Genomic DNA, 115343 nt, shown 5'->3' on the forward strand with positions numbered 1-115343 from the left:
TGAATGGCATGTCCCAGTGGATTATGTGGGAAGTCAGTGCCTTGTTTGAAAACATCGGCATGGTTAATGATGGCATGAAAACATTGTCTCGCCCTATCGAAATTGAAGACAAAATTAATGCACCAGCATTAAATGTGTCTCATGGTGCTATTGAATACGACGCGGTCAATTTCCATTATGGGAAGACGAATGCCAAGGTGATTGATAATCTAATACTGTCTATTAAGGCAGGTGAAAAGGTCGGTTTAGTAGGGCGCTCTGGTGCTGGTAAATCGACTATAGTGAACTTACTGATGCGATTCCATGATATTGAATCAGGCCAAATTCGGATTGATGGTCAAGACATAAGTGCTGTAAAACAAGACACACTTCGAGCTCAAATCGGCATGGTGACACAAGATACATCCTTATTGCACAGAACCGTACGAGAAAATCTAATGTATGGTCGTCCTGATGCCAACGATGAAGAGATGATTGCAGCGGCTAAAAAAGCCGAAGCACATGACTTTATTCAAACCTTAACAGACCCATTTGGTAATGCCGGTTACGATGCCATGGTTGGCGAGCGAGGGATTAAACTCTCTGGCGGCCAGCGTCAGCGTATTGCCATTGCCAGAGTGCTATTGAAAGACGCACCTTTATTGATTTTAGATGAAGCAACGTCTGCATTAGATTCTGAAGTAGAAGCTGCGATACAAGATAGTCTGTATAAATTGATGCAGGGCAAAACCGTTATCGCTATTGCGCATAGACTATCAACCATTGCGGCGATGGATCGCTTGATTGTCTTAGATAAAGGCGACATAGTAGAACAAGGAAGCCATGAAGAGCTTATTAAACAGGCTGGTATTTACGCTTCGTTATGGGCGCATCAAACAGGTGGATTTTTAGCGGAAGACGTTGATTTAGAAGAAGACGCAGACTGAAACAAGCATCGACTCAATTAGCAGATATCATTAAATCGGTGTAATTAGATGTTTTATTAAACAAACGTAAGGAAGAAAAAATGACGTACCTTCTTTTGTGTTTAGCGATATTTGCAGAAGTAATTGCAACGTCTGCACTAAAAGCATCGGATTCCTTTACCAAACTCGGACCCGTTGTAGTTTTGGTGCTAGGTTATGGCGTGGCGCTTTACCTATTAAGTGTTGTCATGCGATCTATGCCGACGGGTGTGGCTTATGCTATTTGGGCTGGCTTAGGTGTCGTTCTTATTTCTTTGTATGGGTACTTTTTTGCTGATGAAAAATTAGACCCCGCAGCTTGTATCGGTATATCTTTGATTGTTATTGGTGTAGTGATCATTAACGCGTTCTCTAAAACCGTTACTCATTGAAACTACCTATTAAAAGCACTTAATAAAACACTAATAAAAAGCGCATAAAAAAACGCGACGCTTATCAGATGATGAACGTCGCGTTTTTTGTTTGCTTAGAAAAGTGCTTCTTTAATCGCTTTTAGCTTGTTTTGATCTTGCCCTTTTTATTAGCAAGCCAAACAAACTGATAAGGCATCAAAATCACTTTACCTAAATGATCTTCGTAAATTTGTTCAGTCACTAAATCTATCCAATCGTCCGTCGCAATCAAGTTAAGCTCAGAAAGGTTAAAGCTCTGTGGTTGGTCTGTCATATTGTAGACGGCAAAGAGGCTTTGTCTTCTATCTATGCTTTGTCTCCAAAACGCAAATAAGTTATCTCCCATATGCAATACATACTGAGTTGCGTTAGGGTGAAAGGCTGGTTGAGCACGACGAATTTTCGTTAGCCCAGAAATGCTTTGAAAGACTTTTTGATGATGAGTCGGGGTATTTAACGCATGATCAAGGTCTTCCATGTCCCAAATGTGTCGATTGATTGAGCGGTAATGCCCCGTGTTATCAACACGTTCTAAGTCATTTTCTGTACCGAATAAACTGTGAATGTAAAAGGCTGGAACGCCTTCTAACGCCATCATGACACCTGCAGCACAAAGGAAGCGGGCAAACTGCCATTGATCAGGGCCTTGTTGGGCCGATCCCGATAACGCATTCCAAAGGCTAATGTTTATTTCATAAGGTTTAGATTCGCCTTGAGGCGTCGTACGAGCACTCAGCTTTCCGCCAAAACGCTTCATCGTATTAATCAACGTTTCCAATTCCCATTCAGACAATAAGCCTTCAGTAGGGCGTAAACCAATACCATCATGGGACGCTAAGAAGTTTAAATAGGTTGTACCTTGCTGTGCTGGTGGCATGCTCATTAACCATTTTTTCAAATGGCTGAAATTACCTGTCACAAGGCTGTTAATGAGTAGTGGCGGTAAAGAAAAATTGTAAATTAAGTGCGCTTCATTGGCGTTACCAAAATAAGTCAGGTTTTCTTGGTTTGGTATATTGGTTTCTGTAATGATCACAGACTCTGGAGCGTAGTGCTCAATCATCAAACGCAATAAGCGAATCATTTCGTGTGTCTGCGGAAGGTTGATACTGTTCGTACCCGGTACTTTCCAAAGAAACGCCACCGCGTCTAGGCGGAACCAGCGAATGCCTTTCTCAAGATACAAGCGGATAATGCCTAAAAATTCTAATAAAACAGCTGGGTTTTCGAAATTCAAATCCACTTGATCATGACTAAAAGTACACCAAACGTGTTTAACACCATTCTTGGTTTGTACTTCTCGTAATAAAGGTGACGTTCGTGGGCGAACAACCGCACTTAAATCGGCATTTGGATCGGCTTCATAAAAGAAGTCAGCACCCGGATGCACGCCAGCTTTGTAGTTTTCAAACCACATACTACGGCTAGAGCAATGGTTAATAACCAAATCGCCCATGACTTTGAAGTCTTTAGCGAGGTTTTCAACATGATCCCATTTTCCGCTCGATGGATTAACTGTGGTGTAATCCATCACACTAAAGCCATCGTCTGAACTGTAAGGGAAAAAAGGCAATAGATGCACAGCAGATATACTGTCAGAAAGTTTGCTTTTCACAAACTTATGCAAGGTTTCTAGCGGCGCTTCGCCTTCACGACGCAAGGTGTCTGCGTAGGTGATAAGCATAATGTCCGATTGATCCCATAAATTATTATGAGGTCTAGGCGACTCGGTATCAGGATCAAGATGAAAGGTAGCTAAGCATTTCCGAGCCAACTCCGCCGTGTCTAAATTTGGGTAAAGCACCTGTAAATGAACAATAAGTTTTTGTTCTAGATGCGACAGAGATACATTTTCCATGATTACCTACCTGTCTCGATATTGGTGGATGTCTTATTATTGATAAGCGTTTTTACATCACTGAGCGGTACTCAATATGACGCGAAATACTTTGCGTTATGTGCTTTTTACTCTGTATTTTGCACGTAAGTGCAAAGAACATAGCGAGCCTTTACTGGTTATTAATCAGAAAAAGGCTCGCGTAACATTACTTCTTACCAAATTCTGCCATGTCTAATTCAACCGCTTCTGCCAGCTGAGACATAACCCCAGGGAACGCACTAACTACACGGTTCCAGCTAGGAATAAAAGGCGTTTCCATTGGGTTGTCTAAGTACTGTTCACCCGCTTTCATGATGTTGCTCGCGAACAACTCTACAGCTTGTTCTTCAGAGTGAACGTCCAGTTTGAGACCATTGATTTCGGCATCATTACGGTAGGTTTCAATAAAGTCCAAAGCCACACGATAATAAGTCGCTTTAATCGTACGGAACGTTTCGTGATTAAAAATTGTACCATTCGTTGCCAGCTTTCTAAAGATGGCCTTAGTAATATCGATCGACATTTTAGACAAGCCACCGTCATCGTTGTCAGCCGATAAGTCTTGGTGTTTATGATCGTAAATATCAGCGATATCAACCTGACACAAACGGTTGGTTGAATAGTTACGGTACATTTCACTTAGTACGCCAATTTCTAATCCCCAGTCACTCGGGATACGTAAATCTGTCATTACGTCGCGGCGGAAAGAGAATTCACCAGCAAGCGGGTAACGATAGCTGTCTAGGTAATCTAAGTAATCTAATTGACCAAAAACTTTCTTCAATGAATAAAGCAATGGAGTAACCAGCAAGCGGCTCACTCGGCCATTCATCTTGCCATTGGCAGCACGAGCATAAAAGCCCTTACAGAATTCGTAGTTAAAGTTTGGATTTGCCACAGGGTAAATAAGACGCGCTAATAATTCACGGTCATAAGTCACAATGTCACAGTCATGCATGGCAATGGATTCGGCCTTACCTGCAGCTAGGTTGTAACCCATGCAGAACCAAACATTTCGACCTTTGCCAGGGTCAGAAGGGGAAAGGTGCTCGCCTTTTAATACGCTATCAATAGCGCGTAAACGAGGGCCATCATTCCAAAGAACTTTGTAGTTTTGTGGCAAGACACTAAAAAATTCTAACGCGTGTTTGTATTGTTCTTCTGTTGCTCTGTCTAACCCTATGATAATTTCAGACAAATAAGGGACTTGCTGCAAATGCTTCAAAATATTCGGCATAGCATCTGTTTCTAATTCAGAATACAAGCACGGAAGGATAAGTGACATAGGACGTGTTTTAGCAAATTCACACAGTTCTTTCTCCATTTCTTCTAACGGACGGTGTGCCAAGTTATGAAGTGTGGTGATAATGCCGTTTTGATGAAAGTCGCCCATAAAAATTCTCCTAATAAAATAATATCAATGATCGTTTTTTGTCGTTTTTATTTTTTATAGTTTGATAACGTCTTCTTGTTTGATCTTCCTGATCCTCTTTACACTAATATAAAAAGGCCTTTTTACATAATGCCTTGTTTGCTCAATACCAAATCAATGGCTTGTGCCCACCCTTCAGGACCGTAAGCATCAGTAAGCCACGCGTCACTGCGATTAGGTACTTCTGGTGGAGCATGAACGGGTGAACGAATGACCACAGGAATGTCTGCTTTGCTTAGCATGCCGATGTCGTTCTCTCCATCGCCTAATGCCATAGTAATAAGTTTTTCGTCGTTCTGGCTCGCGTATACTTCTGTTAACCAAAGCATGGCGTTTGCCTTGTCACAGTGTTTCCCCATCAGGTGTGAGAAACGACCGCCTTTTTGAATCTGAATGTCGAACTGAGCCATATGCTCGCGTAATTTACTTAACGCAAGATTAGAATCTGTCCATAACATAGGTTCTGTAAATTCACGCTGCATTGCCATCTTAGCGTTTGCCTCATCCAATCCTGTTACAGACATAAGGTCTTGATACGTCATATCGCTAAAGCGCGTGAAGGTATAATGGCCTTTTTGGTCATTAGTGAGTTCAATGAGCTTGTCGCGTTTTGGCCCAAAAGCCTTTAACCAATAATCGCCACATTCTTCTAAGGTTTCATCAATTACGAGTGAGAGTTGTTTAGGGATATACACCGCAGAACCGTTTTCAACGATAAAGGGGTCTTGGTGATTAAGCTCTTTACGAAGGCTAATAAGCTCGTGAAACGTCTTGCTTGTATTAATCACACAAGGAATAGATAAGGTTTTAAGTGACTGTAATGCCACCAATGCAGGTTCAAAGCTGTACGTATGATGGTCAAGTAAAGTGCCATCTAGATCTGAAAATACTAAAAGACTCGTCATGTAAGTTCCATATATAGGCAGATCAAAATGTTATTGGTCTGCGTTAGGGTTAGACTTGCAAATCTGGTGCCAGTGCCCGAAACTAGGCTTTTTTCACTATGAGGTACTGGCTCAAGCATAGCTGAGCTTTTAAACAATTTGATGACAAGTTCGCTACGTTTACCCATCCTGATCACACTTGCCTTGTTAGCGTTCGCGGCTAATTCCGTTTTATGTCGTTTGGCTCTTGCTGGTGGGTTAATTGATCCTGCTAACTTTACCTTATGGCGTCTACTCAGTGGCGCCGTCACATTGGCGTTACTTTGTGCTTTTCAAAGCATCAAACAAAACGCCGTTTCTTTAGAAACAAACGCACTAAAAACCGTATGGCAAGAAGGCAGTTGGCTATCCGCACTGTCGTTGTTCATTTATGCGATTGGCTTCTCCTATGCCTATGTCACATTGGAAACGGGCATCGGCGCCTTGATACTTTTTGGTGCTGTTCAGCTAACGCTTATACTGTTTGCTGTTTGGGCAGGGCAGAAGCTTAGAATGCTTGAATGGTTAGGCTTACTGGTGGCCTTTGGTAGCTTTGTGTATTTGGTGCTTCCTACCTTATCTTCCCCGTCGTTAATCGGTTTTATCTTAATGACCTTCGCAGGTATTGCGTGGGGGTTATATACATGGCGAGGAAAGATCTCTTCTAAACCTTTATTCGCCACCACATCGAACTTTATTCGTACTTTACCGATACTCGTGATTGCCTTGATTGGTATCCATTTTAGCGGCGCTTACAGTGTAAATGGTGCAAGTTTTGACGGCATTTTATTTGCTGTTTTATCTGGTGCCGTCATGTCGGGAATAGGCTACGCACTTTGGTACGCCGTACTGCCTTCATTAACCGCATCGTTAGCCGCTGTACTGCAATTATTAGTACCCATAATTGCCACAGTAGGCGGCGTCATCTTCGCCAGCGAAGCCGTGACGTTACACCTAATAATCGCAACCAGTGGTGTATTAGGTGGCGTGTTATTAGTCATCATGGGAAGAAAAAAGAAAAACTAAATTGCTCATTTTTGGTGCGCTTTTATTCTGGCGCATCAAAATAGACAACCCCGTGAATCAAAATAGGGTGCTTTAAAAAACATCGAAACAACATCAAAATTCGATTTCACTGAACAGAAACTCGTTGGTCACGATTAGGAAGGCACGACCGTAATCTGACACTGAAAACGAAGTTTTCATCTTCTACTTCTCATAGTAGGTCTCGCCTTTAGGCCGACACACCACCAAGGGTCGAACCCCTTTTTACCCTTAAAACTTCATAATCACCGAAGACATAATCAAAAAGTGCTTTGTCCCAATAACCTCAGCCTTGCTCGTTTTGCCTAAATATTAATCATGAATTTGCGTGTTTGTACTGGTAGATAAATAAAAAGTCTTTTAGTATCAATTGATAAGCATTTTCAGTGCAGAGATAACGCGCTGGGGATTAAAGGAATAACACGCACGCTCGCTTTTCCAGTTTTTTAAAAAGCTCATAACTTAGAAAAATATATTTAAGTTAACTACTTAGAAAGAATTTAGAGAGCTTTTGAAAATGTGTAAACGGCATACGTATTAATACAGTGTTAGTGCTCATGCCTATGCAAGTTTGAGGTAAAGGAATGTATATAAGCTCATTAAGAATACGAAATTTTAGAAATTTTCTAAGCTCAAAATTCATGTTCAAAAAAGGCGTTAATACCGTTTTAGGTGAGAATGGTTCAGGTAAAACCAACGCACTTTTTGCTCTCAGGCTGCTACTTGACGAATCATTACCTCGAAACATTACAAAGTTAAGAGACAGCGATTTCTGCCGTAACCTAGATGATTGGAAAGGACACTGGATAGTTATATCAGTAGATTTTGAGGAGTTGTCGTCACACGAAGGCTGTCAAATATTAAAGCATGATACTGGGCACATGGACAACAGTGAAAAAGGTACATTAACTTTTTATTTCAGGCCATGTCTTAGAGTAAGGCAAGCATTATTCGAAGCTAACGGTAACGCAGATTTATCTCAACAAGTTATTGATGACATCAAAATTGATGACTATGAGCCAATATTTACCGGGAGAGCAAACGCCGATTTTCTTTGTGATAAAGCATACAGCGAACTAGTCGGTGATTTTGATAATCTTGTATTTCCCGACCCGAACAATCAAGATTTCAAGGCATATGGTGTTAAACTTTCTCCACTGCATGAAGAAGTTTCTTTTACTTTTGTAAAAGCTTTACGAGACGTTGTTTCGGACCTTAAAAACTATAGAAACAGTCCTCTAATAGCATTATTAAAAGGGTTAGAATCAGAAATATCTGACGAAGACTCTGAAAATATAACCACGCTTGTATCAGATTTAAACAATACAATTTCAGAATTGGATGAAATAAAGCAGGTTTCTAGCGGTATTCAAAATACATTGCACAAAACCGTCGGTTATACGTTTTCTCCAATAATAGATATAGAGTCGTCATTGCCAAGCGAATTAGACAAGCTTTTACAAAAGCTTTCGTTAACTGTTGGAGACAACTATGTTGACGGGTATAGCGGAGATCTAAATGAACTTAGCCTCGGTGGAGCAAACTTAATCTATGTCGCACTGAAACTTTTAGAGTATGAGCGAAAGCAAGAAGCAGATAAAGCAGCGCAGTTCTTAGTAATAGAAGAACCTGAAGCCCACATTCACACACACATACAGAAAACATTATTTGAAAACCATGCAATAAACAAAACTCAAGTATTTTTATCTACGCACTCAACACACATTTCTTCTGTAGCGAAGATATCGGAAATGAATATTTTAGGGTTAGACGAAAGTAAAGTAGACGTTTTCCAGCCTGCAACTAACTTAAATCCGATAGAATGCGGCCGCATTGAAAGATACTTAAATGCAACTCGGTCAACGTTACTTTTTGCTAAAGGAGTGCTTCTAGTCGAAGGGGAGGCTGAGTTAATACTAATACCAGCTTTGGTAAAGAAGGTTCTAGGTATTTCACTCGATGAATTAGGCATTAGCTTAATAAGCATGGATAGTGCTTTCTTTGAGCATATATCTAACTTATTCCATTCTAATAGAATACGTAAACATTGCGCGATAATTACAGACTTCGATACTTCTATTACTAAACTTCCTGCTGACAAAACAAAAGATAATGAATATTTGCGTTCTTGTCGTAACTCTCAAGAATCAGGAGTAATAAGAAAAAGGAAACTAGATGAGCATACTAAGGATAACCCCTACATTGAAGCATTCTATGCACAGCATACATTTGAAGTTGATTTTCTGATTGCAGATAACGTCGTTGAAGCAGTTGAGGTTCTTGAGTCCATTTATAACAAAAAGGCTTATATTAAAAAATCAAAAGCGCTACTAGAAGACAAAGGCGTTGACGTTTACGGAAAGGAAATACTTCGACTTGCTGATAAGGTTGGCAAGGGGTGGCTATCACTTTTGATTACCGAGTGTGTTTCGTCTGAAACTTACATCCCTAAATACGTAATAGATGCTATTGCTTTTTCCTGCGGTAATAAACTTGCACCGCAAGTTATTTATAAAATGTGCAAATACAGGTTGATTAATCCAATGCCTGCATTTAAAGACAAAGACAAGCCAAAACAGTTCTTTGCCGACAATAAAGATGACATTAATGCCTGTATTGTGGAATTCACAAAGCAATGCCCAGATGACGATTTATCCTATTTAATTGGCTTATTGGATAGGTAGATATGAAATTAAGTATTGAGCAGCAAGCAGCGGTAAACTGTATTGGAAATGCTTATATAACGGCGTGCCCAGGTAGTGGAAAGACTAGAGCGCTTACAGCACGAATAGCAAAAAATGTTCAGGAATTAAAGCATCGGAATAACAAAGTTCTTGCCGTAACGTTCACTAATCGAGCAGCAAATGAAATAAAGTCTAGGCTTGAAGAAAACTACACTATTGAAAGTGGTCGCATTTGGGCAGGAACTATCCACTCATTCGCACTTGAGTGGATAATAAAGCCATACGCTTCATACTCTCCCCCCCTTAATGCTGGCTATTCAATAGCTGATGAATTTGAAACCAGAAAAATACTAAATAAGCTAAAAGCTGACAAAGGGTTAAGAGTTTTCGATGAAATAAATACGACTTTTAATCGTCAAGGTGTGGTTGAGAACTCTGATAGACGAGCAAAAGAGGTGGAGCAAGAGTATCGCCACATACTTAAATCGCGTAAGAAAATTGATTTTGACCAATCGCTATATTTTGCTTTTCAGTTAATGGAACTGATACCTGAAATAGCTCACACGCTAAGCAATATTTTTAGCAATATATGTATCGATGAGGTTCAAGATACGCAAGATCTACAGTATGCAATATTGGCTAAAATATTTAACGAATCTTTTCATAAACCTACACTGTTTATTGTGGGTGATGGAAATCAAGCTATTTATGGAGGTATCGGAGGGAAATCTCTTTCTTTAGCGGAATTAAACGCCGAGTTTATTGGCAGTAATATCAACTACTTTACTTTTAGCGATAATTACCGCTCTACACAAAGGTTAGTTGACTATTTTTCGGTATTTAGAGGTGTTCAGGGGGGGCTATCAAAAGCTGAACACAAAAATAACCAAGGAATTATAAGCTTCTTCAATCAAGCTGTAGATAAAGATCAATTAGCGGAAGCTATAGCAGAGTTAATTAAAGGTGAACTCAATAATGGTTCTAGTGAAAATGATATTTGTGTTATTGCTCCACAATGGGCACCAATTAGGTCAATGACTAAAAAGCTTATAGCCTTGCTTCCTAATGTCAGGTTTGATGCACCCGCCTTATCACCATTTCACGGACAACATGACAACTTTTGGCTGATAGTTTCCAAGTTAGCACTAACTGAACCGTCAGGAAGGTTACTTAGTGTTCGAGTAAGATGGGCAAACGAAATATTAAATCATCTATCAGATGTCTATCACCATACCAGTGAGCTAACAGCCAAAAAGCTACTTAAGGTAATTAATTCTTTCCAAAGCGAAACTAGGATTGGAACTGAATATCTTAAAGAGTGTTTTGAATTTATGTTAGATGAACTTGACTTAGATTTAGTAAGTGATGTCGCTCTCAAGGAGCAATTTGATTTGTTTTTTGAAAAAGCCACTTCAAATATAGAAAATAATAATGGTCAATATGAAGACTCTGTTGTTGCACTAAAAAGTTTTTTTAAAGAGTCCACCGGTATAGTTGTTAACTCTTGCCATGGTGTAAAGGGCGAAGAATATAAAACTGTAATTGCTTTCGGTTTGCTAAAAGGGTTTATCCCACATTGGAGCGACATAATTAACCAACCAGCTTATGTTGGACAAAATGCAGAATCAAAAATGCTCTACGTAATCGCTTCAAGAGCAAAAGAAAAACTGTATTTATTTGCAGAGTATGGTCGTAGAACACAGGGAGGAAATCCTTATGAAACTTCTAACTTATTGAATGCATATAGTTATCAATATGATTAAACCTTCAGAATCATCTCTACTATTAAAAGTTGTCGCGGTTAGTACATGAATTCGGCAGCACCAACAAGCGCATATTGCCGGACTGGTTTTCCGCTGCGATCCAAATCAGTCGAAAAAGTTGGCGCCAGCCTTCCTGTTGAGTCTTTGTACGCAAGTGACACTTTAGTGCTTAAGGTGAACATCATGAAAGTCGAATTAGTGACTACTTTAAAAAGACAAGCTACAAAAACATTGGCGGATCTTCATACATCAAAAGAACCTGTGTTAATTACTGAGCACGGCCAGCCCTCAGCGTATTTAATCGATGTCGATGACTTTGAGATGATGCAAAAGCGTATGGCGATATTAGAAGGCATTGCTCGTGGTGAAAAAGCGATCAAGGAAGGTCAGGTACTTTCAAATGAGTCAGCCAAAGAGCAAATGAAAAAATGGCTGAAATAGTTTGGACCGTTCCAGCACTAAATGAAATTAACGATATAGCGGATTATATTTCGCTATCAAATCAAAATGTAGCAGAAAAGCTGGTCACAAGCATCTTTGAAACAATAGAGAGATTAGAAAGTCACCCTGAGTCAGGGAAAGTACCAGCTGAAATTCCGACGTTAAATTACCGAAAGATTGTGGTAAATCCGTGTCGAATTTTCTATAAATTTGAAAGCGATAAAGTCTTCATATTACATGTAATGCGTCAAGAACAGGACCTTAGACGGTTTCTTTTAACTTAGTAAAGTTAACAAGTGCTCTCAGATGTACCACCAGAGTATTTTCAAGTCTTGTTATTTCAAGAGAACTTACCGCAAGGAATCGTTACTAACCATGAGCCTTTTTCGGCAAAGGGATAATACGAGATACAGCTTTGTTGAGTTAAAAAATTCTCAGCAATGGCAAAGCACATTTCACCTGAGAATAGATAAAGCAACCATCCAACTTCACACCTAAGGTCAGCGCAATGATATTCAGATACAATGGCTCTTGTTTATGCAATAAAGTCACTTTTAGCGTTAGCGGATTCAGTGAAAAAGCCGCTAATTGCTATTGTACTATGTGCCAAAAATTTCATGGAGCGGCGTTTGGAACGCTAGTGAGTGTTGTTGGATTAACATGGAATTCTGGCGTTGAACTCTTAAAATATTATGAAGCTGATAACGGTACTGTTCGTACATTCTGTAGCGAATGTGGCTCAAGTTTAGGTTTTAGAGTAAAAGACGCACCGATGGAAAACATTGAGTTAGCCATTGCTACTTTTAATGATGATATTCCTGTAAAAATTGATGCTCAAATATATACCCGTTATCGCTCAAATTGGTGTCATTTAGATCCTGATTTACCTGCGTTCGAAGAAGGTCGAGTTTAGCTTAAAGCCAAACTCCTGTTTTGGCTCTTACTTTAAACGCATGCACAATTTTCTGTACGTATCTGCTTTTTTAAAGGAACAAAACCTCTAATGAATACTTATATTACTTACTGTGTCGCTGTCCTTATTGCTTGTTTGGGCGCAGCGCTGTCTTACGTTGAATTCCTTGATGATATTGACTGGTTTGCACGCAGTGGGTCTCTCATCGTGATCGTTGGTATTTTGTACACAATTTTAGAGTTTTATGAGCATCAATATGACCATAAAACCCTTAAACGTCAGGCTCCAAATTTATTCGCAGACATTAAACATGAACATAAGCACCTTGATGAAAAGAAAGTTAAAATTTGGAAGGAGAACGCTGAAGAGTTAGAGGATGATTTTAAAAACAGCATTGAAAAAACCACGATGAAGCACGAAGGTATTTTTCTCATGACGGGAACATTTATTTGGGGCTTTGGTGATTTGCTGTTTAAGTTCTAGTTGTCATATCAAGTATTCTTTCTTTTTTCCTGTAAATTGAAATACAGTGTCTACTAAGATGATATTTTTACTATAGCACTGTCTACCAAAAGGCCTTTCCTTGCCACATTCCTCAGAATCCAAAACACCGACGAACGCTTATCAAAGCTTGTTGCCTATTTTTAGTTTTATTAAACCTTATAAAGGCACGGTTGCCTTGGCGCTGTTTTTCCTGATGTTCACGGCGGGTATCAGCCTGTCTTTGGGGCAGGGTGTGAAGATGGTGATTGATAGTGGCTTTATTTCAGGCTCAGTTGATCAACTCACCAGTACCATTTTGATGCTGATAGGCATGATCTTTCTGTTGGCCTTCGGTACTTTTTTTAGATTTTACCTAATGTCATGGCTTGGTGAGCGGGTGAGTGCGGACATTAGAACCGCGGTGTTTAATCAAATTATCCATTTGCACCCAAGTTACTTTGAAGAAAACCGCAGCGGCGAATTGATGTCTCGGCTCACTACTGATACCGCTTTATTGCAGTCTATTATTGGTTCGTCTTTTTCAATGGCCCTGCGTTCGTTTTTCATGTTACTTGGTGGTTTGGTGATGTTGTTTGTCACCAATTTCAAGCTTTCTATGATTGTTGTGGTGTGTGTTCCGCTTATTTTGATTCCTATGGTGATCTTCGGTCGTAGGGTTAGAAAACTGGCGTCTAGTAGCCAAGATGCGATTGCCGATATTGGTACTTACGCTGGCGAGATGATTCAAAATATAAAAGTCGTGCAAAGCTATAACCATGAAATTCTTGAACAAAAAGCCTTCGGTGATGAAGTAGAAAAAGCGTTTGATGTTGCTAAAAAACGCATCAAACAGCGTTCGTTCTTGTTTGCGGCGGTGATTTTATTAACCTTCGCGGCAATTAGCGTCATGCTGTTGGTTGGTGGTATGGACGTGATTGAGGGCAAGATGACGGGCGGTGAACTCGGTGCTTTTGTTTTTTACGCCATCATGGTCGCTATGTCTGTGGCAACCGTCGCAGAAGTGTACGGTGAGTTACAACGCGCCGCAGGTTCTGCCACACGTTTGTTAGAGTTGTTAGACATTGAAAGCATGATTACGTCTCCTAGCAATCCGCAGCACTTTTCTAAACAACAGTCGAAGCAAAACACGGTTGCAATTGGCTTTTATAATCTTGATTTCTATTATCCTTCTCGCCCTGATGTGGCGGCTCTGCAAGATATAAACCTCACCATAGAGCATGGACAAACGGTTGCCTTGGTTGGCCCGTCTGGCGCAGGCAAAACAACCATGTTTGAAATGTTGCAGCGCTTTTACGATCCGCAACAAGGTCATATTACTTTGAATGACGTTTCTATTGAGCAGTTACCATTGTCTGAATTACGAGACGTGATGGGCATGGTGCCGCAGCATCCTGTGCTATTTAGCAGTGACGTTATGCATAACATTGGTTACGGTAAACCACTTGCGTCACAAGCCGAGATTATCGACGCGGCGAAACGCGCCAATGCACATGAATTTATCGAACAATTACCACAAGATTATGAGAGCTTCTTGGGAGAACAAGGTGTGCGCTTGTCCGGTGGTCAGAAACAACGGATTGCCATTGCTCGCGCCATTTTAAAAGACCCTGATGTCTTATTGCTTGATGAAGCGACGAGTGCGCTTGATGCTCAAAGTGAGTTTCATGTGCAAGAAGCGCTGAATAAATTAATGGCCAATCGAACCACCATCGTCATTGCCCACAGTCTCGCTACGGTGATTCACGCAGATAAAATCGTGGTGATGGACAAAGGCCGAATTGTAGATACAGGCACGCATCAATCTTTATTGATTACATCGCCGCTTTATCAGCGTTTGTGTGAATTGCAGTTTGAGCAGGCTAGGTAAGTAGGTAAGTAGGTAATAGTCTAGATGGATTAAACGCAAACACCTTATATTTTTTTATATCTAAAAATACATAAGATGTTTGCTGCTTAAATTATTTCTTTTATTGCGTGGGTGTGTTTATTGAATCGCTGCTTTCTTTTGCTTTAATTGCAGTACGATTAATGGCGTAACCAATACTAGGCCTATGACCATAGTGATTATTCCTGGTGCGATGAACAAGAAAGAAATCAAAGCAAAACACCAACGCTGAGTCATACTCATTGGTGCGAATAGGTAGCCTGCAAATGAGGTTCCAAGACTTGCTATCCCCAACATAGCGCCTATCAAGGTAATAAAGAACGCACTCCATGTGAATCCATCTGTTACCAATAACAATGCCGGCGAGTACACAAACACGAATGGTACTAGTGCTTTTGCAATCCCTAGACGGAAGGCTGTGTTACCTGTTTTGAATGGGTTGGAGCCAGCAATACCTGCAGCGGCGTAAGCAGCCAGTGCAACGGGTGGGGTTATATCGGCCAATACTCCGTAATAGAACACAAAGAAATGCGACACAATAGGTTCTACTTGCAGCTGTGCTAGTGCTGGTGCGGCAACTGCAACGAGAATGATATAAGTAGCGGTTGTTGGAATACCCGCACCCATAATAATACAAGCTAGAGCGATTAAGACTAGAGAAACGAATAAAGCCCATTGCTCAATACTAAAGTAACTAAGTGGCCAAATATTACCTAGCACATCACCAATGTCTGTTGCTGTTTGTACCACAACATAACCTAATCTGAATCCTACTCCTGTCAGCGTTACCACACCCACAACAACGCCAACGGTTGCCGCTGCAGCACCTACAGCAAGGGTATTTTTTGCGCCAGCAGACAGTGATGACCATAAGTCAGGAATGGTTAGTCGATTGACTGGATTTAAAAAGCCAACAACGACACAAGCAATAATGCCATAAACCGCAGCAAAATCAGGTGTTCGACCCGCTAGGATAAAGTAAACCAAAATTGCTAGTGGGATGAGTGATAGCCAGTGCTGTTTTAGCACCAATGCGGCTTTTGGAAGCTCTTCAGCGCGTAATCCACGTAGGCCTAATTTTTTCGCTTCAAGATGCACCATGATGAAAATACCAAAGTAGTGCAACAAGGCTGGAAAAAGGGCAGCGGCCAAAATATCACGTAATGGAATTTCTAAATATTCCACCATGATAAATGCAGCCGCCCCAAGAATAGGCGGAGTAATCTGACCGCCAGTAGATGATGTTGCTTCTACTGCACCTGCAAAATGGGCTGGATAGCCTACTTTTTTCATGGCTGGAATGGTGAGGGCACCAGTCGTAACGGTATTGGCGATGGATGAACCAGATATGGTTCCCATAAAGGCCGATGAAAAAATGGCTACTTTTGCAGGGCCACCAGAAAAACGACCAGCAATGACCATGGCTAAATCAATAAATAATTGGCCTAAACCAATTCGAGTCGCCAATACGCCAAACAAAATAAATAAGAAAACATATTGAGCCATTACACCAATCGCCACACCATAAATGCCTTGGTTTGTTAGGTATAAATGGTTAATAAGGCCAAGCCAGCTTGTGCCACCATGCTTTAAAGCGCCTGGTGCGTAAGGCCCAAATAAAGCGAACGCAATAAAGATAAGCGCGATAATAGGCAGAGTCGGGCCAACAGAGCGACGTGTTGCCTCAAGAGTCAGTATTAGTAATGTTGAGCCAATAAGTATATCAATATCAGAAGGGTTGCCTACTCGGTCTGCCAGTATTTCAGGAGGCAATAAAGGTAAGTAAAGTGCAGAAGCAACCGTTAAGACACTGCAAATAAGGTCAAGAATCGAAATGCCACCAATTTGGTACCATTTTGATTTTATAAATTCGGTAGAGGTCGATTTACGCCATGAAAATAATAAAAAGACGAGACCAAGTACAAACGAGATATGGATGCCTCGGTGTAATACCTCTCTAATTAAACCAAAACCAGCAGCATAAAAGTGATAAGCAGACATAGCAACAAGTAAGAAGCTAATGAAGAATCCAATGGCTTTACCTGTCGGTCTAAAAGCGAGTTCAGGATCGTATTTTCGCTCTATTGCTTCGAGCTCTTCAGGTGTTAAATCAGGGGTTGTATCTGATGACATAAGTTTTTCCAACGGTAAGCTATATTACTGGTGCTTCACACATAAAAAAATACGGATGCCTTTTTAGAAAGACATCCGTATTGATGTAAAACGCCTTACTTTATTAAGCCAATTTCTTTATAAAAACGTTCGGCGCCAGTATGAACAGGAACACCGACACCATCTAATGCTGTCTCTACTGTGATTGTTTTCCCTTTAGCATGACCTACATTTAATAATGTACGAGATTTTTCATTCCATAATGCTTTAGTGATGTTGTAAATTAATTCATCATCTTGCTTAGCGCTTGTATACCATTGAGCGCCAACGGCTACTGTTGCTGTTTTAGCAACACCTTCGTAAGCGTCTTCTGGAATAGCACTTTGTGAAAAGAAGCCATATTTATCTGTTAGCTTTTTCGCTGCTGCGCCATCAATAGGAACCAGTTTGATTTTTTCAGCAGAAGCTAATTCAACAATACTACCTGTTGGGTAACCCGCTACAGTGAAAAATGCATCAATTTTACCGTTACGTAGAGCTTCTGATGCAGCGTTACCTTTTAAGGCTTCAGCTTGAATGTCTTTAACAGATATTCCATTAGCATCAAGAATCAGTTTAGCGTCAACGTAAGTACCAGAACCTGGCTCGTCAAGAGAAACACGCTTACCTTTAAGGTCTGCAACAGAATTAATACCACTGTCTGCTAATGCAACAAGATGAATGTGTTCTTCAAACAAAGCAGCAATAGCGCGTAAGTCAGTTGATGGTTTTTTACCTTCCATTGTGCCTGTTCCAGTGTAAGCCCAATAAGCTACATCAGATTGAGCAAAACCAGAGTCACGTAAACCAGAAATTACAGCATTAATGTTATCAACTGAACCACGAGAAGAAACTGCAGAAGCAATTAAACCATCAACACCACAGCTACCGCCTTCAGAACAAGCGCGAGAGCCTGGTGGCTTAGAAATCGCATTGGCGATAACACCACCAACTGGGTAATAAGTGTACGCTGTGCCACCAGTTCCTATAGTGAAGAATTTTAAGTCAGCTGCTGATACAGCACTGCTTAACCCTGAAAGAATAACCATGCCCAGTAGACTTGATGTTAATGCATTTTTTAAAAAGCTCATGTATTACCTCTTTACTGAATGTTTAATTGATTAAAGCCGTTTGATGTTTAATGGTTCTAATTTTTTGAATTGTGTCCTTAATCCTAGATTATTAGACATATAAAAGGAAATGAAATTGTTATTGAGTAAGTCTGTATCGTTTATTTTGTGAAGATTGGGCTTGAATCCGCTTTTTATGGGCTATATCAACTTGAAATACCAAGCTATTGAAGGAATAAATGTTTTGTTAATTGTCCTCTTTGAAGACTATACGGTTACGGCCATTGTTTTTTGCTTCGTAAAGCGCTTTGTCAGCGATTTTAAAGAAATCAGAGAACAGTTTTTTATTTTCAGTACTTTTTGTAACGCCAATACTTACCGTTACTTGAAGAGGAGGGCCACTAGGAACTTCTATTTCTAGATTTTCTATTGCTCGTCGAATTCTTTCTGCAATTTTTAATGCTTCTTCCGAAGAAACATTTGATAATACTGCAACAAATTCTTCTCCGCCTATTCTAGCAATACGATCAATATCTTTTAAGTAAGTTTTAGCTGCATTAGCCGTTTCTTTTATTACTATGTCACCAATATCATGACCAAAATTATCATTTATTAATTTGAAATTATCTAAATCTAAAATTAATAAATATAAGTCTTTTTTATCTTGTTGGGATAACAGTAAAAGCTTCTCAAAAGAAATCATTAACCCTCTACGATTCAAGAGGGAGGTTAATGAGTCTGTTTTAGCTTGTTTTGATAAAAGATGAATCATTGATGTTCTATTTTTTTCATAGGCTATAGACAGTAATATGCTACAAAATAATGCTCCAGTAACACCAAAAATTGCACTGGTGGTAAATCCTTTTTCTGGGTACTGGATGACGATATTGATTAGGCCAGCTATATATACGGTACTTATTAATAACGAAACTCTAAGGCCTAGTTTTTCACCCAATAGAAAAAATGATAAGAAAGGAATTAATGCAAACCAAACTATGCCGCTTTCCTCAACATGATTAGAAAATGCTCCTGATCCTATTACGGTCGAGATAACGATAAGACCGAAAATAACAGCTAAAGAATTAACGCCTCTTTTATTTTCAACGTAGGCTATTGATAAGAGAATGACACACCCAATCGCTTCTATGGTGGCATCCAAATACAATTCTGTATAAAAAAAATCGATAAGAGAGAAGACGGTTAGAAACATTGAACCAAGCAAGGAGCCTTTGAAAATAATGCGCCTATACCCTGCGGTATAAACTATATCTTCAACTGTTGTTACTTCCGTGTATTTTTTTGTCATTACTTTTCCATGTGTTTTTCGTCGACAAGTTACAGATATATTGTGAATTCGGATGTGCTGATTTGATGGCGGCTATTATAACTGATCCTATGTACTATAGTAGTTTAATAAGACAAAAAATTGGTGATGAAAAACATAAAAAAACGGACCCTTTTTATATTTTGGTCCGTTTTTTTATGTTTATTTTTCGTTCTAAAAGTAGAGTGTTAATTAGAGCTTATTCTTCAATAATATGCTCAGATAGTGACGCGTAAGCAACCGTAAAAGCCCCTTCTTGAAAGGCTTTTAGACCAGTGGCTTTAAACGGAATTGGCATTGGATTATGTTGAAGAATGTCTTTGATTTTAGTGCTATTGAATAGAACAACTTCAACTGTATCTATTAATTGGATTGCTGCTTCGATTTTAAAGCCAACAGAACTGCCTGCAAATTTACCTTTTGTGAGACGTTCGCGAATAACCGCTTTTTTAACTTTATAATCTTCGAACAGTTTTTTAAGCATAAACTGAAATTTACGCACGCTGTCTGTGTCGTTTGAGTTGCTTAACGTGTGACGTATTTGACGACATTCCGTTATTTGAAAAAGTCCGTCTTCTTTAGACAGAAGGCAAAGAATAACTTCACTGCCTTTGATGTCGATACCGCAAGTAATCATAAAAAGATCCTGAATAGGGTGGTTTCGGGCATTATCGCACAATTTACCGAAATCGTGATGTTTTCGATTTTACAAAGCGACTTTCCTCAATGAAAGAATTTTAAATGAGTTGACACTGTTTAATTGAAAGGGCATGATTTTTCGCAATTCGCAGCTTATGTTTTTTCTGTAAGCGGCGAAAAAATACAATTTAAAGTTAGTCGGGGAGCTCAATTGAGCTGAGACTGAAGGTGAATGCTTTCTATACCCGTTGAACCTGAACCAGTTAATACTGGCGTAGGGAACTGGCGAACCTATCCTATAAATCATCACGGATTTTATCGTGGTGATTCTTATTTAGGCTGCCGTTTCTGCGCGGGAGCTTACTATGTCATCACTATCTACTTTTTGCATTGAAGCCAGTTTACGCTATTCCGGCCGTTCGATTCCAATATACACAAAGCTAAGAATGCAACTGCCTAAAAACACTTTTACCTGTTTGTTGGGAGAGAGTGGTTGTGGAAAAACCAGCCTTTTAAGACAAATTGCTGGTTTTAATGATGACGTTTCTTCTTCTGAGTTTGTTGTAACGGATGACAATAAAGAGCCGAGTCTAATAGATCTTTCTAGCCAGGTGGCTTACATGGCTCAGCAAGATTTACTAATGCCTTGGATGAATGTACTTGATAATGTTTTACTGAGTGATGATTTATCTCGACCTTTGTTTCATAAGAAAACCAGTACTCAATACGAGAAGCGTGAGCAAGCTTTATTGTTACTGGCAAGGTTAGGCGTTGCTGAAGCCGCTTATCATAAACCGAACCAGCTTTCGGGCGGCATGAGACAAAGAGTCGCACTTGCAAGAACCCTAATCCAAGATAAGCCAATCGTTTTGATGGACGAACCTTTTGCTGCGTTAGATGCTTTCAATCGATACAAACTTCAAGACCTTGCTGCTCAGATGCTTGCAGATAAAACGGTTGTATTAGTTACTCATGATGCGCAAGAAGCCTTGCGATTGGGTGAGCAAATTCTTCTATTTCCTAACGTAGAAAAAAAACCTAATGAAGGGCGAGAAGCGTTTCAATTCATTAAGCCACGTCTACCAAATACCACTATCCCTAGAGCTATTAACGCTGAGCTTGGACTTTATCAAGCTCAGCTGCTAGAGCACATGGGAGTTGTTTCATGTTAGAACGTCGATTCTCGAAAAAAGGGTCTTTATCTAGTATTGCTAGACTGCTTTGTATTGCTTTTGTCTTGTTGTTTTTTTGGTGGTTAATGGTCTTTTTGACGGATGTTCCAAGTTTTATTTTGCCTGCTCCTCAAATGGTGTTTATTAAATTGTGGCAATTAAAAGCCTTACTTTTTTCCCACTTACTAGTCACTTTATTTGAAATCGTCGGCGGCCTTTTATTAGGCGTTCTCTTAGGGTTTATTTTTGCGATTAACATGCAATTATTTTATTCCGTGAGGCTTTGGTTGTTACCTATCTTGCTGTTCAGTCAAGCTGTTCCTGTTTTTGCATTAGCGCCTATTTTGGTTCTTTGGTTAGGTTATGGCATGTTTTCTAAAGTAGTGATGGCCGCTATTATTATCTTCTTTCCCGTCTTAATGACCTGCTTCGATGGCTTACGCCACACCCCTATTGGATACCTAGATCTTGCTAAAACGATGAATGTAAAAACATGGCAGGTTGTTTTGCGTATCAGGTTTCCTGCCGCTTTACCTGTTATTGCCTCTGGTTTGAGAATGGCCGTTGTCGTGGCTCCTATTGGCGCAATTATTGGGGAATGGGTCGGGTCTGGCGCAGGGCTTGGCTATTACATGTTACACAGCAATGCACGTATGCAGGTGGCGGAAATGTTTGCTGCGTTGATCCTGTTAGCAGGGTTATCTATCGGTCTTTATTACATAACAGATTTAGTGTTGAAAAGGTTAATACCTTGGAACCAAGAGCAGCGTTAATGATTAAGAAGTGACAATAAATTCAAAGCAATAATAAATTCAAAAACACGAAAAGGAAAATACACATGAAAAACTCATGTTCTCGTCTGATAGTAACATCGCTAATGATGCTTGCTTTTACTAGTGCTCATGCCGAAGAAAAAATGACGTTGATGCTCGATTGGTTTGTTAACCCAGATCATGGGGCGTTAATTGTGGCTCAGCAACAAGGTTTGTTTAAAGATCAGGGGTTGGACATTACGATTCAAGAACCGACTGATCCCAGTATGCCAGCTAAATTAGTGGCTGCAGGTAATGTTGAGCTAGCCGTTTCTTACCAGCCTCAGCTTATTCAAGATGTTGCCGTTGGTTTACCCCTCGTGCGTATATCTACTTTAATTGGTACGCCGCTTAATACACTGATGGTGTTGGATTCGAGTGATATTAAGAGCATTGCAGATTTAAAAGGTAAAACGATTGGTACAGCAATTGTTGATGGGGTTGGTGAAGCGACTGTGGACGCTATGCTGAAAAACTCAGGATTATCTATAAGTGATGTGAGCATTATTAATGTGGGATGGGGGCTTTCTAGCTCGTTAGCTTCTAAACAAGTAGATGCTATTTATGGCGGCTACCGTAACTTTGAAATGCACCAGTTAGCGACAGAAGGCTTTAAAGGACGTGCTTTCTTTGTTGAGGAAGAAGGGGTTCCGCCATATGACGAGCTTGTTGTTGTAGCGAAAAGAGATAAGTTAGATACGACGACAATTCGTAAATTTAACCGTGCGATAGAGTTGGCAACACAATACATAGTGAATCATCAAGACGAAGCCTGGAATGTTTTTAAATCTTATAAGAGTGATTTAGATACAGAGCTAAACCGCTTAGCGTGGAAAGATACGGTTATTCGTTTTGCTTTACGACCTGCAGCTTTAGATGTTCAGCGTTATGATGAATACGCGGCTTTTTTGAAAGCCACTGGGTTAATAAAGCAGATTCCAAACAGTGACAGCTATTTAAAGTAAATGATTTTTATCCCTTATATTATAAAAAGAGCCCGAAATGACGCAATTTAATCTACTACAAACACGATTAGTTGAACCTAATGCCGCCGCTTGGAAAGACTACACTCAACATTCATTTGTGGAGGAATTAGCGAAAGGTATTTTACCAGAAGCTTGTTTTCAGCATTACTTACAACAAGATTATTTATTCTTGAAACACTATGCCAGAGCGTATGCCTTAGCTATTTATAAAAGCGATAATATTGCTGATATGGGACCGAGTTTTACATGTTTACAGGGTTTAATTGGCGGTGAGTTGATGTTGCATTTAGGCTATTGCCAAGAGTGGGGGTTAGACGCTCAAGCCATTGAAGCATTGGAAGAGGGCGTTGCGACTGTTGCGTATACTCGTTTTGTGATAGATACAGGTGTAGCAGGTGACTTACTTGATTTGTTAGTGGCGCTTGCTCCTTGCGCATTAGGCTACGCTGAAATAGGCACAAGGCTGTATAGCGCGACTAGTAGTGTTCCAGAAGGAAACCCGTATTGGCCTTGGGTTGAAATGTATGCGAGTGAAGACTTTATTTCTTCTGTGAATAATCAATTGTCATTTTTAGAAGAAAAATTAATTGAAATCCCATTAGATTCACCTCGTTGGGCTAAATTACAGCGAATTTTTTGCACGGCTACTAAAATGGAATCTGCTTTTTGGCAACAAGGTTTAGCGGTTAATCAAGCCTAAGGGTTGCATTTTAAGCGCTTGTATTACGTCTATTTTACTAAATGGCTTATCCTGACCTTATAGAGGGCTTGATAAGCCATTTATGTTTTATTAATACACTAAAGAAGGAAAAAAGTTAAAGGGAAAAATTAATAATTGCAATTTAATGCAAATCATTCTTGTTCTCATTTGATGTCTGTCTTATGCTTGTTCCTATGTTTGTACTATTAATCCATAGGAAAGAATATGTATCGCTCTATTTTCTCATCTATCATTCTGTTTCTTTTCTTATTGGCTGTTCCTCAACTTTATGCTGCTCAAGACGGTAAGTTTAAAGTGGTTACCACCTTCACCGTTATTGCGGACATGGTTCGTAATGTTGCAGGTAGCGCAGCCGTTGTTAGTTCAATTACGAAACCTGATGCTGAAATCCATAATTACCAACCAACGCCAAGAGATATTGTGCGCTCACAAGACGCCGATTTAATTATCTACAATGGTATGAACTTGGAGTTATGGTTTGATAAATTCTTCAAAAATTTAGATGGTGTTCACAGGGTTGTCGTAACCGAAGGGATTGTTCCTATGGGGATTACCCAAGGTCCTTATGCTGGTAAGCCAAACCCACATGCGTGGATGTCAGCTAAAGACGCTCTGATTTATGTAGATAATATTCGAGCAGCACTGGTCAAGTACGATGGCAAAAATGCAGCTACTTATAATGCTAATGCTCAAAAGTATTCAGCAGAAATTACTGCCGCAGTTGAGCCTTTTCGAGCCATTTTTGCAGCACTTCCTGAAGGTAATCGTTGGTTGGTGACGAGTGAAGGTGCTTTTAGTTATCTAACAAGAGATTTTGGATTAAAAGAACTGTATTTATGGCCCATAAATGCAGACGCTCAAGGTACGCCTCAGCAAGTTCGTAACGTAATAGATAAAATTCGCGAGCATAAAATAACGGATGTGTTTAGTGAAAGTACCATCTCTCCAGCGCCAGTACAGCAAGTTGCTAGAGAAACAGGAGCGAGATATTCAGGTGTGCTTTATGTTGACTCTTTGAGTTCCCCAGATGGGCCTGTTCCTACTTATATAGATCTCTTGAAGGTTACTTTAAAAACCATTACTGATGGGCTTTCCAAGTGAGTGGGTATACGGGTAATGGCCTGTCGGTGAATGATGTCAGTGTTGTCTATAAAAATGGTCACACGGCGATTAAAGACGCTAGCTTTGTCCTACCCAAAAGTACTATTACTGCTTTAGTTGGTGTAAATGGCAGTGGTAAATCAACTTTGTTTAAATCCATTATGGGTTTTGTTTCCCTAGCCAAAGGCTCGGTGGAAATATTTGGTATGCCAGTTAATAAGGCGCTTAAGCGTAATTTGGTTGCCTATGTGCCACAAAGTGAAGACATAGATTGGAATTTCCCTGTATTAGTCGAAGACGTTGTGATGATGGGGCGATACGGGCATATGAATATGTTACGTATGGAAAAAAAGATTGATCACGATGAAGTTGCTAAAGCGCTAGATAGAGTCGGTATGAGTGCCTTTCGTAAACGTCAGATAGGCGAATTATCTGGTGGGCAAAAAAAGAGAATTTTTTTAGCGAGAGCATTAGCTCAAAAAGGAGAACTCATTTTACTGGATGAACCTTTTACTGGCGTTGATGTGCAAACAGAAGAACAAATCATGGCGTTGTTGCGAGAGTTGAGAAATGAAGGAAAATCTATTTTGGTCGCAACACACAATCTAGGAAGTGTGCCCGAATTTTGCGACCGTACCGTATTGGTAAACCGCACTGTATTAGCTTCTGGAACGACCAAGGAAATTTTCACTAAAGACAATCTGGAGCAAGCTTTTGGTGGAATGTTACGTCATTTCGTTCTGGGAGGGAGTGACCTTCATGATGACGATGACACCCGTAAAGTAACGGTGTTAACGGATGATGAAAGGCCTGTTGTTTTATACGGTGATGGCAACTCTAATTTCGCGGCGAAATCATAGGTATGACAGATCTTCTTTTAATGCCGTTTCAATATGAATATATGGTTAATGCCATTTGGGTTAGTGCTCTTGTGGGTGGCGTATGTGCTTTTTTATCCGCGTACCTGATGTTGAAAGGATGGTCTTTAATCGGGGATGCCTTGTCCCACTCTATTGTGCCAGGCGTTGCTGGAGCCTATATGCTAGGGCTTCCATTTGCATTTGGCGCATTCATTGCTGGTGGCCTTGCTGCTTCTTCTATGTTGTTCCTCACACAAAGAACCAAGCTAAAGGAGGATGCTATTATCGGTTTGATATTTACTTCTTTTTTTGGCTTGGGTTTATTTATGATCTCCCTAAGTCCTGCCTCCGTAAACATTCAAACCATTGTACTAGGTAACATATTAGCCATAACGCCTGCTGATACCTTGCAACTAGTATTGATTGGAGGTGTGTCTTTATTCATTTTATTATTGAAATGGAAAGACCTTATGGTAGTTTTTTTCGATGAAAACCACGCAAGAAGTATAGGTTTGAATCCTGATCGATTAAAAGTTCTTTTTTTTACTTTGCTTAGTGCTTCAACGGTAGCCGCACTGCAAACCGTTGGTGCTTTTTTGGTGATCGCTATGGTAGTGACACCAGGGGCAACAGCTTATTTATTGAGTGACCGTTTTCCTAGAGTAATCATTATTAGTGTTGTTATTGGGGCTGGAACATCATTTTTAGGCGCTTATCTGAGCTATTTTGTAGATGGTGCTACGGGTGGCGTAATAGTTGTGTTACAGACCATGATATTTGTTACAACATTTCTATTTGCTCCCAAACATGGCTACTTTGTTGCAAAACGGAAAGCTCACCATGGTGTATCTGGCTATAAAGCTGATGCAGATGGCCTTAATAACAGTAGCCGTGATGTTAATTAGGAGAACGTTTTATGGATGAATTACTTAAACTGATATTAGAACCTTTTCAATTTGTATTTATGCAGCAAGCCTTTGTAATGGCAGTGTTGATTGCTGTGCCGACGGCATTATTATCTTGTTTCTTAGTATTAAAAGGTTGGTCGTTAATGGGTGACGCCATTTCCCATTCGGTACTGCCGGGTGTTGTATTAGCCCATGTGCTGGTCATTCCTTATTCTATAGGCGCTTTTGTTGCGGGTATGTTTTGCGCTTTGGCAACAGGTTTTTTGACGGAACATAGCCGTATTAAAGAAGACACTATTATGGGTGTGGTTTTTTCTGGCATGTTTGGCTTAGGCATTGTTTTAATGACAAAAGTTCAGGCTGCTGTTCATCTTGATCATATTCTTTTTGGCGATATTTTGGGTGTTGATTGGCATGACGTACAAGAGAGCGCGGTTATCGCGATGGTCGTCGTGTTGTTTATGTTGTTTAAAGGTAAGGACTTATTACTTTTTATCTTTGATAAGCAGCATGCTAAAGCGATAGGTTTACCTGTGACTTTTTTACATTACGGCTTATTAATTATTTTATCTCTCACGATAGTCTGTGCGTTAAAAGCGGTAGGAATGATTTTGGTTATTGCGATGTTGATAGCACCAGGTGCGATCGCGTTTATGTTGACTCAAAGTTTTTTGAGAATGATAGTTCTATCTGTATTTATCGCTATTAATTGTGCTTTTTTTGGCATCTATTTAAGTTTTATAATTGATAGTGCTCCTGCCCCTACTATTGTAATGCTTATGTCGGCTACTTTTATTTGTGTGTTTATTTATACCAGCTACAAAACTCGCCTAACGCTATTAAAAGAGAGCGTATCAATAGACTGTTCATCAGATCCAGTAAAAAAAACCATGAAAGCCCCTCTCCGAAAATCAATCACAGAGTAAAAAATACTGCTTGTTCTAGCAGAAACGCGTCATATCTAAGGTTAACTCTAACGCTTGTGGTTTATTTCACTATTTTGTTTTTATTACTTCTTGTTATTCCGAAGAATATTGTATTATTTCAAAATATTATTTCGTTAAAATCTTAAAAACGATATTTTCTACTTTTTATGGTTAAGGCGTTTCCTTCAAACTGGCTATTTTTTAATTAATTTAAGGCTGCATAAAATGACTGCTTCATCGCCAATGGGTATTCCTCGTCCCCAGGTGAAAACTTTAGATGAAATCCTTCCTCATGAACCTCTTTTAATGATGGGGGCTGGTCCTGTACCCATTCCTGAACGTGTTGCTAAAGCCAACTCAATTGTCATTAATCATTTGGGTGGTGTTATGGCGCAAGTTATCGATCAAGTGAAATCGATGGCGCGTTATGTATTTCAAACTGAATCTAAATGGGTTCTTGGTGTTGCCGGCCCTGCCTCGGCTGCGATGGAGATGGCAGTAGCGAACTTGCTGCAGCCGGGTGAGAAAATTTTATGCATTAACAACGGTTTTTTTAGTCATCGTATGGCAGAAATGGCGATCCGTGTTGGTGCTGACGTACACGAGCTACACGTAGGTATTCATGAAGCGGCGGACCCAGAGCGTGTCCGTAAAGCGATAGAAGAAACTCGACCAAAAGTGCTTACTCTAGTTCAAGGTGAAACCTCTAACACTGTGTTTAATCACACATTAGAAGAAATCACTAAAATTGCTAAATCCTACGGTTGTCTAGTGGTTGTGGACGCTGTTTGTACCTTGAGCACAATGCCGTTAAAAATGGATGAATGGCAAGTTGACGTGGTTATTACAGGCGGCCAAAAAGGTTTGTCTTCAATTCCTGGTGTTTCGTTATTAGTGTTTTCAAATGAAGCGTGGGCGGCAGTAAAAAACCGTACTCAACCAACGGCTCAATGGTGTTTTGATGCACAGCTTGCGGAGAATTTTTGGCATAAAGACGGTTATCATTATACCGCGCCAGTATCCGGCATTATGGCATTACATGAAGCGCTAAAGTTAGTGTGTGATGAAACTTTAGAGAATCGTTTTGCGCGTCACCTACGTTGCTCTAAAGCATTGCAGTCTGGTATCGAAGGAATGGGGCTTGAGTTATTTATTCCTTCTGAGTCACGCCTTAATTCTGTGGTAGGGATTAATATTCCTAATGGTTTGACCGCAGAACAAATTTGCAGCCATATTTCTGGTGTATATCGTGTTGAAATAGCGGGATCTTTTGGCCAGCCGATAGTTCGTATTGGCCAAATGGGTGAGCAGTGTCGAGAACATAACTTATTCCGTACCTTACATGCCTTTGGCAGCACGATGCGCGATCTAGGCGTAAAAGTAGACCAACCAAACGGGATGGCAGAGATGGAAAGCTATTTACAACGAGTGCCGCGTACTCTCTATCAAGTTGCATAACAACCATTCTTGAAACAGGTTTAAAACGAAATACCTTCTACAAAGTAGAAGGTATTTTTTTGTTAGGCATTAAGCTTGCGAATAAGGCCCCTGCAGTAATGAGAATGCAAGCAATGATTTGCCCAGTAGTTAATTGAGCATCTGTAAAGAATCCAAGCCAAACAGTAGACAGAGCAGGCGCGGTGTAAGCTAAAACACCAAGTAATGACAAATTGCCTTTTTTTACACCAAAATCCCAACAAAAAAACGCCATGCCAACAGGGCCAAGCCCTAATCCTAAAATTGCTATCCATGTTTCGATTGGAAAAGATCTACCGTAGTTTTCAAAAAAACTCTCTTCCAATACAAGATGTGAGATGCCTGCTAATAATGTGGTAACTATGCAATACCAAAGAACTGAACTAGATGGAACAGAATGATAACGCCGGTTTGCCACTGAATAGCTAGACCAAATTAAAGCGCAGGCAAACGCAGCACCATAACCTGTCCAGTCATAAGCTTCATTTACTATCGAATCGTCTGTGTATCCTTTGGATTGCAACATGATTCCCGTACCTACGAAAGCAACGGCAGCTCCAACTAAATGGGTCCAAGACAAAGAATTGCCTTTCGTCATTCCCGCCATTAATACAATGAACAAAGGCCATAAATAAGCGATTAATCCAGCTTCAACAGGTGATGCGTGTTGAAAAGCATAGAAGTAGAAAAAGTGATAAAAATAAAATCCTAATCCACCCATCAGAATAGCGCTTTTTGGTGTTTGTTCCCAAGAACGTCTCAGTTCGCCTTTTAATGCATACACGAGAAAAAACAAAACACTAGCCACAGAGAATGTCAAAGTGAGCAACAGTAAAGGTGGAACCAAGTTCGCCTGCGTGGTGAATAGGGCAAGCGTACTCCACAGGAGAACAGCAATAGAGCCAATTAAGGTAGCTTTTTGGTTGTTTTTTTTCATATATTTATGTCTTTCTTAATGTCAGTGTAAGGCGAAGAATCTTACTCGATTTTTATTGAGTGACGTTGTCAAAAGAACGTGATTCGAATGGTTAAAAATCATTGTACTGGTTATTTTAAAAAGCGATATTTCTTATTTTTTAAATATTATAAATTAAAAAAAATAAGCGATGACAGGGTGGTGACAGGTTTAGAGGTTATGGTCTACCTAATCTCGTTAACTAAATGTCTAATTTCCGAGACGTAATTACATACAAAAATGCTTAACAAAAAAAATAACAAGCAGGAGATAAACATGCTTAATACCTTTTCTATGAAATCTATTCTTATTTCAAGTGCTGCGGCACTTACCATCGCTGGACAAGCTTACGCTTACGAGCCTGCTCGTAGTGCAGAATGTATTGCCCCTGCTAATCCAGGCGGCGGTTGGGATTTTACTTGCCGTAGTGTTGGTAAAGTATTGGTTGACCTAGAATACATTAAAGGTAATGTTCAAACCGTAAACATGCCAGGTGCTGGTGGCGGTGTTGCGTTTGCTCATACGATTAGTAAACGTGATAAAGATGACAGTCTAATTGTTGCGGCTAGTACTGCGACAACAACTCGTCTTGCTCAAGGCCAATTCCCAGGAATGAACGCTGATCAAGTTAAATGGGTTGGTACATTAGGCGCTGACTACGGCATTATCGCTGTAGGTAAAAATTCAAAATATACCTCTCTTACTCAAGTATTAGAAGCGTTGAAGAAAGATCCAAACGCAGTTAAATTTGCTGGTGGTAGTGCTTCTGGTGGTTGGGATCATTTGAAAGTTCTAATGACAGCACAAAAAGCAGGTGTTGAGAACTTACCGAAAATTCGTTACCTAGCCTATAGCGGTGGTTCTGAAGCTTTGGTTCAAGTTGTTGGTGGTCATGTAGACGCTTTTACTGGTGATATCTCTGAAGTTAAAGGTTTTATGGAGTCTGGTGACTTACGAGTCTTAGCTGTATTGTCTGAACAACGTTTGCCAACACCATTTGATGGCATTCCTACAGCAATGGAGCAGGGCGTTGACTCTATCGCGCCAAACTGGCGTGGGTTTTACGTACCAGGTAATGCAAGCAAAGAATCTTATGACTGGTGGGTAAGCACAATTGACGAGTTATACAAAACTCAAGAATGGAAAGATGTTATGACTAAAAATGGTCTTATTTCATTCCATAAATCTGGTGCTGAATTCGCTCAATTTGTAGAAAATCAAACATTAGATATCCGTATTCTTTCTCAAGACATCGGTCTAATTAAATAATTTCAAAAAAACTGTTATTTTGGAGGGGGCAACCCCTCCTTTTTTTGATCTTTTTCCCCTTTTAATTTATTCACATGGAGCAGAGACATGCGTATTAATGATCGTGTGTTTGGCATGCTGATGCTGATCATCGCCGTTGCATATGGCTATGAAGCAACGCAATTCCCCATTCCTTTTGGTGGACAAGAAAGTGTAGGACCAGAAACTTTTCCTATTATGTTGTCACTCCTTTTAGGTGTTAGTTCTATTTATATGATTCTTCGCCCAGATCCAGATGAAAAATGGGCTCCATCTGCAATGCTAATAGAGTTAGGGATTGTCGTTCTGTCTCTACTTGCTTTTGCATGGGCAATTGAACCTGTTGGCTTTATGCCAGCCGCAGCGTTGGTTGTTAGTTTTTTAAGCTGGCGCATGGGAGCGAGTATTACAAAGAGTCTAATTACTGGTGTAAGTAGCTCTGTTGTTATCTTTTTCCTATTCAATAACGTGCTTGAATTAGCATTACCTCTAGGTCTATTGGAGTTTTAATATGGATACTATGAGCTTATTAATGCAGGGCTTTGCCGTTGCGTTAACGCCTGAAAGCATTATGTTCGCGGTAATCGGTGCCATCTTAGGTACTTTGATTGGCGCATTGCCGGGTCTTGGCCCTGCAAACGGTGTTGCTATCTTAATTCCACTGGCATTTAGCCTTGGGTTATCACCAACATCTTCTTTGATTTTATTAACGTCTGTGTATGCGGGTGCCATGTACGGTGGCCGAATTTCTTCTATTCTGTTGAATATACCGGGCGATGAACCAGCCATGATGACCTGTTTAGACGGTTATCCAATGGCATTAAAAGGTAAGGCGGCTGAAGCTTTAGCTATATCAGCGATTGCCTCTTTTATTGGTAGTTTTATCGCGACGATTGGCTTGGTTATTTTGGCACCTATCTTGGCGAAATTCGCACTTAAGTTTGGCCCTGCTGAATACTTTGCTTTGTTTGCCTTAGCGTTTGCAACATTAGGTGGCATTACTGGTAAAAATCAGTTTAAAACATTAATGGCGGCAGCAATTGGTCTAATGATCGCGACAGTTGGTATCGACATTTCTACAGGTGTTCAGCGTTTTACTTTTAATACGTTGGAGCTGTTCGAAGGTGTTGATTTCATCATTGCTATTGTCGGTTTATTTGCGATTAGTGAATTGTTTTTCTTCTTAGAACGCCATGCTGGCGATGGTTTAAAACAAGTTGCAATTAATAAACTTAAACTGTCCCCCAAAGATATTATCAAAGTTCTGCCCGCGTCTTTTCGTGGTGCAGTATTAGGTTTTGTTGCGGGTGTTTTACCAGGTGCTGGTGCGTCTTTAGGTAGCTTTATTAGTTACACTGTTGAAAAACGTGTATCTGATAAAGGCGAATTTGGTAAAGGTGATCCTCGTGGTGTTGCTGCTCCTGAAGCGGGTAACAACGGTGCGGCGTCTGGTGCTTTGGTTCCTATGCTAACTCTTGGCGTTCCTGGTAGTGGTACAACGGCTGTTTTGTTAGCGATGTTGATCTCGTTAAATATCTCTCCAGGCCCTATGTTGTTCCAACAGAATGCAGATCTTGTTTGGGGTGTTATTGCTGCGATGTTTATTGGTAACCTTGTGTTGCTTTTGTTAAACATTCCTATGATCGGTATTTTCGTTAAATTACTGAGCATTCCACCTAAATATCTAATGCCAATTGTAACCTTGATTGCTTCGGTTGGTATTTATGCTGTTAGCCATAGTGCGCTAGATTTGTACTTCATGGTTGGTTTTGGTGTTGCTGGTTATATTTTCCGTAAAGTTGATATCCCATTGGTACCCATTATCCTTGGTATGCTGCTTGGGCCTGAGATGGAAAAAAGTCTACGTCATACTTTAGTTTTGTCTGACGGTGACTGGACTGCATTGTTTAATAGTGGATTGAGTATTGGTCTTTGGACTGTTGCGATACTTGGCTTAGTTCTACCTATTATTGTTGGTCCGATTGTACGAGCAAAAATGGCAAAATCCAAAACAGCAACGAAAGGTGATTAAGCGTTGATGCTTTGAATTTTAAGTTTATATGACTTAAGTTTTAAATGCTGAATACGCAGTATGTTGTACTATAGAATTCGGACAGTTTAGGCTGTTCGAATTTTTTTGTTTTTACTATAAAAATAATAACCATAATATGGCTGATGTTTATGCGAATTCTAGTGGTAGAAGACACTCAAGTATTGGGCCAAGCAATCTGTGAAAGGTTGACAAGTTTGGGCCATGGGGTTGATTTAATTGGCGACGGTAAACGTGCTGATGAATTACTAAAATACCAATCTGTGGACTTGATTCTATTGGATTTGAATTTACCTGGTTTGTCTGGGCTGCAACTACTTCAAAAATTACGCCAGCGAGATGATGATACACCTGTTTTGATTTTAACGGCACGAGATAAAATAGAAGATCGCATTCGATTACTTGATGAAGGTGCAGACGACTATCTAACCAAACCATTTGATTTTGGTGAACTAGAGGCTCGCTGTCGGGCTCTACTTCGTCGTAAACAAGGATACGCTGCTAACACCACGGAACATGGAAATATCACAGTAAACAGAGATAGCCGACAGATATTTATTGAAGGCGAGTTGACGGCCATCACAAATAGAGAGTTCCGCTTATTGGAAATTTTCCTTGGCCATTTAGGGCGAGTGCTCAGTAAAGATGAGATTACCGATCATTTATTTAATTTTAATGAAACGCCTAGCCCTAACGCTATTGAGTTGTATGTTGGTCGTTTACGCAAAAAAATGATCAAAGGTGACTTAACCATTAATACTTTAAGAGGAATTGGTTATGTGGCAGAAATCGCCAAACCATCAAAACCTCAGTGAAGAAGAGGAAAGGAATGCCTTAAGAAAAGCACCGTCATTACGCTTTCGCTTTATTTTGGCTGGTGTGTTAGTTATTGGCGTTATTGCTGGTGTGGCAGTCAACTTAGTATTCGATTACAGCCAGAAACTTGCTGATTTATCCTATGATCGTTTGTTACGTAGTGCCTTGTTACAAATGGACGAAAACGTCGGTTTGATCGGTAATGAAGTGAGTATTGATATTCCTTGGTCGGCGTTTGCTACCTTGGCACAAGCAGATGAAGACCGTGTGTTTTATAAAGTCGAAAGCGTAGAGCAAGGCTTTATAACAGGTTATAGAGACCTTAATAGCGAACCACCCAAAAAACCGGTATTGGATGAAATTCAATTTTATAACCGAGAATATTCTGGTGAAATGGTTCGTTTTGCTTGGGTAGAGCGACATTTAACAGACCCAGAAACGGCACAAACAGTGCGAATTATCCTAGGTCAGACACGCTTATCAAGAGAAGAGATGGCATCTTCTGTCACTCAAAGAGCTATTGAAATTGTTTTGTTAATTGCATTAGTGGCAATTACCTTAATCGTGATCGGTAGCCATTTAGTATTAAGACCTCTACACCGTATTGAAAGAGCATTAGAAGAACGGGCAATGGGTGACCTTACCCCAATAGATATTAATACTCCGAAAGAAACCCATCATCTTAAAGTTGCCATTAATCATTTCATGGTACGGCTGCAAAGAAACTTAGAACAATTAGAAAACTATACCGCGGATGCGGCACATCAACTGCGTACGCCATTAGCAAGCTTACGAGCTTTGGCTGAGAACGCCCGTGACAATATTACTACAGGTGAGATTTCTTCAGAGCCTATTTCATCAGACATTCTCTCATCAAACAGTGTCTCATCAAAAAAACATCACCAGGATTTAGAGAATATCGTCATTCAATGCGATACTCTTAGCCAAACAATTACCCTATTGCTGAATCAAGCCGTGGTTTCTCACCGTTTACAAACTCACCACTTAGAATCGGTTAACTTGCTAGAACCTATTAGAGCTTCCTGTCGAGAACAAGCAGTAACTGCTTTACATCAAGGCATACTTTTGTCTCTGGACTGTGAGCTGCAAAGCGCTTTTGTATTAGGTGATAGCTTTTCGATTCAGCAGATGATGCAAAATCTTATCGAAAATGCAGTTCGTTACAGTGGGTCTGATAGAGAGCACGCTTCAGAAATCATTGTTCAAGTAAATGAGTTTGATCATTTCTATCGCATTAAAGTGATTGATTACGGTGATGGTATTCCAGACATAGAAAAAGAACGAGTGTTCGAGCGCTTTTATCGTGGGCGTTATGATATTGCTGGAAGTGGTGTAGGTCTGGCTATGGTGAAAGATATAGTCGATCACCATTCAGCACGGATTTTGATATTAGATAACGAACCTCAAGGTACAACATTTCAAGTTGATTTTGCGAAATTTAAAACAGATGAGGCATCAGCATGAAGTCGTATTTTTTGTTAATTATTCTTATTTCTTTGTTTATGAATGGCTCCTTGCGAGCAGCAGAACCTGTCTGGTTTGGTGATGAGAATGCGCCGCGTATATTAACGATTAATTCCGCGTTAGATCTTGCTTCTTTTGAACCGATCTTAAAAGAATTTGCAGCGTTACATCCCAGTATTCGCGTTTCCTACCGAGACGTAAATACATTGGATTTATATTATCTAGTGATAGCGGAACAAGCTGCACCTGTGCCGAGTTTGGTTATTAGTAGTGCGATGGATTTACATTTAAAACTGGTAAATGATGGTTATGCTCAAACTTACCAATCTGATGTCACGGATCAATTGGCTAATAATTTCAAATGGCGTAATCAGTTGTTTGCTTTTTCATTAGAACCTATTGTTATGCTGGTTAATAAGAATGCCTTCCCAGGAGATTTACCAGAAGACAGGCAGTCTTTATTACAAACAATTAGGCAGCACGGAAAATACATGCGTAAGCGTATTGGTACCTACGATATCCGCCAAAGTGGTGTGGGGTACTTATTAGCGAGCCAAGATGCACGACAGGCAGATGCAACATGGGGGCGGTTATTAGAAGCGTTTGGGAGTCACGACATACAAACGTATTGTTGTACTCATGAAATCATTGATGATGTTGCTGATGGAAAATTGGTATTGGGTTACAACTTACTAGGTTCTTACGCCTCGCAACGTGCTCGTGATGACGATAGATTAAAGATGATTTTGCCAAAAGATTACACTCTTATGCTAATGCGTGCCGCACTGATACCAAAAGGTGCTCCAAATGCTCGTGATGCAGGGATTTTTTTAGACTTTTTATTGTCAGATAAAGCACAAGCTATGATGCAGAACCAAGGTTTACTGTTTCCTATTAGACCTAATTTCAATAATGATGATGATCATTACGTTGTTCATGCACCAGGTCCTACAGGAATTATTGAATTAGATCAGCAGCTATTAGTTGGTCGAGATTATGCAAAGCAGCAGCGTTTTATTCATAACTGGGAAGTTGCATTGGAAATAAACGATGAACCAATTCAAGCTAATGTTGAAGACGTAGTGAAAGAAGATAATCAAATAATGAAGATAGAATAATCACATCTTATTATTTGAAATTAAGTTAACTTGAAAAATAGAATGAATTACGATGTGTTTTTATCTGCTTTATTAAAACATGATGCCATTGAATAAAAAGGAAATGAAATGCGTTATTTATTAAGTCTTATTTGTGTATTTTCACTACAATCAGCATGGGCAGATATGACATTAACTGTGCTTGACCAAAATGGTTTACCTGTAGAAGATTCAGTTATTATTTTATCTGACAGCCCAGTATCGACACCAGAGTCTGTTGCGGTGATGAATCAAATCTATTCCTCTTTTGTGCCTAGAGTGTTAGTTATTCAGAAAAACCAAAGTGTTAGTTTTCCAAACAGTGATGATATTCGTCACCACGTTTATAGCTTCTCTATCCCGAAAGCATTTGAAATCAAACTTTATAAAGGCAAAGAAATTCCACCAGTAGTATTTGATACTTCCGGAATTGTTGTTTTAGGCTGTAATATTCATGACAGTATGATTGGTTATATCATCATTGCTGATAACACTTTTGCAGCCAAAACAGATAAAGATGGCAAGGTACGTTTACCCGCTAGAAAAGGGGATAAGATTTCATTGTGGACGGAAAGAGACATGGAGAGTGTTACCGCGATGTCTTCCTTCAATATTACTAGTGATACAGAACAGAGTATTAAATTGGATCTTCTGCCTCCAATTGAAGTAGAAGACCATTCTCAACATAAGCATAATAACGGGTAAAAGCATTAAATTGTAAGTTCTCTATGCAGTTAAACGCCACCTTGTATGCAGTTCGCATAAACAAAGTGGCGTTTTTTTGCTGTACTTACCGTTTTAATGCCATGCTTTTATTTTGAGGCTGTTACACTTGCAAAAGCTTGATCCAGAATGGACAATATTTTTTCAATTTGAGCTTCTGATACACAAAGTGCAGGGCTCATATTAAGTATATTATTGTGTTCGAAGCTTCTGTTTGTGCGCCCAATTAATAAGCCTGCTTGTTTACAGGCAATGAATATTTTGATCGCTACAGATTCGTCTTCAGGTTCTTTCGTGTGATGATCTCGAACCAGTTCAACCCCCAACAATAAACCTTTACCACGCACATCACCGATGATCGGGTATTTTGCTTTTAGTTTTTGTAAACCAGCAAGAAACACATCACCTAATGCTGCGCAGTTTTCGATAAGGTTTTCATCTTCGATGATTTTCATATTGGCTATGGCAGCTGCAGGACCAGCAAGGCAACCACCGTAAGTTGAAATATCGCGGAAGTAGCCAAGTTTGTCATCACTGGCATCTTCTTGAAGCATCTTATAAACGGCTTCGGTTGTCACTGTGCAAGAGATGGCGGCATAGCCAGATGCAACGCCTTTTGCCATGGTGACTATGTCTGGTTGAATATCATAATGTTGGTAGCCAAACCATTTCCCTGTACGACCTAAACCACAAACCACCTCATCAAGAATCAGTAAGATGTGGTGTTTTTTACAGATCTGTTCAACAGCTTTGAGATAACCATCTGGTGGCGTAATGATACCGCCGCCAGCAGTGATGGGTTCAATAATAACCGCGCCAACGGTTTCTGGACCTTCACGTAATATCACCTCTTCCATTAATTGCGCTGCTTTCAATCCATAGTCAGTTGTGTCTTCAAATTGGCTACGGTATTCAAAGCAATGTGGAAATTCGACAAAACCCGGTACAAAAGGACCGAATTGATCACGACGTTGTGATTGACCCGTTGCGCTTAATGCAGCCAATGTGGTGCCATGATAATCACGTTCACGGTAAAGGATTTTGTTTTTCTTACCTCCGTATTTTTTATGAGAAATCTGACGCACCATTTTAAAGGCTTTTTCATTCGCTTCTGAACCGGAGCTTGAATAAAATACACGTTGCATGCCCGGCATTTTTTCTAATAAACGATTGGCAAAAACCGCAGCAGGTTTGTTTGCCATGGCGCTGGCAAAGAAGTTAAGTTCCAGTAATTGCTCACTCATTGCATCTACAATTTCTTTGCGGCCATAACCTGTGTTTGTCACCCAAACACCGCCTGCTGAGGCATCTAGGTATTGGTTACCATCGATGTCCCAAAGGTCTAATCCTTTGCCTTTTACAAACATGGGCAAGCCATTTTCTGCAGCAGCACCCGGAGTAAGGTGATGCCAAACGCTGGACTTGTCGAATGCTTTAATTTGGTCATTCGTGTATTCGCTGTATTGTGACATGGTTATCTCCTTCAATATGGTTGATTAGGCATCACGTTTAATGGCAAAAGGTGCCCAGCTCTGGCTGACTGGCATGATTTCGAGTTGATTAATATTTAAGTGAGCGGGCAGTTGGGCAATCCATAAAAGCGTTTCAGCAATGTCCTCTGGTTGAATAGCGTCTGCGCCACCGTATAGCGCGTCATAAGCCTTTTTATCACCACCGGTTCTTACTAACGTGAATTCACTTTCAGACAGCCCTGGCGCTAAGCAAGTGACTCGCACACCCGTTCCGCTCAAGTCACAACGCAAAGCCAGTGAGAACTGTTCAACAAAGGCTTTTGTGCCACAGTAAACATTGCCACCGGGATAAGGCCACTGACCGGCAATGGAGCCGATATTAATGATACTGGCACCTTTGCCTGTTGCTATTAGTTTAGGTAATAGAGCATGAGTAACGGTGGTGAGCCCTTTGATATTGGTATCTATCATGGTGTGCCATTGGGCAAGATCTGAGCGTTGTGCCGGCTCAGTGCCTAAAGCCAAACCTGCATTATTAATAAGCAGATCTATTTGATCAAAAGGAGCTGAAAGCTGATTGAAAGCGGCTAATACCGCTTCCTTATCACATACATCCATAACCAATGTTAATACGGATGTTTTTGAAGAGAGCTCTTCACTTATATCCGCTAGGCGTTCTTCACGACGGCCGGTAAGAATAAGGTTCCAACCGGCATCCGCAAAAATACGTGCCGAAGCGAGACCAAAGCCAGAGGTTGCACCTGTAATGACAGCGGTTTTATTCATATGAACTCCTTATTAAAAAATCTGTGTACTGCTGTAGTAAAGACTGATGGTTGAAAGAACGATTAATACGGGTAACGCAATAGGGCGAAACGACTGTGGTGGCCTACGATTAAACAGCCATTGACCACATTGCACGCCAATAAGACAAGGAACCAATAGTAATAATACGGGTTGTAAAAGCGCGAAACTGATGACATCACTGGCAGCCATTAAACCAACAGAAACAAGGTCGGTTGTGCTGAGGAAAATAACCAAGGTTGCTCTTTGTATTTGTGCTACATGGGCGGTCATTAATAAATAACACACTACAGGTAAGCCTCCGACAGACGCCGCAGCAGTAAAGCCACCTGAGATACTGCCGATAATCTGTGTGAGCCAATTGGAAGGCGATAAGTTCGGTGTACGAGAACGTAATAACCAGAATGCCATGATGAGAATGGACACACTGATGGAGAATTTGAGAATAGCATCAGGGACTTTTATTAATATAAGCAAACCAACAGGAATGCCGACAATAGCACCGGTCGCTAGATTTCTAAGAAGCTTACGATCCGCGTGTTTCCATGCGCCTTTTAATAAACCAATTGAGCCAATTAAATCTAGAATGAGAATAACAGGAACGCTGATTTGCGCAGGCCAAATAAGGCTTAAACCAGATATTGCTATTGCCGCAAAACCAAAGCCTGTGTAGCCACGTACTAAGGCAGCAATAAAAACCAACAGTATGGCTAACTCTAGATGAGGCATTAACACTATCTCCGTGATCACTGGCCCAGAAAAGTGATGTATTGTTGCTATGTTTGATGTTCGGGCGCAGTGATACGGTAAAGGGGAAGCTTTACTTTTCTATAGGTCCAGCTTAAAGCGAATGTAGTACCACATATCTAAAAGTGAGTGAAAACGTCTTTTAAGGCAGCAATGCCAGGCTCTATTTTATGGGCTTCAATGGCTGAAAAACCTAGACGAAAAAAGTTTTTTGGCGGGTTCTTAGTCGTGAAGTGTACTGCACCAGGTTCGATCAAAATACTTTTACGTGCGGCCAGCCATGACACTTCTTCCGTATTGACACCATCAGGCGCTTCTAACCAAATAGAGGTTGAGCCTTTTGCAACTGTGTCAGCGGTAAGCATATGAGGAAGGTGTTGTTCTACGGATTCAACCATGCGCTGTAATTTTGAGGAGTTAATAACGCGCAGCTTGCGTAGATACGTATCGTAATAGCCGAGAGATAAAAAGAGAGCCAATTGGCGCTGGATATTCACGGGAGGATGACGATACATTAGTCGCCTTAATGCACGAACTTCGGTAATTAATTCTTCATCCGCTACCATGAAACCAATTCTTAGTCCCGGTGAAATCGATTTCGACATACTACCAATGTAGATAACGCGGTTATTTTTATCGAGGGCTTTTAATGCTGGTAATGGGCTTTTCTTGATGTTGATTTCAGCGTCGTAGTCGTCTTCGATAATCACAAAATCTTCTTCAACGGACATATTTAATAAAGCTTGGCGCCTTAGTTCGCTCAATTCTGCCCCAGTTGGAACTTGGTTACTTGGCGTGATGTAGAGGTAATCACAAGAATTAAGCCTTTCATCGACGATAATGCCGTCTTGATCGACGGGTTGTTGGTGAATATTACTCTCGAAAATAGAAAATATATTTAATGCATCTCGAAACCCTGGATTCTCTATCGCGACTTTGGTTTTGTTATTGCACAACAAGTTTGCTAATAAATAGAGTGAGTTTTGTGTGCCAATGGTGATAATGATCTCACTTGACTCTACATAAATCCCTCTGCGTGGTAAAAGACGGGTTCGGATTTGTTCAATTAATAGTGGATCATCGGAGTCTACCATGTCGTTGATCCAGTATTTATTCCATCTACCAGACATACTTTTGCGAACAGAATCACGCCATTGCTCTAACGGGAAAAATTCTCGTTGGATCTGCCCGTAAATAAAAGGGTACTCGAATCCTTGCCAATCATGTGGTTTCACAATGTTACGCTCGTTGCTTGGTTCTTTTCTAAAGCGTTGAGACCAGTCTGGATGAGCTTCTTCGCCATCATGCACTAGATTAGTGCTAATGGTTTCTGGATTCCGGTAAATTTGAGCGACGAAAAAGCCTTTTCTAGGGCGAGACTCAATAAAACCACTGTCTACTAGACTCTCGTAAATCAACACTATGGTATTACGTGAAACCCCCAGTTGCTGGGACAAATTACGTGAAGAGGGTAACGGCTGATCCATAGGTAATCGTGCTGAAAGAATCAAGTTAACAAGGTATTCACGAATTTGGTCTTGAAGTGTTCGTTCAGGGTCGAATTCTATGTGAAAGTGTTGATCAAGCAAAATACATCCTCTTATTTTTCCGCCATTCTGCTCTAATCTAATGCAATTTTTACACCATGGATTCTATCTGGACTCCTTCTTTTAAATAACTGGATCTATCACTTGGTGAACAACTGCTCTTACTGTGAAGGTGTTCTAACCGACTTCACATCCAAGGAGACTCAAAATGAAAGCAAAAAGCATTACTAAACTTGTTCAGAAAACGGTAACACTGTCAGTTCTTGCTGGTGGTCTTGTTTTGTCCCAATTCGTTAGCGCCGAAACGGTCACAATTGGCTATCAAGGCATGATGAATCCATGGAAATCTGTAATTGCAGAGAAACAATTTGAAGAAGCAACAGGCATGGACGTTGAATGGCGCCGCTTTGACTCTGGTGCGAAGGTGATTACAGCAATGGCATCAGGTGATATTGATATTGCCACGGCGGGCTCTAGCCCTATTGCAGCGGCGGTAAACCGCGGTTTAGAGATTGAGCTTGTATGGATTTTAGAAAATATCAATGACGCAGAAGCCTTGGTTGTTCGTAACGGTTCAGGTATTTCAGCACCACAAGACCTTAAAGGTAAAAAAATAGGGGTGCCATTTGTATCAACAACACACTTCCATATGTTGTTTGCACTTGAGCAATTCGGCCTGACTGAAAAAGACGTAAGTTTGTTAAACATGCAACCTAATGCTATTGCAGCCGCTTGGGAACGTGGTGACATTGATGGTGCTTTCATTTGGGATCCAGCGTTGGGCCGTATCAAACAATCAGGTCAGGTGTTAATCAGTTCTGGTGACCTTAGTGCATGGGGTAAAGCAACGTTTGATGGCATGGTGATTAATAAATCATTTGGTGAAGAAAAACCAGAAGTGGTTGCTAAGTTAATCAAATTGATTGCGGATGCAGATTCAGAATACAGAACAAGTAAAGAGTCTCTAACTGAAGAATCTATGATGGTTAAAAATATCGCTAAAATGACAGGTGGCTCCGCTAAAGACGTGCCTGGTGTATTGGCTCTTTATGAATTTCCTGATTTAGCATCACAAACGAGCTGTGCTTGGTTAGGTTGTGGTGCAGAGGGCGGTGCAGCAAAAGCATTGCAGTTCACTTCTGAATTCTTGAAAAAAGAAGGCAAGGTACCTTCGCTTGCTGATGATTACGGTGTTTTTGTTAATCCATCTTTTGCTGAAGCGGCATCAAAACTTTAATTCTAAGGTTTTATTTTGTTTGTCTTATCTAGTTTTTTTATCTTAGATAAGGCTAGTTTCAATCAAGCTGATACTCATCGTCAGTTTGATTGAAATAACAACTTAATTTATAGGCAGTTTATTGGAGTAAAGCTATGAGCCGATTACAAATTCATGACGTGTCTGTCCGTTTTCCAGGGATGAACGGTGGCGAAGCCGTAACTGCTCTTTCTGGAATCAATTTTCAAATAGAACCGGGTGAATTCGTTGTAGCCTTAGGCGCATCAGGTTGTGGTAAAACAACCTTGTTAAATCTGATGGCAGGTTTTATTCAACCAAGTGAAGGTTATCTTACTTTAGGTGACAGTGGTATATCTGGTTTGCCTCGTGTTGCTTGTGGATTGGAACTCAAGGATCAAATTACAGGGCCGGGACAAGACCGTGGTGTTGTTTTTCAAAAGCATGCCTTATTACCTTGGCTCAATGTATTAGATAACGCAGCGTTTGGCTTGAAGCTTCAAGGTGTTGGTAAGGAAGAGCGTAATGAGCGAGCAGCTGATTTTTTGAAGTTAGTTGGCTTAGAAGATTTTCATAACCATCCTGTTTATCAGCTTTCAGGCGGCATGCAGCAGCGTGTTGGTATTGCAAGAGGGTTAACCAATGATCCACAAATGTTATTGTTAGACGAACCTTTAGGTGCGTTGGATGCGTTAACACGAGAGGTACTTCAAGAGCTTTTGCTAGAAGTGTGGCAAGAGACACAAAAAATGATGTTCTTTATTACGCACAGTGTTGAAGAAGCTTTATTTATGGCGTCTCGCTTAATTATTATGTCGCCTCGTCCTGGACGTATTACTCATGATTTTTCTTTGAATTTTAATAAAATTTTCCTTGAAACTCGAGACGCTCGGCAAGTGAAATCTATGCCAGAATTTATTGAAATGCGTGAAAAGGTGTTGGGCATCATTCACGGTGATGAAGCAGAAAACGGAGGTGCTCACTAATGAAAAAATTAACTGATCCAATGGACTCATTAGACCTAACGAATGCCAAAACTCTTCCAATGACTGAGGATGTAACTGAGCAAAATTCGACGTTACTAAAACGCTTTTTCTCTATCTTTGCCGCTGGGCCGGTAAAACCGGGCGAATCATACGGTGCACCGGGGCAAGGAAAAAGCTTAGCCATTAGTTTATTTACAACCTTCACTCTTTTATTCGTTTGGCATATAGCGACGTATTTCCAACTGGTTAAGCCGCTTTTTTTACCTTCTCCTATTTCTGTCATTCAGCGTTTTTGGGAAGTGGCAACGGAAGGTTTTGGTAATGCAACGCTTCTTGAACATACGGGCTGGAGCATGATGCGGGTGTTTTCTGCTTTTTTCCTTGCTCTTATTACCGCGGTACCTATTGGAATACTCATGGGGGTTAATCGGATTGTACGAGGTCTATTTGACCCGATTATTGAGTTTTACCGTCCATTACCACCACTAGCGTATTTGCCTTTGGTTATTATTTGGTTGGGTATTGGCGAAGTATCAAAAGTGACACTGATTTACTTAGCAATGTTTGCACCTATTGCCTTGAGTGCTCGTGCCGGTGTTAAGTCAGTCGCTATAGAACAAATTCATGCTGCTTATTCTATGGGGGCGAGCCGTTGGCAGGTTATTCGTCATATTATCTTGATTAATGCGTTACCTGAGATTTTAACTGGATTGCGTATTGGTGTTGGTTTTGGTTGGACAACCTTAGTGGCCGCTGAAATGGTGGCCGCGCAAGCTGGTTTAGGTTTTATGGTTTTGAATGCTGCTGAATTCTTGGTAACCGATGTGGTTATTATGGGCATTATCGTGATTGGTATTATTGCTTATTTATTTGATATGTTTATGCGTTATCTGGAGAAAAAATTGGTTCCTTGGAAAGGGCGTTAATATAATTGTTCTCTTATAAAGAATGAAAAAATATTGTAAAAAAGCCTCACTCTCCATTGAGTGAGGCTTTTTATAGATAGTTGATTGTTTTTTAATTTCTTTGCCTACCTGGAGGCTCAGGCAAAGCGGCTTTTAATTCAGCTTCTGTTATTCCTAATGCTTTCGCCACATTAGCAAGATCCGCTCTTGGCCCGCCTGCCTCTTGCATCGCGTTTAAAAGGGCTTCTGTTGATATACCTAATTTTTCAGCTGCATCGTCAAATCCAGGAGGCGTACCTTGTTGTCCGTTTTGGCTTTGCATACCCTGTTGTTGACCTTCTTTTGATTGACCTTGAGGGCCACTAGAAGGAGGGCCATTTCGATCTGATTGTGCAGCACCAACACCGGCTTCAGCCGTAGTAGAAAAATTATTCTTAGCCACTACACCGACTAAACATTCAGGTAAATTTGGAAAGTCTTTTGAAGCATGATAATGATACAGCTCTTTTGGTTTTCCTGGAACATAGCCTACATGACCGTGACAAGTGTCTAGATCAGTCGGCGTTTTTCCATTTTCATCTGTGCTTCCGTAAATACCAAAACCATCAAAGGCATAGCCGAATAGGGCGGATGAGCTTTGAGATAAATTACAGCCGGCTGTTACATCTTCATGATCATAAACAGTGTCTATATCACTTGCTGTTCCGTGGTAGTGGTACCAACCGCCTGGATCAACATGACCTGAACAGGTATCAAGCACTGGCATGTGACCTGTTTCTAGTACGCTGGGTGCATCTGAAAAAATAGGCACGCCAGAGACAGAAATTCCCACTTTACTAACGACGCCTAGATTACTTACTTCATCCGCCATAACCGGTTCTGTCGGAATAAGTAGGGTCATAGTGACTTTTTTGTCAGCAACGACATTAATGCAAGAGTGATCATATTCAGGCGGAGTCGTAGCGTTATTAGTGATGTGAACTTTTCCATCTTCATCATAAAAACTATAACCTTGCGCATTTAGCATACGTAAAAAAGTTTCATCAACACGATAAAGGCCTTCTTCATCACCATCCCATTTCCAAATACCACCTTCGTCACTTAGGGTGTCAGGGCAAAAAGGCCCAATTGCAATATTATCCGGTAGGTATTTAACAACTAGCTTTGCACATTTCGCCCTATCCCCATTCTCTAACGAACAAGAAACCACTTCAGGCTCTTTTATCATAGCGCTTCGGTTGAATTGAGACAGATTCATTTGAGATGTGGTTGATGCTGTCTTTGTAGACTCATTATGGCTGTGTGATGTGCCATCATGAGTATGTGTTGATTTAGCAACATTTTCGTTAGCGGTTGAGCTACAAGCCGTCAGGAAAATAGTGGCAAAAAGTAGTAAGGAGCGAGGGTATAAATAGGATGCTCCTTGTTTAAATAAACCTGATGTCAGCAAATGCTTTAATAACATTATTAATCCTTTGTATATAAAATAAACTATATTTTTAAATAGAATCAACGTACTAACGATAATTCATAAGTTAAGTATAGGTAGCTATTTTAATCGCGCTCAAAGGGCTTTAAGTTAATTTACATAAGTGCTTTATATGGGGTTTAAAAGAGGTAAATGAGGAGAGAAATACACATTCTAAGTTCGTACTTACATCATTAGAATGTGTATTTTTACTAATTAATTATTTCTTAGGGTAAAGGTCATCGAAACGTTCTCTTAGTGCCAACTTCTGGACTTTCCCCATTGTATTTCTTGGCAGTTCGTCTATGAAAATGACTTTTTTAGGTTGTTTGTATCCCGCAAGATTTTGCTTAGTAATGCTTTTAATCTTTTCTTCATTAACATCATCTTTAGTGATGACAACCGCCACGACAGCTTCACCAAAATCTGGATGCGGTACACCAATAACGGCAGATTCTACAACACCATTTATGTCATCAATAATCAATTCAACTTCTTTTGGGTAGACGTTGTAACCACCTGAAATGATAAGGTCTTTAGATCGACCAACTATTGATAAATAACCGCTGGCATCTAAAACGCCAATATCTCCTGTTAAGAACCATCCGTCTGGACTGAGTTCTTCTGCTGTTTTTTTAGGCATTTTCCAATAGCCACAGAACACATTTGGGCCACGAACTTGGATATGACCAATGCCATCAATAGGCAAAGTTTCACCCGTATCTGGGTGTGTGATTTTTACTTCAACGTCCGGTAAGGGTTTTCCAACTGTACCTGGGCGACGTTCACCCACATAAGGGTTTGAGGTGTTCATATTAGTTTCAGTCATACCGTAACGTTCTAGAATGGCATGTCCTGTTTTATCTAGCCATTGTGCGTGTGTCTCACTTAACAAGGGTGCAGAACCGGAAATAAACAAACGCATATTTTGAACAGCATCATGGGTAAGAGCTTGGCTTTTTAACAATCGTACGTAAAAAGTGGGAACGCCCATTAATACGGTAGCATCTGAAAAAAGTTTTAATATGGTATCGATATCGAATTTAGGTAAAAGAAATAATGAAGATCCAGCGCTAAGAGTAACGTTAATAGCAACAAATAAACCGTGTATATGAAAAATAGGTAAAGCGTGAATAAGTCGATCACTTTCAGAGAAATGCCATACTTTGGCGAGTGTGTGAGCATTAGACGCCAGTGCTTTATGAGTTAGCATGGCACCTTTTGAACGACCTGTTGTGCCAGATGTATATAAAATTGCAGCAAGGTCATCAGCTGTTCTTGGAATAGCTTCAAAACCGGTCTGTTGAGCTGCGCAAGCGTCGACCAGAGAGCCTTGTTTGCCATCAGGTGAAAGTGTTAATACTGTTGTTACATTCGCTTTGATTGTTACTGGTTTTAATGCGCCTTCTTTTTCTGGAGTACATACGAAGATAGTCGGACTTGCATCAACCAAGAAATACTCAACCTCTGGCGGTGTATAGTCTGTGTTGAGTGGTAAAAAAACGCCACCAGCGATCACGCATCCTAAGTAGAGTTGAATAGTCGTAATCGATTTTTCAACTTGTGCGGCAACCCGGTCACCAGGCTGTAAGCCTGAGGCAACTAATGCAGCCGCTACTTTTTCTGCATTTTCAAATAAATCACCATAATTGATTTCTGTATTGTCTGGTAATACTGCAAAAACACGACTCTTATCATTTTCGGAGGCATTACTAAGTTGATTGGCTAAATAATTTAATGGGTACAATGTTCTTCTCCCTTATGAATTTTTATTCAAACGTTTAATCGTTGGTGACGTGCTAATAATGCCTTCACGTAAAAAGTGTTCGTGGTTTATCTCTATGCTATTGAGGTCATATTCATAGTTCACCATAATTCCCCAAGAGCCTGAAAACCCTCGTTTTGAGTTATCTGCCCAGAGATTTATTTGCTCTAGCCTTGCGCCATTCCCCAAGTGGAATTTAGACACAGGGTCAAATGGACCGCCTTTTTTGTTTTTAGCTTCCAATAAGTAATAAGAGACAAGCTGATAGAGGGAGTGATGGTTTTTTTCTATAAATGCATTATCCGGCTTACTGGTGAGTGGCGTTAACTCATTTACTAATGATTGCATGTTTTTATTTAATGTCGGTTTGGAATCGATCCAACGACGTAGTCCAGGAACCGGAGACATAGTGACAAAGCGTTTTAAGTTAGGTAATTCCCTTTTTAGTTCTTCCACGACTTGTTTGATTAGGAAATTTCCGAATGAAATTCCTCTTAATCCTGTTTGACAGTTTGAAATAGAATAAAAAACAGCTGTGGTTGCAAAATGAGGGTCTAGGCTTTCACGGTCTCCTGCTAAAATGCTTGAGATCTGATCCGGCATGTCATTAGTTAAAGCCACTTCAACAAATATAAGAGGTTCATCAGAGAGAGAAGGATGAAAAAAAGCATATAAACGACGATCGTTTGCTGCAACACGAAGTCTCAGTTCATCCCAACCTTGTATTTCATGTACGGCCTCATAGGCAATTACTTTTTCTAAGATGGTTGCTGGCGTTGACCAGTTAATACGTTCTAGGCGTAGGAAACCATTATTAAACCAAGAGGTAAATAAGTGTTGAAAATCTTTATCTAGCGCCAATAAACTAGGGTCTTCTTTTGTATGCTGAAGTAGATCTTCACGCATTTTAACTAAAGAGGCTGTGCCACCATAAGCGAGATTTAAACGACGGATAAGTTCTTGAGATCGAGGTTCTGACAGTGAATGGATTTGCCTGGCTTCTATTTTTTTAGGATGAAGCAGCCACTCGTTTACGGTTTTCCGTAGTAGAGCTTCATCGACACCGAAATCAGTATAGACTTGCTGGAAAAAAGCTAATTGTTCGCTTTTATCGAGTTTCTTGTAATCTTCTAAAATATCTCTTGAGCGAGCCAGGCCGGTTGCTTCACCAACATTCGACAATAATGCTAGGCATTTTTGTGATAGGCAAAGCTTTTCAGAATCCGTATTAGAGTTAACGAGAATTGTATTACCGATATCAGATACTCGAGACAGTAAGTCTTCAATAATATTGGTCCAACGTGACATATTTTCCTCCACGGTTTGTTATAGAAGCATTGCTGTGTAACAAGATAGCGAATATAGAGTCGATTCTTGCTTGAATTACATCTTCAATCTAAGACTGTTGTGGCAATGCTTTTTATTATTTTTGTTACCTAAATTGTATTTTCAGAAAATACCTTTGATGGGAATTTACCGTGAGTTGATTTTTCATAGCCTCATACAATGAATTAAAAATAGCGTTTTAATGTTTTAAAATCAATAAATATCGCTAAAATTACAATATAAAATAAAATATCGTTATTTGTGGTTATGTTTTACCTAAATAAAACAGTAATTATTTCTGTAAGGTCAGTGGATGTTACGGAGGAGGGGCTTAGCCGCTAGGGCTTTAATAAACCTAAGCGACTTTAGCAATGGATAGAAGTGTACCTTCTCCGGTTTAAAGTCCAGCTTCAGACCAATTTTCAATTGGCGTCTCGGGATGAGAGGTAAACTGACATTGATTGATTGCTGTAATAGCGCAATATTCGTCTTTATCGGAAGCATCACCACTTATTCCTACTGCGCCAATGACTTCTTGATTACTATTACAAATGAGCACGCCACCTGGTACCGGGATAAAACGGCCTTGCGCCGCGCTTCCTAATGCGGATTGAAAAGCAGGGCGATTGGCAAGTCTATCGCGAATGGTTCGGCTAGAAATCCCCATGCCAAGTGCTCCCCATGCTTTGCCTATGGCGATATCAACACGCATAATGCCGCTACCATCTTCTCGTTTCATTGCTAATAAATGACCACCAGCATCGAGAACCGCAACTGTTAAAGGCAACATCTCCGCTTCTTGCCCAACTTTTAGTGCTGTGTCTAGAATGTTGGATGCATCTTTAAGGTTGAGTGCTACTGATAATTTTTTAACGTAATAATCGGACATTCTTTACTCCGTAACGGTTCATTTTTATGATGATGAATTTTATACTTCAAAATCGATTTTAATTCAAATAAAACAAAATAACGTTTTTATTTGTTTTTTATTTGTAATAATCTATATTTTAATATAAAAGTATAAAAAATCGATAATAAAAAGGAATCCTTATGAGAATTGTTTCATTTATAGACAACGGTGAAAGTAGAATTGGTGTACGCGATCAAAATGACATTATTGATCTGAGCATTGCAATGCCAGAATTACCTCAAGATTTGTTGGCTATTTTACAAGCCGGTCCTGAGTTAATGGTTAAGATTAAAGCGGAAGCTAGCAAGGCACCGAAAGAAGCTCGCAAGCCTTATAAAAATGTAGAATTTTCCCCTCTTATTGCTCGACCTCCAAAAATCATTTGTATTGGTAGAAATTATGCTGCTCATGCTGCCGAAGGTGGTGCTGAGACTCCAACATACCCAGAAATTTTCTTCCGTGGTGCTGAGTCTCTTATCGGACATAAACAATATATTATTCGACCAAAATGTTCTGATCGTCTTGATTATGAAGGTGAAGTCGCAGTCATTATTGGCAAAAAAGGTCGCCATATATCGGAAGAAGATGCTTTTGATCATATCGTTGGTTATACCATTTTTAATGATGCTACGATTCGTGATTATCAACGTAAAAGCTCTCAATGGACGATTGGTAAAACTTTTGATGGGACAGGAGCTTTTGGTCCAGAGCTTGTGACTAGTGATGAGCTGCCTTTAGGTATGAAAGAAGTTCAAATACAAACTCGACTAAATGGCCGAGTAATGCAAAATGCTAATACTAGAGACCTTGTTTTTCCTGTTGATTATCTTATTGCGACGCTGAGTGAATGCATGACATTAATGCCTGGTGATGTAATTGTAACAGGAACACCTGCAGGTGTTGGTTACGCAAGAACCCCTCCAGTATTCATGAAACCAGGTGATGTGTGTGAAATTGAAGTCGAAGGGCTGGGTGTATTAATAAATACAGTGGCAGACGAGTAAATAAGTAATAGGAGCAATGGCTTTAGCTGGATCAAATTCATGCCATTGCTCTACAGTACTATTCTTTGATAGTTCTGATTGATCATTATTAGTTAGTGTTTTATATAAAAATAAGAGAGACATAACATGCAGAAATGTACAAAAATAATAGCTGCCTGCATTCCAATTTTAAGTATTTTATGGGCTTTACAACTGCCCCTGCTACTCGAAATAGAAGTAGCAAGAACACAGTTTTTGGCCGTGCTACTGGGTACTGGCTGTACTTTGGTATATTTAACCCGAAAAAAAGGCAATAAACCGCTCCAGTATTTTTTTGCATTAATTTCTTTCGGGACTTTTGCCTGGATAGGGTGGGAGTACCAACGTTTCCAAATGGATTTTCCTTACCTAACAACAGAGATGCAGATTCTTGGCTTTCTTTCTCTTTTAATTATTGCCGATACAATTAGACAGACTACCGGTTGGATTCTACTTAGTGTAGTGGGTGTGTTTTTTTTATACAGTCTATTTGGTCATTTAATACCTTCACCACTAACGGGCACAGAAAGCTCTTTAAGCGAAATCGCTGTTTATCTAACCTTTGACCCAAATGCACTATTAGGTACGCCTATTAGTGTGGTGGCTACGATTGTTATTGTCTTTATTTTCTTTGGGAAATTATTGGTAAGAACAGGCTGTGGAGAATTTTTCATAGACTTGGCTATGGCCTCTATGGGTAAAAGACGCGGAAGCGCAGCAAAAACTTCTATAGTCGGTTCTGCTATGTTTGGTTCTATTTCAGGCAGTGCTGTATCTAATGTGGTGACCACAGGTGTCATGACTATTCCTTTAATGAAACGATCTGGATATACAGGGGTTCAAGCTGGAGCTGTTGAGGCGATTGCATCTACTGGCGGGCAATTAATGCCACCTATTATGGGCGCTGCTGCTTTTTTAATGGCGCAAACGTTAGAAATTCCTTATAGCGAAGTGGTTGTTGCATCCTTATTACCAGCTCTGTTGTATTACATCTCTGTTTTTATTCAAGTTGATCTAATTGCAGCACGAGATAACATCACTAGCAGTGATGTGGAAGTGAAATCGGTTAAAGAAGTATTGTTTGAAGGCTGGCATTTTATCCTCCCATTTGTCGTCTTGCTATATTCAATGTTTGCTCATAACACCTCCGCTGAATTAGCTGCCTTGTATGGTTCTGTTGCTGTGATCATCTTAGGATCGTTGCGCAGTTATCAGGGACATAAATTAACGGCTAAATCTCTTTGCACTTCTTTTCCAGACACTGGTTATACGGTGATGGAACTCATGATGATCGTGGCTGGGGCAGGTCTCGTTATTGGCTTGCTGAATATTTCATCAGGTGGTTTTGCTTTGACGCTTTCTTTGGTTCAGTTAGGGGAGAGCAGTTTAGCCATTCTATTATTAATTTCAGCTTTTGTTTGCATCGTATTAGGAATGGGGATGCCAACCACAGGTGTTTATGTTTTATTGGCAGCGTTAGTCGCTCCAGCGCTAGTAGAGGCTGGTATACCTGCTTTAGCGGCGCATATGTTTATTTTATATTTTGGCATGATGTCGATGATTACACCGCCTATTGCACTGGCTGCCTTTGCCGCAGCAACAATTACGGAAGATGAGCCCATGAAGACGGGGGTAGAAGCTATGAAGCTCGGTTGGCTAGCTTATTTTGTGCCTCTATTGTTTATCTTTACACCCGCATTATTGATGGATGCAGATACGATCGACATTATTCTGACCTTTATTATTATTGTTGCAGCGGTGCATTTTATTTCTGTTGCTATGGTCGGGTATTTTGCAAAACGATTAAAAGCCTCTGCACGCCTAATATTAGTATTAATTGGTGTCATTACTATGGCTCCTCAATCTCTGGTTAATCTTGGTTACTTGCCTTCCATCATGGCTATAGTGTTAGGTGTGATGTTTCTTTCTTGGCTCGCGTATTCTCAAAAAAATCATATAAATACACAAAACACATAAAAATAAATAAAATAAGGTGATTAAAATGAAAAAAACATTAGTGATATGTGCAACATTGGTAATGACGTGCTCTGGTTTATCTAACGCTGCAACTTACGGTATTGGGACAAATCAGCAAGGTTCTTTATTTTATTCTATGGGTGCCGCGTTATCCAAAACCATGGTAGAAATAACAGGAGAGCAATATCGAGTAGCGCCTTATGCTGGCTCTTCTACTTATATTCCTTTGTTAAATAGAGGGCGTCTTGCCTTTGGTTTGTCTAATGGTGGGGAAGCGACATTTGCGTATTTAGGCATGGAAAATTTTGAAGGGCATGAAAATAAAAATCTACGTTTAGTGGGTGCTGTTATTCCAACTCAGACTTCCTTCGCTGTTCCGACTAATTCAGATGTAAAATCAATCGCAGATTTAAAAGGTAAACGATTACCATCAGGTTATAATTCGGGACGAACTTTCCATTTTTACTCTAATGCTGCATTAGCTTCTGGTTTTTTAAATATTGATGAAACGAGAAAAGTACCAACACCAAATTTTGTTGCAGCATTGGGTGCGTTAGAAGAAAATCGAGTTGATGCGGCTTTGGTACCTATGAATGTTGGTGCAGGTAAAAAAGCTATGGCAACCATGAGTGACGGTTGGCGTTACATTAGCTTAAATGATAATGAACTTGCTAGAGTGGAAGTTGAGAAAAACCTACCGTCAGCACGTATCGTTAGTATGAAGCCATCACCTGCGTTAACTGGTGTTGTTGAAAATCCAACAAATATGATAGAAGTCGACTTTTATTTGATTTCTGGTGCAGATGTGCCTGATGATGTAGTGTATAAATTAGTAAAAACAATGGCTTCGAATAAAGCGGCTTTAGCAAAATCATTTGGTGCCTTTAATCGATATGTGCCAGAAAATATGGTCCAAAAAAATGTGGTTCCTTATCATCCAGGTGCAATAAAAGCCTATAAAGAGATGGGTATTTGGCCAGCAGAGAGTAAATAATATATTAGAACTTCGGTCTTGGTTTAGTGATTTAATATCATTTTTCCAAGACTGAACCATTTTGAGAATTAGAACATAATGACGGGTGTAGAGATCATTCCAAACAGCAATCAGTCCATGACAAAAACAGCCATCGATCGAGTGTATCAAGAGCTGAGACAAAAAATTATCAAAGGTGAATTTTCCCCCGGCGAGCGATTAAAAGTCGAAACATTAAAGCCACTATTTGATACTGGCGCTTCTCCTATTCGTGAAGCTTTGAGCCTTTTAACGTCGAATAAGTTAGTGGATCGTATTGATCAGAAAGGATTTCGAGTTTCTGCTGTCAGTGCTGAAAATTTCAATGAAATTTTTATGCTGCGCTGTAATTTAGAAGATCTTGCCTTACGTAAAAGTATAGAGTTAGGCGGTGATGCCTGGGAAGAAAAATTGGTTTTACTTCATCATCGACTGTCAAGAACAAGCATGGAAGACTTTGATATTTGGGAGCCTATGCACAAGTCGTTTCATATGTGTTTATTAGAGGCGTGCCAGTCGCCAATTCTATTAAGCTACTGCAATAATTTATATGATCAGAATATACGTTATCGTTTTTTAGCGGAAAAAAATTCTAATTATAATTCTCGTGATGTTCGTCATGAGCATGATGAGGTTTTTAATGCCACTATCAACCGGAAAGCCGATCTAGCTGTAGAGATACTATTGAGACACTATACGGATACTGGTGCGTTCCTTCGTGAATCGTTTAAAACTGGCGGTATGGCATCCAGTTAAATATAGCTACTCGCTTATAAATACGAAAAGGGTCAGTTGATTTCACGAACTGGCCCTTTTTTTAACCAAAATTGCACTGCTTCTAAAGAAAGTTTATTAAAAATAGTCGTGCAAGAAATTAATAACGTATTGTATTTATAGAGTGAAATTTTAATTTTTTGAAGTCTAGTCTTAATTTAAATGTGGCATATTTACTTGCAAGCTACTTTCTAGGTATTGATGAAGGGTATACTTAACAGCGTTTTTTTACGATAGAGATTTCATAGGTATGAATAGTCTAGTACAGAGCAACAGCAAAACAATGATGCAGGGTTATATCTACGCCTTCGTAGCCGTTCTTATTTGGACTGGTTTTATTTTGATCTCACGGGCAGGAGCACTGGCTTCATTGTCTTTACCTGACATGATGATGATTCGATTTGGTACGGCGTTTGTTTTGTTTTGTCCTGCTATTTGGATTCATCGAAAAACCATTTTTCAATGGCGTATGGTGATTTTGGGATCGATTGGCGGTTTAGCATATTCTCTGTCTGTATTTAACGGTTTTCAATATGCACCTGCAACCCACGCTGCATTACTGCTACCTGGCTTGATGCCGATTATGATTGCTGTATTAGCGTATTTTTTGGCTGGAGAAAGGCATACTAGATTTGCTTGGATTGGCATTGGTATTAGTAGTTTAGGGATTCTAGCTTTGCTGTTAGAAACGTTACTGTCTGGTGTGTCTTATTTGGTTGGTGATATCAGTTTTGTTGTATCTTGCTTATTTTGGGGGATTTTTACTGTCTTACTTAGACGATGGAGATTTGCACCATGGCATGCCACGTTAGGAGTGATTACTGTAACAACCTTGGTCTTCACTCCTTATTACCTTACACAGCTTTCTAATGCCTTTCAAGGCGTTGCTTATAGCATGATTGCACTACAAGCTTTCTATCAAGGTGTTATGGCGATTGCAGTACAGTTTGTTTGTTATGGTAAAGCGGTGCATATATTGGGGGCCACTAAAATGGGAGCCTTGATGGCTTTGGTTCCAATGCTAGCAAGTGTGTTTGCAGTGCCTTTATTTGGAGAACCTGTGACAACAGGTTTGGTGATTGCATTAGTGTGTATTTCTGTAGGAACTCTAGTAGGGAGCTTTTTACCGATTAAGGCGCCAATGATAAAAGTGAAATAGCGACAGAGTAAAACCGCAGTAATAATATCATTGTTATGATTACTGCGGCGTTTAAAAACTAGTCTTTCTTTTCTATGGTTATCTCTAGGTTTTTTGTACTGCCTGCAAACCATTTTTGTACATAGAGAGTCCCCATTATTGGCGCTTTACCTTCTTCTGGCACTTCTTGATATCGTACGCTGTTCTTCGTTTCTTTTTCGTATTCAAATGTCACGGTAGTTTTAGACATAGTATTTCCCTTTGTTAAGCGTTATCTGAAAGTATTCTTTGAAATATAAGTGCCTTCAAGCCACTTTCAATCTCAATATCTTGAAACTCTGGTGGATTGTCTAAGCGATATTGGAAAACAAGCTCTGGTGCTTCTTCATTCATGCCATCAATAAGAAACTGAGCAGGAAGTGTTGGGTCATTAACACAAGCCATCACTTGACCATTCGTTGTCAGCAAATCTGGTAAGCGGCGTAATATTTTTTGGTAGTCTTTAGTGAGAGCAAAGCTGCCGCGCTGGAAAGTAGGTGGGTCTATAATGATAAGGTCGTATTCACCGTATTTTTTGATTTTCCCCCAAGATTTAAAAATATCATGAGCAAAGAATTTCACGTTGTTTATGTCGTGCTTATTCAATCGATGATTGTCGCGTCCACGGCTTAATACCGCTTTTGCCATGTCTAAATTCACGACGAAATCTGCACCACCAGTAATAGCAGCGACAGAAAAACCGCAAGTATAAGAGAATAGGTTAAGCACTCGTTTATCTTGACTGTTGTCTTTGACCCAACGGCGTCCATAGCGCATGTCTAGAAAGAGGCCTGAGTTTTGATTCTTACCTAAATCTAATTGGAAAAGAAGACCATCTTCGTCGACGACTTGAGAGGCTTTATAATCTCCCCATAAGCACTCTGTTGGGCTTTTTTCTTGGTGTCTATGTTGTAAAAGTAGAGATGTTGCTTTACTTGAAACCCACTCAGGTTGAGACGTCCAATTGATTAAGTCATGGTTTAATTGTATTAAAAATTCGTCGGATGATTCTTTGAAAAGAGAGACTAATACTTGCCCGTCTAACCAATCAATGGTGATGTGCTCCAATCCTGGAAAGCATTTACCTCGTCCATGAAATAACCGTTGGGCACCCTGAGGTTGCTGTTCTAACTTAAGTAAGAGGCGTTCTGATAGCGTGGATAAGGCTTGTAAGTCCATAGAGTCGGATTCTAATACTAATTTGATTACAGCGTATTCTACTGATAACGAGCAGAGGTGCCAGCAGAAACTATAAGAGGAAAGGGTAAGACACAGTGTATAAGAAGGTCTATTGAACTTAGTTTAAAGCTCAATAGACACTCTAGTAGTACTTATTGAAATCTTAAGCGCGCTTAGCTCGCCAAATATCAATCAGTAGGAAAATTAATAGACTCACCCCCATTACTGGTAAACTGACGCCTAATGCAATAGCAATAATAAAGGTCATAGTTTTTTGCAGTGTTGAGAGTTTTTTCCATGCTTGAGTTAGCGGCTTTGACGTAGACGCTGCAGAAGGGCGACGTATCCACCACATTTTGTAGCCCCAAATAATCATGAAGCATAAAGATAAGCCAAATGCCGCGAGAATAATTTGGTTAACGACACCAAATAAAATACCCATGTGGGTATCAATTCCCCAACGAATTAATTTTGCTACTAAAGGGAAATTTTTAAAATCGGCACGACTGGTTACTGTCATAGTACTTGCATCAACAGCAACGCTATCAACTTGAGTTGGCCACGAGCGGTCAATTTCACGAACGAACCAAGCTTTACCTTCTCCTTTTGATGGTTTGATTTCTAATATATTGGAATCAATACCTGCATCTCGAGCACTTTTTAATACGCCATCAAACAAAAGATCTGTATTAATGCTGTGAGTCGAAACATGGGGTTCTGACTCGACATTCTGATGATGTGCATGCTCGTCTGAAGAAACTATTTCATCGCTCTTCTGTGCTAGGTTTAAAGACACAGAGGGAGTTACCCAGCCAATGCTAGTACGCAAAGTACCAATATTTCCTCCAGCCCATTTGGACCAAGTTAATCCAGTGATAGACACAAAAATAAGACCGATAAATAAACATAACCCGACTTGATAGTGGCGTCTTCGTTTGTTTAGTAACTCTGTTTTTTTAGCGGCTTCTGCAGTGTTTTTCTTGCCACCTTTGTACCATAGAAACAAACCACCTAATGCAGCAATCCATAACCAAGACGCCGCTAGTTCGCTGTAATAGCGACCCACTTCACCTAATAAAAGTTGGCGATGTAAATAATCGATAGCGGTTCTAATCGGTAATACACCGCTGGTTCCATAAACAGGCAAGTTTCCTTTTAATTCAAGGGTAACCGGATCAATGAATAAGGCACGAGCACCAGAAAATCCGGCTGTTGAATCTAAAAACATAACTCGTGTTGTGTCGCCTTGTTCCGGCGCTGGTCGAACTGCAAAGAGTTTAAGATCTTCTTGCAAGTAAGATCGTGCTGACGTGATTTGTGCTGCAAGTGATTGTATTTCACCTGTACTTTGAGTAGTTAATGCATCTTTGTAGATGGCATTTTCTATCTGAGGAGATATCACATAGAGGGTGCCTGTTAACGCCGCAATAAAAATAAATGGTCCAATGAAGAAACCAATATAAAAATGTAATCTTGTTATTAATAAAAGCATAGCGTTCGAAGATGATTCGGATGCTGTCTTATTTATATTTGTTGGCATAGTTTGTTCTCATACTAGAAAAGGGCAATACAAAGCCTTTGAGTTAAAAACTCACTTTCCTAAAGTTGTGAAAGTACACAAACGCGTATTCTTGCTTGGTGATCAAAGCAAAAAAGAAGAGGCGTCATGTTATGTATTGACTGATGAGTTAACTTGTTAGGTGAGGTGGCGCTCTTGGTAAAATAGAGGTGAAAGGTAAATGGTATTTACGCGAAACCGTTGAAAATACCAAGTTTGGGTAATGGATTGGTTTGATTGGAGTGATGTTAAAGGTTTTCACATCAAGCCAGCTTAAGTGAAACAGTAATGCGCAATAACCACAGGCTTCTAATAGATTGGTGGCTGCTCCTTCAGCATGATGACCCTGATGGCCACTGTGTTCATTAATAGAAACATGTTTGTCTGAGATTTGAGCAGACGTTTGCTTGATATTACTTGTTTGAAGGTGATGTCCCATTTTTTCATGGTCGTGTTCTTGCATCACCATTATGCTTGTCGGTGCGATTGACTGTGTTTTTATTGCTTCTGGAAAGGCTTGAGCGATTTGTGAAAAAAGAGGGGCGAAATAAATAATAAGCACAGAAAACAAGCAAAGACATACGGCAAATTGTATCTTTGCTTGTTTCAAACGAAAGGTGGTTTTTCGCATATCCATGCGTCTTAAGACTAACCGCTAGATAAAACTGAATTTATTTGGCGTTTAGGTCAAAGGCATGTTCTTCTGCTGAAGAGACGATGCATTCACCTGCTAAGTTTGGCGAAATTCCAACAGAGAAACCATCACTTTGCATCCCAGGAAGCCACTTTTCAGGCCAGTCTTCGGCATTAATTTCTAATGCGTTGAATCCTTCATGATCTGCTCTGCCCCAGTCCGTAGCCATCGCTTTTGATGGCCAAACAGGCAGTACTTTGTCACTGCCTAAGTCAATGATTAAACAGCCCTCGGCATCCGCTAGAGCCCATATAGATTGACCTTTTTTGATGGCCGCAATCACTTGAGTGTAGCGTTCACTACTTGGTAGGCGGTAGAAAGAGTCATCAAAAATTGTTGTTGCGGTCATGAATTTAGCTCGAATTATAAAAAAGAAGGATCTTAACACATGAAAACAAGAGATTAAAAAAGAATGACCTATTGGGTCATTCTTTTTATCGTTTGAGTTTATGGCGTTAGAATTTAAAGAAAGTGAACGTAATTAATGAAATAAATTATCTAGTTGCTTTAAGTGGATTTCTTTCGCTGTTTTATCCATCCAGCTACAGGAAATACCATTTTTAGCCAGTTGAAAAAGTTCTTCTTTGTTGATGCCTGTTTTTTCTATTAGAGCGGTGTAGTTGTCATTCATGTAGCCACCAAAATAGGCTGGATCATCTGAATTTATAGTAGCGTTTAAGCCAAGCTCTAGCATGCTTCTGATAGGGTGTTGTTTCATATCAGTGACAACACATAGCTTTAAATTAGAAAGAGGGCAGACGGTCAACGTGAGATCACGTTTTTTGATTTCAGCGATCAGAAGTTCGTCTTCTAATGCTCTGTTACCATGATCGATGCGATCCACTTTAATGATGTCAATTGCTTGCCATACGTATTCCGGAGGGCCTTCTTCACCGGCGTGGGCTGTTATTTTTAAGCGTAAGTCACGACAAGCTTTGAATACGTTAGTAAACTTTTTAGGTGGATGACCTAGCTCTGAACTATCAAGACCAATACCATCAATCCATTTTATAAAAGGTTTTGCCTGCTCCAGTGTCTCAAATGCGCTTTCTTCACTTAAATGTCGTAAGAAAGACATGATGAGCTTAGATGTCATTCCCCATTTTTTTCCTGCATCTTGCAATGCATTATAGATACCAGAGATTTGAATCTCAAACGGAACACCTCGAGAGAGGTGCCCTTGAGGGTCAAAGAATATCTCTACGTGAACGACATTTTCGCTGTGTACTTTTTCTAAGTAAGCCATGGTCAAATCGTAAAAATCTACTTCATGTAAAAGTACCGACATACCTTGATAATAGAGATCTAAAAAATCTTGGAGCTGTGTAAATTGATACGCCGCTTTCAGTTCTTCGACGGTTTTGTATTTTAGATCAACCTTGTTACGTTGAGCGATAGCAAACATTTGATCGGCTTCGAAAGTACCTTCAATGTGTAGGTGAAGTTCAGTCTTTGGCATTTTCTGTGCTAAGGCAACCAATGCTTTTGTTGTGTTCATAAAATGGCCATATCGTGTGTGTGTGTTAATAACGTTTAGTGGTCTTCGAATAATTTTTTATATTAATTTTCAGTCGCTTGATTGGAAATATACAATAAAAACGAATATGAAAAAGAAGATTCTTAGGAATAGCTGAATTTACTATAAATGCGGGATATAAAGTATTGTGTACAGCCAGTAATTAATACCGACTATACACAACAAGCATCTCAGAGAGAGGTTTTTAAAATTCGACTAGTGAGGAACTTCGTCTGTAATACCTTCAACGTACCAGTTTACTTGAGCAAGCTCTACATCCGTCATTGAATGGCCTGCTTTAACAACTAGGTTACCTTTATTGTCTTTGATTGGACCAGTGAATGGTTTAAGTTCGCCTGATTTAATCGCAGCAAAAGTAGAGCTGATTTTTGCTTTAACCGCTTCTGGAAGATTTGGATTGATAGATTCAATTGTTAAAATTTCATCAGCAAATCCACCCCAGTAATCTTTTGGTTCCCACGTCTTATCCATTACGTTTTTCGCAATGTTGATGTAATAAGGTGTCCAGTTATCACGAACAGAAAACATGTGTGCTTCAGGTGCGAATTGGCTCATGTCAGATGCTTGACCAATTGCACGTAAACCACGTTTTTCAGCAGCAATAAGTGGTGCTGGGCTGTCAGTATGTTGAATTAGAACATCAACGCCTTGATCCATTAGAGCATTAGCTGCATCTGTTTCTTTACCTGGATCATACCAAGAGTTTACCCAAACAATTTTCATTTTTACGTTAGGGTTAACGCTTTTAGCGGCCATGAAAGTTGAGTTGATGTCACGGATTACTTCAGGAATTGGGAAAGAGCCGATGTAACCGATCGTGTCAGTTTTCGTCATCATCCCCGCTGCTGTACCAGAAACATAACGACCTTCATAAGTACGTAGTACATATGTACCTACGTTTTTAGAAAGCTTGTAACCTGTTGCGTGTTCAAACGTCACGTTAGGGAAGCGTTTTGCCACTTTAATCGTTGGGTTCATGAAACCAAAAGAGGTTGTGAAGATTAGATCGTTACCTGCTTTAGCTAATTGAGTGATTACACGTTCTGCATCCGCGCCTTCAGGAACGTTCTCTACAAATGTTGTTTCTACTTTGTCACCAAAATATTCCTCTAGCCCTTTACGGCCTAAGTCGTGCTCGTAACTCCAGCCTAAATCGCCAACAGGGCCAACATAGACAAATCCAACTTTTAATGGATCTTCAGCCAGAGCAGCGTTTGCTCCTGCTAAAAGTCCTAGACCAACTAGTAAACTTTTAAATTTCATTTTTAGCTCCTATTTGTGCCCGTAGGCGTTTTTCTTCAATCGTGAAGTCGTTATTAAAATTGAGAGTTATGCCATGTTTCTTGGGTCAAAAGGTTTGCCCAGAGATCGTGGCGCTAGTAATTTTTCTTTAAAGTGGTCCGCGCCTATGATTACCATCACAACGACGGTTGCAACATATGGCAGCATGGCAAGTAAATTTGGAGAAATTGACCACCCTAATCCTTGTAAAACCAAATGCATGATACTAGCTAAGCCAAAAAGGTAAGCACCTAACATAATGCGGCCAACGCGCCATGATGCAAATACAACAAGAGCCAGTGCGATCCAGCCGCGACCTGCTGTCATACCTTCAACCCACATAGGTGTGTAAACTAAAGACATATAAGCGCCAGCGGTTCCTGCCATTGCACCACCGAACATAACCGCTAAATAACGAACTCTTAGTACCTTAATACCAATGGCGTTAGCAGCATGTGGGTTTTCGCCTACTGCTTTTAATGTCAAACCGATACGAGTCTTATTGACAACATAAACTAATAGGGCGGTCATGAAGAAAGAAAAGTACACCAAAATATCATGGCTAAACAGAATTTGACCAACATAAGGAATATCAGAAAGAAGTGGGATCGCGATTGGTTGGAAGCCTTGAATGGTTTGGCCAACGAAATCAGCACCAATAAAAGCACTTAAACCAGTGCCGAAAATAGTTAAGGCAAGGCCCGTAGCAACTTGATTGGCGCCGATGTGAAGAACCAATACGGCAAAAATCAAGCTCATAATTGACCCCATCACCATAGCGGCGATAATACCAAACCCCATATTGCCTGAGCCATATGCAGCAAGGAAACCAACAACCGCTCCCATTAGCATCATACCTTCTTGGCCAAGGTTCAATACGCCAGATTTTTCACAGATAACTTCTCCCAAAGCGATAAAGAGTAAAGGGGTACCAGTTTTAATGGCGGCAAACAATATTTGTACTATTAGATCTGCGTCCAAAATAAGCTCCTAGTTTGTCGCTTGGTTGGTGAATGTGAGGCGATTATTAATAAAAAAGTCACATGCTAATAAGAAGAACAATAAAACACCTTGAAACATACTGATAACAGCAACCGGAATACCCATTTCAATTTGAGCTAAGTCACCGCCCATATAAAGTACTGCCATGAACATGGCCGCGATAATGGCACCAATAGGATGTAATCTTCCCAAATAAGCAACAATGATGGCGGAATAACCATAACCAGGAGAAATATTTGGGGTTAATTGACCGATTGGTCCTGTCGTTTCACTTACACCCGCTAAGCCAGCTAATGCACCTGCAAACAACATGACAAACCAACTTAGTTTTTTACTGCTAAACCCTGCATATCTTGCAGCAGGTTCATCTGCACCGAAAACACGAATTTGGAAACCAAGATGTGTTTTGCTCAAAATAAACCAACCAATGATACCTGAGATAATCGCGAAAAGAATACCAAGGTGAATTCGGCTACCTTCAAATAATGTAGGTAATAGTGTTATATCTGAAAACAGCGCGGACTCTGGGAAGCCATAACCATCAGGGTCTCTTAATGGACCATGGACAGACCAGATAAGAAGGTATAGAGCGATATAATTAAACATAATCGTGGTTAAGATTAGATTTGAGTTGTAGCGTAACTTTAAGAAAGTTGGAACCGCGGCCCAAGCCATACCGGAAATGATGCCTGCTAATAAAGTGATTGGAAGTGCGAATACAGATTCTGAATCAATAAAGTAAAGCGCCATAGCCGAACCGCCCAATGCGCCGGCTAAAAGCTGTCCTTCTGCACCTATGTTCCACATGTTAGCGCGATAGCATAATGATAAGCCCACTGCACAAAGTAGTAGAGGTCCCATTTTTACAAACATTTCGCCAATGTTGTAGCTGTCAGCTAATGGTGCAATAAGCAACACATGCAAAGCTTGAACTGGTGACTTTCCAATAGCAGAAAATAAAATAGCACCAAAGATGAGGGTCAGTACGATAGCAAGCAGCGGTGAGGCTACTTTCATTAAAGAACTTGGCTCTGTACGAGCTTGAATGCGGATCATGCCTGAGCCTCTTGAACTGCTGTGTTGATAAAGGTACCAGCCATCCATTGGCCTATTTGATCTATATTGGTTTCTTCTGTTTTTACTAATGGTGATAAATACCCATCACAAACAGCTGCCATTCGATCGGCTAATAGAAAAAGTTCATCAATGTCTTCTGAAATAAGCAAAATTGCAGCGCCTTCATCACGAAGTTCGAGTAGTGCTTGATGAATAGCAAGTGCGGCACCCACATCAACTCCCCATGTTGGGTGAGCACAAATTAATACTTTTGGGTGCTGACCAATTTCTCGACCCATGATGAATTTTTGTAAATTACCACCACTTAAACTTTGAGCTTCTGAAAATTCACCATGGCATTTAACTTTGTACTTACCGATAAGTTCCGTGGTGTATTCCTTGATGCTTTGCCATTGCACTAAACCGTTTTTAACAAAACCCGTGCTGTGAGTCAGTAGCGTATTTTCTGTCAGACTCATATCGGGTACTGCGCCACGACCAAGTCTTTCTTCTGGTACGTAAGCCATGCCTAGCTGCCGCCTTTCTCCAGCGTGTAAATGTCCAATCTTAAGCTTGCCTAGCGTTAGGGCGTTTTTGACATTACGTTCGTCTTCACCGCTTATTATAGCCATCAATTCGTCTTGGCCGTTACCTGCAACACCTGCAATGCCTAATATTTCGCCAGCTTTTAAGTCGAAGTTGATATTTTTTAGTGCTGTACCAAAGGGTTGTTTAGAAGGTAAAGATAGGTCGCTCACATTAAAAACTTCAACGGTTCCTTCTTTTTTCGAATAACCAGCGTCTTGATCTGCCAAGTCACCGACCATCATTTTTGCGATAGTGGCAGGTGTTTCTTCACTTGGTACACATGTATCAACCACTTTGCCGCCACGAAGAATGGTTGCTTTGTGACAAACTTCGGTAACTTCATGGAGTTTGTGGCTGATAAATAAAATGCTACAGCCTTCTTTTGATAGGGTGCGTAAGACGTTAAACAGTCCAGCGACTTCTTGTGGTGTTAAAACGGAAGTCGGTTCGTCTAAAATAAGCAGTTTCACGGACTGAACAAGGCAACGCATGATTTCAACACGTTGTCTTTCGCCAATTGAAAGGGAGTGCACATATCGACTTGGATCAACATTTAAACCGTATTCTTCAGACAGTTGAATAATTCTTTGGGCTAGATCCCCAATATTATTCAGTTGGCTTTTACTTAGACATAGTTCAATGTTTTGGCTGACAGTTAATGTTTCAAACAATGAAAAATGCTGAAACACCATGCCGATTCCTAAATCACGAGCAATAGAGGGTGATTTAATATTAACTTCTCTGCCATTCCATATGATGTCTCCTTTATCGGGAGAGACTACGCCGTAAATAGTTTTGACTAGTGTACTTTTTCCTGCTCCATTCTCACCTAATAGAGCATGAATTTCGCCAGGCATTAAAGTGATGCTAATACGATCATTAGCCAAGCAACCAGGGTATTGTTTAGTGATATTCGCCAATTCAAGGCGAGATACTAAATTGTGTGTTTTCAATGTTCCGACACCTTATTTCTAGGGTTTAGTTGGACGAAAGAATATTATTTTTCTATATGGTTTATTTATATTGCTAATAAAAGCAAATATCTTATGTTTTTTTGCACCAAAATAAACGTGCCGCGCACTAATTTGGTTCGTGATGCCTGTGATATTTAACTTGACCAATCAGTTAAAGTTTTAAACCCTACTATTGGAGTGTACTTATCAATATTCATGCCAATGATTATTGGGTTTTTTTAGGTGGCGTAGAGTACGAAATTTTAACTTTTTTGTCTTCAACTGATTTCTTCAATTCGTATTTTGATATTGAGGCTATCGTTATCTGAATTAATAGAAAAGATATGACGTATTCTGTAGAATGCGTCATTGAAATTCAATTGCATCGAGATTCGCGTCATTTGTGGTGTGGTTACTTAAGTCCGACCTTGATTAGGAATACCGTGTTTTCTTTAACAAAAAAAACTATAGACAAGCTACTTAACTCTGGTTTTGCAGATGAGTTCGATAACGATCTCAATCAGAAGCATGTGGTGGTTTTTTCATATTTAGTATTCGCCATAAGCTGTTTTTCTATGTTGGTATTTTTCTTCCTTCGCCAAATGCCGTTTATGGGCATTTTCTCTTTAGGTTGTTTAATATCTGCACTTATAGGTTTTCGTTCTAATTGCTTGGGTGATTTTGGCCGTGCTCAATTATTAATTCCTATTGCTAAAATTATTCAAATAACCATTCTTAGTTTATTTTATTTTGGAGCCAGTAGTAGCTTTCATTGGGTTTTTGTTAATGTGATTCTTTACGCTGTCGTTGTTTTTAGAGTTGATCAAGCGTTTTCAAAATATCTAATTGTTGTTAGTTCTACTGTTTTATTTTTTGTCTGTGAATTTCTGACGTTAAAAGACTTATATTTAACTGCAGAAGATCAAGGCTTTGTAGAGATTATTACTTTTTTTTCTGTTTCTTTTTACTTTTCAGTAGTTGTTAACTTAGTGATGAGTCGGTTGAAATCTGTTAATAGGCATTTACGAACCTTGGCCGAAAAAGATGAATTAACAGGTTTATCGAATAGGCGGAAAGTGCTGGCTGATGCGGTTAATATTTTTGCAGATTCTGTTATTAATAGAGAGTCCTGCGTTTTTGCTATTGTAGATTTAGATCACTTTAAAAAAATTAATGATACCTATGGTCATGAAGCAGGTGATTTAGTTTTAGCTCAGGTTGCTAATATGATGTGTTCTGTTATACGTCCTCAAGATGAAATAGGTCGTTATGGTGGGGAGGAGTTTATTGTGATTATGCGAGATACTAACTTGAAGCAAGCTGAAGGTGTTGTAGAGCGTATTCGTCAGTCTGTTGAAGATATGTTAATAGAGACAGAGCAAGGGATTATTATTCCTGTCACCATCAGTGCAGGCTTAGCTTCAATTACTTCTAGTGTTTCTCGTTACGAAGAAATATTGGCGCAAGCGGATAAAGGTTTGTATATCGCCAAACGTAATGGACGGAACCGTGTCTTTGTACAATCTGATTATTAAAAATTGAATATATTTGATTCACCGTATTGACATATGAGTTGTCCACTTTCTCTGTGGATAAGCTTGTTAGCTACTCTATTTTCCCTTTATTTTTCGTGATGAGGTGTCTTTGATCGAAGTATTATTTTGTTGTGATGACTGTTAGGTGCTTAATAAGCCTGGGGTATTAGTTTTCCTGCATCTGGTAAGTGTTTTTCGCGAGAGTTATCTGAATTTGTTGGGGTGCAATTTGATGAGTCCTTATTTAAAGTGGCCCTCTAAAAAAGTAATTAATATAACTCAGTAAAGATTAGCTCTTACTGAGAGGGAATGTGAATGAAAAATGTTTTAGTTTATTGCCGTCAGGGTTTTGAAAAAGATTGCGCGGCAGAACTGTCGGAAGTTGCTAGTAGCAAGGGCTTTTATGGTTATGCGAAGGTGGTTCCTGATGCGGGTTATATTGTGTATAACTTTGATCAAGCAGATGCGGGCGAAAACTTAATCAAGCAATTACAGTTTAATCGTCTTATTTTTGCTCGCCAGATTATTGCTATTAATGATGTAATTGAGTTAGAGCAGGGTGGGCGAGTTGAGTTACTGCTTGAAGCTGCTCGCGAGTTGCCTTTGGCTGAAGAAATATGGATTGAAACTGCTGATACTAATGAAGCGAAAGCTCTGTCTGGTCTAATCAAAAAACTGGAAAAACCTTTGCGAGAGGGTTGGAAGCGATCTGGTGTATTACGTAATAAAGCCGTCGGTGTTAGGCATCATGTCTTTATGTTGAGTGGTGAAGCGGCTTATTTAGGTGTGTCTTATGAGGTTTGTCGCAGTGAGTTCCCTATGGGAATTAGGCGTTTACGTTTTCCTGCTGCGGGACCTAGTCGTTCTACACTTAAGCTTGAAGAAGCGTTTCTACAATTTGTTCCTGAGCGTATCCGCGAAGAAAATTTAATTGAAGGTATGACTGCTGTTGATCTAGGTGCTGCGCCGGGTGGTTGGACATATCAGTTTGTCAAAAAAGGCATTCATGTTATTGCTATTGATAATGGACCAATGCAAAAGGAACTAATGTCTAGCGGGCTAGTGGAGCATGAAAAAGCTGATGGCTTTAAATATGAGCCTCCTTACACGGTTGATTGGCTTGTTTGTGATATGGTTGAAAGGCCTATAAAGGTGGCTGAGCTGATGGCTAAGTGGCTGGCTAATTGTTGGGCAAGAAGGGCTATTTTTAATTTAAAGTTGCCGATGAAGAAACGCTATCAAGAAGTATCTTTGTGCTTAGAGGCTATTGATGCTGCGCTGAGAAAAGCTGGGATAAGTTATCACTATCAAGTAAAGCATCTTTATCATGATCGTGAAGAGGTTACTGTCTGTATCATTGTCAAATAGAGATTAGATTTAACTAAAAGTCTGTAGCAAAAAAGCCCTATAAATAAGAAATGTATTTATCGGGCTTTTTTTATTGTCTTGTTTTTATGCTGTGTTTAATTAGATCGATTCTTTTGGATTGAAAAAACTGTATCCCATTGCGTCTTCCATTAATTGATCTCTTTCGTAAATATCATTGCGAAACTCCAGCATGCCATTAGCGTTTGGAACAACGGTGAAATACACTAAATAAACAGGTATGTAGGTAGGTAGAGTAATAACACTGTTGCTTTTACTTTTTAGTGCCTTTGTCATTTCGTTAAAGCGTTTACTGCCTTTGGTTATTTCTCTCGCAAATTCAGTTGGGTTCTCTAGGCGGACACAACCAGAACTGAATGCTCTGTCTGTTTTACGAAATAAATGTTTTGCAGGAGTGTCATGTAGATAAATTTCATTCTTGTTCGGAAACATGAATTTATATTGCCCTAAAGCATTATCTTCATCTGGTTGCTGTTCAAAGCGATAGCTTAATTTGCTCTCTGTGATTTTTTTCCAATTTATTTTTGTTGAATCAAGTTCTTTCGCGCCAATGCTCCAGCTTGAATAGAGTTTGTAACCGTGTTTCACCAAGTAATTTGGATCAGCTTGCAATTTAGGTAATAGGTTTTCTCTTGCAATCCTGTGAGGGACTCTCCATGTTGGATTAGTGACCATGTAAGTCATTAACCCCTTGAATACAGGGGTTTTCCTTTCAGGCTTGCCGATAACCACCTTCATTGATGTAAGTTCGCCATTTAAATGCATATCGACTGTATAGTTTGTTAAATCTACCCAAACACGGTTAGCTTCCAAATCACTTGGCAGCCAGCGCCATCTTTCTAGGTTATAAGTGATTTGCTTTGCTCTAACTTCTAGTGGGACATTAAGTGTTTGGATTGTCTTAGGGCCGGCTGAGCCGTCTACAGAAATGTGATGGCGACGTTGAAAGCGTATTAATGCTTCTTTCAAGCGTATGTCGAAATGTTCCTCATTTACTTTGCGAGTGGAGAGTCGAATATCGCCAAGTTGTACTAAGCGGGCTCTTAGTTGTGCAACCCGTGGCCCTTCGTCCCCTATGGATAGGATTGATCCGGTGCTAACGAAGATGTCTTTTTCTTTCGATGTTAGATCTTGATAATAAACCAGCCATTTTTGTAGTATCTGGTATTGTGGGTTTCTCGGAGTGAGCATTGGGAGTGAGTCGACCATACCTGTTGCAGAGCTAAGGTAAAGTAGGTTTCTCCAGTTATCGTTCGGTGCATCAAGCTGCCAATTGGGGTCTATGAGTAGTGGTTCATAACGACCATTACTTAAGTCATGTGCGTAGCTAGTTAGTGCTATTGTGGCAATTACGTCCATTTCGGCGAGTTGTTGAGGTGATGGTTTTTTCAGCGCTAAATATTCTTTAATTATATTTGTGTGATAGTGAATAGGGTTGAGTCCATGGGTGTAGGATTGCTCAAGTATGTCGACTAGTTTGTAAATCGATTTGTTAATTTTTTGGTTTTCAATCCATATCGGCTCATAACCACGAGCCTTGTATGCTTCAAGAACGCTATTGTTGGGGATTGCTTGGCCCGCAACGGGAGTGAAAGCGTTCAGTGTTAATGATACTTGCTCTTTTACGGTGTACTCTATTTGAGATTCGCTAGGTGGCTCTATAAGGTGCTGTTTACTTGAGGAGGAGCAAGCACTAAGTAATGCACTGATGCATATTAATAAAAAAAATTTATTCACCGATATCATGAATGTGTTCCTGTGTGTGAGCTTGCGTTTAGTGGGCGAGTAAAGTCTTCTAGATGGTTTAATATGGTAATAGCTTCTTCTTTACTGTTATTGCAAATGTACTTTTCAGCCATGAAATCTTTACATACTTTTGGCCGTGATGGGTCTTTAAATATGGCGCAACTAAAATCGCTTAAAAGCTGTATGCAATGCTCTCCTGCCAATTTTCCATTAGGCATTCCTGGTATTGGAGATGTAATAGAGGGTGCTATGCAGCAGGCACCACAATTAGATCGGCATTGCATGATTTTTTGCCTTATATTAAACGAATGATTATAAATAAAATAAAATATGATTACATCGGTCATTTACAAAATAACACTGGCTGTGATGGTTTAGAGCGTTGAAATTTTAGGGCGTTGTGGGCCATTAAAGTATATAATTACAAGCTAATGAATCATTTTTTTTTTTGATATAAGGTTTTGTTAATGGTTACTAGGTTAAAAATACTAGTGGTGGAGGACAGTCCTGTTGTTCTTAAAGTGTTAAACCACCTGTTGTTACAAAATCCTACTTTTATTCCTGTGCTATGTGATTGTTATAAAGAAGCGGAAAGCAAATTAAACAATCTTGAAGAAGTGTTTTTTGCAGCGATTGTGGATTTAAATTTACCTGACGCAGAAAACGGTGAAATCGTTGATCTTGTCTTATCTCATAAAATTCCTTGTGTGGTATTGACTGGAAACATCAATGATTCTTTAAGACTTAGTCTTTTGAATAAAGGGGTTCTTGATTACATTATCAAAGACAGTCGATACTCCTTTAATCATGTCATCAAGGTTATTGAACGCTTAAATAAGAATCAAGGCATAAAGGTTCTGGTTGCTGAGGACTCTTCGACTAGCCGGCTTTTTATTAAAATTTTATTAGAACAATATCGTTTTAAAGTCATTGAGGCTGAAAACGGACAGGAGGCTCTGGCTAAACTAGAGGCCGATTCTGATATTAGTATGCTGATTACCGATCATAATATGCCTCTGGTAAATGGTTATGATTTGGTTCGTATGTTGAGGCACAACTCACGGTTTCAAGATTTAGTTATTATTGGGTTGTCCGCTGAAGGAGACAATGCATTATCGGCTAAGTTTATTAAGGCAGGTGCGAATGATTTTCTTAAAAAGCCATTTTACCATGAAGAGTTCCATTGTCGGGTTATTCACAATCTTGAAGCGCAAGAGATGCTTGAAACAATAAGAGATTTGGCAAATATTGATCCACTGACTAAGCTGAAAAATAGACGTTATTTATTTGATGAAGGTGAGCGATTTTTTCGGAAAAACTCGCCTAATGTTTCACTTGCTATGCTTGATTTAGACAACTTTAAGCGAGTAAATGATACTTATGGTCATGTTGTTGGTGATCAGTTGTTAGAGGCTGTTGGCTCTGAAATAAAAGCATCATTTCCTGATGTTTTGGCTTTTCGCTTTGGTGGTGAGGAGTTCTGTATTATTGCCAGTGTAGGTGAGCAGGAGTTGCAGGGGTTACTGAACTCCTTCTCTCTAAAAATGCGATCGAAAGAGTTAACAGAGGCTAAAGTTCTTATAACTTGCAGCGTAGGGGTTTGTTGTCGCCCTGTAACTTCTCTTGAGGAGTCTATTAGGATTGCAGATGCTAATCTTTACGAGGCTAAGCGCCTAGGGCGAGATCAGATTGTTTCTGATGCTTGATTTTTAGTTATAAAAAATGCCGCTTTGTGTTTAATAAACTAAGCGGCATTTTTGTTTCTTTGATGAGTGTTTTTAGCCTTTTAGCATTTTAGCAAGAATCGGGTTGACGATTCCTGGGTTTGCTTTACCTTGAGAGGCTTTCATTACCTGGCCAACGAAGAAGCCAATCATTTTCTTTTGTTTATCTTCGTCAGAGCTGCGATATTGTTGAACTTGATTGGCATTTGCGTCCAAAATAGTTTGAATCATGCTTTCAATTGCATCAGTATCGGTAACCTGTTTTAGGCCTTTTGCTTCAATTATTTTATCCGCAGAGCCTTCGCCTTCCCACATTGCTTGAAGTACGTCTTTTGCTGTTTTTCCATTTATGGTGTTGTCTTTAATTCTGGCTACTAACTCACCAAAACTATTGGCCTTAACAGGGGTGTTTTGTATGTCTAATTGTTCTTGGTTGAGGAGTTTACTTAGCTCACCCATCACCCAGTTTGCCGTTAGTTTTGCATCTTTAGCGATGGTGTTAGCGGCTTCAAAATAGTCTGCCATTGCCCGTGATGATGAAAGGACATGGGCGTCGTATTCACTTAGCCTATGTTCGCTTTGGAATCGCTCAGCTTTCTGGCTAGGGAGCTCAGGTAGGCTTGCTTTTATTTCGTCTACATAATCTTGTGTCAGGACAATTGGTAATAAGTCGGGGCAAGGAAAGTAACGATAGTCGTTTGCGTCTTCTTTGGAGCGCATGCTTCGAGTTTCATTCTTTTCTGGATCATATAATCGAGTTTCTTGAATGATTCTTCCGCCGTCTTCCAATATATCTGCTTGGCGCTCAATCTCTGTATAAATAGCTTTTTCAATAAAGCGAAATGAATTTACATTTTTTATCTCTGTGCGTGTGCCATATTCGGTTTGCCCTTTAGGTCGTAATGAAATATTTACGTCACAACGCATTGAGCCTTCGGCCATGTTGCCATCACAGATGCCTAGATAAGTCACAATAGAGTGAATCATTTTGACATAGGCAACAGCTTCTTTCGCTGAGCGTATGTCTGGTTCTGAAACAATCTCAAGTAATGGTGTGCTGGAACGGTTTAAGTCTATTCCTGTCATACCTTGAAAATCTTCGTGTAAAGATTTTCCAGCATCTTCTTCAAGATGCGCACGAGTAATGCCAATGCGTGATGTTGTGCCATCTTCCAATGTCACATCAAGGTGACCGATACCAACAATTGGGTGGTCCATTTGGCTGGTTTGATAGCCTTTTGGTAGGTCTGGATAGAAATAGTTTTTACGTGCAAAAACTGACGTCATTCCTATCTCTGCATCAATGGCGTGGCCAAACATAACTGCCATACGAAGTGCTTCTTTGTTTAAAACAGGTAGAGCACCTGGCATCCCCAAATCTACCAAAGTTGTTTGAGTGTTTGGTTCGGCGCCAAAGCCAACAGCGGCACCTGAAAATAATTTTGATTTTGTAGAGAGCTGAGTATGAATCTCAAGGCCTATAACAACTTCCCAGTTCATGCTTTTGCTCCTTTTGTCATTGCTGGTGATTGTAAATGCCAATCAGTATGTTGTTGATACTGGTGTGCTACGTTTAATAGTTTAGCTTCGGCAAAATAATTACCCATGACTTGAAGGCCGACAGGCATGCCATCTACAAAGCCAGCAGGGACCGACATAGCGGGTATGCCAGCAAGATTGACAGATAGTGTGTATATGTCTTCTAGGTACATGGCAACAGGGTCGCTGGTTTTACTACCAAGGCTAAACGCCGTGGTTGGTGCTACAGGGCCCATGATGACATCGACTTCACTGAGGGCTTTGACGAAATCTTCTTTAATTAAGCGGCGTATTTTCTGAGCTTTTAAATAATAAGCATCATAATAGCCTTCTGATAAGGCGTAAGTGCCGACCATAATGCGTTTTTGTACCTCTGTGCCAAAGCCTTCTGCTCGTGAGCGAGTATACATGTCTAGTAAGTCTTTCGGGTCGTCGCAACGATGACCAAATCGTACGCCATCAAATCGAGATAGGTTAGACGATGCTTCAGACGGAGCGATCACGTAATAAGATGGAATGCTCAGTTGCAGGTTTGGCAATGAAATTTCTTTTACGGTTGCACCCAGTTTTTCGAATTCTTTAACGGCAGCCATAATAACGTCGGCAACGTCAGCGTCTAGACCGTCACCAAAATACTCTTTAGGTAGACCGATTTTTAGACCTGTTAGAGGGGTGTTAATGTTGGTTAAATAATCGTCAGTAGGTGTTTCGGAAGATGTTGAGTCTTTTTCGTCAAAACCACTCATAGCTTGCATTAAATGCGCGCAGTCTTCGGCACTTTTTGCCATTGGACCCGCTTGATCTAGGCTAGATGCATAAGCAATCATACCAAAGCGAGAAACGCGACCATAAGTCGGCTTTAGACCTGTAATGCCGCAAAAAGATGCTGGTTGGCGAATAGATCCCCCTGTGTCTGTTCCTGTTGCTGCAACAGCAAGGCCAGCAGCGATAGCAGCAGCAGATCCGCCAGATGATCCACCTGGGACTGTGTTTAGGTTCCAGGGGTTTTTTACGGCTCCGTAAAAGCTATTTTCATTCGAAGAGCCCATGGCGAACTCATCCATGTTGGTTTTTCCTAGCATAACCGCGCCAGATTGCTGAATACGACTAGTAACAGTTGATTCGTAAGGTGGAATGAAACTGCTTAGCATTTTTGAACCGCAGGTTGTTAGTGTTCCTTGGGTGCAAAATAAATCTTTGTGAGCAACTGGTATGCCGGTTAAGTTAGTACCTTTTCCGCTTTGTATTAGGATGTCTGCTGCTGCAGCTTGCTCTAATGCGTGTTGCTCACTGACGGTAATATAGCTATTTAGCTGTGGATCAATCTCTGCAATACGGTTTAAAAAAAGATGTGTTAACTCAACGCTTGAAATATCTTTATTACGTAATTTTTGCGCTAATGTCGAGATGCTTTGTTCGAACATGCTTGGCTCTCTTAATCTATAACTTTTGGTACTAGGAAAAGACCCGCTTCTGTTTGAGGGGCGTTGGCGAGGAAAGCGTCACGGCGATTTTCTTCTGTGACTATGTCGTCTCTTAGTCTTTGTGTCATTTCAAGTGGGTTTGAAAGTGGTTCAACACCATCGGTATTAACAGATTGCATCTGCTCGACGAGCGCTAGAACACTAGATAGTGAATGTTGGTATTGATCGGCACCTTCTTCTGTTAGAGCAAGGCGTGCCAAGTGTGCAATTTTTTGCACGTCTTGTTTGTCTATGGACATGTTCCACCTGATTTTGATTGTCGTAAAAAATAGTAAATATTGTATCTCTTAGTTGAACCGCTATAAAGCTAACGACGTGAAAAATCTAGTTTATTTGTGTTTTTTTGCAAGAAAACCTATGAGTAGTAAAGTTCATAGTAGTTTTTTTCAAATTTACGCGGAATCAACTTGCCCATTGGGCTGGCGATTGTTACATTTTGAAGCTATTCGTATCGTATTTATCAGGATGTAAGAATTCATGTTTAAGAAAATCAGGGGAATGTTTTCAAGTGATTTGTCTATTGACTTAGGAACGGCAAATACCCTCATTTACGTTCGAGATCGCGGGATTGTGCTTGATGAGCCTTCTGTTGTGGCGATACGTCACAATGGGAATCAAAAAACAGTGGCGTCGGTTGGTGTAGATGCAAAGCGTATGCTTGGTCGTACACCGGGTAATATTACTGCTATTCGACCTATGAAAGACGGTGTTATTGCTGATTTTCATGTTACAGAAAAAATGCTTCAGTATTTTATTTCAAAAGTACATGAGAATAGTTGGTTAAAACCAAGCCCACGAGTACTTGTATGTGTACCTTGTAAGTCTACTCAAGTTGAGCGACGTGCAATCAAAGAGTCTGCGTTAGGTGCTGGCGCTCGTGAAGTTTATATTATTGAAGAGCCTATGGCTGCTGCGATTGGGGCAGGACTTCCTGTTGCTGAAGCGTCAGGTTCAATGGTTATTGATATCGGTGGTGGTACTACTGAAATCGCGATTATTTCTTTGAATGGTATTGTGACATCTGAGTCTATTCGTGTCGGCGGTGACCGTTTTGATGAAGCTATTACGACTTATGTTCGTCGTCAATATGGTAGTTTGATTGGTGATGCAACAGCTGAGCGTATTAAAACAGAAATAGGCATGGCTTATCACACTGGTGAAGAGCTACAAATCGATGTTCGTGGTCGTAATCTAGCTGAAGGTATTCCACGCTCTTTCGTTTTGAGTAGTACTGAAATTCTAGATGCATTACAAGAGCCGTTAGCACAAATTGTCCAAGCTATTAAAGGGGTTCTTGAGCAATCACCTCCTGAATTGGCAGCCGATATCGGTGAAACTGGCTTGGTATTAACGGGCGGCGGTGCATTGTTACGTGAAATTGATCGTTTAATCAGTGAAGAAACAGGCTTACCTGTCATTATTGCCGATGATCCTTTGACATGTGTAGCTCGTGGTGGCGGTATGGCTCTAGAATTAATGGATAAGCATGCATCTGAGCTCTTTACAGCAGATAACGAGTAAAGCTTAGGAGTCTCCCATAAATAAGTCGCTTCACTTTGGCGGAAAAGTATCTAGCGTTCGCTTTTGTGTGCTAGTAACTTTATCTGTGGCTATGATTTTTGCAGATGTTCGTTATTCTGTATTTTCTCAAGTAAGACCTTATTTAACCTTGTTGGTGGCACCTATACAGGTTGTGGTTAATACGCCTCAAAAGGTTTTTTATTGGGCAGATGAGCATCTTGCTAGTAGGGAAGGGTTGGTAGCTGAAAACCAATCCCTTCAGGCGGAAATCTTATTGTTACGTAGTCGTCAGCAACGATTAGATTCATTACAAGCAGAAAATGTACGTCTAAGAGAATTACTTGATGCTTCTCAACGCGTAGATGAAAAAATTGTCATGGCCGAAGTTATTGGTTTTGATCAAAATGCTTATAGCCATAAGTTATTAATTGATAAAGGGTTTTCTTCAGGTGCTTATGTTGGTCAGCCCGCTTTAGATGCTACCGGTGTTTTAGGCCAGGTGGTTGAAACTGCCGCATATAGTAGCCGTGTATTACTTATTGCTGATGCCAGTCATTTTATTCCTGTACAACTTTCTAGAACAGGCTTTAGAGGGATTCTCCGAGGGACTGGAAGTTTAAAGCTAATGGAATTGATGAGTGTTCCGCGATCAGTTGATATTAAGAAGGGAGATATACTCACTACGTCGGGCCTAGATAACCGATTTCCTAGTGGTTATCCTGTTGGAGTGGTGAGAAGCGTTAAGTATACCCAAGGTAAGGCCTACGCTGATATTGATGTGGTTCCTTTAGCCCAACTAGGCCGAAGTAGACATGTTATGTTAATTGATAAGCCACAAGCAGGGAAAAAATGAAGTCAGTTGTTGTATTTGTTATTACCCTGTTAACGGCTTTGATGCTTGAGGCTGTTCCTTTTCCTGAGGAACTTCTGTGGTTTCGACCTGAATGGGCTTTGCTCGTCATTCTCTACTGGGTAATCGCTTTACCATTTAGAGTTGGTGTCGGTTTTGCCTGGTTTTTGGGTTTGATGGTGGATTTATTGCAGGGTGGAATTATTGGTCAGCACTCTCTAACCTATGTAATCATCGCTTATACTTGTGCTGTTTTTTATAAACGTTTGAGAATGTACCATAGTTGGCAGCAAGGCTTTTTTGTATGTGTCCTTGTGAGCGTCAATCAACTTGTCGATTTTTGGGTTGATCACTATATAGGTAATGCAGAGCCCACTCTGATGATCTTTATGCCAGCGATTATCACTGGTTTATTATGGCCTTGGTCTTTTATTGTTCTACGTAGTGTGCGTCGTATGTACGCTATCCATTAGGCTATTTTTTAGGGAACGTTTATGCTTGTTTTGGCTTCAGCTTCGCCGAGAAGAAAAGAGCTGCTCAATCTTTTGGTGAAAAATTTTGATGTTCTGCCTGCTGATATTGATGAAACACCGCATACACAAGAAATTGCTGAAAATTATGTTGTTCGAATGGCGGTAGAAAAAGCCATAGCAGCAAAAATTAAATATAAACAACAATCAGATATTGATATTACAGCTGTTTTTATTGCGTCTGATACCAGTGTTGTTATCGACGGTCATATTCTAGGTAAACCTACTTCACTTGAAGACTCAAAAAATATGTTGAGGCTTTTGTCTGGTCGTTCCCATCAAGTTATTACTTCTCTTTGTCTTTGCAATCTAGATCGCGAACATTTAGTTACTAAATGTGTTGTTAGTGATGTTTTTTTTCGCTCTATATCAGATGTAGAAATAGAGCAGTATTGGAGAACAGGGGAGCCACAAGACAAGGCGGGTTCATACGCAATTCAAGGATTAGGTTCTGTGTTTGTTGAGACGATGTCTGGTTCTTATTCCGCTGTAGTTGGCTTGCCTTTATTTGAAACTGCGCAACTATTAAAGCAATTTGGAATTCATTCTTTAGAGGATATGTCTCATGAGTGAAGATGTACTTATTAATGTCACTCCCATGGAAATTCGTGTTGCTCTTGTTGAAAATGGTGTGTTGCAAGAGGTTTATATTGAGCGCTCTAGTCGCAAAGGGATTGTAGGGAATATATATCAAGGAAAAGTAGTGAGAGTGCTTCCTGGTATGCAGGCTGCATTTGTTGATATCGGTTTGGAGCGTGCTGCCTTTATCCATGTTTCTGAGGTTGCGGATCGTGATGCAATTAATCCTAGCGATCAAATTGGTGATTATTTACGTGAAGGGCAATCCCTTGTCGTTCAGGTTACTAAAGACCCTATTAGCTCAAAAGGCGCGCGCTTAACTACTCACTTATCTATTCCTTCTCGTTATTTAGTTTATATGCCTGATCAAGTGCATGTTGGTGTGAGTCAACGGATAGAAGACGAAGAGGAGCGTGAGAGGCTTAAGGCACTTGTTTCTGAAGCGTTAATTGATGTAGATGAAACCAGTGGGTTTATTTTGCGTACTGCGGCTGAAAAAGTTGGTGAGGATGAAATACGTTCTGACATCAAGTTTTTAACTCGATTATGGCAATCTGTTAAGCGTCGTATGCAAAATGCTAAAGCGCCTTCTATTATTTATGAAGATCTGCCTTTGCATTTACGTACTATGAGAGATTTGGTTGGGTTAACTACTGAAAAAATCCGTATAGACTCAAAAGAAAATTATGCCAAATTACGTTCATTTGCTGATGATTTCATCCCTGAGTTAAAAGATAGAATTGAATACTATCCTGGTGAACGTCCTATATTTGACCTTTACAGTGTAGAAGACGAAATACAGAAAGGATTAGATCGAAAAGTTCAATTGAAGTCAGGTGGCTATTTACTGGTTGAACAGACTGAGTCTATGACGACGATTGATGTAAATACGGGTGGTTTCGTTGGTAGTCGTAATCTTGAAGAAACTATTTATAAAACGAATCTTGAGGCTGCAACATCTATAGGCCGGCAGCTTAGGTTGCGTAATCTTGGTGGAATTATCATTATTGATTTCATTGACATGGAAGATGAAGAGCATAAACGGCAAGTGCTACGAATGCTTGAGAAGGTTTTGGATGTTGATCACTCTAAAACAAAAATAACGGGTGTATCTGAGCTTGGTTTGGTTGAAATGACACGTAAAAGAACACGTGAAAGCCTTGGTCAAACTTTGTGTGAGCCGTGTCGATCATGTCGTGGTAGTGGTTTGGTTAAAACACCAGAAACAGTTTGTTATGAAGTATTTCGTGAGATACTAAGAGCAGACCGTGCTTATGACTCACAAACCTATACAGTGTTAGCTTCTAGTACTGTAGTAGAGCGATTTTTAGATGAAGAAAGTGTCGGTGTTGCTGAACTAGAGGCTTTTATCGGTAAGAGTATTCGTTTTCAAGTGGATTCTGTTTATACACAAGATCAATACGATGTTGTGCTTCGATAACTAACGTTAGCTATCGAAAGCGAGAGAAAAATAGGTCTAAAAATGAATTGGTTATTGCGCAAAATAATTCTATTTTTTTTCTGGGGTGCTATTACCTTTACCGCGCTGCTGGCGATATTGTCTGTAAGTGTAGGCAAGCTAATACCTTATTTAGATAACTATCGTCCACAAATAGAAAGTAATTTACATCAAATTACAGGCTACCCAATTAAATTAGGTAACATAGATGGACGTCTAGAGGGGATTGATCCAACTGTTTCGGTCAGTGGCTTTCAGTTATTTGTGAATGATAAGCCTGTCATTACTATTGATGAAATACGAGTTCGATTAGATGTCATAAAATCTATTTTCAGCTTAAGCCCTCAGTTTACCTACATTCGATTTTTAAGACCTATTGCTTCTCTTCAAGAAGTTGAAGGGCTGTGGCGTCTAAATGAAGGTAAGGCTGCTAATAGTGATGTTGGTATTGAGAGGGTGCTGGACTATCTGTCCGCACAGCGCAATTTTTCAATACTCAATGCTGAAATTAATGCTCATAGTGATCAATTCGGTAAGCATATTATACGAGTCCCGTACGTTTATATTTTCCAAAAGGAGTTTGGCTCTCTACTCAGCTCAACTTTTTATCTAGATGATTATGAATCGCCATTTAAGGTTGATGCCCGTCTTGATCAAACTATTCGTCTTCTTGGTAGTTATCGTATTAAAGCAGCTATACAATCTCCTCTTATCTCACTTCCACTTAAAGTGTTTAAAACTAATTCTTTATCATCTGTTGAGGTGGGAGGGGATATTTGGTTAGATTTTGTGGTAGATAAAGAGTTTAAATTAAGAACAGAATCGACACATTTTAATGTGTCTTTTTCTGATAGTCAGCAATATGAAATTACTTCGTCTATAAAGCTTAATTATTCCCTAAGTCACCCTAGTTTACGAATTGATATAGATAACCTACAGGTCAAAGATCAAGCTGGAAAAAATTACCTCCCAACAGATGTTGTGTTTGATTGGTCTTCAGTTTCAAACCGTTCAACCATAAGCTTTGATCAAATGGATCTTGATTTAGGCCATCAATTAGGCTCATATTTCTTACCCGCAGAAAGTGGTGCTCAAGCGATTTTGAATGGGTTGTCACCCATAGGCACCGCTAAAAATGGCTCTATTAATTTCTCGCATGAAAATGATGAGCTATCTTTTCAATATTTGAGTAATTTACAAACTGCATCAATTAATGCCTATAAAGGTATACCAAAAGCGACGAATATCAATGCTATTTTTAGTTTGTCCAAGAGTGCTGGTTATATTGATTTTGAAGGGACTAAAAGTGATATTCATTTTGATGTTGCTTACGATGATGTATGGGCTACAGACTTTTTATCTGGTCATGTGAGTTGGAGTGATCAGCAAGGAACTTTGTTATTGAGTGGTCGAGATCTTATTGTGCAGAGAAACGAGGCGGATCTTGATGGTGAGTTTAGAGTGGAGGTTCGGGACAACGCTCCCGATTGGGTATCGCTAGATTTACATGGGCGAAATATATCGGCGTCTGATCGCTTAACATATATACCTCCTAATGCTCTGAATGATGATCTAAAGACTTGGATTGATGCCTCAATTTCAGAAGCAGGGCAAGCAGATGATGTTAATGTTCTGGTGCAAGGTGAGTTAATTGATAATGCACAACCCCATGTTCGAGTGCGAGTGGAGGCTAGTGATCTAGAAATTACTTTCGATGAAAATTGGCCTACAGCAAAACGTGTTAGTGGAGTGTTTGAATTTGATAAAATGGGAGTTTCCGTTCAAATAGATTCAGCTTATTTATCGGATTTACCTGTTACTGATATTAAGCTGTCTGTACCTATAAATAATGGTTCTGTTGATTGGTTAAATGTGAAAGGTGAGGTTGCTGACGATTCTTCTACTATTTTAAGTATGCTGGAGAATACCCCACTAATTGACTCTGTACTTCAACCTTTTTCAAGCTGGGATTTGGAGGGGAATATTGAAGGGCAATTTGATATTTCAGTGCCTTTTTCAAAAGGCGTAGATCCGAAAATAGAATTAGGTTTAGTTTTTAAAGACAATCACCTGTTGATTAAAGATTTAAATCTACCATCCACTATTAAAAATGGACGTTTAAATTACAGTTCAAATTTGGGTATAACGGACTCAATATTTGATATACAGGGTTTGGGAGGTCCATCTCGTTTAGTACTGTCTTCTAATATAACGCCCGATGGCAGACTTGCTGTAACTGGTTCCTTATCAGGTACCACAGATATTCGTCGAATAGCGGAGTGGCAAAAGGTACCTAAAGCTGTCATTAATAAAATATCAGGTGAAACTTCCTATCAAGGTGAATTGTCGGTTAATCAAACGCAGAATGGTCAAGTCGATTTGACTATTGATAGTTATTTGATTGGAGTAAATATTGATCTACCTGAACCCGTAGGGAAAAGTCCTCAAGAAGCTAAATTATTGCGAGTTAAGCTGATGCAGCATGAAGGTGATATTGTTGTTGATGCTGATTATAACCGTTTGTCTGATGTTCGATTTTTACTTCATGATGGTGAATTTATTGGTGGAGAAGTGAATTTTAATAGGAATTCAGGTAAACCATTTGATTCAGCTATTCCGAGTGGTTTGGTAGTTAGCGGTGATTTTAATATGTTTGATGTGCAAGAGTGGTTCTCTACACTCAATGATCTACCTGATGAAAGTAGTGGGAGCTCTAATAATATTGAAATGCCTAGTATTCCTAAATGGCTTACTCGTGTAGATTTAATCGTTGATGAGGTGGTTGTTAACCCTGATAACGTTTGGCATAACTTCAAAGTTTCATATAACCCAGCTAAGGATAACTCTTTATTTGTTAGTTCTGATGAAGTTAATTTTTCATTTAGAAAGAAAAATAATCTCCCAGATCTACACTTTGATTTTTTAAGTTGGAATACTGCGTCTACAGCTGTTGATAATCGGCCTGATAGTCAATCAGAAGCTCCTATATCTGCGCAACAAATTCCGAATATGACGTTATCTATTAATCAGTTTTATTTAAATGAACAACCTTATGGTGATTGGCAGCTTAAGATTTCACGAGAAAATAATTTAGTTCGTGTCGACCCTATTTCATCAAAATTAATTTCTGGTCGTTTCATTGGGAGCTTATATTGGTTAGATGCAGGGGATGATTCAGCCGTTAATTTTAAAGTGGCAGTAAGTGGTGAGGACCTTTCTGAGCTTACTGAGAAATTTTCAAGCGAAGCTTTTCTTTCTTCAAAGAAATATAATATAGATGTGGATTTGAGCTGGAAGGGGCATCCATTTTACTTTAATCGACAGACTGTTTTGGGCGGGATAAAGTTTTTTGCTGAGAATGGTGTTTTTCATAAGGTTGATGAGTTACCTGCTTTTTTGAAGGTGCTAGGTATTTTTAACGTAGGGGCATTAACCAGGCGTCTGACATTGGATTTTTCTGATATTTATACATCAGGCTTAACGTATGACGAGTTTACAGGTGCACTTACTCTTAAGGATGGAATTTTAAGAACAACGAAACCGATTAAAATTGATTCGCCGAGCGCTAATATTTTGTTGGAAGGGAAGGCAAATATTGTAAATGAAACACTGGATGAAAAATTAACTGCAATTTTTCCTCTTACCGGTGCTTTACCTTTAGCAGGCTTGTTGTGGGGAACACCTCAGCTTGCAGGATTACTTTTTATTACTGATATGTTAATTGGAGATGAGCTATCTAAAGTAACCAGTATCGAATATAAGATAGAGGGTCCATTCGACAATCCAACTATGACGCCTATGAAGCATAAATAGTTAAAAGTGATAATTAATGATTAGTTCATGTGTTGCGGCGATTTGGAGAGAACTTAGCGAAGCTACGCGAAGAGCCTGGTTATTTTTTTTTTTACTGTTACTAAGCAAGTATTAACTGAATGCCTAATTAAAATACCTTGCCTTTTTCATAGTAGATTATAGTTATAAAAAAACCTAGCTGATTGGCATTAGCTAGGTTTTTTTATATATCGCAGTGCAGTGTTATCTAATCTTTTAATCCTAATCGTTTTTCTTCTATTTCACGTAAAAGACTAAACAGTTTTTTACGATTAGTTGTCTTACTTTCTTGTGATACTTCTTTTTGGGATTGACGAATAAGCTGCCTAAGAAGTTGAATGTCATCTATGTTCGGGTTTTCATCTAGATATTTAGAAAGCGCTTCTTTACTGTTTTCGCCAATTAGTGAATCTCGCTTTATCTCAATTTGACGAAAAAGCTTATTGTAAGCTGCAGATGTTGTATCAAGTAAGGCAACTCGTTGCGCTATAGTTTCGTGATCTTCTGTGCGCATCACACGACCTATATATTGTAAGTGCCTTCTTTTCGCTTCATTTTGTTTTATGCGGCCAGACTCAATAATGGCATCTTTTAATGTGTCAGACATTTCAATTTTTTTAAGCTGGTTTTTGCTTAGGCTTAATAGTTTTTTACCAACTTCCTGTAAAGCATCCATTTCACGTTTTATCTGGGATTTGCTTTTAGGGAGTTCTTCGTCATTTTCAAGTTGATCAAAGTCTGTCATGGGAACCTATATTAGAAAAATAGTAGCGAGACCTAGGAAGGAAAGGAACCCAACAACATCGGTCACGGTAGTCAAAATTACGCTGCCTGCAAGAGCTGGATCGATACCAATTTTTTTTAGCAGAATTGGAAGGAGTGTACCAGTGGTTGCTGCAAATAGCAGATTTATTATAGTGGCGGCTGCAATGATATAGGCAATCTTTATATTGTCAAACCAAAGGGCCGTTAAGGCTGCTATAACTGTAGCCCACAATACTCCGTTAATAAGCCCTACAATGATCTCTCTGTTTAATAGCCAGCGGGTATTGGTAGTGCCAATTTGATTGAGTGCAATGCCTCGAATAACCAGCGTAAGTACCTGAGAGCCTGCTATTCCGCCCATACTTGCAACAATTGGCATAAGGATGGCGAGAGCAACGACTTGATCTAACGTGTTTTGAAAAAGGCCAATAACATAGGAAGCGATAAATGCCGTTATTAGGTTTATACCTAGCCAAACAGCACGTCTTTTTGAGGTCTTAATAATAGGCGAAAAGGTATCTTCGTCATCATCTAGGCCAGCCATACTTAACATCGAATGTTCTGCTTCGTCTCGTATAACATCAACAACATCATCTATGGTGATGCGACCAAGAAGCTTTTTGGTGTTGCTATCAATAACAGGAGCGGAAACCAAATCCATTTTCTCAAAAAGTTGCGCAACTTCACTTGCAGGTGTTTCGGCGGCAATAGCCGTGAACTCTGTTTCCATTATGTCGCGAACTGTTGCGTTTGTATCAGAAATTAATAAATGAGTTAACGGTAGTGTCCCTAATAATTTGTCTGAACGGCTGACAACGAGAAGGCTGTCTGTCATTTCGGGTAGCTTGGTGTGTCTACGCAAATATCGAAAGACAATATCTACTGTAATGTTCGGACGTATAGTAATAGTGTCCGTATTCATTAAGCCACCGGCAGAATCTTCCGAGTAGCTTAAGAGTGCTTCGACTCTCATTCTGTCTTGGGCAGACATTGATGCGAGCACTTCTGCTACTACTGTTTCTGGTAGGTGTTGCAGTAAATCGGCTAAATCATCGCTTTCAAAATGTTCAGATACAGAAATAAGTCGTTCTGTATCCATTTTTTCCATGAATTGAACGGCAATATCTTCGTTTAAGTACTGTAGGACTTCGCCTTGGTTCTTTGGGTCAATGAGTTCCCAGAGAAGTTTACGCTCTTTTGGAGGGGATGATTCTAATAGTCTAGCAACATCTTGTGCAGGCAATGCTCCATTAAGTAAATAACGGATTTGCATGGTTGCACCGGAGCCGAGGGATTCGGTTACCGTTTGAAGATGAGTGAGAGTTGTTTTGTCTTGCATAGGGTGTTATTCGTCTTCACCAAAGCGGTTGTTAATTAACTCGACTATAGCTTTAATTGCTTCCTCTTCATCATCACCATTGGTTTTTATATGAATTTGAGTTCCTTTGCCTGCGGCGAGCATCATCATGGCCATAATGCTTTTCCCATCGACATTACGGCCTTCTTTTTCGATGGTAATATCACAAGAAAAGCGTGATGTAGTTTCGACTAGTTTACCTGCGGCTCGGGCATGCAAACCAAGTTTGTTGATGATGGTAATAGACTCTTCTCGCATGCTTTTTTCCTATATTAATGAGTCGAAAATATTGAATAATTCTTCGTTTGTTTGAGCTGTTCTTAGTCTATCTAGTGATTGTGGGGATTGAGCTAATTCAGCAATTTGGGCCAAAGATTCTAAATGCTCATCACATTCGTGGGGTGGAACAATGAGTGCGAAAATAAGGTCAACAGCCCTTTTGTCAATCGAGTCAAAATCAATTGGGTTCTGGAGTGACATGACGACAATGGCCGTATGATTGGCTGATTCTAGTCGACAATGAGGAATGGCTATTCCATTGCCAATACCTGTGCTACCCAATTTTTCTCGACCTAATAGCGCATCATAAACAGCCTCATTGTTACAATGTAGTCTATTTGATGCGATTTCCGCTAAATTCTCTAAAACACGTTTTTTGCTAACAATGTCTTGCTTGGCAAGAACAAGTTCCGCTTTTAATAGTGATTTCAATGGCATGGTAAAATAGTATCCGTTTAGATCAATCTCTTGCGTTCATTGGACGGCGGAATATTCATCGCCTCTCGGTATTTAGCAACAGTGCGTCGAGCAACTTGTATGCCTTGGTCTGCCAAAATAGTTGCCAATTTATTATCGCTTAGTGGTTTTTTTGCGGGTTCATCTGTTACGAGCTTTTTAATCATAGCTCGAATTGCAGTTGAAGAGCATTCTCCACCAGATGCAGTATTTACATGGCTTGAGAAAAAATACTTAAGCTCAAAAATTCCTTTTGGTGTGTGCATATATTTCTGAGTGGTTACTCTTGAAATAGTCGATTCATGCATACCCACTTCTTCTGCAACATCGTGAAGAACCATGGGCTTCATGGCTTCTTCACCTAGTTCGAAAAAATCAATTTGTCTACTTACAATGCAGCTTGCTACCTTTAAAAGGGTTTCGTTACGGCTTTGAAGGCTTTTCATAAACCATTTAGCTTCTTGTAACGATGTTTTTATGTAGCTGGCATCTTCTGGCGTAGCTGCTGTGCTGGCCATCGCGGAATAGGTTTCGTTAATTTTAATTGGAGGAAGAGCATCGTTATTTAACTCAACTTGCCATACGCCGCTGCGTTTTTTTACCGAGACGTCAGGAATGACATAATCTGTGTCGTCTGCGTCAATCACGGAACCTGGTCGTGGATTGAGTTGCTGTATTAGCTCAATAACTTCCTTTAGGGCTTCGTCTTTGAGTTTTGTTTTTCTACTTAATTGAGCAAAATCTCTATTACCTAGTAATGGTAAATAGTGATCGATTAAATTATGCGTGCTTTTATAAAGGGGATGGCTTTGAAAGGCTTCCAGTTGCACTAATAAACAATCTCGTAAATCAATAGAGCATACGCCAACAGGATCGAATCTCTGAAGTCTATGTTGAACAGCAACAACTTCTTCTAGATCTAAGTCTTCTAGCTCTATGGAAAGTGATTCCCATATGTCATTAGGACTAATACTAAGATATCCATCAGGTTGAACACACTCAATCGTGGCGTAAGCGATTTCAATGTCTCTATCTGACATGTGAGTTAAGTTCAATTGCCAAATAAGGTGGTCTTGTATGCTTTCTGACGGTGCGTTACGGCTTTCAAAATCACCATCGCCTTCATAGTTGTTACTGTCACTAACTGCGGCGGAGCTTTGGTAGGTGTCATCCCAGTTACTATCAATAGACAGTTCCTCAGGAATGCTTTCTGTCCATTCTGATTCGACGCGTTCTTCTTCGTTGATATTGTTTTCAACCGGAGAATCTGAGTCAATGGTACTTTTTGACTCAATACTTGAAGGGGCTTCTATATGAAGTTGTTCATCATCATCCAATTCAAGAAGCGGATTTGATTCAAGGAATTCGTGTATTTCTTGTTTTAGATCCAACGTAGAAAGCTGCAGCAAACGGATCGCTTGTTGCAGTTGTGGTGTCATGGTCAGTTGTTGACCGAGTTTTAATTGTAAAGACTGCTTCATGGAGCAACTCTTTTTATTTGAATGAATTGGAACGAGTTATGCATACTACTCCCTTTCTACAGCAATGATAAGAGGTTACAAGCGGAAGTCATCGCCTAAATAGACCTTTTTTACTTGTTCATTGTTGATGACGGTATCTGCATCGCCGGAGGCAATAATGTATCCGTTACCCACAATGTAAGCTTTATCACAAATATCTAATGTTTCTCTCACATTATGATCTGTGATAAGAACGCCAATTCCGCTTTCTTGTAAATGCTTAATAATTAGCTTTATGTCACCAACAGAAATTGGGTCAACGCCAGCAAAAGGTTCGTCTAAAAGAATGAATTTTGGATTCATGGCTAGCGCTCTTGCTATTTCAACCCGTCGCCTTTCGCCTCCAGATAAAGCCATCCCAAGATTTTTTCGGATATGAGTAACATTAAATTCTTCTAGTAAATCTTCTAGCCTCGATTTTTGCTGTGCTTTTGTGAGCTCTTTGCGTGTTTCTAAAATAGCTGAAATGTTGTCTTCAACAGACATTTTTCGAAAAATGGATGCTTCTTGAGGTAAGTAGCCTATGCCCTTTTGCGCGCGAGTATGCATTGCATTACTGGTTATATCTTGTCCATCAATGAATATTCCGCCAGCATCATTAGTAACCATGCCCACAATCATATAAAAACAAGTTGTTTTTCCTGCGCCATTAGGGCCAAGCAAACCAACAGCCTGTCCAGACTCAACAGAAATGGAGACATCTTTCACGACCTGTCGCTTTTTATAACTCTTAGCGAGATTTTTTGCTTCTAGTAAGGCCATTTATTTAGTTGCCTTATCAGCTTGTGGTTGCAGTGTCATAGATACTCGTCCTGTACCTGTTTTTTCTGCGCTAAACGTTCCATCGTTGATCATATAAGTAATGTGATCAGCAGAAATAGAGTTGTCCATGCGGCTTAAGTATCCGCTGCCTAGGATTTCGAGTTTTGATTCGCTAGTTGAGTAGTGAATGTCATTTCCTTTGCCGATAACAATATTATTGCTGTCTATTTTTTGGCTGAATTTTGCAGGTGTGCCACTGGCTTCTAAATTACTGAATTTTCTAGTGTTAATATCTGTGGATACTTTTAAGTATTGAGCTTGGATTTCAATAGAGCCTTGCTTTACGAATACGTTGCCTTTATAAATGGCTTCTCCAATATTCTGATCAAAAGACGCTTCATCCGCTTGGATTTCTAGCGGTTGATTTATGTCTTCAGGGAGCGCGTAAGTATAATGGCTAATTGATATTAAGGTGAGTAAAGCGCTTAAGTTAATGAATCGTTTCATAGTTTCCTCTTACAGATCCTGTCATTACAACTTCTTCTGAATTTATATAAGTGGTAATCTCATTAGCAAAGGTTTCTCCTTGAGTAGTGAGAAGTGTTGCATTTCCATAGCTTGTTAATGATTGATCCTTATCTAAATAATGTACATTATCTGCGCTCAGAATGAGGTCTTCAGATTGTAGGTACTTTTTAGTCGCGCGGGCGTTTTGAGTTAATAGGATATCATTACTTCCATCATGGATAACCCCTTTATCTGCTGTTGCGCTCCAGCTACCGGATTTTGACTTTCGTTTAACCTTAGGTGATTTTAATAATGTTCTGGAATCGGATATATAATGCAATGTTTGTTCTGCATTGAGTGTTTCCATCAATGAGCCCGTAATATCAAATTTGTTCACGTTTACCTTGGTTATAAAATAGTCTGGAGAGCTGTTTAATGAATTAGCTTCAACAAGATTTTTTTTAGGTGTTGCGCCATGCCAGAATAAGGCCACACTTAAAGTAAGTATGGCTACAATAACTAGTGGCACTTTGAGTGCTCTCACATATGTAAACATTAAACTGAACCGCTCGTGCTGACGATGAATAAATAAACGCCATAAGAGGTGAGTAATGGCAACCCGATCCATCTAGGGATGCTATTGTTTTTTGCTTTTTTGAATACATACACAGCAAGGGCTAAAGCAATAGTTAAACCTAAAACCCAAGGATAGTCTCGGCTTACAACATTTTCATTTATTAATCCCGGTGCAATTAATGCGGGTAGAGGGAGTACAGTCGCCAAATTGAATATGTTAGACCCTAAAATATTACCAATAGCAATATCATGATGACCCTTTCTTACGCTGCTTACTGAAGCGGCTAGCTCTGGTAAACTTGTTCCTATTGCAACAATGGTTAGACCAATAACAAGTTCACTAACGCCAAGAGCTGTTGCTATGCCAATAGCTCCCCATACAAGGAGTTTAGAACTTCCAATTAATACGGCCAATCCAATGGCGGCAATCACTAGCGATTTCATTACAGAAGAGCCGTTATCTTCTGGTAGCTCATCTTCGATTTCACTTGCTAGATCTTTGTTACCACTTAATAAAAGGCTTAATACAATGATAAAAGCAATAATTAAGATGATGCCGTCCCAAGCACTTAAATTTTGATCGTAAAGTAAGAAACCTGTTAATGCCGTTATAGCCAAAACAAGTGGTACTTCTTTTGTGGATAGTCCTTTCGCGATAGGTATCGATGAAAAAAGTAGTGTGATTCCGAAAACCAAGGCAATATTCGCAATATTGGAGCCAAGCACATTCCCTACCGCAATCTCAGGTGCGTTATCAAAAGCGGCAATAGCAGATACAACCATTTCTGGTGCTGACGTACCAAGTGCAACCAAGGTTATCCCTATAATCATTGGGCTAACGTTAAGTTTTTCTGCAACTAAAGCAGCGTTTTCTATGAATTTGTCAGAGCTAATGACCAAAAGAACAAGCCCTATGATTAAGGCGATGGAAAACAACAGCATGATATTTGGATTACTCAAAGAGATAGGGATTACTATTTAATGAGGTTTGAGGTTGAAATTCAAGACTTGATCTAAGAAACAAAGAGCATTTGGTTTTGCTTCGATTCTATTTCTCATAGGGTGGTGGTAGTATTCAGTGATATTTGATAGGGATAAAAAAGGTGTGTCAGTGGTAGATACTTATATAAAAGTTCAAAACCTTAGCTTTTTTAGAGGTGGGCGTATCATCTATGAAAATATTTCCCTCTCTATTCCTCGAGGAAAAATAACCGCTGTTATGGGGCCTAGTGGTACGGGTAAAACGACATTGCTGCGTTTGATCGCTGCACAGCTCGCTCCGGATCAGGGTACTATTCTTGTTGACGGGGAAAATGTACATGCCTTGTCTCGTTCTAATCTTTACAAAGTGCGAAAAAAAATGGGGATGCTTTTTCAAAGTGGTGCTCTGTTTAGTGATATGACGGTTGAGGAAAATGTCGCCTTTCCAATGGAAGAACATACAAGGTTAACTAAGGCTGAAATTCAACATGTTGTTCTTGAAAAGCTCCAAAGTGTTGGTTTAAGAGGTGCAGCAAAGTTAATGCCTGCAGAGTTATCTGGTGGGATGGCAAGACGTGTTGCTTTGGCTCGAGCCATTGCTCTAGATCCTGAGCTGGTTATGTATGATGAGCCATTTACAGGGCAAGACCCTATTTCAAAAGGGGTGCTGGTTAAATTAATTCGCCAACTTAATGATTCGGCAAATATTACTTCTGTTCTAGTTTCTCACGATGTGGAAGAGTCTCTTTCCATTGCTGATCATGTGTGTATTTTAGCGGGTGGAGGCGTTATTGCAGAAGGTTCTGCTGATGAGATACGTGCCTCTAAAGACCCTCAGGTGATTCAGTTCTTAAATGGTGAACCTGACGGCCCTGTTCCTTTTCATTATCCAGAAGAAGATTCTTCCAATAGGTTTGCATCATGAAAACAATTGCGCTTTTAGGTGGAGGTCTTCTAGATTGGTTGGAAGCGGTAGGTAGAGCTGGAATTTTCTTAATTCAAAGTATTGTCAGGGTGCCTGTTCGTTTTAGCGAGTCAATTAACTTGCTGGTAAAGCAACTTTACTCTGTTGGTGTTCTATCACTTGTTATTGTTATCGTTTCTGGTGCGTTTATTGGTATGGTGTTGGCGCTACAGGGTTATAGTATTCTTGCTAAATTTGGCTCTGAAGAAGCGGTAGGGCAGTTACTGGCGCTTTCTTTATTGCGAGAGCTTGCTCCAGTTGTGACTGCTCTTTTGTTTGCCGGTAGAGCGGGCTCCTCTTTAACTGCGGAGATTGGTTTGATGAAGGCCACTGAGCAACTGTCGAGTTTTGAAATGATGGGAGTGGATCCTTTACGACGTGTGATTGCTCCACGATTTATTGCCGGTGTTATTTGTTTGCCTTTATTGAGTTTGATTTTTTCTGCAACGGGTATTGTTGGAGGTTTGGTTGTTTCTGTTGGTTGGCTTGGTGTCAATGATGGCGCCTTCTGGTCATTGATGCAGCAGTCTGTATATTTCGATACGGATATTATTAACGGGTTTATCAAAGCGTTATGTTTTGCGGTCGTAGTGACTTGGATTGCCGTCTATCAGGGGTATGAATGCATACCCACTTCTGAAGGAATTGGTAAGGCAACCACACGTACTGTTGTGTTAGGTTCATTGGCTATTCTGGCGTTGGACTTTGTATTAACCGCCGCCATGTTTGGAGATTTTTAGAATGAGAAATAAACGTACTGAACTGTTTGTTGGGTGTTTTATTGTTTTAGGTGTTTTAGCTTTCGTATATTTGGCCGTTCAGGTAAGTGGCCTTGCTTTTGCGGGTAAGAAAGACACCTATCAAATAATGGCGCGTTTTGATGATATTGGTGGGCTTACTAGTCGAGCTAAAGTTACTATCGCTGGTGTGGCTGTTGGTAATGTAGAGTCAATTTCGTTCGATAAAGAGCTTTACATGGGGCTGGTTAAAATGAATATTAACTCTGATGTTGATAATATTCCGTCTGACAGTTCTGTTGCGATACTAACGAGTGGTTTGCTAGGTGAAAAATATTTAGGTATTTCAATTGGTGCTGAAGACGACATGCTAACAAACGGCAGTGAACTCTATGATACTCAATCTGCGCTTGTATTAGAAACTTTGATTAGTCAATTTCTGTTTAAATCTGATGATTCAGAGGAGTAAGGTGTGATTAAAAAATTATCAAGTTTTGTGTGCGTTGTTGCTGTTCTCTGGACCAGTCTTTCCTGGTCCGCAGGCGATAACTCTAATGTTGAAGGTGCTAGAGACGCCGTCGTCACTATGGTCGACGCTTTTCGTACTGATATTGTTGAAGATAAAGCTATATTGTCAAAAGATCCGCAGCTTTTGGAAGCTCGAGTGAATTCAATTTTAGATAAAGTGATTAATTTTGATGATTTTTCTAAGAAAGTCATGGGCAAGTATTACAGAAGAGCCTCTCCTGAACAGCGATTGGATTTTGCAAATGTAACGAAAAATACTTTGTTAAAAACCTACGGAGCATCTTTGCTTGAATTAGATGCTGAACGCATTAATATTTTACCTCTTGGACCTCAAGGAAACGGTAAAGAAACTAAGGTTAATGTGGATTTTCAGATGGAATCTGGAGGCCTGTTAAATATTATTTTTTACATGGCGCAGTCTGACAGTAATGACTGGATGCTAAGTAATATTGTTATTAATAATATTAATTTTGGTCTGACGTTCCGTAAACAGTTTGCCGTTATGATGCAGCAAAACAAAAATGATATCGAGTCTGCTATTGGTGCTTGGGAAGAATCTCTAGCTAAGAAAAGTTAATATCGTTAACATTATTTAATGAAACAGAAATCCGAGCTTATAACAGATAAGCTCGGATTTTTTTGTTTTTATTGGTAGGAAATTGTCAGTCTTGAATAAAATGTGAGAAAACATAGGTTTTTTCCACGCAGTTGGTCTTATGGGTGTTAAGTAGTTGGCTTTACTAAGGTAGAATAAAGGTAATAGAAAATATTTTACTTATTGGAGTCATTGTGAACGCAAGCGAAGTTAAAGCACTTTTAGAATCCTCTATCTCACATTGCGAAGTAATCGCAGAGGGCGAAGGCTGTAATTTTCAAATAGTTGTTGTTACAAATGAATTTGAAGGCCTGTCTACTGTTAAAAGACAGCAGCTAGTGTACTCACACCTTCAAGAAGCTATTGCTAGTGGTGCTATTCATGCTGTTACGATGAAGACCTACACTCAAGAACAAAAAAATACGCTATAAAAAGCGATTATAAGAGATTAATTAATATGGAAAAGCTTTTAATAACTGGTGGTACTCGTCTAAATGGTGTGGTTCGCGCTTCGGGTGCAAAAAATGCCGCATTGCCTATTCTAGCTGCTACTTTGCTGACAAAAGACTTGATCACAATTAAAAATTTACCTCACCTGCACGATATTACAACGATGCTCGAATTGCTTGGTTCTATGGGTTGCGGTGTTGTTGTCGATGAAAAAATGAGCGTTCAACTAGATGTTTCAACACTCAACAACTGTGAAGCACCTTATGACCTTGTTAAAACAATGCGTGCCTCTATTTTGGTTCTTGGCCCATTGGTTAGCCATTTTGGTAGAGCGGTTGTTTCTCTTCCTGGTGGTTGTGCTATCGGTAGTCGTCCTGTTGATTTACATCTTCGTGGTCTAGAAGCAATGGGTGCCACTATTGCTGTTGATAATGGAGACATTGTTGCGAGTGTTGATGGGCGACTGAAAGGCGCTCGTATCTTTTTTGATAAAGTCACTGTGACTGGAACAGAAAATCTACTAATGGCTGCGACATTAGCTGATGGCCAAACGATTTTGGAAAATGCTGCTCGTGAGCCTGAAGTGGTTGATTTGGCAGAATGTCTGATTGCAATGGGTGCAAAAATCACAGGTCATGGTACTGACACAATTATTATTGATGGTGTTGAGGCTCTACATGGTGCGACTTACCCTGTCATGCCTGACCGAATTGAGACAGGTACATTCTTGGTTGCTGCCGCTATTACAGGTGGTAAAGTTAAAGTAACAGACACCAATGTTAAGTCTCTGGAAGCTGTGTTGGCTAAGCTAGAAGAAGCTGGTGCAAAAGTGACTTGTGGAGAGGATTGGATAGAGGTTGATATGGAAGGGCGTCGACCAGAAGCTGTTAATATTAGCACGGCTCCTTATCCTGCTTTCCCAACTGATATGCAGGCGCAATTTGTCGCATTGAACTCTATTGCAAATGGTGTTGGACGAGTTATCGAGAATATATTTGAAAATCGCTTCATGCATGTGGATGAAATGCTTCGCATGGGTGCAGATATTGAAGTGACTGGAAATACTGCGATTGTCCGTGGTTGTAAAACATTAAAAGGCGCGCCAGTAATGGCGACCGATCTTCGTGCATCAGCAAGCTTGGTGCTTTCTGCCTTGGTTGCAGAGGGTGATACAAAGATAGATCGCATTTATCACATTGACCGTGGCTATGAATGTATTGAAGAAAAATTTGGTTCATTGGGCGCGAAAATTTCACGGGTTTTAAATTAAAATGACTAAAACATTGACGATTGCGCTATCGAAAGGGCGCATCCTTGGTGAAACTTTACCGCTTTTAGAAAAAGCGAATATTGTTCCAATTGAAGATATTAGTAAAAGCCGTAAGTTGATCTTTGATACTAACCATGAACACATTAAGTTGGTTATATTGCGAGCGACGGATGTTCCAACTTATGTTGAGCATGGCGTAGCAGATTTTGGTGTTGCTGGTAAGGATGTCCTAATGGAGGCATCTACTAAAAATCTTTATGAGTTACTAGACCTTAAAATTGCCAAGTGTCGTTTGATGACGGCAGGCGTGGTTGGTGCACCTTTGCCTACTCGCCGTTTAAAAGTAGCTTCTAAATTTTCTAAAACGGCGAAAGCATATTTTGCTGAGCAAGGTATTCAAGCTGACGTTATCAAACTATACGGAGCGATGGAATTAGCGCCTATTATGGGGTTGGCTGATTTGATTGTAGACATTGTTGATACTGGCAATACTTTGAAAGCAAACGGTCTTGAGGCGCGCGAACTTATTGCACCTATTAGTACTCGTTTAGTTGTTAATAAAGCGGCTTATAAGACTAAGTACTCTGAAATTGAACCAATTTTAGAAATGATAAAACGTGCTGTTGAAGATAACGAGGAAAAATAGTTGAACCTTAATATTCGAGAGTTTTCTTCTTGTTCTGATGGTTTTCGTAATGAACTAGACACGCTGCTTGCTTGGGACTCGGTTTCAGATGCAACGGTTCACACAACGGTTGCTGATATTGTTGAGCAAGTACGCTTAAAGGGTGATGATGCGGTTATTGAGTTTACAAACCGTTTTGATCGTCGAAAGGTGGCTTTATCATCAGAATTAGAAATATCTAAAGAAGAAATGGCGCTGGCAAAAGGACGGGTGAGCACTGATTTAGTCGTCAGTTTAGAGGCCGCTGCAAAACGCGTTTATGATTACCATGTACGTCAGAAACAACCTTCTTGGCAGTATCAAGAGGATGACGGTACTGTGCTTGGGCAAAAAGTAACACCTTTAGATAGAGTCGGTGTTTACGTGCCAGGTGGGAAAGCGGCTTATCCATCTTCTGTCTTGATGAATGTTATGCCAGCTAAAGTAGCAGGCGTTGGCGAAATCATTATGGTTGTACCTACTCCTGATGGTTTTGTAAATGACATCGTTCTTGCGGCTGCTTATATTGCTGGTGTAGATCGTGTATTTACTATAGGTGGCGCACAGGCTGTTGCTGCTTTAGCTTATGGTACAGAAACTATTCCTAAAGTTGATAAAATAGTTGGACCAGGCAATATTTATGTAGCAACGGCTAAGAAAATGGTATTTGGTGTTGTTGGTATTGATATGATTGCTGGCCCATCTGAGATTCTAGTTGTTTGTGATGGCAAAACAGATCCTGATTGGATCGCAATGGATTTGTTTTCGCAGGCAGAGCACGATGAAGATGCTCAATCTATTTTAATCTCTCCTGATTTGGCTTTCATTAAAGAAGTTAGGTTATCCATGGAGCGCTTAATTGAGACGCAAAGTCGTAAAAATATCATTAAGGCTTCTTTAGAAGGGCGCGGCGCTTTTATTCATGTCAAAGATATGGATGAGGCAATGGATATTGCTAATGTAGTTGCTGCAGAGCATCTTGAGTTGTCGATTGATGAGCCAGAAAAGTGGGCTGAAAAAATACGTCACGCTGGTGCTATTTTTATGGGTAGGCATACTCCAGAAGCACTAGGGGATTATTGTGCAGGACCAAATCATGTTTTACCTACATCAGGCACTGCAAGATTCTCATCTCCACTTGGAGTCTATGATTTTCAAAAACGTAGCTCGATGATTTACTGCTCTCCAGAAGGGGCAAGTGAATTGGCTAAAATCGCATCTCCTTTAGCGCGTGGCGAATCATTGGAAGCTCATGCTATGTCGGCAGAATATCGTATATTAAAGGGCTCTTGATTTTGAGTGATACCTCACACCCAGCGGCTCTTTATCACTTAAGAAAAGTGACGCGAATTTCAGCATTAATTATTATATTGTTAGTGGTTGTTGGTTTTTTTCTACCAACAGATTACCGTGTTGAAAGGCGTATTGTAATTAATGCACCTAGCCATGTAGTTTATGATGATATGTTTAAAGCGGAGTACTTGTCTAAATGGATGTTTATACAGGGTGGTCAAGTAGATGTATTTGATGGTGCGCTTAAAGAGGGCGATTTGGTTGGGTTGTCTTATAGTGAGACACCTGATGTGGGTGAATTAATCTTAATTAAGTTGTCTGATCGTCTAATACGTTTTGATGTTCGTCCAAAATTGAAAAACAATCTTGTTCATAATGAAATAGTGCTGCAACCGAATGGTAATAGCACTTTTGTAAAGTGGACTATTAAAGGCAATCTTAGCGCTGGATTATTGGGGCCTTATCTTGCTTTTTTTGCTAATGATATTGCAGGTGAAAATTTTGAAATTAGCCTACGGAATTTAAAAGAGCAGATTGAAGATCAAAAATGATTTTTAATATTGGTTTGCAGCACGACGCATAGTAGGTTGCTTTTCTAACAATATGTTTGCTTGGTATGACTGCTGACCACGAATACCAAAAATAGATATACTCGTACCAGGTTTTAAAGAAGTGATAAGGTGTTTGACTTGAAAAGGGTCTTCACTGGGGTTGTTGTTTACTTTTAATATAATGTCACCAACTTCTATCCCTGCTTTTTCTGCTGGACTTTGTTTGGTTACGTCGTTAACAATTAATCCATGATTTACTGATAAAGATAGGTTTTTGGCTAATGACGGCGTCACCTTTTGAGCTTCCATTCCTAAATATCCGCGAACAACCTCTCCATGTTTTATAATGTCTTTCATGACTTTAATTGCATCATCTACAGGTGTAGCAAACCCTATTCCTTGTGAGCCTCCTGTACTTGAATAAATGGCGGAGCTAATGCCGATTAATTCACCTTTCAAATTGACTAGCGCACCACCTGAATTACCTGGATTTATTGCTGCATCTGTTTGTAGGAAGTTTTCATAAGTGTTCAGCCCAATGCTGTTTCTTCCTTTTGCACTGATAATACCTGCTGTTACTGTTTGACCTATTCCAAAAGGGTTGCCAATGGCAAGTATGCGGTCGCCAATAGATACCTCACTGCTTTTTCCGATTTGAATGCTGGGCAGATTTAGTAGGTCTATTTTTAAAATGGCTAAGTCGGTTGAAGGATCAGACCCTATGATTTTTGCGTTGACACGCCTGTTATCATTTAGAGCAACCACAATGCTTTCCGCATTCTGTATGACGTGGTGATTGGTTAAGATAAAGCCATTCGTAGTTGCGATGACACCTGAGCCTAAATTAAGATCGTGTGATACTTTATCAGGTTCTATAGTAGTTTTATTTTGAAGGATTTGACTGTAAATATTAACCACAGAAGGAGTGGCTATCTCTACTGATTTTGAATAACTAAAATCCGAGGTTTTTTTCTTCTCTTGTATGAGTAATGTTGTTAGTCCTATACAAGTACCTGCGAGAATAGAGATAATGATAGGTGTCAAGTAGGTCTTTTGATTCATAAAATATAAGAGGTTATTTTGTTACGTAGTGAATTTGAATTAATACTCAACCAAACATTGAGCCCAAGTCGTTTTAAAGATTATGCGCCCAATGGTTTGCAGGTGGAAGGAAAAAAAGAAATTAACCGTGTCGTGACGGGGGTGACTGCAAACCAGGCGCTGATTGATGCGGCTATAGAATATAAAGCGGATGCCATTTTTGTTCATCATGGTTATTTTTGGAAAAACGAATCCCCTCAAATTATTGGTATGAAATATCGACGTATTTCATCTTTGATTAAAAATGATATTAATTTATATGGTTATCACTTACCTCTGGATGCTCATCCTACACTCGGGAACAATGCTGGGTTAGCTGATGCAATAGGTCTTGTGAATAGATCTGGCTTACAAATAGGTGTTGTGGTTGAGGAGTCTATTGGTATTGTTGGCGAATTAAAGGAAGCGCTATCAGCGAATGATTTTCAAGCGCTTATTGAACAGGTTGTAGGTCGGGATATTCTGTTTGAGCGAGTAAATGAAAATAAAATTTTTCGAGTGGCTCTTTGTACGGGTGGTGCGCAAGGTTATATAGAGCAGGCGCTAGCTGTTAATGCTGATGTATTTATTACTGGAGAGGTTTCTGAGCAAACCATCCATATAGCGAGAGAGATGGGTATTCATTTTGTTGCAGCAGGCCATCATGCTACTGAGCGCTTTGGGGTTAAGTCCATTGCTAAGTTTTTGACGGAAGAGTATGGCTTAGATGCTGCCTTTATAGATATTGATAACCCTGCCTAATAAGAAATTAAACCAGCATAAAAAAACGGGCGTTATCAATGCCCGTTTTTTTATGCTGGTTTAATTTTGTTAAATCGAACGTTTAGGTTCTATGTCAGAATCTTTTTCTGTTAAACCAAATGACTCGCTCAACATACCTGGTTCTTTATCTGTTTTTAGGGCGTAGTCTTTTGGTGGTGCGGCAACATCAAGTGGCTCTGGTGTGTCTGTTTTACTTGTTTTATTGTCTTCTATTACCACGTTGCTTAATTGCTTAGCGTTATTTGAAAGCGTTGTTCTTAAATTGGCTAGGCGTTTCTCGACTGATGTTAATTGTTCATTACTGTCTGAGATAAAATTATCAATAATGACTTGTTTGTTATCCAGCTCCTGCTGCAAATATTTTATAGAAACCAGCTCGGAGTTTGATTTTGGTGTTTGTTTCGTTTTCTTTGCGATGAGGTTTTTAAACGCTAAAGTAAGAAGGCAGCCACTGATGATGCCTGTAATAAATATAATAATATTGAATTCTTCTAAGTTCATGTCTCTCTCCAAAAAGCAGTTAACACATTATAGCCGAAACCTTGCTTTAGATAATAGCTTGATAGGTGTTGTTTGAGTCGCAATTTGTTAGAATAGTGATAATTTATTTATTCGAACTAAAGAGTAACAATGACACCAATTACGCGTTATAAGCAAGATTTAACAAGAGACGACTTTAATTATGACCCTGCCCAAGAAGAGGCTGTTGAGGCGCTTCAAGATTTGTTTGATCGTTTAGTTGCAAATCAATCAGATCAGGCCTCTAGTGGTTTTTTAAACAAGTTTCGTAAAAAGAAGTCTCCTACAGTAGAGCAGGGTTTGTATTTTTGGGGGGGAGTAGGTCGAGGTAAAACTTATTTAATGGATACTTTTTTCGATTGCTTGCCAACCGATAAAAAAATGCGCCTTCATTTTCACCGTTTTATGCAGATGGTGCATCAGGAGTTGCGTAAATTACATGATGTTAAAAACCCTCTTGAAATCGTTGGCAGAGAAATTTCATCTAAAGCCCAAGTCTTGTGCTTTGATGAGTTTTTTGTAACTGATATTACGGATGCCATGATACTGGCGGGCCTACTGGAAGTGTTGTTTGAAAATGGCACAACATTAGTCGCTACATCAAATATTGAGCCAGATGGCTTGTATAAAAACGGTCTGCAGCGCGCGCGCTTTTTACCTGCTATAGACTTGGTCAACAAGCATACGAAGGTAATGAATGTAGATGGTGGCGTTGATTATCGATTGAGAACGTTGAAGCAAGCTAAGCTGTACCATTACCCATTAAGTGAAACCGCATCGGATGCATTGGATGAGCGGTTTATGAGTCTTATTTCCGATGCTTCACACATCGAAGAGGGAGGTTCTGTAGAGATTGAAGGACGAGAAATTCCACTTATTCGTAGCTGTGAAGGGCTTGCTTGGTTTGATATGAAAGCCTTGTGTGATGGTCCAAGGAGTCAAATTGACTACATTGAGATTGCTCGTCTTTATTCGACAATTATTATTTCTAATTTGCCGCAAATGGATGCGCCTCGAGATGATTTGGCGAGACGTTTTATTAACTTGGTTGATGAGTTTTATGATCGTCAAGTTAAGGTAATTATTTCTGCTGAAGTCGCTATTCCTGATATCTATACAGGGACACGATTGTCTTTTGAATATGATCGTACAGTTAGTCGATTATTGGAAATGCAATCTGAAGAATATTTGTCGTTAGAGCATCGACCATAAGTATATTTTGACTTTCTTCTTTTGACTTGTTGTTGTATACTGCGCTCGCCTTTTTAAAGGTAAGTTTACGTTTATCGAATATTTTGATGTCCGATAAACCAATAATAATAGGTATAGCGTGCCATTGAGCACGTGTATTGAAAGGGTTTTTTGATGAAAACTTTTACAGCTAAACCTGCTGAAGTGCGCCGCGACTGGTTCGTGGTTGATGCTGAAGGCAAAACTCTAGGCCGCTTGGCTACTGAAATTGCTCGCCGTTTACGTGGCAAGCATAAAGCCGAATATACTCCGCACGTTGATACTGGCGATTACATCGTTGTTGTTAATGCAGAAAAAGTTCGTGTTACTGGTAACAAAGCTGCTGCGAAACAATACTACCGCCACACTGGTTATCCAGGCGGCTTGCGCTCTATGAATTTTGAGACGCTGATTGCTCACGCTCCTGAGCGTGTTCTTGAACTCGCCGTTAAAGGTATGTTGCCAAAAGGTCCTTTGGGCCGTGCAATGCACAAGAAAATGAAAGTGTACGCTGGTACTGAGCATCCACATTCAGCTCAACAGCCTCAAGAACTTAACATTTAATACGGAAGAACATTATGTCAGCTACTCAATACTACGGTACAGGTCGTCGTAAATCGTCTACCGCTCGTGTTTTCCTTAAAGCCGGTTCTGGTAATCTTGTTATCAACAACCGTACTATTTCTCAATACTTTGGTCGTGAAACGGCTCAAATGATTGTTCGTCAGCCACTAGAGCTAGTTGACGCTACTGAGAAATTTGACGTTTACATCACTGTTAAAGGTGGTGGTATCTCTGGTCAAGCTGGTGCGATCCGTCACGGTATCACACGTGCTTTACTGCAATATGATGAGACGCTACGTCGTACTCTTCGTGCTGCAGGTTTCGTTACTCGAGATTCTCGTGAAGTTGAACGTAAGAAAGTTGGTCTACGCAAAGCACGTCGTCGTCCTCAGTTCTCTAAACGTTAATATTTGTTTTAGAGCTACTTTTAAAACGCTTGGTGTATTCGCCAAGCGTTTTTTTTGCTTGAAATAAAGTTTGTTGTTTTATTCATCTAAACAAAATGGTTTTTGTAAGAAAAAACATTTGAAAATGATGTTAGAATAAGCACTCTTGGAATTCATGGGCTTCTAAGAGACATTATGAATTTACTGCGTTTAACTTGAGCTATATTGTCATTAGTTTAGTGACCTAAATAAGGCTCAGTGAAAGGTTAATGCCTTGTTGATAAGAAGGTATGTGGTAATGCTTCATTGTTCCATGAAAAATTTTACTGCTGACGTGATGGTAGTGTATTTTGCAATCACGTTGCCATATTATAAATTGTCCTCTTATTTAATAGAGGATGTGGATGTTTTCAATATAGGGGTTAGACATGGGTGTTATTGCAAAGCGCTCCTCAATGACGTTCTTCTCTGATGGAGAAGATCATTACAGCCATAGAGTTCGTATTGTATTGGCTGAAAAAGCCGTCACAGTGGACATCATAGATGTAGACCCGTTTAACAAGCCAGAAGAATTGGCTGATGTTAATCCATACAATGAATTGCCGGCATTGGTAGATCGTGATTTGGTTCTTTATGAGCCAAATGTCATGATGGAATATTTGGATGAGCGTTTCCCGCATCCACCATTGTTGCCAGTGTATCCTGTAGCACGCGCAGAAAGTCGTTTGTTTATGTACCGTATTCAACGTGACTGGGCGAAATTGGCAGACTTGATTCTTTCTAGTAAAGATAAAGACGCAATAGCACAGGCGCAAAAAGAATTGCGTGAAGGTCTAATCAGCGTTTCTCCTATTTTTGAAGAGAAGCCTTACTTCATGAGTGATGATTTCACGATTGTTGATTGCTGTTTGGCTCCAGTTTTATGGCGTTTGCCGATCTTGGGTGTAGAAATACCTAAAGATCAAGCAAGAGCATTACATAAATACATGGATCTTGTTTTTGCTCGTGAGTCTTTCCAAGAGAGTCTTTCAGAAGCAGAACAGGAAATGCGTTTAGACTAATTTAAAAACTTCTTTGGTTGTAGATTAGTGGCAAAAGAGGAGCTTATGGCTCCTTTTTTTTACGATACATTAAGTAAGGAATAACATGTTACCAAAGCGATCTTATTTATTGAATGCAGCTTATGAGTGGGTTGCTGATAATGATATGACACCTTACCTTTTAGTGGATGCAGAGCAAAAAGACGTAATAATCCCCACAGAATTTGTTAAAGATGGGCAGATTGTTTTAAACGTTAGTATGTCGGCTGTACGTCATTTGATTATGGATAAAGATGCTGTGTCTTTTGAAGCTCGATTTAGCGGTAAGCCTATGCAGGTCTATGTACCTATTCGTGCAGCACTTGCGCTATACGCTAAAGAAAATGGAGACGGTTTTGTGTTTCCTGATGAAGAGTTTTCAGACGAGCCTCCTGCACCAACGACACCCGCTCCTAAAAAAGGCTTTCAATTGAAAGTAGTTAAATAAATTCTACTTTGTTTGTTGTTATTTCTGAATACATATAAATAAAAAGAGCCTATGGCTCTTTTTTTTATGTTTTATAAAGGGTTTTGTAGGCTGTTAATCTTCATAACCAAACAACTGACGTTCAAGTAAATCAACCAAGGTATGAATGACTGTCAATTGACATTCATGAACTCTAGCGGTGCCAAGAAGGTTAATTTTTATTTCTGTGTCATCTTGAGAGGTAAGGGATGATACATTTTTTGCTTCTGGGCTAGTTAGTGCAACAATGTTCATTTTGCGTTCGTGGCCAGCCTGTATAGCTTGTATTATGGGAGAGGTATTACCGCGATTGGCTATAACGAAGAGTATGTCACCTGGACTGCCTAGTGCTGTAATTTGTTTTGAAAAAACATCATGTAAGCTGTCATTATGAGTAATTGCGAGTAAAGCTGCGCCATCTCCACTTAAATTAATGGCTGGAAGGCCTGGACGTTCTCGATCCATTCTGTCTAGCATCAAGGTACTAAAATATTGGGATAGGTGTGAACCAGTGCTGTTGCCTATACAAATGACTTTCCCTCCAGATGCAATACTTGCAAACATCACCTTGGCGGCGTGCTCTATGTAAGGAGGTAAACTTTCCAGTGCTTGTTGCTGTGCTTCAAAGCTCTGGGCAAATTGTGTGTAGATAGCTTCTTGAAAATCCATAGTGATTAAAATACTGCTTTAAGCCAAGTTAAATGATGAGTGTCAATTTTTTGATCAAACAGGATTGCGTCAAAACGACTTGCGCAATTCAGTTTATTGTTTTTTTGTAGCCATAATTCGGCACTTTTCCGTACTTTTATCAACTTGGACTTACCAAGACTTTCTGCCGCGCTTCCGTGATTGGCGTTAGATCGAAAGCGTACTTCTATAAAAACATACGTATTTTTATCTGAAAAAATCAAATCAATTTCGCCCATACGACAAAAGAAATTTCTTTCAATAAAGCGCAAGCCTTTTGAAAGTAAAAATTTTTCCGCTTCCTGCTCTGCCTGTTCACCGCTATTTTTCGGTGCTTTCCTCGTTTTCAAAAAACTGTTCAATATTCGCATATACCAAATTTCCTTTTCGGTAAGTCATAATCTCAGGTCTTTTATGAAATATGCCATTATCATCTATAGTAATAATGCCTGTATTTGCAGAAACTTTTGTACTAGGGAGTAAAATGAAGAGTTGATACTTGTTAGCGAGCAAATATGAGTCTGCTCCTAAGGCTTGTAGTCGTCGTAAAATGTTCGAATTTTGATTTTTGTCGAGCCCAACTAGCATCTTATTATTTGGAGTTAGTGCAGGTGCTTCAGTGAAAAGAATACGCTCTATGTCGCTTGGGTTGGTCGATTTTTCTGGTGCACTGTCATTTAGGGTGCTGCTGGCTAACATCGGAATTTTATCGGCAAAATAAAAGTCGAGTAGCGGTCGTATTTGTTTTGCATCATTCAGTTTGCCGACATAATAAACATAGTCTAGGTCTTCACGTGATCTAGCAATACTGTCTACCTTCGTTCTGCTCCACTGTTCAACAAGCTTCTTACGAGCATGGCTTTCATCAATCAAAAGTAATTTTTGTATCGCATCTTGTCTACCTTTTGGAGTATTTGAATAGGCTTGATTAGATGTAATGGTGATATTTTCTTTTATTGCTGCATCGCGAAATTCATCGCTTTGCTTTAATGCCCAAGTGTCTTGAGTGCTTAGGATTGCGGCTTTGGTTGCGCCGTTTTGCTTGGCAAAGGTAATTAATTCGTGAATTTCATCCTCAGCATTTAAGGAAAAATGATAAAGCTGATTAGAGTGTCGATTGATATCGAGCTGATTTAGAGCAATGACAGGGTAAGGTAAACTAAGACGGCTGATTTGAGCGACATTGTTTTTTTGTAAAGGCCCAATAATAACGTCTGGTTGTTTTTCGTTAGCGACTGCAAGTGCATCGGCAATACTTGCGTAATCATTTACGTTAACTATGAATACTTGTGGCCTACCTTCTTTCTGATTGTAAAATGACGCAAAGAAGCCATCGATAATAGCCTGAGAGGCGCGTTCTAAGTTACCTCCCATTGGAAGCATCAGGACAATGCGTTCTGGTGCCATTGCTTTAATAGAAGACATTATCTGGAAATCTTCAGGAGGCCATAGGGCTGCTGGGTGATTAGGGTTTTCTAATCTCCATTGTTCAAATGTTTTAAGTTGTTGGTCTATCGACAGAGTTTGATTTCTTAGTGTTTCACTAATGGTTAACCAGCCATGTAATAATGCGTTTTCTTGTTGATAAAACTCATCTATCTCATTTTGTGTCAGATTTTGAATGGCTCTCCAAAGTTTTCCTTGGTTTTCTTCGCCTTCATTGAAAGGTAAATTATAAGATAAATCCATGCGAGTGCTTACCACTGCGCGCCAATTGCCAAAATGCTCAAGAATAGAGGCTCTAATTTCTTTTATCTTATTTTGATTATCAGGATGGCGAGCAACTGAAAGTAATTCAGCTTCTTTTAAATAATCGAATGATTTAATTGAGTCTTCTAATTTTGATGCAGCTAAAGCCGCAAGTAGATACGCTTCAAACTGTATTGGTGATGGTGTTACTAAAACGTCTTTGTCTAATTTTTCAATAGCTTGTTCGTAGTTAGCTTGCTGGTAAAGTGATTTCGCCAATTCATAAGCTGTGCTCAATTCTGCAGAAATCTTAGACGACTTTTGAGGGTGGTAGATACTTGTGGGTAAGGTGTTTTCTTGTGAGGTGCCGTTACCAGCAGCTTGAGAGCTGTTTTGTTGTTGTTCCACATTTAAATTCATGGAATTACAAGCACTCAGAAGAAAAGCGCAAAGAGTTAATGATATGATGCGGTAATTAATTAGGCTCATAAGCTTATATAGATGACAAATAAAAGAGGTAATATGGTACCACATAGTTCTGATGATGTGAGAGGGTCGCTATACATAGTTGCGACGCCGATAGGTAATCTAGACGACTTTAGTAGAAGAGCGGAGCAGATTTTACGAGATGTCGATTATATCGCCGCTGAAGATACGCGACACAGTCGTCGTTTATTAAATCACTTCGGTATAGAAGCCAAACTATTTTCAATTCACGATCACAATGAAAAAGACAAAGCGGACTATGTGGCCAGCTTATTAGATGAAGGCAAAAGTGTTGCTCTAGTGTCTGATGCTGGCACCCCGTTAATCTCTGATCCTGGTTATCACGTTGTTCATGCTTTGCGCAGTAAAGGGCACAAAGTTGTACCCATTCCAGGTGCTTGTGCTGTGATTTCTGCTTTGTGTGCGTCTGGGCTTCCAACAGATCAATTTTTCTTTGCAGGCTTTGTTCCTGCTAAGTCTAAAGCGCGTTGTGACTTGTTTGAGTCTTGGAAGGCCCAAGCTGGTACTGTGGTTTTTTATGAATCAACTCACCGAGTGTATGACTCTATTGCAGATGTATTAAAGGTCTATGGTGATGATGCTCAATTAGTGTTGGCTAGAGAAGTAACTAAGACATTTGAGACTTTCTTATCAGGTACTGCTGCCGAAATTTTGGCGATGTTTGATGCCGATTCTAATCAGTTACGTGGCGAATTTGTTGTAATGCTTAGCTTCACGAAAGAAAGTGGGGACGAAGCTGAATTAGAGGCGAAACGTATTTTAGGTATTCTTCTTGAAGATCTTCCTGTGAAGCAAGCCGCAGCAATGGCAGCAAAGTTAACCGGTGAAAAGAAAAATTATCTTTATAAAATTGCCTTAGAAATGAATAATGCATAATGATGGCGTAAATTTATCGTTTGAATAGCAATATAATAAGTTAGTGCAATAAAGCAGGTACTGGTGATAAGTAGAAATGTAGTTTTGTAGCAACAGATTCTAAAACTGTGTTTACAAGGCGACTAGGGTGAGTATACTCACTTACTACTTGTCGGAGTGCCATTTGGCTGAGATCGCATAATTAAATGCGGGATCCGCAGAACCTGATCGGGCTTATACCCGCGTAGGAAACAAGAAAGTCTCAATTTTTCTTTTCTGCATCGAATGAACTTCTGTCTTTTTAAAACAAGAGATTTGATGCTGTCTTTGTTGTATCGGTTAACCTCTTTTTTTTCTATTCAGAATTCATATTTTACTTCCAGCGCTATATAGCGTGCTTGTCAGTAAAATAGCACCTTAGACAAGCAATTTTCTATGTTTAAAGGAAACTGCTTATGTCGATAATTTATAATGAAAAAAAACAACTTAAAAAAAATAGAATATTAAAAGAAAGGGCTAATTTAATTACCACTTTCTTTATTCGATTTTTCCACACTATATTCCTTCCTAGCGTTGAGTCGAACTCAAGCATCAACTCTTATTGCTTCTTTAGTTTTCCTCTTATCAATTGTATCAACCGGTTTAATCGATTTTGTAGATTGAAAAATTGTGTCCATCACTCGATAGTTAAACTTACTTAAGGAAGAGAAGTTATGTCTAAAAAGCTTCCATTGATTTTGAATGTTTGTGATCCCGGTTTAACAAGTAATTCGAAAAATCAAACGAAGAATCAGATTTTTCATAATTTAAGTAGCCATGCTAAAACAGTCTCTACTGATATGTTTAATACACAATGGCATGCATTGTTAGGCAATTATTGTCCTGATGTTGTTTATTTTAGTGTTCTACCATCATCTAAGGTAAATATTGAAAGTCTGAAAGAAATGAAAAATCACTATCCAAATTTACTAGTGGTATTTACTTTTACCTTTTCAGATGAGACAGAGGCTAATATATTTTCTGAAAACATCTTACCTTATATCGATATTGTGACATCGAATATGATAGATATTAACGCCCTAGTGGGGGCCTCTGTAGACTCAAAAATAACAGAACTCCATTTACTCCTTAAAATGAAACATTCTTCACTAAGCTGTCATTGGTTAATTCAAGACGGTGATTTTAGTGTTGATACATGGACAAATTGGTTGTTAGATCAAGACTCAATTGTTGGTTTTCATTCTACTTATTTATTTTCAGATCAGCGTAAAAAGACAGGAATTCAGAGTGAAACTTCCGATGGCCTATATTCCTCTTTTACGTGTTTTCTCGCTCATGGCTACGATGTATTAGATGCCACAACGATGGCAAAAGCGTATACAAAAAGTGCAGCGTTAGTAGGTTGTCCTGGTTGGCCATTACAGATTGAAAACCTGCCATTAATTACCTCATGCATAAATGGTGATTATAGTAAAAAAATACAGATGCTAGACTCTTTGAAAGAAACCGGACAACAAAAAACAGATCAATCATTTGCAAAAATGGATCTTGATAAAATGGGGCTTTACCCAGTTGTAGACACCATTGATTGGCTAGATTTGATACTAAAGCAAGGCGTTAAAATAGCTCAACTTCGCATTAAAAACCCAGAAGATCCGTATCTAGAAAATAAAATTCAAAAAGCTATCGCTCTAGGTGAAAAACACAATGCCCAAGTGTTTATTAATGATTACTGGCAACAAGCCATTCTATTTGGCGCTTATGGAGTTCATCTCGGGCAGGGAGATTTAGACATTGCCGATTTATCTAAAATTCAACAGGCAGGGTTACGTCTTGGTATCAGTACGCATGGGTATTATGAAATTGCTCGCGCGCAGAATATACAACCCAGTTATATTGCTCTTGGACATATATTCCCGACACAAACTAAAGACATGCCTTCTCAACCTCAGGGGTTAAATAGACTCAATCATTATGCTCGTTTGCTTAAAGGCAAAGTACCAACTGTCGCTATTGGTGGTATTAGTATTGAACGCTTTACCGATGTTGCAAAAACAGGGGTGGACAGTGTGGCTGTGGTGTCTGCAATTACTAAAGCGGATAACCCTGAAGAGGTTACAACGCTGCTTTTATCGAAGTTTAATCTTGTTAAAGCTGAACAGACTAAAAAGAGTGTGAGTATATGAATATCATTTTAAACGATGTGCCTTATGAGTTCTCTGGTAATACGTTAAAGGATTTATTGTCTGCTTTGAAAAAAGAAGAGCAGGGTATTGCGATCGCGATTGAACAGCAAGTAATACCAAAGAGTCAATGGCAAAGTACTCAACTAATTGAACGTAGTCAGGTCTTCATTTTTGAATCTATAGCTGGAGGTTAACATGTCATCATTTTCTATTGCGGGACATGAGTTTCATTCTCGACTTTTTACCGGCACAGGAAAATACGCAAGTGCTGACGCTATGATGGCTTCGTTAGTGGCCAGTCACAGCGAACTGGTAACCTTGTCTTTACGACGTATGGATTTACAGTATAAAACAGACAATATATTAGTGCCGTTGCAACAAAATGGCATGAAATTATTGCCTAATACATCCGGTGCACGAACGGCTAAAGAGGCTGTATTTGCGGCAGAATTAGCACGAGAAGCCTTAGACACAAATTGGGTAAAACTAGAGATTCATCCAGACCCTCGTTATTTGATGCCAGATGGAATGGAAACCTTATTAGCAGCAGAAGAGTTGATAAAAAAAGGTTTTATAGTAATGCCATACGTACATGCGGATCCTGTTTTGTGTAAGCGGCTCGAAGAAGTGGGTTGCCAGTGTGTTATGCCGTTAGGTTCGCCTATTGGGTCAAATATGGGATTAGCGAGTCGTCCCTTCCTTGAGATTATTATTGAACAAAGCAATGTTCCTGTCATTATTGATGCGGGTATCGGTGCGCCATCGGATGCGGCTTTGGCATTGGAAATTGGAGCCGATGCCGTATTGGTGAATACCGCAATGGCAGTAGCTCAATATCCTGAAAATATGGCAAAAGCATTTCGATTAGCGGTAGAGGCAGGGCGGATAGCCTACGAATCTGGTTTGGGTGAAAAACGTGTTCAGGCTCAAGCATCCAGTCCACTGACTGATTTTATAGGTGCGTTATCGTGACCGATAATATGTTCTTCAGTGACCAACAAGGTAAAAAACTGATGAGCCAAAAAATAGATGGCCAACTGATTAAAACGGATAGGACAAAAAATCATCCGCTAGAGCAGAGTCCTTCAGTAGAGAGTCAATTTAGCCGGGTTGTTGAGCATTCAGATTGGCATGAAGTCACCCGTTCACATCAAGAAAAAACACAACAAGATGTACTAAAAGCGCTAGCCAAAGATAAATTAACTGTTGATGATTTTACCGCGTTAATTTCTCCTGCTGCCGAACCTTATTTACTTGATATGGTTGCCAAGAGTGAAGCGCTAACTAAACAGCGCTTTGGCAATACTCTCAGTTTATTTGCCCCTTTGTATTTGTCTAATACTTGCGCCAATGAGTGTACTTATTGTGGTTTCTCTATGAGTAATGCCATCAAGCGTCTTACATTAGATGAAGCTCAAATCAAAAAAGAAGTCGCAGCGATAAAGGGCAAAGGCTTCGATCATATTTTATTGGTTACAGGCGAAACGAAAAGAGTCTCTATGCCGTATTTTGAGCGTATGCTTCCTCTAATTAAGCCATCTTTTAGTCAGCTATCTATGGAAGTTCAGCCATTGGAAGCTGATGAATATCAACGACTTAAGAATATTGGATTAGACGCCGTCTTGGTGTACCAAGAGACTTACCGACGACAAACGTATCTTGAACATCATTTACGTGGCAATAAATCGAATTTTAATCATCGCTTAGATGCACCCGATCGAATTGGTCAGGCTGGACTTCATAAAATAGGTCTAGGTGTGTTACTTGGTCTAGAAGATTGGCGTACTGACTCCATTATGATGGCGCATCATCTGCGACATCTACAAAAGCATTATTGGCGTAGCCGTTTTAGCGTAGCATTCCCAAGAATTCGTCCTTGTGAAGGAGGAATTCAGCCAAAATCTGTGATTTCAGATCGTCAACTGATTCAGCTTATTGCAGCGTGGCGACTGTTTGATAGAGATCTAGAAATGAGTCTTTCAACGCGCGAATCTGCAGAATTTCGCCACCATGCCATTCGCATGGGTTTTACTACCATGAGTGCAGAGTCTAAAACACAGCCTGGCGGTTATGCAGATGATGCGGAAGTTGCACTAGAACAATTTGAAATAAGTGATGAAAGGTCTGTGCAAGAAATTGCGGAAATGATTCGTTCACAAGGCAAGGAAGTTGTTTGGAAGGATTGGGATCCATCCTTGTCGGGTTTGTAAGATGCAGTTATTCATCCATTGTAATAACAACCTGAGATGGGTGATAGTTGTGTCCGTATAGGTCGTTTTTTAGTATCCTCACACTTTTCTAATCTGTGATTGCTAATTTAATTTATGTTAAAAATACGTCCCGCTATTCTGTCTGCTCTTTTACTGATTTTGTCTCAGTGGACTTTTGCAGTCCAAAATTTTTTAGCAATTCAAACTCAAGCCGTTTTTTCGAATGATACGTATTTAGCAGCAGACGAAATAGAAGCTTCGCTACTAGAGCAAGGTCAGGTATATGTTCATCAAGCGGTACTTCAAGACATTCAAGTGCGTTATTTTCTAAGTAAATCGAATGATGCACAGACTGTCGGTGTCCGAGGTACTGCTAATTTAACAAACGCCATGCTCGATTTAGATGTTGCCTTGCAACTAGATACGCAATTAAATATCAAACTACATAATGGCTTTTCATCAAGCGCGAAAGCTGTTTATCGTGATATTAAGCCATATCTTGTGGCGGACAAACCTATTCACCTTACTGGACACAGTTTAGGTGGTGCTATTGCTGTCGTTCTAGCAATGTATTTACAGCAAGATGGTTTTGATGTGACGCAGGTTATTACGTTTGGACAGCCGAAAGTAACAAACGTAGCAGGTGCGGCTAAATTTACTGAGTTACCTTTAATCAGAGTAGTAACGCCAAATGATATTGTGCCTTTGGTGCCGCCACTGAGTCCCTTGCAAATAAAAGAGCTAGATATCTATTGGCATATGGGGGTAGAAGTTATTCTTATGGGCAATGGTGAGTACGCAGAAACGAGCGGCGTAAAAAGTGCTTTGCGAGCGACTAAATTTACAACATCGATACCAAGTGAAAAAAATTTGAATGCACACAAAATGACTACTTATATGACTCTAATTAGCAAGCTGAAAGAGTCTTCATTAGAAGTGCCTTATGAAATGGAGATTGGGTTCTTTGGTTTTTCGATTAATTAGCCATAAAAATTAAGTCAAAAAAAACCAGAGTTCCTTTGTTAAGGCCTCTGGTTTTTTATACAACAAAAGACAGTCTCTTTTATTGTGATACACGCTATTAGCTAGCGATAGTATTGAATAGCTCAAAATACGTTGGGAAGGTTTTTGATGTGCAGCCTGGATCATTGATTGTGACTGGCGTATCGGAAAATGCGACTAAGGAAAAGCACATAGCGATACGATGGTCATTATAGGTATCGATAGCGGCATGTTGTAACTTAGCTACAGGCGTCACTGTAATAAAGTCTTCACCTTCAATAACCTCTGCGCCAAGTTTTTTAAGCTCTGTTGCCATTGCGAATAAACGGTCTGTTTCTTTTACGCGCCAGTTATATATATTACGAATTGTGGTGGTGCCTTTTGCAAATAGAGCTGTTGTCGCAATGGTCATCGCAGCATCAGGGATGTGATTCATATCTAAATCAACACCGTTTAATTCGTTATGCTCCGCTTCAATCCATGTTGGGCCATAGGTGATTCTTGCGCCCATTTTGGCAAGAACATCAGCAAACTTTACATCTCCTTGAACACTGTCTGAACCCACGCCATGAACCTTTATTTTTCCGCCCGCAATGGCTGCTGCGGCAAGAAAGTAAGATGCAGAGGATGCGTCGCCTTCTACCATAATCTCGCCTGGACTCTGATAAGTTTGCTGACCTTTAACTAAAAATGCTTGGTAGTTTTGGTTCTCCACTTCCACACCAAATTGTTTCATTACGTGAAGCGTGATGTCGATGTATGGTTTAGATACCAACTCACCATCTACTTTAATAGTTAAATCGCCTTGTGCTAGTGGTGCGCTCATAAGGATAGCGGTAAGGAATTGGCTGGAAATGTTGCCTTTAATAGAAACCTCACCGCCAGATAAGCCATTTGCTTTAATGTGCAGTGGTGGATAGTTAGTTTCGCCTTCATAGTTGATGTCTGCACCAAGATCTTTTAGTGCGTCAACGAGGTCGCCAATTGGACGTTCGTGCATACGAGGTTCGCCATGTAAATGGAACTCACCTTTGCCAAGGCAAAGTGCTGCAGCTAAAGGTCGCATTGCTGTACCAGCATTACCAAGAAATAGGTCGCCAAAATCGGCCTCAATAGGGCCATTTAAACCTTTTAAAATACAGGTAGTGCCTTCGTCTTCTAGTGTATAGCTGACACCAAGTTTTTTAAGGCTTTCTAACATGTAACGGATATCGTCACTGTCTAATAGGTTGGTTATTCTTGTAGTGCCTTTCGCTAATGTTGC

Annotated in this window: 110 protein-coding genes and 2 riboswitches (2 of these 112 cut by a window edge); of the genes, 64 read left to right on the forward strand and 46 right to left on the reverse strand. The window is 39.8% G+C overall.

What is annotated here, in order from left to right:
- Positions 1 to 926, forward strand: partial view of an ABC transporter ATP-binding protein gene (locus tag IF202_RS11235; RefSeq protein ID WP_191594989.1) — the 3' portion only. It extends 931 nt beyond the left edge of the window; the window shows 926 of its 1857 coding nt (coding positions 932–1857); the start codon falls outside the window, past its left edge; the stop codon is at positions 924 to 926.
- Between the two features lie 80 nt (positions 927 to 1006).
- Complete coding sequence (locus tag IF202_RS11240) at positions 1007 to 1336, forward strand: DMT family transporter (RefSeq protein ID WP_191594990.1); 330 nt, start codon at positions 1007 to 1009, stop codon at positions 1334 to 1336.
- 121 nt (positions 1337 to 1457) lie between these two features.
- Here IF202_RS11240 and IF202_RS11245 read toward each other — a convergent pair whose 3' ends face one another.
- The 3 genes from IF202_RS11245 to IF202_RS11255 form a co-directional block, all read right to left on the reverse strand.
- Positions 1458 to 3215: an alpha-amylase family glycosyl hydrolase gene (locus tag IF202_RS11245; protein ID WP_191594991.1), complete on the reverse strand. Its 1758-nt coding sequence runs from the start codon at positions 3213 to 3215 to the stop codon at positions 1458 to 1460.
- A gap of 187 nt (positions 3216 to 3402) precedes the next feature.
- Complete coding sequence (locus IF202_RS11250) at positions 3403 to 4629, reverse strand: glycosyltransferase family protein (RefSeq protein ID WP_191594992.1); 1227 nt, start codon at positions 4627 to 4629, stop codon at positions 3403 to 3405.
- A gap of 122 nt (positions 4630 to 4751) precedes the next feature.
- Positions 4752 to 5573 carry an HAD-IIB family hydrolase gene (locus IF202_RS11255; RefSeq protein WP_191594993.1) on the reverse strand — a complete coding sequence of 274 codons (822 nt, stop codon included), beginning with the start codon at positions 5571 to 5573 and terminating at the stop codon, positions 4752 to 4754.
- Positions 5574 to 5714: 141 nt separating this feature from the next.
- Here IF202_RS11255 and IF202_RS11260 point away from each other — a divergent pair, with 141 nt between their 5' ends.
- From IF202_RS11260 to IF202_RS11295, 8 genes are all read left to right on the forward strand, one after another.
- A complete protein-coding gene (locus IF202_RS11260) occupies positions 5715 to 6617 on the forward strand; it encodes a DMT family transporter (RefSeq protein WP_191594994.1) in 903 nt (300 codons plus the stop codon).
- A gap of 602 nt (positions 6618 to 7219) precedes the next feature.
- The gene (locus IF202_RS11265) at positions 7220 to 9319 is read left to right on the forward strand and encodes an ATP-dependent nuclease (RefSeq protein WP_191594995.1); all 2100 of its coding nucleotides are present in this window, start codon (positions 7220 to 7222) and stop codon (positions 9317 to 9319) included.
- A gap of 2 nt (positions 9320 to 9321) precedes the next feature.
- A complete protein-coding gene (locus IF202_RS11270; RefSeq protein ID WP_191594996.1) occupies positions 9322 to 11082 on the forward strand; it encodes a UvrD-helicase domain-containing protein in 1761 nt (586 codons plus the stop codon).
- Between the two features lie 183 nt (positions 11083 to 11265).
- Positions 11266 to 11523 carry a type II toxin-antitoxin system Phd/YefM family antitoxin gene (locus IF202_RS11275; RefSeq protein ID WP_191595171.1) on the forward strand — a complete coding sequence of 86 codons (258 nt, stop codon included), beginning with the start codon at positions 11266 to 11268 and terminating at the stop codon, positions 11521 to 11523.
- Entirely contained in the window at positions 11511 to 11807 is a 297-nt protein-coding gene (locus tag IF202_RS11280) for a type II toxin-antitoxin system RelE/ParE family toxin (protein WP_191594997.1), read from the forward strand. The genes IF202_RS11275 and IF202_RS11280 overlap by 13 nt, the downstream gene beginning before the upstream one ends.
- A 224-nt stretch (positions 11808 to 12031) precedes the next feature.
- Positions 12032 to 12436: a GFA family protein gene (locus IF202_RS11285; RefSeq protein WP_191594998.1), complete on the forward strand. Its 405-nt coding sequence runs from the start codon at positions 12032 to 12034 to the stop codon at positions 12434 to 12436.
- Between the two features lie 90 nt (positions 12437 to 12526).
- Entirely contained in the window at positions 12527 to 12919 is a 393-nt protein-coding gene (locus IF202_RS11290; protein ID WP_191594999.1) for a hypothetical protein, read from the forward strand.
- Positions 12920 to 13019: 100 nt separating this feature from the next.
- Entirely contained in the window at positions 13020 to 14807 is a 1788-nt protein-coding gene (locus IF202_RS11295) for an ABC transporter transmembrane domain-containing protein (RefSeq protein ID WP_191595000.1), read from the forward strand.
- 117 nt (positions 14808 to 14924) lie between these two features.
- Here IF202_RS11295 and IF202_RS11300 read toward each other — a convergent pair whose 3' ends face one another.
- From IF202_RS11300 to IF202_RS11315, 4 genes are all read right to left on the reverse strand, one after another.
- The gene (locus tag IF202_RS11300; RefSeq protein WP_191595001.1) at positions 14925 to 16958 is read right to left on the reverse strand and encodes a TRAP transporter permease; all 2034 of its coding nucleotides are present in this window, start codon (positions 16956 to 16958) and stop codon (positions 14925 to 14927) included.
- Between the two features lie 95 nt (positions 16959 to 17053).
- Entirely contained in the window at positions 17054 to 18067 is a 1014-nt protein-coding gene (locus IF202_RS11305; protein WP_191595002.1) for a TAXI family TRAP transporter solute-binding subunit, read from the reverse strand.
- 226 nt (positions 18068 to 18293) lie between these two features.
- A complete protein-coding gene (locus IF202_RS11310; RefSeq protein WP_191595003.1) occupies positions 18294 to 19352 on the reverse strand; it encodes a GGDEF domain-containing protein in 1059 nt (352 codons plus the stop codon).
- A 217-nt stretch (positions 19353 to 19569) separates the two neighbouring features.
- A complete protein-coding gene (locus IF202_RS11315) occupies positions 19570 to 20007 on the reverse strand; it encodes a DUF3010 family protein (RefSeq protein WP_191595004.1) in 438 nt (145 codons plus the stop codon).
- Between the two features lie 191 nt (positions 20008 to 20198).
- Positions 20199 to 20307, forward strand: a riboswitch (TPP riboswitch).
- Between the two features lie 67 nt (positions 20308 to 20374).
- Between IF202_RS11315 and IF202_RS11320 the strand changes: the two genes are divergently transcribed.
- The 9 genes from IF202_RS11320 (at position 20375) to IF202_RS11360 (ending at position 28953) form a co-directional block, all read left to right on the forward strand.
- The gene (locus IF202_RS11320) at positions 20375 to 21181 is read left to right on the forward strand and encodes an ABC transporter ATP-binding protein (protein WP_191595005.1); all 807 of its coding nucleotides are present in this window, start codon (positions 20375 to 20377) and stop codon (positions 21179 to 21181) included.
- Positions 21175 to 21954, forward strand: a complete 780-nt coding sequence (locus tag IF202_RS11325) for an ABC transporter permease (RefSeq protein ID WP_191595006.1) — start codon at positions 21175 to 21177, stop codon at positions 21952 to 21954. Before IF202_RS11320 ends, IF202_RS11325 begins: the two co-directional genes overlap by 7 nt.
- Positions 21955 to 22019: 65 nt before the next feature.
- Positions 22020 to 22958: an ABC transporter substrate-binding protein gene (locus IF202_RS11330; protein WP_191595007.1), complete on the forward strand. Its 939-nt coding sequence runs from the start codon at positions 22020 to 22022 to the stop codon at positions 22956 to 22958.
- A gap of 37 nt (positions 22959 to 22995) precedes the next feature.
- Positions 22996 to 23679, forward strand: coding sequence for a TenA family protein (locus IF202_RS11335; RefSeq protein WP_191595008.1), 684 nt, complete (start codon positions 22996 to 22998; stop codon positions 23677 to 23679).
- 225 nt (positions 23680 to 23904) lie between these two features.
- The gene (locus IF202_RS11340) at positions 23905 to 24801 is read left to right on the forward strand and encodes a metal ABC transporter substrate-binding protein (RefSeq protein WP_191595009.1); all 897 of its coding nucleotides are present in this window, start codon (positions 23905 to 23907) and stop codon (positions 24799 to 24801) included.
- Positions 24798 to 25661, forward strand: a complete 864-nt coding sequence (locus IF202_RS11345; protein ID WP_191595010.1) for a manganese/iron ABC transporter ATP-binding protein — start codon at positions 24798 to 24800, stop codon at positions 25659 to 25661. The genes IF202_RS11340 and IF202_RS11345 overlap by 4 nt, the downstream gene beginning before the upstream one ends.
- A 2-nt stretch (positions 25662 to 25663) precedes the next feature.
- Positions 25664 to 26566, forward strand: coding sequence for a metal ABC transporter permease (locus IF202_RS11350; RefSeq protein ID WP_191595011.1), 903 nt, complete (start codon positions 25664 to 25666; stop codon positions 26564 to 26566).
- Between the two features lie 11 nt (positions 26567 to 26577).
- Positions 26578 to 27495 carry a metal ABC transporter permease gene (locus IF202_RS11355; protein WP_191595012.1) on the forward strand — a complete coding sequence of 306 codons (918 nt, stop codon included), beginning with the start codon at positions 26578 to 26580 and terminating at the stop codon, positions 27493 to 27495.
- Positions 27496 to 27720: 225 nt separating this feature from the next.
- Entirely contained in the window at positions 27721 to 28953 is a 1233-nt protein-coding gene (locus tag IF202_RS11360; protein ID WP_191595013.1) for a pyridoxal-phosphate-dependent aminotransferase family protein, read from the forward strand.
- Between the two features lie 37 nt (positions 28954 to 28990).
- Here IF202_RS11360 and yddG read toward each other — a convergent pair whose 3' ends face one another.
- The gene (gene yddG / locus IF202_RS11365; RefSeq protein ID WP_191595014.1) at positions 28991 to 29908 is read right to left on the reverse strand and encodes an aromatic amino acid exporter YddG; all 918 of its coding nucleotides are present in this window, start codon (positions 29906 to 29908) and stop codon (positions 28991 to 28993) included.
- Between the two features lie 294 nt (positions 29909 to 30202).
- Here yddG and IF202_RS11370 point away from each other — a divergent pair, with 294 nt between their 5' ends.
- The 7 genes from IF202_RS11370 to IF202_RS11400 all read left to right on the forward strand — a co-directional run bounded on the left by IF202_RS11370 (position 30203) and on the right by IF202_RS11400 (position 37405).
- Entirely contained in the window at positions 30203 to 31195 is a 993-nt protein-coding gene (locus tag IF202_RS11370) for a Bug family tripartite tricarboxylate transporter substrate binding protein (protein WP_191595015.1), read from the forward strand.
- An 87-nt stretch (positions 31196 to 31282) separates the two neighbouring features.
- Positions 31283 to 31723: a tripartite tricarboxylate transporter TctB family protein gene (locus tag IF202_RS11375; protein WP_191595016.1), complete on the forward strand. Its 441-nt coding sequence runs from the start codon at positions 31283 to 31285 to the stop codon at positions 31721 to 31723.
- A 1-nt stretch (position 31724) separates the two neighbouring features.
- Positions 31725 to 33245 carry a tripartite tricarboxylate transporter permease gene (locus tag IF202_RS11380; protein ID WP_191595017.1) on the forward strand — a complete coding sequence of 507 codons (1521 nt, stop codon included), beginning with the start codon at positions 31725 to 31727 and terminating at the stop codon, positions 33243 to 33245.
- Between the two features lie 149 nt (positions 33246 to 33394).
- Positions 33395 to 34078, forward strand: coding sequence for a response regulator transcription factor (locus tag IF202_RS11385; RefSeq protein WP_191595018.1), 684 nt, complete (start codon positions 33395 to 33397; stop codon positions 34076 to 34078).
- The gene (locus IF202_RS11390; protein ID WP_191595019.1) at positions 34041 to 35564 is read left to right on the forward strand and encodes a sensor histidine kinase; all 1524 of its coding nucleotides are present in this window, start codon (positions 34041 to 34043) and stop codon (positions 35562 to 35564) included. Before IF202_RS11385 ends, IF202_RS11390 begins: the two co-directional genes overlap by 38 nt.
- On the forward strand, positions 35561 to 36682 hold the full coding sequence (locus IF202_RS11395; protein ID WP_191595020.1) for an ABC transporter substrate-binding protein: 1122 nt from the start codon (positions 35561 to 35563) through the stop codon (positions 36680 to 36682). The genes IF202_RS11390 and IF202_RS11395 overlap by 4 nt, the downstream gene beginning before the upstream one ends.
- Before the next feature lie 108 nt (positions 36683 to 36790).
- Entirely contained in the window at positions 36791 to 37405 is a 615-nt protein-coding gene (locus IF202_RS11400) for a cupredoxin domain-containing protein (protein ID WP_191595021.1), read from the forward strand.
- Positions 37406 to 37512: 107 nt separating this feature from the next.
- Here the strand turns inward: IF202_RS11400 and IF202_RS11405 are convergent, their stop codons facing one another.
- The 4 genes from IF202_RS11405 to pdxR form a co-directional block, all read right to left on the reverse strand.
- The gene (locus IF202_RS11405) at positions 37513 to 38895 is read right to left on the reverse strand and encodes an aminotransferase family protein (RefSeq protein ID WP_191595022.1); all 1383 of its coding nucleotides are present in this window, start codon (positions 38893 to 38895) and stop codon (positions 37513 to 37515) included.
- 24 nt (positions 38896 to 38919) lie between these two features.
- Positions 38920 to 39681, reverse strand: a complete 762-nt coding sequence (locus IF202_RS11410) for an SDR family NAD(P)-dependent oxidoreductase (protein ID WP_191595023.1) — start codon at positions 39679 to 39681, stop codon at positions 38920 to 38922.
- Between the two features lie 12 nt (positions 39682 to 39693).
- Positions 39694 to 40428: a sulfite exporter TauE/SafE family protein gene (locus IF202_RS11415; protein WP_191595024.1), complete on the reverse strand. Its 735-nt coding sequence runs from the start codon at positions 40426 to 40428 to the stop codon at positions 39694 to 39696.
- Between the two features lie 137 nt (positions 40429 to 40565).
- Positions 40566 to 42035, reverse strand: coding sequence for a MocR-like pyridoxine biosynthesis transcription factor PdxR (pdxR, locus tag IF202_RS11420; RefSeq protein WP_191595025.1), 1470 nt, complete (start codon positions 42033 to 42035; stop codon positions 40566 to 40568).
- Positions 42036 to 42201: 166 nt separating this feature from the next.
- Between pdxR and tauA the strand changes: the two genes are divergently transcribed.
- The 3 genes from tauA (at position 42202) to IF202_RS11435 (ending at position 45139) form a co-directional block, all read left to right on the forward strand.
- Complete coding sequence (gene tauA, locus IF202_RS11425) at positions 42202 to 43230, forward strand: taurine ABC transporter substrate-binding protein (protein WP_191595026.1); 1029 nt, start codon at positions 42202 to 42204, stop codon at positions 43228 to 43230.
- Positions 43231 to 43364: 134 nt separating this feature from the next.
- The gene (locus tag IF202_RS11430) at positions 43365 to 44213 is read left to right on the forward strand and encodes a taurine ABC transporter ATP-binding protein (protein WP_191595027.1); all 849 of its coding nucleotides are present in this window, start codon (positions 43365 to 43367) and stop codon (positions 44211 to 44213) included.
- Positions 44213 to 45139, forward strand: a complete 927-nt coding sequence (locus IF202_RS11435; RefSeq protein ID WP_191595028.1) for an ABC transporter permease subunit — start codon at positions 44213 to 44215, stop codon at positions 45137 to 45139. The genes IF202_RS11430 and IF202_RS11435 overlap by 1 nt, the downstream gene beginning before the upstream one ends.
- Before the next feature lie 91 nt (positions 45140 to 45230).
- Here IF202_RS11435 and IF202_RS11440 read toward each other — a convergent pair whose 3' ends face one another.
- The 4 genes from IF202_RS11440 to IF202_RS11455 form a co-directional block, all read right to left on the reverse strand.
- A complete protein-coding gene (locus tag IF202_RS11440) occupies positions 45231 to 46583 on the reverse strand; it encodes a YHYH protein (RefSeq protein ID WP_191595029.1) in 1353 nt (450 codons plus the stop codon).
- 223 nt (positions 46584 to 46806) lie between these two features.
- Positions 46807 to 48333, reverse strand: a complete 1527-nt coding sequence (locus IF202_RS11445; protein ID WP_191595030.1) for a malonate--CoA ligase — start codon at positions 48331 to 48333, stop codon at positions 46807 to 46809.
- Positions 48334 to 48345: 12 nt separating this feature from the next.
- Positions 48346 to 49659 (reverse strand): malonyl-CoA decarboxylase, encoded by a 1314-nt coding sequence (locus IF202_RS11450; RefSeq protein ID WP_191595031.1) that lies wholly within the window; start codon positions 49657 to 49659, stop codon positions 48346 to 48348.
- Between the two features lie 415 nt (positions 49660 to 50074).
- Positions 50075 to 50566 (reverse strand): GlcG/HbpS family heme-binding protein, encoded by a 492-nt coding sequence (locus IF202_RS11455; protein WP_191595032.1) that lies wholly within the window; start codon positions 50564 to 50566, stop codon positions 50075 to 50077.
- Positions 50567 to 50727: 161 nt separating this feature from the next.
- Between IF202_RS11455 and IF202_RS11460 the strand changes: the two genes are divergently transcribed.
- The 5 genes from IF202_RS11460 to IF202_RS11480 all read left to right on the forward strand — a co-directional run bounded on the left by IF202_RS11460 (position 50728) and on the right by IF202_RS11480 (position 56531).
- Positions 50728 to 51591 carry a fumarylacetoacetate hydrolase family protein gene (locus tag IF202_RS11460; protein ID WP_191595033.1) on the forward strand — a complete coding sequence of 288 codons (864 nt, stop codon included), beginning with the start codon at positions 50728 to 50730 and terminating at the stop codon, positions 51589 to 51591.
- A gap of 126 nt (positions 51592 to 51717) precedes the next feature.
- Positions 51718 to 53586, forward strand: coding sequence for a TRAP transporter permease (locus IF202_RS11465; RefSeq protein WP_191595034.1), 1869 nt, complete (start codon positions 51718 to 51720; stop codon positions 53584 to 53586).
- Positions 53587 to 53611: 25 nt separating this feature from the next.
- Positions 53612 to 54580 carry a TAXI family TRAP transporter solute-binding subunit gene (locus IF202_RS11470; RefSeq protein WP_191595035.1) on the forward strand — a complete coding sequence of 323 codons (969 nt, stop codon included), beginning with the start codon at positions 53612 to 53614 and terminating at the stop codon, positions 54578 to 54580.
- A gap of 78 nt (positions 54581 to 54658) precedes the next feature.
- Positions 54659 to 55354, forward strand: a complete 696-nt coding sequence (locus IF202_RS11475; RefSeq protein ID WP_235963464.1) for a GntR family transcriptional regulator — start codon at positions 54659 to 54661, stop codon at positions 55352 to 55354.
- Positions 55355 to 55622: 268 nt separating this feature from the next.
- Positions 55623 to 56531 (forward strand): DMT family transporter, encoded by a 909-nt coding sequence (locus tag IF202_RS11480; RefSeq protein WP_191595036.1) that lies wholly within the window; start codon positions 55623 to 55625, stop codon positions 56529 to 56531.
- 58 nt (positions 56532 to 56589) lie between these two features.
- Here the strand turns inward: IF202_RS11480 and IF202_RS11485 are convergent, their stop codons facing one another.
- The 10 genes from IF202_RS11485 to IF202_RS11530 form a co-directional block, all read right to left on the reverse strand.
- Positions 56590 to 56760, reverse strand: coding sequence for a hypothetical protein (locus IF202_RS11485; RefSeq protein ID WP_191595037.1), 171 nt, complete (start codon positions 56758 to 56760; stop codon positions 56590 to 56592).
- A 14-nt stretch (positions 56761 to 56774) separates the two neighbouring features.
- The gene (locus tag IF202_RS11490) at positions 56775 to 57728 is read right to left on the reverse strand and encodes a class I SAM-dependent methyltransferase (RefSeq protein WP_191595038.1); all 954 of its coding nucleotides are present in this window, start codon (positions 57726 to 57728) and stop codon (positions 56775 to 56777) included.
- 163 nt (positions 57729 to 57891) lie between these two features.
- On the reverse strand, positions 57892 to 59268 hold the full coding sequence (locus tag IF202_RS11495; protein WP_191595039.1) for a PepSY-associated TM helix domain-containing protein: 1377 nt from the start codon (positions 59266 to 59268) through the stop codon (positions 57892 to 57894).
- A 148-nt stretch (positions 59269 to 59416) separates the two neighbouring features.
- Complete coding sequence (locus tag IF202_RS11500) at positions 59417 to 59917, reverse strand: DUF2946 domain-containing protein (RefSeq protein WP_191595040.1); 501 nt, start codon at positions 59915 to 59917, stop codon at positions 59417 to 59419.
- 40 nt (positions 59918 to 59957) lie between these two features.
- Positions 59958 to 60329, reverse strand: a complete 372-nt coding sequence (locus tag IF202_RS11505) for a DUF2750 domain-containing protein (protein WP_191595041.1) — start codon at positions 60327 to 60329, stop codon at positions 59958 to 59960.
- A gap of 132 nt (positions 60330 to 60461) precedes the next feature.
- On the reverse strand, positions 60462 to 61478 hold the full coding sequence (locus IF202_RS11510) for an adenosine deaminase (protein ID WP_191595042.1): 1017 nt from the start codon (positions 61476 to 61478) through the stop codon (positions 60462 to 60464).
- A 234-nt stretch (positions 61479 to 61712) separates the two neighbouring features.
- Positions 61713 to 62780, reverse strand: coding sequence for a BMP family ABC transporter substrate-binding protein (locus IF202_RS11515; RefSeq protein WP_191595043.1), 1068 nt, complete (start codon positions 62778 to 62780; stop codon positions 61713 to 61715).
- A gap of 66 nt (positions 62781 to 62846) precedes the next feature.
- Positions 62847 to 63779: an ABC transporter permease gene (locus IF202_RS11520; RefSeq protein WP_191595044.1), complete on the reverse strand. Its 933-nt coding sequence runs from the start codon at positions 63777 to 63779 to the stop codon at positions 62847 to 62849.
- Positions 63780 to 63788: 9 nt separating this feature from the next.
- A complete protein-coding gene (locus IF202_RS11525; RefSeq protein ID WP_191595045.1) occupies positions 63789 to 64856 on the reverse strand; it encodes an ABC transporter permease in 1068 nt (355 codons plus the stop codon).
- A complete protein-coding gene (locus IF202_RS11530; protein WP_191595046.1) occupies positions 64853 to 66397 on the reverse strand; it encodes an ABC transporter ATP-binding protein in 1545 nt (514 codons plus the stop codon). The genes IF202_RS11525 and IF202_RS11530 overlap by 4 nt, the downstream gene beginning before the upstream one ends.
- A gap of 344 nt (positions 66398 to 66741) precedes the next feature.
- Between IF202_RS11530 and IF202_RS11535 the strand changes: the two genes are divergently transcribed.
- Positions 66742 to 67932: a GGDEF domain-containing protein gene (locus tag IF202_RS11535; RefSeq protein WP_206705466.1), complete on the forward strand. Its 1191-nt coding sequence runs from the start codon at positions 66742 to 66744 to the stop codon at positions 67930 to 67932.
- A 315-nt stretch (positions 67933 to 68247) separates the two neighbouring features.
- Positions 68248 to 69300 carry a 23S rRNA (cytidine(2498)-2'-O)-methyltransferase RlmM gene (gene rlmM, locus IF202_RS11540; protein WP_191595047.1) on the forward strand — a complete coding sequence of 351 codons (1053 nt, stop codon included), beginning with the start codon at positions 68248 to 68250 and terminating at the stop codon, positions 69298 to 69300.
- A 99-nt stretch (positions 69301 to 69399) separates the two neighbouring features.
- Here the strand turns inward: rlmM and IF202_RS11545 are convergent, their stop codons facing one another.
- Both IF202_RS11545 and IF202_RS17500 read right to left on the reverse strand, forming a co-directional pair.
- Positions 69400 to 71064: a L,D-transpeptidase family protein gene (locus IF202_RS11545; RefSeq protein WP_191595048.1), complete on the reverse strand. Its 1665-nt coding sequence runs from the start codon at positions 71062 to 71064 to the stop codon at positions 69400 to 69402.
- Complete coding sequence (locus IF202_RS17500) at positions 71061 to 71411, reverse strand: YkgJ family cysteine cluster protein (RefSeq protein ID WP_456238048.1); 351 nt, start codon at positions 71409 to 71411, stop codon at positions 71061 to 71063. Before IF202_RS17500 ends, IF202_RS11545 begins: the two co-directional genes overlap by 4 nt.
- 120 nt (positions 71412 to 71531) lie before the next feature.
- Here IF202_RS17500 and IF202_RS11555 point away from each other — a divergent pair, with 120 nt between their 5' ends.
- Positions 71532 to 72770 carry a response regulator gene (locus IF202_RS11555; protein WP_191595050.1) on the forward strand — a complete coding sequence of 413 codons (1239 nt, stop codon included), beginning with the start codon at positions 71532 to 71534 and terminating at the stop codon, positions 72768 to 72770.
- Between the two features lie 72 nt (positions 72771 to 72842).
- Here the strand turns inward: IF202_RS11555 and gatB are convergent, their stop codons facing one another.
- From gatB to gatC, 3 genes are read right to left on the reverse strand one after another with little or no spacing between them, the layout of a single operon-like run.
- Positions 72843 to 74288, reverse strand: a complete 1446-nt coding sequence (gene gatB / locus IF202_RS11560; protein ID WP_191595051.1) for an Asp-tRNA(Asn)/Glu-tRNA(Gln) amidotransferase subunit GatB — start codon at positions 74286 to 74288, stop codon at positions 72843 to 72845.
- Entirely contained in the window at positions 74285 to 75751 is a 1467-nt protein-coding gene (gatA, locus tag IF202_RS11565) for an Asp-tRNA(Asn)/Glu-tRNA(Gln) amidotransferase subunit GatA (RefSeq protein WP_191595052.1), read from the reverse strand. The genes gatB and gatA overlap by 4 nt, the downstream gene beginning before the upstream one ends.
- Before the next feature lie 11 nt (positions 75752 to 75762).
- Positions 75763 to 76050 (reverse strand): Asp-tRNA(Asn)/Glu-tRNA(Gln) amidotransferase subunit GatC, encoded by a 288-nt coding sequence (gatC, locus tag IF202_RS11570; protein ID WP_191595053.1) that lies wholly within the window; start codon positions 76048 to 76050, stop codon positions 75763 to 75765.
- A 238-nt stretch (positions 76051 to 76288) separates the two neighbouring features.
- Here gatC and IF202_RS11575 point away from each other — a divergent pair, with 238 nt between their 5' ends.
- The 6 genes from IF202_RS11575 (at position 76289) to IF202_RS11600 (ending at position 84563) form a co-directional block, all read left to right on the forward strand.
- Positions 76289 to 77332 carry a rod shape-determining protein gene (locus tag IF202_RS11575; RefSeq protein ID WP_191595054.1) on the forward strand — a complete coding sequence of 348 codons (1044 nt, stop codon included), beginning with the start codon at positions 76289 to 76291 and terminating at the stop codon, positions 77330 to 77332.
- Positions 77333 to 77399: 67 nt separating this feature from the next.
- Positions 77400 to 78185 carry a rod shape-determining protein MreC gene (gene mreC / locus IF202_RS11580; protein WP_328797221.1) on the forward strand — a complete coding sequence of 262 codons (786 nt, stop codon included), beginning with the start codon at positions 77400 to 77402 and terminating at the stop codon, positions 78183 to 78185.
- Complete coding sequence (gene mreD / locus IF202_RS11585; protein WP_191595055.1) at positions 78182 to 78655, forward strand: rod shape-determining protein MreD; 474 nt, start codon at positions 78182 to 78184, stop codon at positions 78653 to 78655. The genes mreC and mreD overlap by 4 nt, the downstream gene beginning before the upstream one ends.
- Before the next feature lie 21 nt (positions 78656 to 78676).
- A complete protein-coding gene (locus IF202_RS11590; RefSeq protein WP_191595056.1) occupies positions 78677 to 79285 on the forward strand; it encodes a Maf family protein in 609 nt (202 codons plus the stop codon).
- Positions 79278 to 80732, forward strand: coding sequence for a ribonuclease G (rng, locus tag IF202_RS11595; protein ID WP_191595057.1), 1455 nt, complete (start codon positions 79278 to 79280; stop codon positions 80730 to 80732). Before IF202_RS11590 ends, rng begins: the two co-directional genes overlap by 8 nt.
- Positions 80733 to 80774: 42 nt before the next feature.
- Complete coding sequence (locus IF202_RS11600) at positions 80775 to 84563, forward strand: YhdP family phospholipid transporter (RefSeq protein WP_191595058.1); 3789 nt, start codon at positions 80775 to 80777, stop codon at positions 84561 to 84563.
- Between the two features lie 226 nt (positions 84564 to 84789).
- Here the strand turns inward: IF202_RS11600 and yjgA are convergent, their stop codons facing one another.
- The 9 genes from yjgA to IF202_RS11645 all read right to left on the reverse strand — a co-directional run bounded on the left by yjgA (position 84790) and on the right by IF202_RS11645 (position 91763).
- Complete coding sequence (yjgA, locus tag IF202_RS11605) at positions 84790 to 85326, reverse strand: ribosome biogenesis factor YjgA (protein ID WP_191595059.1); 537 nt, start codon at positions 85324 to 85326, stop codon at positions 84790 to 84792.
- 6 nt (positions 85327 to 85332) lie between these two features.
- Positions 85333 to 86685 (reverse strand): magnesium transporter, encoded by a 1353-nt coding sequence (gene mgtE / locus IF202_RS11610; protein WP_191595060.1) that lies wholly within the window; start codon positions 86683 to 86685, stop codon positions 85333 to 85335.
- A gap of 6 nt (positions 86686 to 86691) precedes the next feature.
- Positions 86692 to 86961: an HPr family phosphocarrier protein gene (locus IF202_RS11615; RefSeq protein WP_191595061.1), complete on the reverse strand. Its 270-nt coding sequence runs from the start codon at positions 86959 to 86961 to the stop codon at positions 86692 to 86694.
- A gap of 9 nt (positions 86962 to 86970) precedes the next feature.
- The gene (gene ptsN / locus IF202_RS11620) at positions 86971 to 87420 is read right to left on the reverse strand and encodes a PTS IIA-like nitrogen regulatory protein PtsN (protein ID WP_191595062.1); all 450 of its coding nucleotides are present in this window, start codon (positions 87418 to 87420) and stop codon (positions 86971 to 86973) included.
- A gap of 17 nt (positions 87421 to 87437) precedes the next feature.
- Entirely contained in the window at positions 87438 to 88919 is a 1482-nt protein-coding gene (locus tag IF202_RS11625; protein ID WP_191595063.1) for an RNA polymerase factor sigma-54, read from the reverse strand.
- Between the two features lie 75 nt (positions 88920 to 88994).
- Entirely contained in the window at positions 88995 to 89720 is a 726-nt protein-coding gene (gene lptB / locus IF202_RS11630) for an LPS export ABC transporter ATP-binding protein (RefSeq protein WP_191595064.1), read from the reverse strand.
- Positions 89721 to 90227, reverse strand: a complete 507-nt coding sequence (lptA, locus tag IF202_RS11635; RefSeq protein ID WP_191595065.1) for a lipopolysaccharide transport periplasmic protein LptA — start codon at positions 90225 to 90227, stop codon at positions 89721 to 89723.
- Positions 90211 to 90756, reverse strand: coding sequence for an LPS export ABC transporter periplasmic protein LptC (lptC, locus tag IF202_RS11640; RefSeq protein WP_328797222.1), 546 nt, complete (start codon positions 90754 to 90756; stop codon positions 90211 to 90213). Before lptC ends, lptA begins: the two co-directional genes overlap by 17 nt.
- A gap of 26 nt (positions 90757 to 90782) precedes the next feature.
- Positions 90783 to 91763, reverse strand: a complete 981-nt coding sequence (locus tag IF202_RS11645; RefSeq protein WP_235963466.1) for a calcium/sodium antiporter — start codon at positions 91761 to 91763, stop codon at positions 90783 to 90785.
- Between the two features lie 145 nt (positions 91764 to 91908).
- Here IF202_RS11645 and IF202_RS11650 point away from each other — a divergent pair, with 145 nt between their 5' ends.
- From IF202_RS11650 to IF202_RS11690, 9 genes are all read left to right on the forward strand, one after another.
- On the forward strand, positions 91909 to 92709 hold the full coding sequence (locus tag IF202_RS11650) for an ABC transporter ATP-binding protein (protein WP_407943814.1): 801 nt from the start codon (positions 91909 to 91911) through the stop codon (positions 92707 to 92709).
- The gene (gene mlaE, locus IF202_RS11655) at positions 92706 to 93488 is read left to right on the forward strand and encodes a lipid asymmetry maintenance ABC transporter permease subunit MlaE (RefSeq protein ID WP_191595067.1); all 783 of its coding nucleotides are present in this window, start codon (positions 92706 to 92708) and stop codon (positions 93486 to 93488) included. Before IF202_RS11650 ends, mlaE begins: the two co-directional genes overlap by 4 nt.
- Before the next feature lies 1 nt (position 93489).
- Positions 93490 to 93954 (forward strand): outer membrane lipid asymmetry maintenance protein MlaD, encoded by a 465-nt coding sequence (mlaD, locus tag IF202_RS11660; RefSeq protein WP_191595068.1) that lies wholly within the window; start codon positions 93490 to 93492, stop codon positions 93952 to 93954.
- Positions 93955 to 93957: 3 nt separating this feature from the next.
- Positions 93958 to 94590 (forward strand): MlaC/ttg2D family ABC transporter substrate-binding protein, encoded by a 633-nt coding sequence (locus IF202_RS11665; RefSeq protein WP_191595069.1) that lies wholly within the window; start codon positions 93958 to 93960, stop codon positions 94588 to 94590.
- Positions 94591 to 94802: 212 nt separating this feature from the next.
- Complete coding sequence (locus IF202_RS11670; protein WP_191595070.1) at positions 94803 to 95039, forward strand: BolA family protein; 237 nt, start codon at positions 94803 to 94805, stop codon at positions 95037 to 95039.
- A 26-nt stretch (positions 95040 to 95065) separates the two neighbouring features.
- Positions 95066 to 96328 carry a UDP-N-acetylglucosamine 1-carboxyvinyltransferase gene (gene murA / locus IF202_RS11675; protein ID WP_191595071.1) on the forward strand — a complete coding sequence of 421 codons (1263 nt, stop codon included), beginning with the start codon at positions 95066 to 95068 and terminating at the stop codon, positions 96326 to 96328.
- 1 nt (position 96329) lies between these two features.
- A complete protein-coding gene (gene hisG, locus IF202_RS11680) occupies positions 96330 to 96974 on the forward strand; it encodes an ATP phosphoribosyltransferase (RefSeq protein WP_191595072.1) in 645 nt (214 codons plus the stop codon).
- Positions 96975 to 98285, forward strand: a complete 1311-nt coding sequence (gene hisD / locus IF202_RS11685) for a histidinol dehydrogenase (RefSeq protein ID WP_191595073.1) — start codon at positions 96975 to 96977, stop codon at positions 98283 to 98285. It begins immediately after the preceding gene.
- Between the two features lie 2 nt (positions 98286 to 98287).
- Positions 98288 to 98836 carry an SRPBCC family protein gene (locus IF202_RS11690; RefSeq protein ID WP_235963469.1) on the forward strand — a complete coding sequence of 183 codons (549 nt, stop codon included), beginning with the start codon at positions 98288 to 98290 and terminating at the stop codon, positions 98834 to 98836.
- A 3-nt stretch (positions 98837 to 98839) separates the two neighbouring features.
- On the opposite strand, the gene IF202_RS11695 is transcribed toward IF202_RS11690, so the two are convergent.
- Positions 98840 to 99880 (reverse strand): S1C family serine protease, encoded by a 1041-nt coding sequence (locus IF202_RS11695; protein WP_235963470.1) that lies wholly within the window; start codon positions 99878 to 99880, stop codon positions 98840 to 98842.
- A 36-nt stretch (positions 99881 to 99916) separates the two neighbouring features.
- On the opposite strand from IF202_RS11695, the gene IF202_RS11700 reads away from it, so the two are divergent.
- Entirely contained in the window at positions 99917 to 100678 is a 762-nt protein-coding gene (locus tag IF202_RS11700; protein ID WP_191595075.1) for a Nif3-like dinuclear metal center hexameric protein, read from the forward strand.
- 69 nt (positions 100679 to 100747) lie between these two features.
- Here IF202_RS11700 and IF202_RS11705 read toward each other — a convergent pair whose 3' ends face one another.
- Positions 100748 to 101200 carry a DUF1043 domain-containing protein gene (locus tag IF202_RS11705; protein ID WP_191595076.1) on the reverse strand — a complete coding sequence of 151 codons (453 nt, stop codon included), beginning with the start codon at positions 101198 to 101200 and terminating at the stop codon, positions 100748 to 100750.
- A gap of 129 nt (positions 101201 to 101329) precedes the next feature.
- Here IF202_RS11705 and zapE point away from each other — a divergent pair, with 129 nt between their 5' ends.
- The 5 genes from zapE (at position 101330) to IF202_RS11730 (ending at position 104925) form a co-directional block, all read left to right on the forward strand.
- Positions 101330 to 102430, forward strand: a complete 1101-nt coding sequence (zapE, locus tag IF202_RS11710) for a cell division protein ZapE (protein WP_191595077.1) — start codon at positions 101330 to 101332, stop codon at positions 102428 to 102430.
- 153 nt (positions 102431 to 102583) lie between these two features.
- A complete protein-coding gene (gene rplM, locus IF202_RS11715; protein WP_191595078.1) occupies positions 102584 to 103012 on the forward strand; it encodes a 50S ribosomal protein L13 in 429 nt (142 codons plus the stop codon).
- Between the two features lie 14 nt (positions 103013 to 103026).
- On the forward strand, positions 103027 to 103419 hold the full coding sequence (rpsI, locus tag IF202_RS11720) for a 30S ribosomal protein S9 (protein ID WP_191595079.1): 393 nt from the start codon (positions 103027 to 103029) through the stop codon (positions 103417 to 103419).
- A gap of 407 nt (positions 103420 to 103826) precedes the next feature.
- Positions 103827 to 104459, forward strand: coding sequence for a glutathione S-transferase N-terminal domain-containing protein (locus IF202_RS11725; RefSeq protein ID WP_191595080.1), 633 nt, complete (start codon positions 103827 to 103829; stop codon positions 104457 to 104459).
- Between the two features lie 85 nt (positions 104460 to 104544).
- Positions 104545 to 104925 (forward strand): ClpXP protease specificity-enhancing factor, encoded by a 381-nt coding sequence (locus IF202_RS11730; RefSeq protein WP_191595081.1) that lies wholly within the window; start codon positions 104545 to 104547, stop codon positions 104923 to 104925.
- A 93-nt stretch (positions 104926 to 105018) separates the two neighbouring features.
- Here IF202_RS11730 and IF202_RS11735 read toward each other — a convergent pair whose 3' ends face one another.
- Genes IF202_RS11735 through IF202_RS11745 form a run of 3 tightly spaced genes read right to left on the reverse strand, consistent with a single transcriptional unit; the run spans position 105019 to position 107739 of the window.
- Positions 105019 to 105612, reverse strand: a complete 594-nt coding sequence (locus tag IF202_RS11735) for an SIS domain-containing protein (protein ID WP_191595082.1) — start codon at positions 105610 to 105612, stop codon at positions 105019 to 105021.
- Positions 105613 to 105617: 5 nt separating this feature from the next.
- The gene (locus tag IF202_RS11740) at positions 105618 to 106001 is read right to left on the reverse strand and encodes a YraN family protein (RefSeq protein ID WP_191595083.1); all 384 of its coding nucleotides are present in this window, start codon (positions 105999 to 106001) and stop codon (positions 105618 to 105620) included.
- On the reverse strand, positions 105952 to 107739 hold the full coding sequence (locus tag IF202_RS11745) for a penicillin-binding protein activator (protein ID WP_235963472.1): 1788 nt from the start codon (positions 107737 to 107739) through the stop codon (positions 105952 to 105954). The genes IF202_RS11740 and IF202_RS11745 overlap by 50 nt, the downstream gene beginning before the upstream one ends.
- Before the next feature lie 102 nt (positions 107740 to 107841).
- On the opposite strand from IF202_RS11745, the gene rsmI reads away from it, so the two are divergent.
- The 6 genes from rsmI (at position 107842) to IF202_RS11775 (ending at position 114061) form a co-directional block, all read left to right on the forward strand.
- A complete protein-coding gene (gene rsmI / locus IF202_RS11750; RefSeq protein WP_206705468.1) occupies positions 107842 to 108702 on the forward strand; it encodes a 16S rRNA (cytidine(1402)-2'-O)-methyltransferase in 861 nt (286 codons plus the stop codon).
- Between the two features lie 142 nt (positions 108703 to 108844).
- Positions 108845 to 108949, forward strand: a riboswitch (TPP riboswitch).
- Between the two features lie 445 nt (positions 108950 to 109394).
- Positions 109395 to 110867 carry a thiamine phosphate synthase gene (gene thiE, locus IF202_RS11755; protein WP_191595086.1) on the forward strand — a complete coding sequence of 491 codons (1473 nt, stop codon included), beginning with the start codon at positions 109395 to 109397 and terminating at the stop codon, positions 110865 to 110867.
- On the forward strand, positions 110864 to 111061 hold the full coding sequence (gene thiS / locus IF202_RS11760; protein ID WP_191595087.1) for a sulfur carrier protein ThiS: 198 nt from the start codon (positions 110864 to 110866) through the stop codon (positions 111059 to 111061). The genes thiE and thiS overlap by 4 nt, the downstream gene beginning before the upstream one ends.
- Before the next feature lies 1 nt (position 111062).
- A complete protein-coding gene (locus tag IF202_RS11765; protein WP_191595088.1) occupies positions 111063 to 111839 on the forward strand; it encodes a thiazole synthase in 777 nt (258 codons plus the stop codon).
- Positions 111836 to 113077 carry a 2-iminoacetate synthase ThiH gene (gene thiH / locus IF202_RS11770; RefSeq protein ID WP_328797223.1) on the forward strand — a complete coding sequence of 414 codons (1242 nt, stop codon included), beginning with the start codon at positions 111836 to 111838 and terminating at the stop codon, positions 113075 to 113077. Before IF202_RS11765 ends, thiH begins: the two co-directional genes overlap by 4 nt.
- 114 nt (positions 113078 to 113191) lie before the next feature.
- Positions 113192 to 114061 (forward strand): lipase family protein, encoded by an 870-nt coding sequence (locus IF202_RS11775; RefSeq protein WP_191595089.1) that lies wholly within the window; start codon positions 113192 to 113194, stop codon positions 114059 to 114061.
- A 97-nt stretch (positions 114062 to 114158) separates the two neighbouring features.
- On the opposite strand, the gene aroA is transcribed toward IF202_RS11775, so the two are convergent.
- Positions 114159 to 115343, reverse strand: the 3' portion of a protein-coding gene (gene aroA, locus IF202_RS11780; protein ID WP_191595090.1) for a 3-phosphoshikimate 1-carboxyvinyltransferase. Its footprint extends 93 nt past the window's final position; the window shows 1185 of its 1278 coding nt (coding positions 94–1278); the start codon falls outside the window, past its right edge; its stop codon occupies positions 114159 to 114161.

The organism is Marinomonas colpomeniae, from assembly GCF_014803385.1.
Classification (GTDB): Bacteria; Pseudomonadota; Gammaproteobacteria; order Pseudomonadales; family Marinomonadaceae; genus Marinomonas; species Marinomonas colpomeniae.

Bases quoted from the DNA above. Each gene is read 5' to 3' on its own strand.
- rlmM (WP_191595047.1), top strand. From the start codon at position 68,248: ATGAAAAATGTTTTAGTTTATTGCCGTCAGGGTTTTGAAAAAGATTGC.
- IF202_RS11330 (WP_191595007.1), top strand. From the start codon at position 22,020: ATGAAAAACTCATGTTCTCGTCTGATAGTAACATCGCTAATGATGCTT.
- IF202_RS11740 (WP_191595083.1), bottom strand. From the start codon at position 106,001: ATGCGAATATTGAACAGTTTTTTGAAAACGAGGAAAGCACCGAAAAAT.
- ptsN (WP_191595062.1), bottom strand. From the start codon at position 87,420: ATGCCATTGAAATCACTATTAAAAGCGGAACTTGTTCTTGCCAAGCAA.
- IF202_RS11535 (WP_206705466.1), top strand. From the start codon at position 66,742: ATGACGTATTCTGTAGAATGCGTCATTGAAATTCAATTGCATCGAGAT.
- IF202_RS11260 (WP_191594994.1), top strand. From the start codon at position 5,715: ATGACAAGTTCGCTACGTTTACCCATCCTGATCACACTTGCCTTGTTA.
- IF202_RS11270 (WP_191594996.1), top strand. From the start codon at position 9,322: ATGAAATTAAGTATTGAGCAGCAAGCAGCGGTAAACTGTATTGGAAAT.
- IF202_RS11375 (WP_191595016.1), top strand. From the start codon at position 31,283: ATGCGTATTAATGATCGTGTGTTTGGCATGCTGATGCTGATCATCGCC.
- IF202_RS11390 (WP_191595019.1), top strand. From the start codon at position 34,041: ATGTGGCAGAAATCGCCAAACCATCAAAACCTCAGTGAAGAAGAGGAA.
- IF202_RS11450 (WP_191595031.1), bottom strand. From the start codon at position 49,659: ATGTCACGTTGGACCAATATTATTGAAGACTTACTGTCTCGAGTATCT.
- IF202_RS11625 (WP_191595063.1), bottom strand. From the start codon at position 88,919: ATGAAGCAGTCTTTACAATTAAAACTCGGTCAACAACTGACCATGACA.
- IF202_RS11290 (WP_191594999.1), top strand. From the start codon at position 12,527: ATGAATACTTATATTACTTACTGTGTCGCTGTCCTTATTGCTTGTTTG.
- IF202_RS11775 (WP_191595089.1), top strand. From the start codon at position 113,192: ATGTTAAAAATACGTCCCGCTATTCTGTCTGCTCTTTTACTGATTTTG.
- IF202_RS11765 (WP_191595088.1), top strand. From the start codon at position 111,063: ATGTCATCATTTTCTATTGCGGGACATGAGTTTCATTCTCGACTTTTT.
- IF202_RS17500 (WP_456238048.1), bottom strand. From the start codon at position 71,411: ATGACCGATGTAATCATATTTTATTTTATTTATAATCATTCGTTTAAT.
- IF202_RS11380 (WP_191595017.1), top strand. From the start codon at position 31,725: ATGGATACTATGAGCTTATTAATGCAGGGCTTTGCCGTTGCGTTAACG.
- mreD (WP_191595055.1), top strand. From the start codon at position 78,182: ATGAAGTCAGTTGTTGTATTTGTTATTACCCTGTTAACGGCTTTGATG.
- IF202_RS11575 (WP_191595054.1), top strand. From the start codon at position 76,289: ATGTTTAAGAAAATCAGGGGAATGTTTTCAAGTGATTTGTCTATTGAC.
- mlaD (WP_191595068.1), top strand. From the start codon at position 93,490: ATGAGAAATAAACGTACTGAACTGTTTGTTGGGTGTTTTATTGTTTTA.
- IF202_RS11280 (WP_191594997.1), top strand. From the start codon at position 11,511: ATGGCTGAAATAGTTTGGACCGTTCCAGCACTAAATGAAATTAACGAT.
- IF202_RS11725 (WP_191595080.1), top strand. From the start codon at position 103,827: ATGGGTGTTATTGCAAAGCGCTCCTCAATGACGTTCTTCTCTGATGGA.
- IF202_RS11285 (WP_191594998.1), top strand. From the start codon at position 12,032: ATGATATTCAGATACAATGGCTCTTGTTTATGCAATAAAGTCACTTTT.
- IF202_RS11430 (WP_191595027.1), top strand. From the start codon at position 43,365: ATGAGCCGATTACAAATTCATGACGTGTCTGTCCGTTTTCCAGGGATG.
- IF202_RS11315 (WP_191595004.1), bottom strand. From the start codon at position 20,007: ATGATTACTTGCGGTATCGACATCAAAGGCAGTGAAGTTATTCTTTGC.
- gatB (WP_191595051.1), bottom strand. From the start codon at position 74,288: ATGAACTGGGAAGTTGTTATAGGCCTTGAGATTCATACTCAGCTCTCT.
- IF202_RS11265 (WP_191594995.1), top strand. From the start codon at position 7,220: ATGTATATAAGCTCATTAAGAATACGAAATTTTAGAAATTTTCTAAGC.
- thiE (WP_191595086.1), top strand. From the start codon at position 109,395: ATGTCTAAAAAGCTTCCATTGATTTTGAATGTTTGTGATCCCGGTTTA.
- IF202_RS11485 (WP_191595037.1), bottom strand. From the start codon at position 56,760: ATGTCTAAAACTACCGTGACATTTGAATACGAAAAAGAAACGAAGAAC.
- rng (WP_191595057.1), top strand. From the start codon at position 79,278: ATGAGTGAAGATGTACTTATTAATGTCACTCCCATGGAAATTCGTGTT.
- gatC (WP_191595053.1), bottom strand. From the start codon at position 76,050: ATGTCCATAGACAAACAAGACGTGCAAAAAATTGCACACTTGGCACGC.
- IF202_RS11435 (WP_191595028.1), top strand. From the start codon at position 44,213: ATGAAAAAATTAACTGATCCAATGGACTCATTAGACCTAACGAATGCC.
- IF202_RS11500 (WP_191595040.1), bottom strand. From the start codon at position 59,917: ATGCGAAAAACCACCTTTCGTTTGAAACAAGCAAAGATACAATTTGCC.
- IF202_RS11735 (WP_191595082.1), bottom strand. From the start codon at position 105,612: ATGGATTTTCAAGAAGCTATCTACACACAATTTGCCCAGAGCTTTGAA.
- IF202_RS11745 (WP_235963472.1), bottom strand. From the start codon at position 107,739: ATGAATTTAAATGTGGAACAACAACAAAACAGCTCTCAAGCTGCTGGT.
- IF202_RS11455 (WP_191595032.1), bottom strand. From the start codon at position 50,566: ATGTCCGATTATTACGTTAAAAAATTATCAGTAGCACTCAACCTTAAA.
- IF202_RS11555 (WP_191595050.1), top strand. From the start codon at position 71,532: ATGGTTACTAGGTTAAAAATACTAGTGGTGGAGGACAGTCCTGTTGTT.
- lptA (WP_191595065.1), bottom strand. From the start codon at position 90,227: ATGAAACGATTCATTAACTTAAGCGCTTTACTCACCTTAATATCAATT.
- IF202_RS11385 (WP_191595018.1), top strand. From the start codon at position 33,395: ATGCGAATTCTAGTGGTAGAAGACACTCAAGTATTGGGCCAAGCAATC.
- rsmI (WP_206705468.1), top strand. From the start codon at position 107,842: ATGGTACCACATAGTTCTGATGATGTGAGAGGGTCGCTATACATAGTT.
- IF202_RS11400 (WP_191595021.1), top strand. From the start codon at position 36,791: ATGCGTTATTTATTAAGTCTTATTTGTGTATTTTCACTACAATCAGCA.
- IF202_RS11730 (WP_191595081.1), top strand. From the start codon at position 104,545: ATGTTACCAAAGCGATCTTATTTATTGAATGCAGCTTATGAGTGGGTT.
- IF202_RS11415 (WP_191595024.1), bottom strand. From the start codon at position 40,428: ATGCCTCATCTAGAGTTAGCCATACTGTTGGTTTTTATTGCTGCCTTA.
- IF202_RS11475 (WP_235963464.1), top strand. From the start codon at position 54,659: ATGACGGGTGTAGAGATCATTCCAAACAGCAATCAGTCCATGACAAAA.
- IF202_RS11600 (WP_191595058.1), top strand. From the start codon at position 80,775: ATGAATTGGTTATTGCGCAAAATAATTCTATTTTTTTTCTGGGGTGCT.
- IF202_RS11505 (WP_191595041.1), bottom strand. From the start codon at position 60,329: ATGACCGCAACAACAATTTTTGATGACTCTTTCTACCGCCTACCAAGT.
- IF202_RS11545 (WP_191595048.1), bottom strand. From the start codon at position 71,064: ATGATATCGGTGAATAAATTTTTTTTATTAATATGCATCAGTGCATTA.
- IF202_RS11615 (WP_191595061.1), bottom strand. From the start codon at position 86,961: ATGCGAGAAGAGTCTATTACCATCATCAACAAACTTGGTTTGCATGCC.
- IF202_RS11490 (WP_191595038.1), bottom strand. From the start codon at position 57,728: ATGGACTTACAAGCCTTATCCACGCTATCAGAACGCCTCTTACTTAAG.
- hisG (WP_191595072.1), top strand. From the start codon at position 96,330: ATGACTAAAACATTGACGATTGCGCTATCGAAAGGGCGCATCCTTGGT.
- IF202_RS11465 (WP_191595034.1), top strand. From the start codon at position 51,718: ATGCAGAAATGTACAAAAATAATAGCTGCCTGCATTCCAATTTTAAGT.
- IF202_RS11250 (WP_191594992.1), bottom strand. From the start codon at position 4,629: ATGGGCGACTTTCATCAAAACGGCATTATCACCACACTTCATAACTTG.
- IF202_RS11370 (WP_191595015.1), top strand. From the start codon at position 30,203: ATGCTTAATACCTTTTCTATGAAATCTATTCTTATTTCAAGTGCTGCG.
- yjgA (WP_191595059.1), bottom strand. From the start codon at position 85,326: ATGACAGACTTTGATCAACTTGAAAATGACGAAGAACTCCCTAAAAGC.
- IF202_RS11525 (WP_191595045.1), bottom strand. From the start codon at position 64,856: ATGATCCGCATTCAAGCTCGTACAGAGCCAAGTTCTTTAATGAAAGTA.
- IF202_RS11510 (WP_191595042.1), bottom strand. From the start codon at position 61,478: ATGAACACAACAAAAGCATTGGTTGCCTTAGCACAGAAAATGCCAAAG.
- IF202_RS11495 (WP_191595039.1), bottom strand. From the start codon at position 59,268: ATGCCAACAAATATAAATAAGACAGCATCCGAATCATCTTCGAACGCT.
- IF202_RS11240 (WP_191594990.1), top strand. From the start codon at position 1,007: ATGACGTACCTTCTTTTGTGTTTAGCGATATTTGCAGAAGTAATTGCA.
- IF202_RS11310 (WP_191595003.1), bottom strand. From the start codon at position 19,352: ATGACAAAAAAATACACGGAAGTAACAACAGTTGAAGATATAGTTTAT.
- tauA (WP_191595026.1), top strand. From the start codon at position 42,202: ATGAAAGCAAAAAGCATTACTAAACTTGTTCAGAAAACGGTAACACTG.
- IF202_RS11470 (WP_191595035.1), top strand. From the start codon at position 53,612: ATGAAAAAAACATTAGTGATATGTGCAACATTGGTAATGACGTGCTCT.
- IF202_RS11360 (WP_191595013.1), top strand. From the start codon at position 27,721: ATGACTGCTTCATCGCCAATGGGTATTCCTCGTCCCCAGGTGAAAACT.
- rpsI (WP_191595079.1), top strand. From the start codon at position 103,027: ATGTCAGCTACTCAATACTACGGTACAGGTCGTCGTAAATCGTCTACC.
- IF202_RS11440 (WP_191595029.1), bottom strand. From the start codon at position 46,583: ATGTTATTAAAGCATTTGCTGACATCAGGTTTATTTAAACAAGGAGCA.
- murA (WP_191595071.1), top strand. From the start codon at position 95,066: ATGGAAAAGCTTTTAATAACTGGTGGTACTCGTCTAAATGGTGTGGTT.
- IF202_RS11460 (WP_191595033.1), top strand. From the start codon at position 50,728: ATGAGAATTGTTTCATTTATAGACAACGGTGAAAGTAGAATTGGTGTA.
- IF202_RS11245 (WP_191594991.1), bottom strand. From the start codon at position 3,215: ATGGAAAATGTATCTCTGTCGCATCTAGAACAAAAACTTATTGTTCAT.
- IF202_RS11335 (WP_191595008.1), top strand. From the start codon at position 22,996: ATGACGCAATTTAATCTACTACAAACACGATTAGTTGAACCTAATGCC.
- IF202_RS11305 (WP_191595002.1), bottom strand. From the start codon at position 18,067: ATGAGCTTTTTAAAAAATGCATTAACATCAAGTCTACTGGGCATGGTT.
- IF202_RS11340 (WP_191595009.1), top strand. From the start codon at position 23,905: ATGTATCGCTCTATTTTCTCATCTATCATTCTGTTTCTTTTCTTATTG.
- mlaE (WP_191595067.1), top strand. From the start codon at position 92,706: ATGAAAACAATTGCGCTTTTAGGTGGAGGTCTTCTAGATTGGTTGGAA.
- IF202_RS11275 (WP_191595171.1), top strand. From the start codon at position 11,266: ATGAAAGTCGAATTAGTGACTACTTTAAAAAGACAAGCTACAAAAACA.
- mgtE (WP_191595060.1), bottom strand. From the start codon at position 86,685: ATGCAAGACAAAACAACTCTCACTCATCTTCAAACGGTAACCGAATCC.
- IF202_RS11255 (WP_191594993.1), bottom strand. From the start codon at position 5,573: ATGACGAGTCTTTTAGTATTTTCAGATCTAGATGGCACTTTACTTGAC.
- yddG (WP_191595014.1), bottom strand. From the start codon at position 29,908: ATGAAAAAAAACAACCAAAAAGCTACCTTAATTGGCTCTATTGCTGTT.
- IF202_RS11480 (WP_191595036.1), top strand. From the start codon at position 55,623: ATGAATAGTCTAGTACAGAGCAACAGCAAAACAATGATGCAGGGTTAT.
- thiS (WP_191595087.1), top strand. From the start codon at position 110,864: ATGAATATCATTTTAAACGATGTGCCTTATGAGTTCTCTGGTAATACG.
- IF202_RS11590 (WP_191595056.1), top strand. From the start codon at position 78,677: ATGCTTGTTTTGGCTTCAGCTTCGCCGAGAAGAAAAGAGCTGCTCAAT.
- gatA (WP_191595052.1), bottom strand. From the start codon at position 75,751: ATGTTCGAACAAAGCATCTCGACATTAGCGCAAAAATTACGTAATAAA.
- lptB (WP_191595064.1), bottom strand. From the start codon at position 89,720: ATGGCCTTACTAGAAGCAAAAAATCTCGCTAAGAGTTATAAAAAGCGA.
- IF202_RS11325 (WP_191595006.1), top strand. From the start codon at position 21,175: ATGTTAGAACGTCGATTCTCGAAAAAAGGGTCTTTATCTAGTATTGCT.
- IF202_RS11300 (WP_191595001.1), bottom strand. From the start codon at position 16,958: ATGTCATCAGATACAACCCCTGATTTAACACCTGAAGAGCTCGAAGCA.
- rplM (WP_191595078.1), top strand. From the start codon at position 102,584: ATGAAAACTTTTACAGCTAAACCTGCTGAAGTGCGCCGCGACTGGTTC.
- IF202_RS11410 (WP_191595023.1), bottom strand. From the start codon at position 39,681: ATGAATAAAACCGCTGTCATTACAGGTGCAACCTCTGGCTTTGGTCTC.
- IF202_RS11355 (WP_191595012.1), top strand. From the start codon at position 26,578: ATGGATGAATTACTTAAACTGATATTAGAACCTTTTCAATTTGTATTT.
- zapE (WP_191595077.1), top strand. From the start codon at position 101,330: ATGACACCAATTACGCGTTATAAGCAAGATTTAACAAGAGACGACTTT.
- IF202_RS11515 (WP_191595043.1), bottom strand. From the start codon at position 62,780: ATGAAATTTAAAAGTTTACTAGTTGGTCTAGGACTTTTAGCAGGAGCA.
- IF202_RS11395 (WP_191595020.1), top strand. From the start codon at position 35,561: ATGAAGTCGTATTTTTTGTTAATTATTCTTATTTCTTTGTTTATGAAT.
- IF202_RS11405 (WP_191595022.1), bottom strand. From the start codon at position 38,895: ATGTCACAATACAGCGAATACACGAATGACCAAATTAAAGCATTCGAC.
- IF202_RS11350 (WP_191595011.1), top strand. From the start codon at position 25,664: ATGACAGATCTTCTTTTAATGCCGTTTCAATATGAATATATGGTTAAT.
- IF202_RS11320 (WP_191595005.1), top strand. From the start codon at position 20,375: ATGTCATCACTATCTACTTTTTGCATTGAAGCCAGTTTACGCTATTCC.
- IF202_RS11705 (WP_191595076.1), bottom strand. From the start codon at position 101,200: ATGAACTTAGAAGAATTCAATATTATTATATTTATTACAGGCATCATC.